At 41.5% G+C, this 115,343-nt stretch carries 103 protein-coding genes, 4 tRNA genes, 3 rRNA genes and 1 pseudogene (2 of these 111 only partly in view); 50 read left to right on the top strand and 61 right to left on the bottom strand.

Annotated elements, in window-relative coordinates; translation table 11 throughout:
- Both HBL79_RS11130 and HBL79_RS11125 read right to left on the bottom strand, forming a co-directional pair.
- Positions 1-665, bottom strand: partial view of a sodium:solute symporter family protein gene (locus HBL79_RS11130; protein WP_035688700.1) — the beginning only. The gene continues 799 nt to the left of window position 1, outside the view; the window shows 665 of its 1,464 coding nt (coding positions 1-665); the start codon lies at positions 663-665; its stop codon lies beyond the left edge, outside the window.
- 279 nt (positions 666-944) lie between these two features.
- Entirely contained in the window at positions 945-2,858 is a 1,914-nt protein-coding gene (locus tag HBL79_RS11125) for an ABC transporter ATP-binding protein (RefSeq protein ID WP_035688697.1), read from the bottom strand.
- A gap of 188 nt (positions 2,859-3,046) precedes the next feature.
- On the opposite strand from HBL79_RS11125, the gene HBL79_RS11120 reads away from it, so the two are divergent.
- From HBL79_RS11120 to HBL79_RS11105, 4 genes are all read left to right on the top strand, one after another.
- The gene (locus HBL79_RS11120; protein WP_035688694.1) at positions 3,047-3,301 is read left to right on the top strand and encodes an oxaloacetate decarboxylase subunit gamma; all 255 of its coding nucleotides are present in this window, start codon (positions 3,047-3,049) and stop codon (positions 3,299-3,301) included.
- 24 nt (positions 3,302-3,325) lie between these two features.
- Complete coding sequence (gene oadA, locus HBL79_RS11115) at positions 3,326-5,158, top strand: sodium-extruding oxaloacetate decarboxylase subunit alpha (RefSeq protein WP_035688691.1); 1,833 nt, start codon at positions 3,326-3,328, stop codon at positions 5,156-5,158.
- A gap of 13 nt (positions 5,159-5,171) precedes the next feature.
- Positions 5,172-6,476, top strand: coding sequence for a sodium ion-translocating decarboxylase subunit beta (locus HBL79_RS11110; protein WP_035688689.1), 1,305 nt, complete (start codon positions 5,172-5,174; stop codon positions 6,474-6,476).
- 90 nt (positions 6,477-6,566) lie between these two features.
- Positions 6,567-7,789 (top strand): IS3 family transposase gene (locus HBL79_RS11105; RefSeq protein WP_124994771.1). Its coding sequence is split into 2 segments (ribosomal slippage): positions 6,567-7,017 and positions 7,017-7,789, totalling 1,224 coding nucleotides; the frame shifts between segments, so codons are not numbered across the junction.
- Between the two features lie 48 nt (positions 7,790-7,837).
- Here the strand turns inward: HBL79_RS11105 and HBL79_RS11100 are convergent.
- The 3 genes from HBL79_RS11100 to lptM form a co-directional block, all read right to left on the bottom strand.
- Positions 7,838-8,251, bottom strand: a complete 414-nt coding sequence (locus HBL79_RS11100) for a hypothetical protein (RefSeq protein ID WP_035689214.1) — start codon at positions 8,249-8,251, stop codon at positions 7,838-7,840.
- Positions 8,252-8,405: 154 nt separating this feature from the next.
- Positions 8,406-9,656 (bottom strand): diaminopimelate decarboxylase, encoded by a 1,251-nt coding sequence (lysA, locus tag HBL79_RS11095; protein ID WP_035689216.1) that lies wholly within the window; start codon positions 9,654-9,656, stop codon positions 8,406-8,408.
- Between the two features lie 10 nt (positions 9,657-9,666).
- On the bottom strand, positions 9,667-9,786 hold the full coding sequence (gene lptM / locus HBL79_RS12530; RefSeq protein ID WP_035689218.1) for an LPS translocon maturation chaperone LptM: 120 nt from the start codon (positions 9,784-9,786) through the stop codon (positions 9,667-9,669).
- 147 nt (positions 9,787-9,933) lie between these two features.
- Here lptM and cyaY point away from each other — a divergent pair, with 147 nt between their 5' ends.
- From cyaY to HBL79_RS11075, 4 genes are all read left to right on the top strand, one after another.
- On the top strand, positions 9,934-10,242 hold the full coding sequence (cyaY, locus tag HBL79_RS11090) for an iron donor protein CyaY (RefSeq protein ID WP_017806692.1): 309 nt from the start codon (positions 9,934-9,936) through the stop codon (positions 10,240-10,242).
- Between the two features lie 62 nt (positions 10,243-10,304).
- Positions 10,305-12,149 (top strand): DNA helicase RecQ, encoded by a 1,845-nt coding sequence (gene recQ / locus HBL79_RS11085; protein ID WP_035689220.1) that lies wholly within the window; start codon positions 10,305-10,307, stop codon positions 12,147-12,149.
- A 91-nt stretch (positions 12,150-12,240) separates the two neighbouring features.
- Complete coding sequence (locus tag HBL79_RS11080) at positions 12,241-13,419, top strand: ATP-grasp domain-containing protein (protein ID WP_035689222.1); 1,179 nt, start codon at positions 12,241-12,243, stop codon at positions 13,417-13,419.
- Positions 13,420-13,427: 8 nt separating this feature from the next.
- The gene (locus HBL79_RS11075; RefSeq protein WP_035689223.1) at positions 13,428-14,183 is read left to right on the top strand and encodes an esterase family protein; all 756 of its coding nucleotides are present in this window, start codon (positions 13,428-13,430) and stop codon (positions 14,181-14,183) included.
- A gap of 51 nt (positions 14,184-14,234) precedes the next feature.
- Here HBL79_RS11075 and HBL79_RS11070 read toward each other — a convergent pair whose 3' ends face one another.
- Both HBL79_RS11070 and gpt read right to left on the bottom strand, forming a co-directional pair.
- Positions 14,235-15,059, bottom strand: coding sequence for an alpha/beta hydrolase (locus HBL79_RS11070; protein WP_035689225.1), 825 nt, complete (start codon positions 15,057-15,059; stop codon positions 14,235-14,237).
- A gap of 51 nt (positions 15,060-15,110) precedes the next feature.
- Positions 15,111-15,575 (bottom strand): xanthine phosphoribosyltransferase, encoded by a 465-nt coding sequence (gene gpt / locus HBL79_RS11065; protein WP_035689227.1) that lies wholly within the window; start codon positions 15,573-15,575, stop codon positions 15,111-15,113.
- Between the two features lie 124 nt (positions 15,576-15,699).
- Here gpt and HBL79_RS11060 point away from each other — a divergent pair, with 124 nt between their 5' ends.
- Positions 15,700-17,154: an aminoacyl-histidine dipeptidase gene (locus tag HBL79_RS11060; protein WP_035689230.1), complete on the top strand. Its 1,455-nt coding sequence runs from the start codon at positions 15,700-15,702 to the stop codon at positions 17,152-17,154.
- Between the two features lie 78 nt (positions 17,155-17,232).
- On the opposite strand, the gene HBL79_RS11055 is transcribed toward HBL79_RS11060, so the two are convergent.
- The 3 genes from HBL79_RS11055 to HBL79_RS11045 are packed head-to-tail and all read right to left on the bottom strand — an operon-like array spanning position 17,233 to position 21,909.
- Positions 17,233-19,857, bottom strand: a complete 2,625-nt coding sequence (locus HBL79_RS11055) for a restriction endonuclease (protein WP_035689233.1) — start codon at positions 19,855-19,857, stop codon at positions 17,233-17,235.
- 10 nt (positions 19,858-19,867) lie between these two features.
- Positions 19,868-21,634, bottom strand: a complete 1,767-nt coding sequence (locus HBL79_RS11050) for a site-specific DNA-methyltransferase (RefSeq protein WP_035689236.1) — start codon at positions 21,632-21,634, stop codon at positions 19,868-19,870.
- A 32-nt stretch (positions 21,635-21,666) separates the two neighbouring features.
- Entirely contained in the window at positions 21,667-21,909 is a 243-nt protein-coding gene (locus HBL79_RS11045) for a hypothetical protein (RefSeq protein WP_208743567.1), read from the bottom strand.
- Positions 21,910-22,120: 211 nt separating this feature from the next.
- Between HBL79_RS11045 and HBL79_RS11040 the strand changes: the two genes are divergently transcribed.
- On the top strand, positions 22,121-22,636 hold the full coding sequence (locus HBL79_RS11040) for a GNAT family N-acetyltransferase (protein ID WP_035689520.1): 516 nt from the start codon (positions 22,121-22,123) through the stop codon (positions 22,634-22,636).
- A gap of 135 nt (positions 22,637-22,771) precedes the next feature.
- On the opposite strand, the gene HBL79_RS11035 is transcribed toward HBL79_RS11040, so the two are convergent.
- The 3 genes from HBL79_RS11035 to HBL79_RS11025 form a co-directional block, all read right to left on the bottom strand.
- Positions 22,772-24,088: an autotransporter family protein gene (locus HBL79_RS11035; protein ID WP_167316924.1), complete on the bottom strand. Its 1,317-nt coding sequence runs from the start codon at positions 24,086-24,088 to the stop codon at positions 22,772-22,774.
- 158 nt (positions 24,089-24,246) lie between these two features.
- A complete protein-coding gene (locus tag HBL79_RS11030; RefSeq protein WP_156127739.1) occupies positions 24,247-24,414 on the bottom strand; it encodes a hypothetical protein in 168 nt (55 codons plus the stop codon).
- A gap of 12 nt (positions 24,415-24,426) precedes the next feature.
- The gene (locus tag HBL79_RS11025; RefSeq protein ID WP_035688918.1) at positions 24,427-25,044 is read right to left on the bottom strand and encodes a cation diffusion facilitator family transporter; all 618 of its coding nucleotides are present in this window, start codon (positions 25,042-25,044) and stop codon (positions 24,427-24,429) included.
- 93 nt (positions 25,045-25,137) lie between these two features.
- Here HBL79_RS11025 and HBL79_RS11020 point away from each other — a divergent pair, with 93 nt between their 5' ends.
- Positions 25,138-25,524, top strand: a complete 387-nt coding sequence (locus tag HBL79_RS11020; protein ID WP_035688916.1) for a MerR family transcriptional regulator — start codon at positions 25,138-25,140, stop codon at positions 25,522-25,524.
- 98 nt (positions 25,525-25,622) lie between these two features.
- On the opposite strand, the gene HBL79_RS11015 is transcribed toward HBL79_RS11020, so the two are convergent.
- The 20 genes from HBL79_RS11015 to HBL79_RS10920 all read right to left on the bottom strand — a co-directional run bounded on the left by HBL79_RS11015 (position 25,623) and on the right by HBL79_RS10920 (position 43,501).
- Positions 25,623-26,555 (bottom strand): site-specific integrase, encoded by a 933-nt coding sequence (locus tag HBL79_RS11015; protein ID WP_035688914.1) that lies wholly within the window; start codon positions 26,553-26,555, stop codon positions 25,623-25,625.
- Positions 26,546-27,160, bottom strand: coding sequence for a restriction endonuclease subunit S (locus tag HBL79_RS11010; protein WP_208743564.1), 615 nt, complete (start codon positions 27,158-27,160; stop codon positions 26,546-26,548). Before HBL79_RS11010 ends, HBL79_RS11015 begins: the two co-directional genes overlap by 10 nt.
- Before the next feature lie 104 nt (positions 27,161-27,264).
- Entirely contained in the window at positions 27,265-28,869 is a 1,605-nt protein-coding gene (locus HBL79_RS11005) for a type I restriction-modification system subunit M (protein WP_035688911.1), read from the bottom strand.
- Positions 28,870-28,904: 35 nt separating this feature from the next.
- The gene (locus HBL79_RS11000; protein WP_167316923.1) at positions 28,905-29,492 is read right to left on the bottom strand and encodes a restriction endonuclease subunit S; all 588 of its coding nucleotides are present in this window, start codon (positions 29,490-29,492) and stop codon (positions 28,905-28,907) included.
- A gap of 68 nt (positions 29,493-29,560) precedes the next feature.
- The gene (locus tag HBL79_RS10995) at positions 29,561-30,154 is read right to left on the bottom strand and encodes a restriction endonuclease subunit S (RefSeq protein WP_046097198.1); all 594 of its coding nucleotides are present in this window, start codon (positions 30,152-30,154) and stop codon (positions 29,561-29,563) included.
- 167 nt (positions 30,155-30,321) lie between these two features.
- On the bottom strand, positions 30,322-31,656 hold the full coding sequence (locus tag HBL79_RS10990; RefSeq protein WP_035688908.1) for an MFS transporter: 1,335 nt from the start codon (positions 31,654-31,656) through the stop codon (positions 30,322-30,324).
- Positions 31,657-31,668: 12 nt separating this feature from the next.
- Positions 31,669-32,463, bottom strand: coding sequence for an inositol monophosphatase family protein (locus HBL79_RS10985; RefSeq protein WP_035688905.1), 795 nt, complete (start codon positions 32,461-32,463; stop codon positions 31,669-31,671).
- Between the two features lie 177 nt (positions 32,464-32,640).
- The gene (locus tag HBL79_RS10980; protein ID WP_035688903.1) at positions 32,641-33,069 is read right to left on the bottom strand and encodes a F0F1 ATP synthase subunit epsilon; all 429 of its coding nucleotides are present in this window, start codon (positions 33,067-33,069) and stop codon (positions 32,641-32,643) included.
- 39 nt (positions 33,070-33,108) lie between these two features.
- The gene (gene atpD / locus HBL79_RS10975; protein WP_035688900.1) at positions 33,109-34,482 is read right to left on the bottom strand and encodes a F0F1 ATP synthase subunit beta; all 1,374 of its coding nucleotides are present in this window, start codon (positions 34,480-34,482) and stop codon (positions 33,109-33,111) included.
- Positions 34,483-34,498: 16 nt separating this feature from the next.
- Positions 34,499-35,368: a F0F1 ATP synthase subunit gamma gene (gene atpG, locus HBL79_RS10970; protein WP_035688897.1), complete on the bottom strand. Its 870-nt coding sequence runs from the start codon at positions 35,366-35,368 to the stop codon at positions 34,499-34,501.
- Between the two features lie 22 nt (positions 35,369-35,390).
- On the bottom strand, positions 35,391-36,932 hold the full coding sequence (atpA, locus tag HBL79_RS10965; RefSeq protein WP_035688894.1) for a F0F1 ATP synthase subunit alpha: 1,542 nt from the start codon (positions 36,930-36,932) through the stop codon (positions 35,391-35,393).
- Positions 36,933-36,944: 12 nt separating this feature from the next.
- Positions 36,945-37,493, bottom strand: coding sequence for a F0F1 ATP synthase subunit delta (gene atpH / locus HBL79_RS10960; RefSeq protein WP_035688891.1), 549 nt, complete (start codon positions 37,491-37,493; stop codon positions 36,945-36,947).
- Positions 37,494-37,506: 13 nt separating this feature from the next.
- The gene (gene atpF / locus HBL79_RS10955) at positions 37,507-37,977 is read right to left on the bottom strand and encodes a F0F1 ATP synthase subunit B (protein WP_017806727.1); all 471 of its coding nucleotides are present in this window, start codon (positions 37,975-37,977) and stop codon (positions 37,507-37,509) included.
- A gap of 73 nt (positions 37,978-38,050) precedes the next feature.
- Positions 38,051-38,305 (bottom strand): F0F1 ATP synthase subunit C, encoded by a 255-nt coding sequence (atpE, locus tag HBL79_RS10950; protein WP_005539567.1) that lies wholly within the window; start codon positions 38,303-38,305, stop codon positions 38,051-38,053.
- 72 nt (positions 38,306-38,377) lie between these two features.
- Complete coding sequence (atpB, locus tag HBL79_RS10945; protein WP_035688888.1) at positions 38,378-39,166, bottom strand: F0F1 ATP synthase subunit A; 789 nt, start codon at positions 39,164-39,166, stop codon at positions 38,378-38,380.
- A gap of 22 nt (positions 39,167-39,188) precedes the next feature.
- A complete protein-coding gene (locus HBL79_RS10940) occupies positions 39,189-39,569 on the bottom strand; it encodes an ATP synthase subunit I (RefSeq protein WP_035688885.1) in 381 nt (126 codons plus the stop codon).
- Positions 39,570-39,710: 141 nt separating this feature from the next.
- Complete coding sequence (gene rsmG / locus HBL79_RS10935; RefSeq protein ID WP_035688882.1) at positions 39,711-40,346, bottom strand: 16S rRNA (guanine(527)-N(7))-methyltransferase RsmG; 636 nt, start codon at positions 40,344-40,346, stop codon at positions 39,711-39,713.
- Positions 40,346-42,235, bottom strand: a complete 1,890-nt coding sequence (gene mnmG / locus HBL79_RS10930; RefSeq protein WP_035688880.1) for a tRNA uridine-5-carboxymethylaminomethyl(34) synthesis enzyme MnmG — start codon at positions 42,233-42,235, stop codon at positions 40,346-40,348. The genes rsmG and mnmG overlap by 1 nt, the downstream gene beginning before the upstream one ends.
- Positions 42,236-42,778: 543 nt before the next feature.
- On the bottom strand, positions 42,779-43,222 hold the full coding sequence (mioC, locus tag HBL79_RS10925) for an FMN-binding protein MioC (protein WP_035688877.1): 444 nt from the start codon (positions 43,220-43,222) through the stop codon (positions 42,779-42,781).
- A 60-nt stretch (positions 43,223-43,282) separates the two neighbouring features.
- Positions 43,283-43,501, bottom strand: a complete 219-nt coding sequence (locus HBL79_RS10920) for a cell division protein ZapB (RefSeq protein ID WP_017806733.1) — start codon at positions 43,499-43,501, stop codon at positions 43,283-43,285.
- A 158-nt stretch (positions 43,502-43,659) separates the two neighbouring features.
- Here HBL79_RS10920 and glpX point away from each other — a divergent pair, with 158 nt between their 5' ends.
- From glpX to HBL79_RS10895, 5 genes are all read left to right on the top strand, one after another.
- Entirely contained in the window at positions 43,660-44,673 is a 1,014-nt protein-coding gene (glpX, locus tag HBL79_RS10915) for a class II fructose-bisphosphatase (protein WP_035688874.1), read from the top strand.
- Positions 44,674-44,850: 177 nt separating this feature from the next.
- Entirely contained in the window at positions 44,851-47,283 is a 2,433-nt protein-coding gene (gene gyrB / locus HBL79_RS10910) for a DNA topoisomerase (ATP-hydrolyzing) subunit B (protein ID WP_046097199.1), read from the top strand.
- A 273-nt stretch (positions 47,284-47,556) separates the two neighbouring features.
- Positions 47,557-49,878, top strand: coding sequence for a TonB-dependent hemoglobin/transferrin/lactoferrin family receptor (locus tag HBL79_RS10905; protein WP_046097200.1), 2,322 nt, complete (start codon positions 47,557-47,559; stop codon positions 49,876-49,878).
- A 27-nt stretch (positions 49,879-49,905) separates the two neighbouring features.
- Positions 49,906-51,654 carry an ABC transporter ATP-binding protein/permease gene (locus HBL79_RS10900; protein WP_046097201.1) on the top strand — a complete coding sequence of 583 codons (1,749 nt, stop codon included), beginning with the start codon at positions 49,906-49,908 and terminating at the stop codon, positions 51,652-51,654.
- A complete protein-coding gene (locus HBL79_RS10895) occupies positions 51,647-53,305 on the top strand; it encodes an amino acid ABC transporter ATP-binding/permease protein (protein WP_046097202.1) in 1,659 nt (552 codons plus the stop codon). The genes HBL79_RS10900 and HBL79_RS10895 overlap by 8 nt, the downstream gene beginning before the upstream one ends.
- Before the next feature lie 161 nt (positions 53,306-53,466).
- Here HBL79_RS10895 and HBL79_RS10890 read toward each other — a convergent pair whose 3' ends face one another.
- The 7 genes from HBL79_RS10890 to HBL79_RS10860 form a co-directional block, all read right to left on the bottom strand.
- Positions 53,467-54,900, bottom strand: a complete 1,434-nt coding sequence (locus HBL79_RS10890; RefSeq protein WP_035689106.1) for a cytochrome-c peroxidase — start codon at positions 54,898-54,900, stop codon at positions 53,467-53,469.
- Between the two features lie 242 nt (positions 54,901-55,142).
- Positions 55,143-55,241, bottom strand: a complete 99-nt coding sequence (locus HBL79_RS10885) for a methionine/alanine import family NSS transporter small subunit (protein WP_017806746.1) — start codon at positions 55,239-55,241, stop codon at positions 55,143-55,145.
- A 4-nt stretch (positions 55,242-55,245) separates the two neighbouring features.
- A complete protein-coding gene (locus HBL79_RS10880) occupies positions 55,246-56,763 on the bottom strand; it encodes a sodium-dependent transporter (protein WP_017806747.1) in 1,518 nt (505 codons plus the stop codon).
- Between the two features lie 408 nt (positions 56,764-57,171).
- Complete coding sequence (gene aroE / locus HBL79_RS10875; RefSeq protein ID WP_046097203.1) at positions 57,172-57,972, bottom strand: shikimate dehydrogenase; 801 nt, start codon at positions 57,970-57,972, stop codon at positions 57,172-57,174.
- A gap of 12 nt (positions 57,973-57,984) precedes the next feature.
- Positions 57,985-58,548 (bottom strand): L-threonylcarbamoyladenylate synthase type 1 TsaC, encoded by a 564-nt coding sequence (gene tsaC, locus HBL79_RS10870; protein WP_046097204.1) that lies wholly within the window; start codon positions 58,546-58,548, stop codon positions 57,985-57,987.
- Positions 58,541-59,104, bottom strand: a complete 564-nt coding sequence (locus HBL79_RS10865) for a DNA topoisomerase family protein (protein WP_046097205.1) — start codon at positions 59,102-59,104, stop codon at positions 58,541-58,543. Before HBL79_RS10865 ends, tsaC begins: the two co-directional genes overlap by 8 nt.
- Positions 59,105-59,117: 13 nt before the next feature.
- Positions 59,118-59,717, bottom strand: coding sequence for a Maf family protein (locus HBL79_RS10860; RefSeq protein WP_046097206.1), 600 nt, complete (start codon positions 59,715-59,717; stop codon positions 59,118-59,120).
- Between the two features lie 150 nt (positions 59,718-59,867).
- Between HBL79_RS10860 and HBL79_RS10855 the strand changes: the two genes are divergently transcribed.
- The 9 genes from HBL79_RS10855 to pyrG all read left to right on the top strand — a co-directional run bounded on the left by HBL79_RS10855 (position 59,868) and on the right by pyrG (position 71,107).
- A complete protein-coding gene (locus HBL79_RS10855; protein WP_046097207.1) occupies positions 59,868-61,490 on the top strand; it encodes a DNA recombination protein RmuC in 1,623 nt (540 codons plus the stop codon).
- 70 nt (positions 61,491-61,560) lie between these two features.
- Positions 61,561-62,106, top strand: coding sequence for a TIGR00645 family protein (locus tag HBL79_RS10850; RefSeq protein WP_017806753.1), 546 nt, complete (start codon positions 61,561-61,563; stop codon positions 62,104-62,106).
- 628 nt (positions 62,107-62,734) lie between these two features.
- Positions 62,735-63,385, top strand: coding sequence for a TfoX/Sxy family DNA transformation protein (locus tag HBL79_RS10845; RefSeq protein ID WP_081637564.1), 651 nt, complete (start codon positions 62,735-62,737; stop codon positions 63,383-63,385).
- A 314-nt stretch (positions 63,386-63,699) separates the two neighbouring features.
- Positions 63,700-65,235 (top strand): 16S ribosomal RNA (locus tag HBL79_RS10840).
- A gap of 110 nt (positions 65,236-65,345) precedes the next feature.
- A tRNA-Ile gene (locus HBL79_RS10835) sits at positions 65,346-65,422 on the top strand.
- Between the two features lie 30 nt (positions 65,423-65,452).
- Positions 65,453-65,528, top strand: a tRNA-Ala gene (locus tag HBL79_RS10830).
- Positions 65,529-65,812: 284 nt separating this feature from the next.
- Positions 65,813-68,711 (top strand): 23S ribosomal RNA (locus tag HBL79_RS10825).
- Between the two features lie 98 nt (positions 68,712-68,809).
- A 5S ribosomal RNA gene (rrf, locus tag HBL79_RS10820) occupies positions 68,810-68,924 on the top strand.
- The 16S, 23S and 5S rRNA genes sit together here with 2 tRNA genes alongside, the layout of an rRNA operon.
- 554 nt (positions 68,925-69,478) lie before the next feature.
- The gene (gene pyrG, locus HBL79_RS10815) at positions 69,479-71,107 is read left to right on the top strand and encodes a glutamine hydrolyzing CTP synthase (RefSeq protein ID WP_035688490.1); all 1,629 of its coding nucleotides are present in this window, start codon (positions 69,479-69,481) and stop codon (positions 71,105-71,107) included.
- Between the two features lie 120 nt (positions 71,108-71,227).
- Here pyrG and yihA read toward each other — a convergent pair whose 3' ends face one another.
- From yihA to xylA, 4 genes are all read right to left on the bottom strand, one after another.
- Positions 71,228-71,890 (bottom strand): ribosome biogenesis GTP-binding protein YihA/YsxC, encoded by a 663-nt coding sequence (gene yihA, locus HBL79_RS10810; protein WP_035688489.1) that lies wholly within the window; start codon positions 71,888-71,890, stop codon positions 71,228-71,230.
- A gap of 90 nt (positions 71,891-71,980) precedes the next feature.
- Positions 71,981-73,162, bottom strand: a complete 1,182-nt coding sequence (locus HBL79_RS10805; protein WP_035688488.1) for a XylR family transcriptional regulator — start codon at positions 73,160-73,162, stop codon at positions 71,981-71,983.
- Between the two features lie 127 nt (positions 73,163-73,289).
- The gene (gene xylB / locus HBL79_RS10800; RefSeq protein ID WP_046097474.1) at positions 73,290-74,741 is read right to left on the bottom strand and encodes a xylulokinase; all 1,452 of its coding nucleotides are present in this window, start codon (positions 74,739-74,741) and stop codon (positions 73,290-73,292) included.
- A 66-nt stretch (positions 74,742-74,807) separates the two neighbouring features.
- Complete coding sequence (gene xylA, locus HBL79_RS10795; RefSeq protein ID WP_035688493.1) at positions 74,808-76,127, bottom strand: xylose isomerase; 1,320 nt, start codon at positions 76,125-76,127, stop codon at positions 74,808-74,810.
- Positions 76,128-76,335: 208 nt separating this feature from the next.
- Here xylA and HBL79_RS10790 point away from each other — a divergent pair, with 208 nt between their 5' ends.
- Together HBL79_RS10790 and nhaC are read left to right on the top strand one after the other, a co-directional pair.
- The gene (locus tag HBL79_RS10790; protein WP_035688486.1) at positions 76,336-77,511 is read left to right on the top strand and encodes a MalY/PatB family protein; all 1,176 of its coding nucleotides are present in this window, start codon (positions 76,336-76,338) and stop codon (positions 77,509-77,511) included.
- A gap of 62 nt (positions 77,512-77,573) precedes the next feature.
- Positions 77,574-78,923 (top strand): Na+/H+ antiporter NhaC, encoded by a 1,350-nt coding sequence (gene nhaC, locus HBL79_RS10785; RefSeq protein WP_370539170.1) that lies wholly within the window; start codon positions 77,574-77,576, stop codon positions 78,921-78,923.
- Between the two features lie 63 nt (positions 78,924-78,986).
- Here nhaC and purB read toward each other — a convergent pair whose 3' ends face one another.
- On the bottom strand, positions 78,987-80,357 hold the full coding sequence (gene purB / locus HBL79_RS10780; RefSeq protein ID WP_035688484.1) for an adenylosuccinate lyase: 1,371 nt from the start codon (positions 80,355-80,357) through the stop codon (positions 78,987-78,989).
- A 12-nt stretch (positions 80,358-80,369) separates the two neighbouring features.
- Positions 80,370-80,981, bottom strand: a complete 612-nt coding sequence (gene hflD, locus HBL79_RS10775) for a high frequency lysogenization protein HflD (protein WP_035688483.1) — start codon at positions 80,979-80,981, stop codon at positions 80,370-80,372.
- 143 nt (positions 80,982-81,124) lie between these two features.
- Here hflD and HBL79_RS10770 point away from each other — a divergent pair, with 143 nt between their 5' ends.
- A complete protein-coding gene (locus HBL79_RS10770; protein WP_017805563.1) occupies positions 81,125-81,538 on the top strand; it encodes a copper chaperone PCu(A)C in 414 nt (137 codons plus the stop codon).
- Positions 81,539-81,576: 38 nt separating this feature from the next.
- On the opposite strand, the gene srlR is transcribed toward HBL79_RS10770, so the two are convergent.
- The 7 genes from srlR to HBL79_RS10735 all read right to left on the bottom strand — a co-directional run bounded on the left by srlR (position 81,577) and on the right by HBL79_RS10735 (position 87,872).
- Positions 81,577-82,350 (bottom strand): glucitol operon DNA-binding transcriptional repressor SrlR, encoded by a 774-nt coding sequence (gene srlR / locus HBL79_RS10765; protein ID WP_035688482.1) that lies wholly within the window; start codon positions 82,348-82,350, stop codon positions 81,577-81,579.
- Between the two features lie 20 nt (positions 82,351-82,370).
- Positions 82,371-82,733, bottom strand: a complete 363-nt coding sequence (gutM, locus tag HBL79_RS10760) for a transcriptional regulator GutM (RefSeq protein ID WP_035688481.1) — start codon at positions 82,731-82,733, stop codon at positions 82,371-82,373.
- A 139-nt stretch (positions 82,734-82,872) separates the two neighbouring features.
- Positions 82,873-83,655, bottom strand: coding sequence for a sorbitol-6-phosphate dehydrogenase (gene srlD / locus HBL79_RS10755; RefSeq protein WP_035688480.1), 783 nt, complete (start codon positions 83,653-83,655; stop codon positions 82,873-82,875).
- An 11-nt stretch (positions 83,656-83,666) separates the two neighbouring features.
- A complete protein-coding gene (srlB, locus tag HBL79_RS10750; protein WP_035688479.1) occupies positions 83,667-84,032 on the bottom strand; it encodes a PTS glucitol/sorbitol transporter subunit IIA in 366 nt (121 codons plus the stop codon).
- 125 nt (positions 84,033-84,157) lie between these two features.
- The gene (srlE, locus tag HBL79_RS10745; RefSeq protein ID WP_035688478.1) at positions 84,158-85,138 is read right to left on the bottom strand and encodes a PTS glucitol/sorbitol transporter subunit IIB; all 981 of its coding nucleotides are present in this window, start codon (positions 85,136-85,138) and stop codon (positions 84,158-84,160) included.
- 12 nt (positions 85,139-85,150) lie between these two features.
- Entirely contained in the window at positions 85,151-85,696 is a 546-nt protein-coding gene (gene srlA, locus HBL79_RS10740; RefSeq protein ID WP_017805557.1) for a PTS glucitol/sorbitol transporter subunit IIC, read from the bottom strand.
- A gap of 298 nt (positions 85,697-85,994) precedes the next feature.
- Complete coding sequence (locus HBL79_RS10735; protein WP_035688477.1) at positions 85,995-87,872, bottom strand: monovalent cation:proton antiporter-2 (CPA2) family protein; 1,878 nt, start codon at positions 87,870-87,872, stop codon at positions 85,995-85,997.
- A gap of 292 nt (positions 87,873-88,164) precedes the next feature.
- On the opposite strand from HBL79_RS10735, the gene rsmE reads away from it, so the two are divergent.
- From rsmE to ruvX, 3 genes are read left to right on the top strand one after another with little or no spacing between them, the layout of a single operon-like run.
- Positions 88,165-88,899 carry a 16S rRNA (uracil(1498)-N(3))-methyltransferase gene (gene rsmE / locus HBL79_RS10730; RefSeq protein WP_026138470.1) on the top strand — a complete coding sequence of 245 codons (735 nt, stop codon included), beginning with the start codon at positions 88,165-88,167 and terminating at the stop codon, positions 88,897-88,899.
- A gap of 27 nt (positions 88,900-88,926) precedes the next feature.
- Positions 88,927-89,484 carry a YqgE/AlgH family protein gene (locus HBL79_RS10725; RefSeq protein ID WP_035688476.1) on the top strand — a complete coding sequence of 186 codons (558 nt, stop codon included), beginning with the start codon at positions 88,927-88,929 and terminating at the stop codon, positions 89,482-89,484.
- Positions 89,484-89,897, top strand: a complete 414-nt coding sequence (ruvX, locus tag HBL79_RS10720) for a Holliday junction resolvase RuvX (protein WP_035688475.1) — start codon at positions 89,484-89,486, stop codon at positions 89,895-89,897. Before HBL79_RS10725 ends, ruvX begins: the two co-directional genes overlap by 1 nt.
- A gap of 74 nt (positions 89,898-89,971) precedes the next feature.
- Here ruvX and HBL79_RS10715 read toward each other — a convergent pair whose 3' ends face one another.
- The 3 genes from HBL79_RS10715 to xylF form a co-directional block, all read right to left on the bottom strand.
- On the bottom strand, positions 89,972-91,099 hold the full coding sequence (locus HBL79_RS10715; protein WP_035688474.1) for a sugar ABC transporter permease: 1,128 nt from the start codon (positions 91,097-91,099) through the stop codon (positions 89,972-89,974).
- Positions 91,100-91,101: 2 nt separating this feature from the next.
- Positions 91,102-92,616, bottom strand: a complete 1,515-nt coding sequence (gene xylG / locus HBL79_RS10710) for a D-xylose ABC transporter ATP-binding protein (protein ID WP_035688473.1) — start codon at positions 92,614-92,616, stop codon at positions 91,102-91,104.
- Between the two features lie 74 nt (positions 92,617-92,690).
- A complete protein-coding gene (gene xylF / locus HBL79_RS10705) occupies positions 92,691-93,689 on the bottom strand; it encodes a D-xylose ABC transporter substrate-binding protein (RefSeq protein WP_035688472.1) in 999 nt (332 codons plus the stop codon).
- Positions 93,690-94,131: 442 nt separating this feature from the next.
- Here xylF and mutY point away from each other — a divergent pair, with 442 nt between their 5' ends.
- From mutY to HBL79_RS10630, 15 genes and pseudogenes are all read left to right on the top strand, one after another.
- A complete protein-coding gene (mutY, locus tag HBL79_RS10700) occupies positions 94,132-95,250 on the top strand; it encodes an A/G-specific adenine glycosylase (protein ID WP_035688471.1) in 1,119 nt (372 codons plus the stop codon).
- Positions 95,250-95,524, top strand: a pseudogene (locus HBL79_RS10695) (oxidative damage protection protein). Before mutY ends, HBL79_RS10695 begins: the two are co-directional and overlap by 1 nt.
- A 3-nt stretch (positions 95,525-95,527) precedes the next feature.
- A complete protein-coding gene (gene mltC, locus HBL79_RS10690) occupies positions 95,528-96,601 on the top strand; it encodes a membrane-bound lytic murein transglycosylase MltC (RefSeq protein ID WP_035688470.1) in 1,074 nt (357 codons plus the stop codon).
- Positions 96,602-96,756: 155 nt separating this feature from the next.
- Positions 96,757-96,832: transfer RNA gene (locus HBL79_RS10685), tRNA-Phe, on the top strand.
- 4 nt (positions 96,833-96,836) lie between these two features.
- Positions 96,837-96,912: transfer RNA gene (locus tag HBL79_RS10680), tRNA-Asn, on the top strand.
- A gap of 85 nt (positions 96,913-96,997) precedes the next feature.
- A complete protein-coding gene (locus HBL79_RS10675) occupies positions 96,998-97,837 on the top strand; it encodes a ParA family protein (protein ID WP_035688469.1) in 840 nt (279 codons plus the stop codon).
- On the top strand, positions 97,830-99,206 hold the full coding sequence (gene dnaB, locus HBL79_RS10670; protein WP_035688468.1) for a replicative DNA helicase: 1,377 nt from the start codon (positions 97,830-97,832) through the stop codon (positions 99,204-99,206). The genes HBL79_RS10675 and dnaB overlap by 8 nt, the downstream gene beginning before the upstream one ends.
- The gene (locus HBL79_RS10665; protein WP_042907113.1) at positions 99,196-100,902 is read left to right on the top strand and encodes a ParB family protein; all 1,707 of its coding nucleotides are present in this window, start codon (positions 99,196-99,198) and stop codon (positions 100,900-100,902) included. The genes dnaB and HBL79_RS10665 overlap by 11 nt, the downstream gene beginning before the upstream one ends.
- A 10-nt stretch (positions 100,903-100,912) precedes the next feature.
- Positions 100,913-101,464, top strand: coding sequence for a DUF2857 domain-containing protein (locus HBL79_RS10660; protein ID WP_035688466.1), 552 nt, complete (start codon positions 100,913-100,915; stop codon positions 101,462-101,464).
- Positions 101,465-101,626: 162 nt separating this feature from the next.
- Positions 101,627-102,853: an STY4528 family pathogenicity island replication protein gene (locus HBL79_RS10655; protein ID WP_046097475.1), complete on the top strand. Its 1,227-nt coding sequence runs from the start codon at positions 101,627-101,629 to the stop codon at positions 102,851-102,853.
- A 611-nt stretch (positions 102,854-103,464) separates the two neighbouring features.
- Entirely contained in the window at positions 103,465-104,217 is a 753-nt protein-coding gene (locus HBL79_RS10650; RefSeq protein ID WP_035689396.1) for a PFL_4669 family integrating conjugative element protein, read from the top strand.
- A 40-nt stretch (positions 104,218-104,257) separates the two neighbouring features.
- The gene (locus tag HBL79_RS10645) at positions 104,258-104,770 is read left to right on the top strand and encodes a DUF3158 family protein (protein ID WP_035689394.1); all 513 of its coding nucleotides are present in this window, start codon (positions 104,258-104,260) and stop codon (positions 104,768-104,770) included.
- Between the two features lie 178 nt (positions 104,771-104,948).
- Positions 104,949-105,290 carry a hypothetical protein gene (locus HBL79_RS10640; RefSeq protein ID WP_035689393.1) on the top strand — a complete coding sequence of 114 codons (342 nt, stop codon included), beginning with the start codon at positions 104,949-104,951 and terminating at the stop codon, positions 105,288-105,290.
- Between the two features lie 200 nt (positions 105,291-105,490).
- Complete coding sequence (gene ssb, locus HBL79_RS10635) at positions 105,491-106,003, top strand: single-stranded DNA-binding protein (protein WP_035689391.1); 513 nt, start codon at positions 105,491-105,493, stop codon at positions 106,001-106,003.
- Between the two features lie 75 nt (positions 106,004-106,078).
- Positions 106,079-106,561 carry a hypothetical protein gene (locus HBL79_RS10630; protein ID WP_035689389.1) on the top strand — a complete coding sequence of 161 codons (483 nt, stop codon included), beginning with the start codon at positions 106,079-106,081 and terminating at the stop codon, positions 106,559-106,561.
- A 185-nt stretch (positions 106,562-106,746) separates the two neighbouring features.
- Here the strand turns inward: HBL79_RS10630 and HBL79_RS10625 are convergent, their stop codons facing one another.
- The 3 genes from HBL79_RS10625 to HBL79_RS10615 form a co-directional block, all read right to left on the bottom strand.
- Positions 106,747-107,679, bottom strand: a complete 933-nt coding sequence (locus tag HBL79_RS10625) for an IS5-like element ISKpn13 family transposase (protein WP_004235553.1) — start codon at positions 107,677-107,679, stop codon at positions 106,747-106,749.
- 673 nt (positions 107,680-108,352) lie between these two features.
- Positions 108,353-108,994 (bottom strand): type A-2 chloramphenicol O-acetyltransferase CatII, encoded by a 642-nt coding sequence (locus tag HBL79_RS10620; RefSeq protein ID WP_011751353.1) that lies wholly within the window; start codon positions 108,992-108,994, stop codon positions 108,353-108,355.
- 157 nt (positions 108,995-109,151) lie between these two features.
- The gene (locus HBL79_RS10615; protein ID WP_012564931.1) at positions 109,152-110,099 is read right to left on the bottom strand and encodes an IS30-like element ISAeca1 family transposase; all 948 of its coding nucleotides are present in this window, start codon (positions 110,097-110,099) and stop codon (positions 109,152-109,154) included.
- Positions 110,100-110,283: 184 nt separating this feature from the next.
- On the opposite strand from HBL79_RS10615, the gene HBL79_RS10610 reads away from it, so the two are divergent.
- Both HBL79_RS10610 and HBL79_RS10605 read left to right on the top strand, forming a co-directional pair.
- Positions 110,284-111,216 (top strand): IS5-like element ISKpn13 family transposase, encoded by a 933-nt coding sequence (locus HBL79_RS10610; RefSeq protein WP_004235553.1) that lies wholly within the window; start codon positions 110,284-110,286, stop codon positions 111,214-111,216.
- Positions 111,217-111,440: 224 nt separating this feature from the next.
- Complete coding sequence (locus HBL79_RS10605) at positions 111,441-112,649, top strand: IS4-like element ISVsa5 family transposase (protein WP_001352368.1); 1,209 nt, start codon at positions 111,441-111,443, stop codon at positions 112,647-112,649.
- Between the two features lie 9 nt (positions 112,650-112,658).
- On the opposite strand, the gene HBL79_RS12620 is transcribed toward HBL79_RS10605, so the two are convergent.
- Together HBL79_RS12620 and gltS are read right to left on the bottom strand one after the other, a co-directional pair.
- Complete coding sequence (locus HBL79_RS12620) at positions 112,659-112,748, bottom strand: helix-turn-helix domain-containing protein (protein WP_052894307.1); 90 nt, start codon at positions 112,746-112,748, stop codon at positions 112,659-112,661.
- Positions 112,749-113,014: 266 nt separating this feature from the next.
- Positions 113,015-114,220, bottom strand: coding sequence for a sodium/glutamate symporter (gene gltS / locus HBL79_RS10595; RefSeq protein ID WP_000599533.1), 1,206 nt, complete (start codon positions 114,218-114,220; stop codon positions 113,015-113,017).
- A gap of 443 nt (positions 114,221-114,663) precedes the next feature.
- Between gltS and HBL79_RS10590 the strand changes: the two genes are divergently transcribed.
- Positions 114,664-114,984, top strand: coding sequence for an antibiotic biosynthesis monooxygenase family protein (locus HBL79_RS10590; RefSeq protein ID WP_000562370.1), 321 nt, complete (start codon positions 114,664-114,666; stop codon positions 114,982-114,984).
- Positions 114,977-115,343 carry the 5' portion of a hypothetical protein gene (locus HBL79_RS10585; protein WP_000460651.1) on the top strand. 20 nt of this gene lie beyond the right edge of the window, so the window shows 367 of its 387 coding nt (coding positions 1-367); its start codon is at positions 114,977-114,979; its stop codon lies beyond the right edge, outside the window. The genes HBL79_RS10590 and HBL79_RS10585 overlap by 8 nt, the downstream gene beginning before the upstream one ends.

Here is a 115,343-nt window from a genome sequence, read left to right as displayed (position 1 = left end):
GCACCATAATTAGAAATTGCAGTATCAAATAACGTATCCCAGCCCACCTGATAGAAAATCGTACAAGTAGTTAGCACCAAGCCAACACTCATCAAAATAAACTGCATATAATCTGTAACCAGAACGGAGAGCATTCCACCTAAAATGGTATATAACGCTACCACAAGCAATAAAATTGTCATCGTGATTTCTAAATATTCTGGTTTAAGCCCGGCCACAGCAACTAAAAATTCACCACCGGTGCGTAAGAAAACACCCATATTAAGCAAGCCACCAAGCACAATTACCACACCTGCAGCCCAACGAACTTTTTTACCAAACTTATGTTCAAAGAACTCTGGAATGGTTACCACACCAGCTTTGCGCAAAGGTTCAATACAGAATCCTGTTTTCCCTACGGTGAACATTACAATGGTCATAATTAACCCCACTGTCGCTCCCGCAAAACCGTATTTATAGCCAAGCTGTGCTGCCGCCATACAGGTTATAATGCCAAACTCAGTGGCGGCTAAAGATGCAATCCCAACGTGTAAATCCACATTTCTGCCTGCCACCAAGAAATCATTCACATTCTTTACATATTTCCGCACAATAATACCGACAACAAGGCTTAACAAAATATAAAGCCCGACAATACTGCCATCTACGCTCCAGTTAAACTGCATATTTTCCTCCCTGTGATAATTTAGAAATGAAATAAGAAATTAATCACTTTCTCCATTGTTACCACTCACCAATGAACCTTAATATTATGTTCTTATTTCTTAATCTTAATTTAAACAGTTTGCTGTAGTTTAAAGAACAGTATCAAATAGGAGGTATGATAAAAATCATAAAACAGCTGTGATCTTGCTCACAAATTGAAAAAGTAACGCAACAATATCGCCTTTCCTATAATGTCTATTTACCGATAAATTTAACTTTAAAAGAATTTATAGGATTGTCTAATTCCCCATTATTTTCTCCATATTTTCCTGCACACTGAACCATTCCAACTCCACTTCTTCAAGCTGTTTTTTGTATTCCGCTTGGTCTTTTAAAAGTGCGGTGAGATTTTCTTTCATTTCTGCTTGGTACAGATCACCGTTGGCGAGTTGTTGTTCAATGTCTGCCAGTTTTTGCGAGAGGTCTTCCATTTTGCTTTCCCATTGTGCAAGGGATTTTCGCAGTGGGGCGAGTTGTTGGCGGAGTTCCGCTTCTTTACGTTTTTGCTCTTTACGATTTTGGCTGCTACTTTCTTTGTTATTTTCTGTTTTGTCAGAGGGTTGGCTTTGGCTATTTTGCTCGTTAAGCCATTTTTGATAATCCGCTAAATCCCCTTTAAATTCTTCCACTTGCCCATCGTGAACCAAATAAAATTCATCAACGGTGTTGCGTAATAAATGGCGGTCGTGGGAAACAATCACCAGCGAGCCTTGATAATCCACTAAGGCTTCGGTGAGGGCTTGTCGCATATCCAAATCTAGATGGTTGGTTGGCTCATCGAGCAACAGTAAATTCGGGCGTTGCCAAACAATTAACGCTATCACTAAGCGGGCTTTTTCGCCACCCGAGAAATGGGCGACCTGTTCGTTCACTTTATCGCCGTGGAAAGCGAAGCTGCCGAGATAATCGCGTAATTGTTGTTCTGTTTGTTGTGGGGCGAGCTGCTGCATATGCCAAAGGGCGCTTTCTTCCGCACGCAAGGTATCCAGCTGATGTTGTGCGAAATAACCAAGTTGTACACCTTTTGCAAGCTGAATATTACCAGCAAGTGCGGTGATTTCTCCCGCTAATAATTTAATCAGCGTGGATTTTCCTGCACCATTTTTACCGAGCAACCCAATGCGTGAACCAGGGACGAGATTTAATTTGATTTGTTTCAGAATTTCCGTGGTTTGCCCATTATTTTCATAACCTGCACTAACTTTTTCCATTGAAAGCAATGGGTTAGGCAACGCCAACGGCTCGCGAAATTCAAAGGTAAATGGATTATCCACATAAGCAGGGGCAATAAGCTCCATTCGGGCAAGGGCTTTCATTCGGCTTTGGGCTTGTTTCGCTTTAGTGGCTTTGGCTTTAAAGCGGTCGATGTATTTTTGCAAATGAGCCACTTTTTGCTGTTGTTGGCGGTATAACGCGGTTTGTTGGGCGAGTTTTTCCGCCCGTTGTTTTTCAAAAGAAGAATAATCACCGGTATATTCATTTATTTTTTGATTTTCAATATGCAGAATTTTGTCCACCACAGGATCAAGAAAATCGCGATCGTGTGAAATCAGCACCAACGTGCCTTGATATTGTTGCAACCAACGTTCAAGCCAGATCACCGCATCTAAATCCAAGTGGTTAGTGGGTTCATCAAGTAGCAGTAAATCCGAAGGACATAGCAAGGCTTGTGCCAAATTAAGACGCATACGCCAACCGCCAGAAAACGCACTCACAGGCTGGCTTAATTCTGCTTGGCTAAAACCTAAGCCGTTTAATAATGATGCGGCACGGGATTGAATCGTCCACGCGTCAATGGTATCCAACTGTTCGTGAATGCGTGCAATGGCATTGCCATCATTGTTTTGATTGGCTTGCTCTAATTGTTGCTGTAATGCCACATATTGGCGATCGCCTAAAATCACATAATCCAAGGCGGAAATGGCAAGAGATGGGGTTTCTTGGTTCACCCAAGCCAGTTGCCAATTTGTGGGGTAGCTCACTTCGCCACCTTCTGCACTGATTTCTTTTTTTAATAAGGCAAGTAGCGAAGATTTACCGCAGCCATTTTTGCCCACCAAGCCCACTTTTTGCTTCGGATTAATGGTGGCATTGGCATTTTCTAGTAAGGTCGTTTGTCCACGTTTTAGCGAAAGATTGGTAAATAAAATCATTAAATTTCGGTTTATCTCTGATCAACAAAAGGGTTATTTTCCACGTTTTTATAAAAATTGCCAATCATTCCAAATTTTTATTGGAAATTTTTCAAAAACCATTTTCAACAATGTGATCTAGTTCAATTTTTTTATAACCTAAACAGGATATGATACAAAATGCAGTTTTACATCTTTGAGGTATAAAAATGACAAACGCTGAACTTATGCAAGAGGGCATTAACCTAATGTTTTCGGGAATGGGGTTCGTGCTGGTTTTCTTGTTAATCCTAATTTTTGCCATTGGATTAATGTCGAAACTAGTAAACCGCTTTTTTCCTGAGCCTGTTCTCACCCCGCCTGCACCGATAAAAGCACAATCCACTCAAACAGATGATTTAGAAAGATTACGCCCTATTATTGTGGCGGCGATTGCTCATCATCGCCGTAATCAAGGGCTTTAAATTGATTAATTTGGAGAAAATACAATGACAGTTGAAAAGAAAAAAATTGCCGTAACTGATGTTGTGTTGCGTGATGCACACCAATCCCTTTTTGCGACCCGTTTACGCCTTGATGATATGTTACCTATTGCTGCTGAACTTGATGAAATTGGCTATTGGTCGCTTGAAGCTTGGGGCGGCGCAACCTTTGACGCTTGTATTCGTTTTTTAGGGGAAGATCCTTGGGTGCGTTTGCGTGAACTCAAAAAAGCAATGCCAAAAACGCCATTACAAATGTTATTACGCGGACAAAATTTGCTAGGCTATCGTCATTATGCTGATGATGTGGTAGATCGCTTTGTGGAACGTGCTGTACATAACGGAATGAGCGTGTTCCGCGTGTTTGACGCAATGAACGATCCGCGCAATATGCAACAAGCGCTGAAAGCGGTGCGTAAAAATGGCGGACACGCGCAAGGAACATTAAGTTACACCACAAGCCCAGTGCATACTTTACAAACTTGGCTTGATACCACAGAACAACTGTTAGAAATTGGTATTGATTCCCTTGTGATCAAAGATATGTCCGGCATTCTCACACCAAACGAAGCCTATCACTTAGTTAGCGAAATCAAAAAACGCTTTGATGTACGCTTACATCTACACTGCCACGCCACCACGGGAATGGCGGAAATGGCGTTGCTTAAAGCCATTGAAGCAGGCGTGGACGGTGTAGATACGGCCATTTCTTCAATGAGTGGCACATACGGCCACCCAGCCACGGAAGCCTTAGTCGCCACCTTAAAAGGCACACCTTACGATACAGGCTTAGATATTCAAAAATTAGAGAAAATTGCCGCTTATTTCCGTAATGTGCGTAAAAAATACCATAAATTTGAAGGGCAATTAAAAGGCGTGGATAGCCGTATTTTGGTAGCACAAGTGCCGGGCGGAATGCTCACTAATCTTGAAAGCCAATTAAAACAGCAAAATGCTTCTGACAAATTGGATTTAGTGTTGCAAGAAATTCCAAAAGTACGGGAAGATTTGGGCTATATTCCATTAGTGACACCAACGTCACAAATTGTTGGAACGCAAGCGGTGATCAACGTATTAATGGGTGAACGCTACAAAACCATTGCTAAAGAAACCGCTGGGATTTTAAAAGGCGAATATGGCCGCACGCCAGCGCCAGGCAACGCAGAACTGCAAGCACGCGTGTTAGAGGGTGCAGAACCAATCACTTCACGCCCTGCGGATCACCTTGAGCCAGAAATGGAAAAACTCACCGCCGAAATCAAACAGCAAGCCAAAGAGAAAGGCATCAAACTGTCTGATAATGAAATTGACGATGTGCTTATTGTGGCATTGTTCCCACAAGTGGGGCTGAAATTCCTTGAAAATCGTGGTAACCCTGATGCCTTTGAACCAGCTCCAAGTGTAGAAAGTGCGAGCGAAAAAATATCGCAAAAAAGCACCGCACTTTCATCTTCAGCCAAAGGTGGTGCAGCGGTCTATACGGTGGAATTAGAGGGCAAAGCCTTTGTGGTGAAAGTGAGCGAAGGCGGTGATATTGATCAAATTACCCCAACTGCACCGCAAACCGCTCAGCCAGTTGCTACGCCAACACCCGCACCGACACTATCGGCTTCCACATCACAAACAGGCACACCTGTTACCGCACCAATGGCAGGTACTATTTGGAAAGTGGTAGCAAGCGAAGGGCAACAAGTGGCGGAAGGCGATGTGTTGCTCATTCTCGAAGCAATGAAAATGGAAACGGAAATCCGTGCTTCGCAAGGGGGAACGGTGCAAAATATCCGCGTGAAAGCTGGTGATGCCGTTGCCGTGGGCGATACCTTATTAACCTTAGTCTAAGTGCGGTGGAAAAATGGAAAGTATTTTGTCGTTACTGCGTGGAATGGGCATTATGCACCTAGAATGGGGGCAGGCGGTGATGATTGCCGTCAGCCTGCTACTCTTGTGGCTTGCCATCGCACGCAAATTTGAACCCCTGTTATTGCTACCCATTGGCTTTGGTGGATTGCTCTCTAATATCCCAGAAGCAGGCTTAGCAATGACCGCATTTGACAACCTTTTGCATAACGGCACAAGCCAGCAACTGGCGATAATCGCGGAGAAACTCGGCACAGTGGCAGATCCTCTCGCCATTAAGACCGCACTTAACAACGCTTTGCCGTCGGTGCAAAATGAGTTGGAAGTGATGGCTGGCGATATGGGCTATACCGCAGGTGTGCTGGCATTGTTCTATAAAGTGGCGATCGGCTATGGCGTTGCTCCGCTCATTATTTTTATGGGCGTGGGTGCGATGACGGATTTCGGCCCATTGCTCGCCAACCCACGCACGCTCTTATTGGGCGCAGCGGCACAGTTTGGTATCTTTGCTACGGTGTTAGGTGCATTAGGTTTAAACTGGCTGGGTATCATCGACTTCACGCTGCCACAAGCCGCCGCAATCGGTATTATTGGTGGAGCAGACGGCCCAACTGCCATTTATCTTGCGAGCAAACTCGCCCCTGAATTATTAGGTGCGATCGCCGTGGCAGCCTATTCTTATATGGCGCTCGTGCCATTAATTCAGCCGCCGATTATGAAAGCGCTCACTTCACAGCAAGAACGCAAAATCCGAATGGTGCAACTGCGTACCGTAAGCAACCGCGAAAAAATTCTTTTCCCGATTGTGCTATTAGTGCTGGTGGCGTTGCTCTTACCTGATGCTGCGCCATTATTGGGAATGTTCTGTTTTGGTAATTTAATGCGCGTCAGTGGCGTGGTGGAACGCTTAAATGACACCGCACAAAATGCACTGATCAACATCGTTACCATTTTCCTAGGACTTTCCGTTGGTGCAAAATTGGTGGCGGATAAATTCCTCCAACCACAAACCCTTGGGATTTTATTATTAGGTATGATCGCCTTTGCTATCGGCACCGCATCTGGCGTATTAATGGCGAAATTAATGAACCGCTTTAGCAAAAATCCAATTAACCCATTAATTGGCGCAGCGGGGGTTTCTGCTGTACCAATGGCAGCACGGGTCGCTAATAAAATCGGGCTAGAAGCCGATCACCAAAACTTCCTACTAATGCACGCAATGGGTCCCAATGTCGCAGGTGTTATTGGATCTGCCATCGCAGCAGGGGTAATGTTGAAATATATTTCAGCAATGATGTGATAAAAATGTAATGTATAGAAAAGCCACCGCAAATGATCTGCACCCCAAAAGTTGGACTAAACAACCAATTGATTAAGGTGCAGATTTTTTATGACTAAATATACTCAACGTTTCAAACAACAAGTGCTCGACTTTTATCATCAAAATGGAAAAAACCGTTCGCTTACTCGCCAGTATTTTCAGCTTTCCCAAAGCACGTTAGCACGTTGGATTGCGAAATTTAATCATAATGGAATCAATGGATTAGCTGTGTTAGGTAAAAAACGATGTTATTCTGTTGAGTTTAAATTAAAGGTTATTCAAGCTATCAAAAAAGGCCAGTGCTCCGCTGAAGCCGCCTACTTTCGCTTTGATATCCCCAGTTCAGGGATAATTAGTCAATGGTTGCAACGCTTTGAAAAACAAGGTATAGATGGGTTATTACTCAAACCTAAAGGTCGTCCAAGTATGAAACTCAACTCACCTAAAATGCCACCAACGCCCAAAACAGAAGAAGAACGCTTGCGTTACCGAATTTTGGAATTAGAAGCGGAGAATGCAATGCTAAAAAAGTTGCAGGAACTCAACCAACAAAAAATGCAGAAAAAGCCGTCATCGTAAATGCCTTACGCTCGCGTTTCCCGTTGGAATTGTTACTCAGGCTAATCGGATTGGCACGCAGTTCGTTCTTTTATCATCTCAAGCCAAAGTCGGATAAAAATGTAGCGATTTCACAGAAAATAGAGGAAATTTATCGCAAAAATGACGAAAATTATGGTTATCGTCGAATTACCTTGGAATTAAGGAAATACTTGATTATCAACCACAAAAGGGTGCAAGCGATAATGCAACGTTTGGGGTTAAAAGGAAAAAGTAAGCAGAAAAAATATCGTTTTTACCAAGGCAAAGTGTATTTATCGCCGATTAAAGACTTGTTTAATAACGAAATTATTGCTTATGATGTGGCGAGAAGTCCGAATTTTGAGCAGATAACCAGAATGTTGACCCAGGCGGTGAACCGATTAGCGGGGGAAAAACCGATACTGCATTCCGACCAAGGATGGCAGTATCAAATGATGGGTTATCGGGAGATATTGAAAAAACACGGTATTACGCAAAGTATGTCAAGAAAAGGCAATTGCCTTGATAATGGTGCGATGGAAAGCTTTTTCGGGCGATTGAAGACGGAATGTTACTTTGGCAAGCGGTTTGAAACCTTTGAACAGCTTGAAAAAGTGATTCACGAGTACATTCATTACTACAACAATGAGCGTATTCAAGTGAAGCTCAAAGGACTAAGCCCTGTGGAATACAGAACTCAGTCCTTGAATTAAATTAGAATATAGTCTAACTTTTTGGGGGCAGATCAAAAGGTGGCTTTTTTATTCTCTTTTCGCTAAAGAATAATATTTCTTCGCAAAGCGGAGAATTTTAGTATAAAAGAAGCTGAATATTACACCTAAAATAATAAAATAAATTATGGCTAAAGACGTATCCAAACTATATTTTTTACTCCAAAAATAGAAGAGATAAAAAATAATTAAACAACAGGCAAAATAAAACAAAAGTAAATTACGGCCTTTTGCATTTAAGCCATTAAATGGATTATTCGGTTTAATGGTATTTTTATTAATATATAAGGTAGAAAAGTAAACAATAGAAAGTAAAATAATGAGCGATAAAAGTACAAACTCAAGCTCATAGCCTGACACCCAGCCTGATTTTTCAACACGCCTAATTATCATACCACTAAATCCCATTATCATCATATTTAAACATTTTAAGTGTTTTTTCATTGGGTTACCTTAATAATTATTTGAGGGAAAAATTCAGCAAAATTGCACCGCACTTTATTTTAGCAAAATAAATTTCACATTCTATTTTGAGCGATATAACGTTCATCAAAACCTAAAAAATAACCCACAAAAATGTGGGTTATCTCTATTATTTTTACGGCAATACACTTTCTAGCTGCCATAACTCAGGATAGGTTTCGCGGCGTTTGATAAGATGCGCTTGATCGCCGTCCACCATCACTTCAATGGCTCTTGGGCGGGAATTATAGGTAGAAGCCATACTTGCACCATAAGCCCCCGCTGAACGTTGGGCGATGAGATCCCCTTGGGCGATAGCCAGTTCACGCTGTTTGCCTAAAAAATCGGAGGTTTCGCAAATGGGGCCCACCACGTCATACACCTTGCTTTCACGCGGTAGGCTGCGATCCACTTCGATAATCTTCATATAGGCTTGGTACAACGCGGGGCGGATCATATCATTCATTCCCGTGTCCACAATGGCGAAATTGCGGCTTTCATTGCTTTTTAGGTATTCCACTTTGGTCACTAAAATCCCTGCGTTCGCGGTAATCGCACGCCCCGGTTCGAGGATAATTTCAAGGTTTGGGTAATCCTTTAATTTTTCCAATAAGGCTTTGGCATATTCGCTCGGGTGTGGGGCTTCTTCGTCTTTGTAGGTTACACCTAAGCCGCCGCCCAAGTCTAAATGTTCTAATTCAATGCCATCTTGTGCAAGCTGCTGCATTAGCACGATCAAACGATCTGTGGCATCAAGGAACGGCTGAATTTCCGTGAGTTGTGAGCCGATATGGCAATCCATTCCCGTAATTTTAATGTGTGGTAGCTGGCTTGCGATGCGATAGACTTCGCGGGCTTCATCGACACTCACGCCGAATTTATTTTCTTTCAAGCCTGTGGAAATGTAAGGGTGGGTGTGTGCGTCCACATCGGGGTTTACACGCAAAGAAATGGGTGCGATTTTGTTTAAACGTCCTGCTACCTCATTAATGCGATACAACTCCGCAAGGCTTTCTACATTAAAGCAACGAATGCCCACGTTTAACGCTCGTTCAATTTCTTGTTCCGATTTTGCCACGCCAGAAAACACCACTTTGCTCGCTTCACCGCCCGCTGCAAGGACGCGTTCTAATTCTCCTTGCGACACAATATCAAAGCCCGATCCTAGCTTCGCCATAATGTTCAAAATGGCTAAGTTTGGGTTGGATTTCACCGCAAAGCAAATAAGGTGGGGGTGATCGCCCAAGGCGTTATCAAAAGCGTGCCAGTGGCGTTCAAGGGTCGCACGGGAGTAAATATAAGCGGGTGTACCGAATTGCTGGGCGATTTCAGCCACTGGCACTTGTTCTGCCATTAATTGATCGTCTTTATACTGAAAAAAATCCATTGCCAATCCTTTATTGTTGTTGCGTTTGTGCGTTGTCTTTTTCTGGGAAATACAGCGGGCCTTTCACGCCGCAGCCCGTAGCAGCGAGGGTGATCGCCCCTAAAGTTAAACATAAAATCAGTTTTTTCATTGGTGTTTCTCTTGGTTTTTGTGCTTAGATGATAAATCTTATGTATAGTAACGATATTTAGAGAAATTTCTATTCTTTTTTGCACTTTGTATAAATAGCAAAAACTCTCTATAATTCCGCCTTACCTATTTCGCTTATGGAAAAATTATGAACGTTACAGAATTTCATCAAAATATTGAGCAAATTTGGCTCAGCATTGAAGAACAATTAGAAGAGCAAGATTGCGATGTGGATTGCGACACCCAAGGTTCGGTGTTTACTATTACTTTCCCTGATCGCAGCCAAGTGGTGGTAAACAAGCAAGAGCCATTGCTTGAACTTTGGCTTGCTAGCAAAGCCGGCGGTTTTCACTTTGCCTTTAAAGACGGACAATGGATCGCCAATGATGGCAAATTATTCTGGCAATGCTTGGAAGAAGCCTGTCGCGTACACGGCGAGCAAGTGCATTTTGCCTAATGGCTCATTTCATCAATAAACAAAGTGCGGTGCGTTTTTAACCAGTTTTTCGCAAAAAAATAATGGAAAAAAACACCGCACTTAAGGTTCTGAACGAGGTTTTTGGTTACCAATCTTTCCGCAATGGACAAGAAGAAGTGATCAACGCCGCCCTTTCACACCAAGATAGCCTTGTGATTATGGCAACGGGAAACGGAAAATCCCTTTGCTATCAAATTCCTGCGCTTTGCTTTCCGGGGCTAACCTTAGTCATTTCACCGCTGATTTCCTTAATGAAAGATCAAGTGGATCAACTGCTTGCTAACGGTATTGAAGTGGATTATCTCAATTCCACACAAACCTTTGAGCAGCAGCAAATTGTACAAAATAAGGCGATTTCAGGGCAGCTCAAATTGCTTTATATTTCGCCCGAAAAGGCGATGACAACCAGTTTTTTCCAATTTATTTCTCATTGCCAAGTGAGTTTTATTGCCATTGATGAAGCTCATTGTATTTCCCAATGGGGACACGATTTCCGCCCTGAATACACCCAACTTGGCGGCTTAAAACGTTGCTTTCCAAATGCGCCGATAATGGCGCTCACAGCCACCGCAGACAGTGCCACAAGGCAAGATATTTTGCACCATTTGCAACTGGATAATCCGCATATTTATATCGGCAGCTTTGATCGCCCAAATATTCGCTACACTTTGGTGGAAAAATTTAAGCCAATGGAGCAGCTATGCCAATTTGTGCTAGGGCAGAAAGGCAAAAGTGGTATCGTTTATTGCAACAGCCGTAACAAAGTGGAACGCTTGGCGGAAAGCTTGCGCAAAAAAGGCGTGGCAGCACAAGCCTATCACGCAGGAATGGAGGCCAGCCAGCGCGAGCAAGTTCAGCGTGCCTTTCAGCGTGATAATGTGCAAGTGGTGGTGGCAACCGTTGCTTTTGGAATGGGCATTAACAAATCCAACGTGCGATTTGTCGCCCATTTTGATTTGCCACGCAGTATTGAGGCGTATTACCAAGAAACAGGGCGCGCAGGGCGTGATGATTTGCCTGCTGAAGCGGTGCTGTTTTACGAACCCGCCGATTATGCGTGGTTACAAAAAATGCTGCTGGAAAAACCAGAAAGCCCGCAGCGCCAAATTGAACAGCATAAATTAGAAGCCATCGGCGAATTTGCCGAAAGTCAAACTTGCCGCCGTTTAGTTTTGCTGAATTATTTTGGCGAACATCGCCAAGCGCCGTGCAAAAACTGCGATATTTGCCTTGATCCGCCGAAAAAATATGACGGCTTAATTGATGCGCAAAAAGTGATGTCCACCATTTATCGTGTAGGGCAAATGTTTGGCGTGCATTATGTGATCGGCGTGCTGCGCGGAATGCAAAATCAAAAAATTAAAGATAACCAGCACGATCAGCTCAGCGTGTACGGCATTGGCAAAGACAAAAGCAAAGAATATTGGCAATCGGTGATCCGCCAGCTGATTCATCTTGGGTTGGTGCAACAAGTGATGAATCAATTTCATTCGGTGTTACAACTGACGGAAAATGCGCGCCCAATTTTGCGTGGCGAACAGCCTTTAGAGCTGGCAATGCCAAGGGTTTCTTCCATTATGACCGCACAAAGCGCACAAAAAAGTGCGGTGCAAAATTATGACAAAGATCTCTTTGCTCGCCTGCGTTTCTTACGCAAACAAATTGCCGACAAAGAAAATATCCCCCCTTATATTGTGTTCAACGATGCCACTTTGCAAGAAATGGCACAATATCAACCCACCAACAAGCGCGAAATGCTACAAATCAACGGCGTGGGCGCAACCAAATTAGAGCGCTTTGGACAGGCATTCCTGCATATTATCCAAGAGCATAAATCACTCAGCACAAAAAACAGCCAACCGCTTAAATTGTCTAACGAAAAATAACCGCACTTTGTTTGAAAATAGATCGATTTATGCCGATTATTTTGGGTATAATGCAATCGTTTTCGTTATTTTTTAGATTGAGGGATAGTCTATGTCAAGACCACTAAACTTTGTGATGATTTCACCCCATTTTCCAACCAATTTTGAAACCTTTGCCGTGCGTTTGCGGGAAAATGGTTTCAACACCTTAGGCATTGCCGATACGCCTTATGAGCAACTAAGTGAAAATTTGCGCAATGCGCTAACGGAATATTATCGCGTGGATAATATGGAAGATTATGATCAGGTTTACCGTGCGGTGGGTTATTTTGCACATAAATATGGACGCATTGATCGCATTGAATCGCACAATGAATATTGGCTTGAGCTAGACGCGAAACTTCGCACGGATTTCAATGTATTTGGTTATAAAAATGAAGATATGAAATCCATTAAAACCAAATCAAAAATGAAAGAAATTTTCCGCCAAACGGGCCTGAAAGTGGCGAAAGGACGTGTATTTGAAAGCGATGAAGATGCCAGAAAATTAGCGCACGAATTGCATTATCCGGTGATTATCAAACCCAATTCTGGCGTGGGCGCGAGCGATACTTATAAGATTAAAAATGCGCAAGAATTGGAAAACTTCTTCAGCCATAAAAATCCCAACGTGGAATACATTATGGAAGAATTTATTGACGGCGATATTGTTACCTTTGACGGCTTAACGGATCGCGATGGCAATATTGTGTTTTATTCCAGCCTTGAATATTCCGAAGCGGTGCTGGATACCGTAGAAAAAGACGGCGATATGTTCTATTACGTTCCCCGTGAAATTTCGCCAAAATTGGTGGAACTCGGCAAACAATGCGTCAAAGCCTTTAATGTCAAAGAGCGGTTCTTTCATTTCGAGTTTTTCCGTGTGAAGAAAACCAACGAATTATTGCCATTAGAAGTGAATTGTCGCCCACCGGGTGGTTTAACCATTGATATGTGGAATTATGCCAATGATTTTGATGTATTCAATGAATATGCGCATATTGTGAAAGACAACCAATTCCACGCGCAAATTTCACACCCTTGGAATGTGGTGTATATCTCTCGCAAGGCAAATCAGCATTATGCGCATTCCATCGCTCAAATCTGGGAAAAATTCCCGCACAATATTATTAGCGTGCAGAAAGTGCCGGGTGTGTTTGCCAAAATAATGGGCGAGGAGGGCATATTGGCTCGCACGCCAAGCATCGAGCAAATGCGTGAAATCATTCAATTTGCACACCAAAAACAGTAGGAGGCACAATGTTTTTTGAAGCTCGTCATCACTGGAGCGGTGAATTAGGCAGAGAAATGCCCTTCAATGTGTATGGACACAGCGGTAAGCCCGTGATTGTTTTTCCGTCTTCGGGTGGCAATCATAATGAATATGGCAATTTTGGAATGATCGACGCTTGCCGTTTTTTTATCGAGCGGGGCTTAATCAAAGTTTACACGCCTGATTCTTTTGATAATGAATCTTGGCTTGCCACCTACAAGTCTGGGCAAGATATGGCTCAAGCACATAACGCCTATGATCGCTATATCATTAACGAACTCGTGCCGTTAATCCGCCACGAATCCCAATGGCAAGGTGCAATGATCGCCACAGGTTGTAGTATGGGCGCATTCCACACCATAAATTTCGCCTTACGCCACCCTGATCTTTTTGACACAGCCATCGCACTGAGTGGGGTTTATGATGCCCGTTTTTTCACGGGTGAATATCAAGGCAATGCAGAGGTGTATTTTAACTCGCCGATTGATTATTTGTGGAATCAATACGACCCGTGGTTTTTAGACCGCTACCGCCAAAACCATTACATAGTAGCTGTGGGGCAAGGTGCGTGGGAAGAGCAACACGTCGCCGACACCGCACGCTTACAACAAGCCTTCCAAGCCAAAGATATTCCAGCTTGGTTTGACTTCTGGGGAACAGATGTGGATCACGATTGGCCTTGGTGGCGAGTACAAATGCCTTATTTCTTAGGAGCATTAGAAGAGCAAGGGTTGTTAAAATAGGCAAAGGGCGGATTGATATTCCGCCTTTTATTTCTCGCTATTTATTCACAATTACTTATTCAATAACGCAAAATGCAGGAACTCGACAAAATGATCTGCCCAGTGCATTTCGTGGTGGATTTCATTTGCCATAATGCGTAGGCGAATATGATCGAGGGGTTGCCCCGTGCGTAACAAGGCTTGGTAGTAGCGTAGGGTACAATCAATGTAGGTTTGGTTCATATTGGAAATGAATTGGGAATCCATTTCATCGCCCTCATTGGTGCCGACTTGAATAAACACACGGTTTTGCGGCTGCAAGGGGTGGCGATGAATAAAATCCATAAACGCTCCCTCACTAAACCAAGAGGCAAGGGAAAACACGCCCAAATGCCCAAAAACCTGCGGGTATGCCGCGCCCATATAAGCGGTAATAATGCCGCCCATTGAGCTTCCCGCCAGTAGGGTATGCTCTGCGTTAGGTAAAGTGCGGTAGTTTTCATCAATGAATTTTTTCACCTCGTTCACCACCCAATCGGCATATTCCGCCCCGCGTCCGCCAACGTTTCTCACTTCAGGGGAATGTCCCACTTCCGTTTTCCAAGGGGCATATTCATTTAACCGCTCTTCCCCTGCGTTATCAACGCCGACAATAATTAATTTCGGCAACTGTTGATAATGCTTAATGGTAGGGATAATTTTCCACGAATGCCCCGAGTAGGATTCTTTGCTATAAAACACATTTTGCCCGTCGTGCATATAAAGCACGGGATAACGTTGCCAAGGCTCATTGTGATAATCCTTTGGCAGCAACACCCGCACGCGGCGGTGGTGCTGATAATAAGGCACATAAAGAAAATGCGTCTGCATTTCGAGGTAATGATTAAAGCTATTCATCGTTTTTCTATCATCGCTAAATAAAAACGCTGGCAAAACCAGCGTTCATTATTATTTTCTTGCCAATGGCGGCACAAAGGTAATGCCCATATCCCAAGGCTGTTCAATCCAAGTATTTTGAGGAATATCAATCACATAGTCATCAACTAAATCCGCTCCCGCAGGTTTTGCGAACACCGTAACGAAGCGGGCATTTGGATAAAGCTCACGAATGGCACGCGCGGTATTTCCTGTATCCACCAAATCATCAACCACGATAAAACCCTCACCGCCATTTGGCACTTGAGCAGCGTGAATCACATTCAGTTCCCCTTGTTGATTATGATCGTAACTGGCGATACACACGGTTTCCACGTGGCGAATGCTCAATTCACGTGCCAACACCGCCGCAGGAAATAACCCACCACGGCTCACCGCAATAATGCCTTTCCATTGCGAAGCGGGAAGCAAACGCTCCGCCAATTTGCGTGCGTGCATTTGGAACATATCCCAAGTTACCACATATTTTTCACTCATAATTCACCTTAACATTAACAAAGAGGGCATAAACCGCCCGATAAATAAAAATTGCGATAGGATAACGCGAAACCGCATTTTATGCTATTATTTTGCGAAATTTTTTTATTTAGGAGACAAAACAATGTCAGAAATTCAACAACTTCAGCCACAATTATTATGGAAATGGTTCGATCAAATTTGTGCCATTCCACACCCCTCTTATCACGAAGAAGCCCTCGCCAATTTCATCGTAAATTGGGCGAAAGAAAAACAGTTTTTTGTCGAACGTGATGAAGTCGGCAATATTTTAATCCGCAAACCTGCCACGAAGGGAATGGAAAACCGCCCGTCAGTGGTGCTACAAGCTCACCTTGATATGGTACCTCAGGCAAATGAAGACACGCCACACAATTTCCAAACCGACCCAATCCAACCCTATATTGAGGGCGAATGGGTAACTGCCAAAGGCACAACCTTAGGGGCGGATAACGGTATCGGCTTGGCTTCTGCCCTTGCCGCATTAGAAGCGGAAGACCTTGCTCACCCAGAGTTAGAAGTCCTGCTCACAATGACCGAAGAGCAAGGAATGGAAGGGGCGATTGGTTTGCGTCCAAACTGGTTGAAAAGTCAAATTATGATCAACACGGATACCGAAGAAAACGGCGAAATTTATATTGGCTGTGCGGGCGGCATCAATGCCGATTTAACCATTCCCGTGCAAAAAATCGCCAACCCTTACGCGAACAGCTATCAGCTCGTGTTAAAAGGCTTGCGAGGCGGGCATTCAGGCGTAGATATCCATACGGGACGCGTTAATGCAATCAAAACCCTTGTGCGTTTCCTTGCTCATCTCAATCAACATTATCCGCACATCGAATTTGCCATCAGCCAAATCAATGGTGGTTCTGTTCGCAATGCCATTCCCCGTGAAGCCTTTGTTACCCTATCTATTGACGGTGATGTTGCCCCATTACAAAGTGCGGTGGAAAATTTTGAAGTTTTATTAAAAACCGAATTAGCCATTGCCGAGCCTAACCTCAGCCTATTTTTGCAACCCGTTGAAAAAACTGCACAAATTTTTGACCGCACTTCACAAAACAACGTCATCAATCTGTTAAATGCGTTGCCAAACGGCGTCATTCGTCAAAGCGATGCGGTGAAAAATGTAGTGGAAACCTCGCTTAGTTTAGGTGTGATAAACACAGAGGCAGATCAAATCAATACCACCATTTTGATCCGCTCCCTCATTGAAAGCGGAAAACATTCGGTGCAAGAAACTTTAACTTCATTGGCAGAACTCTGCGGAGCAAGCGTCATCTTCTCAGGGAATTACCCCGGCTGGGAACCTCAACCCGACAGCCCAATGCTCGCCCTCACCCGCAAAATCTACGCCGATATTTTAGGCTACGAGCCTGAAATCAAAGTAATTCACGCGGGCTTGGAATGTGGTTTGTTGAAAAAAATCTATCCAAACCTAGATGTGGTTTCTATTGGTCCAACCATCATCAACGCCCATTCCCCTGATGAAAAAGCGCATATCCCCGCCGTGCAAACTTACTGGGAATTATTAACGAAAATATTGGCGGAAGTGAAATAACGCTAAGATAAGTGCGGTGAAAAATAAACGAATGTTTACCGCACTTTGCTCAATGAATACCTTCTAAAAATCGCTGCGTTATGGCTTTATTCTATTGCTTTTATACACCAGTTCCGCAACATTCTTAACGACCTGATAATCTAAATCAGGTGTATCAGAATTCAGACAATGGAAATTTTTACGGGCATAGGCAATTTTCATTTGCTCACTTTCGCGTAATTTTTCTTCCGCCACACCGCGTTGAATGCCCTCATCTGTATTTTTGGTTTCTGCCACAAAATAGATTTTGTTTTCACCTTTAAACACCACTGCCCAATCGGGGTTGTAATGGCCTAATGGGGTAGGGATTTTAAATTTTTCAGGCAGCTTAAAATAAAATTCCACTTCTTCGCTGGTTTCACAATCTTTAGCAAATTGATATTCGGTTTGGGAATCTAGCGGAATATAGTTTTCATAAATGGTTTTTTGTTTTTCTGCCACTTCAAAAGTGTGATCATTTTTAAAAAATTCAAAATCCTGAAATAGCGTCATTGCATAGGTTTTACCGGTGATTTTGCGGTATTCCACGCCATCTTCCATGATTTGCTGTAACGCAAGGTTGATTTTTTCAGCAACTAAATCAATAAACTGTTGTGGATTATGGAAAACTTCGGGCAGCCTTTGCGATTGTTGCAAAATCTGGCATAAGCTTATTCGCGTTAATCCTGTTTTGTTTTGCAAGGCATTGAGCAGGTCAGGAATATGGAATGAAGCACGCACATTGGTTGCCCCTGTTGAGCGATATTGTGTGCTTATGCCTTGTTCATTGATGGTTAAATGGGCTTTTTCGTGGCGGATTTGTATCGCCTCAATCGGCGGCATTCTGCGAATTTTTTCCACCGCACTTTTAATTAACTCTTGTTGTTCAAACTTCACCCGATAAGTGGTTTGATACTGAATACGTTCCCACAGTGCTTGAAAATTGGGGTGTAGGCTAAAATCTTTGCGATATTGAACCCGTTTTTTATCTTCACGTTTTTTGATATTGCTCTTGGCAAACTGCACGCCGCATTCTTCTTCAATTTCACGCTGAAGGCTGGCAGCAAATTGTTCATAGCTTTCATTGGCAATCACGGTAAGGATATTTTGGCGGCGATCATAAATCCGTTGCCCTTGCTGATTAACAGGCAGCCTTAATCCACGCCCGATTTCTTGGCGTTTTTTCATTTCGCTGGCGGTATCGTTTAAGGTGCAAATCTGAAACACATTCGGATTGTCCCAGCCCTCTTTTAATGCGGAATGAGAAAAAATAAACCGCAACGGGTTGTTTAAATCCAATAGCCGTTCTTTGTCTTTCATAATCAGGCGATAAGTGTCGTTATCCGCTTGTGTGCTGCCATTGGTGTCTTTGGCATTGCCTTTTTTATCTTGGGAAAAATAGCCATTATGCACGCCTTGCGGATCGCTGCCTGAAAGTTCGCGGTAAATGGCATCAAACCATTGGGCGAATTTACCGCCATTGCGGTAATTATCCACTTTATCAATAAAAAACAGAGAAAGCACTTTAATGCCTTGCTCACGTAATTTTTTCTCTTTTTGCAAATGCTCGGCAATGGTGCGGCGGATTTGCATTTGCTGAATGTCGTCTTTTAATTGGGAATAATCCGTTCCTTGATAAATTTCCACCCCATTGGCAAAGGAAACCATTTTTTGTTCGGTATCCATTCCGCTCAAAATAAAGCCATTGTGGTATTGTTCATTTTGATTGGAAAGATCAAATAAATCTTGATTGGGCTTGACGGTGATGGCTTTTTTCTTCATCGCCTTTTTGTCGTTCACCAATAATTCAATTTTGGCTGACCAGCTTTTTTGACTCGTTTTGATTTCTTTCAGCGATAAATACACACCATTTAAATCATTGTCTGCCAACACGCTGTCCACCTCAATTTGCTTCACCAAGCCCAATTCGTAGGCTTGCACGGGATTGAGGCTGTAAACAGGGTTGTAGGCATTTTTATGCGTGGCGGAATAACGCAAGGTAAACAATGGGTTTAAACTTTCAATCGCTTTACGGCGGGTTTCAGTTTCCATATTTTGCGGTTCATCAATGATCACAATGGGCGATGCCGTCTGAATATATTCAATCGGGGCAATGCCACTTTCTCGAACCGTATTCATCACATTGTTTTCTTTCGCGAAAGCATCAATATTGATCACCAAAATATCAATATGGTTGCTTTGGGAAAAGTTTTTTAATGCGGTTAATTGCGTGCTTTTATATTCGCTGTATTTCACGCTCGGATTATCAAACACCGTAGCAAAATGGGATTCGGTAGCACGCAAGGTGTGCAATACGCCCTCGCGAATAGCAACGCTTGGCACCACAATCACAAATTTTTGCCAGCCATATTGTTGGTTTAATTCAAAAATGGTGCGTAAATACACATAGGTTTTGCCCGTTCCCGTTTCCATTTCTACGGTAAAGTTTTTGCCCTGCTCGGCAATCAAAGTGCGGTAGATTTTTGCTTTATTTTGTTGCTCGTGTAAATTGTCTTGCAAAGCAGCTTCATTCAACTGCAACGGGCGATTTCCCCCAATATTCTCCGCATTTGGGCTGGTTAAAACCAATCCCTCTTCTTGGGCGTTCCCTTGCCCCTTAAACAATTGAACCACCGCATCAACCGCCTGCAATTGATAATCTAAGGTTTCAAATTGAAGCTGCATTTTCTTCTCCTTAAATCACCAATAAAGCAATATTCGCATCGCTCATTTGCAATTCGGTATTTTTCTTGAATGCGTCATCGCCGTTAAATAAACGATCCAGAATCACCACTTTTTGCGGTTGGCGTGCCATCACGGCATTGATTATTGATTCATTCACTTCGTTTAATATCAATGCCACGCGCTGATGGTTTTCTTCCACCCAATACACTTGATTTTCCCACCGCACTTTTGCCGTGAGGCTAAAGCCCAAACGCAATAATAATTCATACATCATCGCCTGCGTGTCTGTATTCTCTGCCACAGGGTCAATAAACATTTGCAATTGCTTTTCTAAATCCTCTTCTGTGGGCGTTTGCCATTGTTTGAAATGGCTGACTGAAAGTTTAAAGGCTTTAAAGCCTGTATCTATTGTTTTGTCGGGATATTGCTCGGCGATTTGCTTGCCCGCACGGCGAATGCGTTCTTTGGATATTTCGGCAATAGTTTGAAAACCTGCTTTAAAGGCTTCGGATTTTTCGTCCGTTTTTTCAGGCAGCTGCACGCAAATAAAACGGCGATTGCCGCCATCTTCGGCATTGAGCTGCATCACCGCGTGGGCGGTGGTGGCAGAGCCTGCAAAGAAGTCGAGGATCAACGAATTAGCATTTCCACCTAAAATCAATATTTGTTTGATCAAATCAACAGGCTTAGGATAATCAAAAAACTGTTTTCCATCCATCAGTTCTTTTAAAGCCCTATTAGCAGAATCCGTATGTCCAACTTCATCATATTCCCAAATGGTTGAGCTTGTTCTCCCTTGTTTTACTTCAGACAAAAATTGTTTAATGCAGGGAACATTATTGCCTTTTACTCCAAACCAAATTCGATTATCGGCAATCATTTCATTAAATTTTTCTTTAGAAACAACCCAACTTCTTCCATTAGCAGGAAAAACTTTTCTGCCACTTGGTGTTGTAATTTCATAAATATCTTTCTGAGTTACACGTCCAACAGATAAGTCTCCGGCTTTCCAAGCTCCACGAGGATCATTATCAGGATTACTATAACGCTTATCTTGCTCTTTTGTTCTAGGCAATAAATTTTGACGATATTCCAAAATATTTTTTGCATAAACAATTATAAAGTCATGATTCTTTGAAAAAAACTTTGCATCATTTTGGATACCATATTTCTTTTTCCAAACCACCTCTGCCACAAAATTCTCTTCCCCAAATACTTCATCACAAAGCAATTTCAATTGAGCTTGTTCATTATCATCAATGGAAATAAAAATCACGCCGTCATCACGCAATAAGTTTCTTGCCAAATGCAGGCGAGGCAACATCATATTGAGCCAATTGCTGTGATAATGCCCGTTTTCTTTGCTGTTTTTCACAAAAGCCCGCTTGAGCTTGCCCGCTTCGTCTTTATCGCCCACTTTTTCTGCATAATCGGCTTGGCTTTCGGCAAAGTTATCTTTATAGATAAAATCGTTCCCCGTGTTGTACGGCGGGTCGATATAAATCATTTTCACGGTATTAAAATAGGATTTTTGCAGGACTTTGAGGACTTCTAGGTTTTCGCCCTCAATAAACACATTTTGCGATTGGGCAAAATCCACACTCTCCGCCTCGCAAGGAGTAAGCGTTTGTTGCGTTGGGGTTTGTAAAACCTGATAGGCTTCGGATTTTCCTGCCCAGTTGAGGGTATAACGATCAGGATTAGTGGCGATTTCGTTGGCAAATAATTGTTTAAACTTTTCAAAATCGATTTGCTGTTCAGAAAAAATTTCAGGCAGCAAGGATTTGAGTTGCGAGAGCTGTTGCTCCCTTAACGAAAGATGGTCAAGCTGCTGTGCTGTGCTGTGCTGTGCTGTGCTGTGCTGTGCTGTGCTGTGCTGTGCTGTGCTGTGCTGTGCTGTGCTGTGCTGTGCTGTGCTGTGCTGTGCTGTGCTGTGCTGTGCTGTGCTGTGCTGTGCTGTGCTGTGCTGTGCTGTGCTGTGCTGTGCTGTGCTGTGCTGTGCTGTGCTGTGCTGTGCTGTGCTGTGCTGTGCTGTGCTGTGCTGTCAGGCATTATGATGTGTCCTTTTTTTATGTCAACTTTTTTATCAAAAAATTTTTATTATTCTACAAGCTAGAGCATAAATTAAGAAATAAAATCATCATTTTGTCAATTTTTTACGTTGTAAAATTCCAATGATAAAAATCACCGCACTTTTGTTTCTTGCCTTGAAATCTTTTCCGCCATACAATCCGTTTTTTATCAATAATTTAGGAGAAATAAAATGACACAATCCCATTTTATTTTGCGTCAATCTCGTATCGAGGATAATCAAGAAATCGAAAATGTGATTCAAGAAGCCTTCGCTAATATGCCATTCAGTGATGAAAAAGAAGCCTTACTTGTCCGCCGTTTATATGAAAACAACGAGGTTATACTAAGTTTAGTTGCTGAGAATGAAGGGAAAATAATCGGACATATTTTATTTAGCCCCGCTACCATTGGACAACAACCCGTGTTAGCCTTAGCTCCCCTCTCTGTATTACCTCAGTGGCAAAAACAAGGCGTGGGAAAAGCACTGATTTTAGCAGCACATCAACAGCTTAAAAACAAGGAATATGCTGCTATCGTCGTATTAGGACACCCTGAGTATTATTCTCGCTTTGGCTATCAAACGGCTTCTCATTACGGAATTACCGCCCCCTTCCCCCTGCCAGAAGGTGTGTTGCGTGTTCTTCCCTTTACAGAAAAGCCACCACAAGGAGAAATAATCTATGCGAAAGCCTTTAATTTAAATTGATAATTTAGGTTGATACAGAACATTGACATTCAATCATTTTGGTATGTGACTTAAAAATAAAAAAACACCGCACTTCTAAGTCAAATGCCTATAAAAGTGCGGTATTTTTTCGGACCAGTTTTTACCATTGAAAAATTAATTATATTTCAACCCAATCACCCCTCTATAGCCGTGATGACCAGTTCGATGACCAAATTGTTGCTCATAACGTACATCCGTGTACAAATAGAACTTACGAGATAAAGGCAATTGCAACCCTACTCCTGCTTCCCACCATAGATTCCCATAACCTTGTTCAAATTTCACATCATTAATCCGAACTCCCGTGCGATTGTAAAAATCTTTCCAAATATTCGCAACCGCATAAAGGGAACGTGCTTGCCATTCATCTTCTAACGCTCTATTACGCACAACCCGAACGCCTACACGACCTCGCAACGCATTGCTATTTGACATCTCTATCTTATCGTTCGGATTCTTCGCGGCGATAAATTGATAAATCAATTGGGCTTGAGGCTCTATAAACCACCCTATTTTTTCTTCTGACGAACTCACTGCGAAAGGCTTACCCGCTTCTACTGAGAACAATACCCCAAAACCACTATATCTTACTTTTTCTCCCTCTAAACGTGCTTGGTACTGATTTCTGAAGTAAGACATCAATCCCACTAAATCCACATAACCGCCATCTTTTGCATAACGGGTATGCTCCGCTCCTAGATGGAAATGATGGGTGCGGAGTTTTCCTTGATAGAGGATTTGCTTATTCTCATCTTCACCATAGAATTTCGCTTTACCTACTCGATAACCCGCAAATATCCCCGTTAATCTATGCCCCGCTTCTTTCTTCTCTATGCGGTCATAACCTAATTGAAATCCATAATCTCGCAACTTAAATGACGCATTTTCATCTCCTTTTTGCGTCAAATAATCCCCTAACACTCTGCCCCAAGGCTGACCTTCTGTTTCCTTCAATTCCCAGTTCTCACCCCGTCTTTCGTGTAAGGTGCGTACGCTCGCAAATCCCTGTTCTAAATTCACTCTCGGTGCCAGTGCCAGCCAAGACATTGTTGGTTGTTGCGGTTGGCTTGGTTGGGGCGGTTTTTTCGGTTCTTCATAGTCTTTTAACACATTTTTAATGTGGTTCTCAATAACATTGTCAGCCACTTTATCATCACGATCGCCATCATCAGGATATATATGCATATGACGATCATCCAAATAATACTCAGTGATACCTCTCTTACTACACAATTCATAAAAGTTATCCAAATCTGCTAGATCACCCTCTTGGCACTCACGTATAAAATCTTTTAGATCCGTTTCAAACTCTGTCCTACTTAAATACGTCTTCTTGGTCCCACTATCCTCCTCCTTCGCAATAACAACATTTGGCATTACTAAACTAACAAGCCCTAAAACAGCAAGCCAAGTTTTTAAATGTGTTTTCATTTCCCCCTCCAAAAATAAAAATAACCAATGGTATGAATACCTCATTATAAGTAATTTCGGGGGGGGGTAAAGCATACTTTATGAATTTGTGAGCAAAATCACAGATTTTAGCTACAAAATTCGGAAAGATTGTTACAGTTTTGTTAATTCCCTTTTTATTACGAACATTCGTCATAAAAATAGATAACAAAATGACCGCACTTCAAAGAGAAACGTCCTAAAAGTGCGGTGATTTTTGACCGCACTTTTTTTATTGAGCAATGAAAAGGTTGGCTAGGAACGATTTTCAGACGGCCTTTTCTGCCGCCATTTGCCTCAACAAACACGCATTAACGCCATTAAGCCACGGTGTGTAAATCTTGTATTGCCTGCCGTACAATGCGAATGCCACTACGCAAAATCAGTATGCTCAATATGACGCTGGCGGCTAAATCCACCCATTGCCAATTCCATAGCCACGCACTCAAGCCTGCGACAATCGCCACCAGCGAGCCAAATAAATCCGCTAAAACGTGTAAATACGCCGCACGGATATTAAGATTTTCCCGATCACTTTTGAGCATTAGCCACGCCACCAACAGGTTTACCAACAAGCCCAACACGGCAACCACCAGCATCGAGCCAGCCAGCATTGGCACGGGGTTTTGCCAGCGTTCCAATGCCCCCCATAAAATCCCCAACGCAACCACAATCAACGAACCGCCATTCATCAATGCCAGCCATTTTTGTTTCAACGGCGATAAATACAAGGCGATTAATGCCACAAAAAGCGACAGGCTGTCATTGAGCATATGCCCCGCATCCGCCATCAATGCCAAGCTATGAAAATAACGCCCGCCAAGCCATTCTACCAAGGCATAGCTGGTGATCAGCACAAAGCTCAATAGCAAAATACGTTTATTGTGTGCATGATGAATATGCGGATGTGAATGATCGTGATGATGTGAATGAGTCATTTTTTCCTTCTTTTTACTGAAATGGATTGTATCAATCTGGCGATTACTATAAAGTCTGTATCCACTACAGGGTCAAGCATCAAAAGAAAAATAATGAAAATAAATCAATTCAGCCAACGCAGCGGCGTGCATTTAGAAACCATTCGTTTTTACGAAAAAAAGGGCTTATTGCCCACGCCGAAACGCGACGCCAATGGTTATCGTCAATATGATGAAGACGACCTCAATGTGTTGCAATTCATCAAAATCTGCCGAACACTGGATTTTTCGTTAGAAGAAATCAAACAGCTCAACCATTTACGTCATCAGCCTGCCGAACATCATCATTTGGATCAGATTGTGCAAAAACAACTGGAAAAAATCGAAGAAAAAATCGTCCAACTGATAGAAATGCGAGATTTCTTGCAAACCCTAACGCAACAAGGTGAGCATAGCGAATCCGAATGTCAAACCATCGCCCGTTTACGCCAATTACCGTAATAGGCAAATGTTCAGACGGCATTCATCTTTGTATGAATTTTTATGGGAAAAATGCGGTGAAAACACACCGCACTTTATATTGTGAAAAACCGCCTACCTTAATGGATATTCAAACTCGACAGCGATCGCATCACCAAATCCACATCTTTATTTTCCAGCTCGTGAATAATGTGCAGATAGGTTTTTTGTGTGGTAGTGATGCTGGCGTGTCCTAATCGTCTTGCCACACTGGCGATAGAAACGCCGGCAAAAAGCAGTAATGAAGCGTGGGTGTGGCGTAATCCGTGTACCGTAATAATCGGAATCGCTGCTTTTTTACAATAACGTGCAATAAGATCATTAATTGTAGAGTTATAAACTTTTTCGTAGTTAGGCAGAAAAATCGGAATATTTTCCGGACAATGGCGAATTAATTGTGCAAATTGAATGATGGTTTGCCAATCCAACTGAACCTTGCGAATGGAAGAGCGATTTTTAGTGGGTAAAAATCCACCTTCATTTTTATAATCCCAAGTTTTATTTATTGTCAGTGTTTGCCGTGCAAAATCAAAATCTTTTGGCGTAACCGCAAGAGCCTCAGAAAAACGTAATCCAGTCTTAGCAATTAACAAAATAAGCCAATCAAAACTGAGTTTTTCATTTAAATTAAGTTGATGGATCAGGGTTTGTAGTTCGTATTGGCTCAAATATTTAGGCTTTTTCTCACGCGGGATTTTACCTTTAATAATCGCCTTACGGGTAGGATCCCGAATAATTAGCCCCTCATCTACAGCATCTAAAATAGCTCCTTTGATTTGATGGTGAAAATCCATCACGGTTTGGCGTTCGTGGTTGTTGGCGTAGTCATTGAGCAGTTGTTGATAGCTAATGCGGTTGAGATCGCACAGCCGTAATTTGGGAGCGAGGCGAATCAACCAAGTGTGGCTCATTTGGTATTTAGCGAGTGTTACGGGACGAATCGCACCCTCTTTATAAATACTGATCCAACGTTTGAAATAGCGGTGAAAAAGTTCTTGATTAGTTAATTGCATAATGATGTCCTCTCTATTATTGGGTTAAAAGTTATACAACACAATTTAAGAACGCTTTGTTGATGAGTTACATTTTGCAAGAATTTTGTATTATTTTTATTATATTTTTCTAATAACTTACGCTTATGAAGAGTAATAAGGCGATCTAGCTGTTTAAATAGATTGCCGATTTTTTGTTGTTCTGGGAGTGCTGGTCGTATAATAGACAATTTCAAAAAGTCTTTTTCGTGAATTCTCCATTGCCCATATACAACACCTTGCCGATATCTTGTCATTTGATAAATAAAATCTTTTTGTATTAATCTTTGACCAATAAAGTAAGGGTCATTTGATTTATCAATATAAAAAATACTGTAAACAGGTGAAATACAAGCTTTTCCATATCTATTTAAGCCTATTGAGCCAGTTTCCAGATTATTAGAGCTGTATATAAAGTCATCTAATTCTGTGTGTTTATATTTTTTACTTTCTTCATCAGAAACTAAAAAATCTCGATTATATCTTTCTCCTTTATCGGCAATTCCTTGACCCGAAATAAAAGCCATCAATGGGTATTCATTTGACTTTGGATATTGTTCATTTCTTTCTTTTACTATTTTCCCCAACTTGCACTTTTCCCAAGCGTATGGATTTTGGGCGGTAAAAAAGCCATTTAAGTGTTTGCTTAAATGGCTTAGATTCTTAAAATTAATCTAATTATTTCAATAAATTACAATCCCATCTCCACACCTAAAATTTTAAGTTCGGCATTGATTTCGGCTTCCAATTCGGCAATTTCGGCTTTATCGGCGGCAATTTGTTTTAGCACTTCATCAAGGTTAATTTCTTCCTCTTCTTCAAAGGTGTCCACATAGCGAGGAATGTTGAGGTTGTAATCATTGGCTTGAATTTCCTCCGCACTGGCAAGGTGGGCAAATTTTTCAATGTCTTGCCGTTTTTCATATGCGTCCATAATAGCGTTAATATGGGCTTCGCTAAGGTGGTTTTGGTTTTTGCCTTTATCAAAATGGGCGCTGGCATCAATAAAGAGGATATCTTTTGAAGTGCGGTCTTTTTTCAGCACCAAAATACAAGTTGGGATCGATGTGCCAAAAAAGAGGTTGGCAGGCAGTCCGATTACGGCGTGTAAATAATTCTTTTCAATCAGAATTTTGCGGATATGCCCCTCTGCTGCACCGCGGAATAGCACGCCGTGCGGCAGCACAATCGCCATTGTGCCTGTGCTGTTGAGGTGGTAAAGGCTGTGCAAAATAAAGGCAAAATCAGCTTTGGATTTTGGTGCGAGCTTGCCATATTCGGCAAAACGCGGGTCTTTTAGTTTGCGGTCGTCATTGTCCCAGTTGGCGGAATAAGGCGGGTTGGCAACCACAGCATCAAAACTGCGAGGCTTGTCGATGCCGTCAACCAAGCCATCTGGCCAATCGCTTTCTAGCGTGTCGGCGTTGGAGAGAGTCATATTTTGGAAGCTCACGCCATGCATCATTAGGTTCATTCGGGCTAAGTTGTAGGTGGTGGTGGAAAGCTCTTGCCCGTAATATTTGATGACGCCATCTTGTTTACCGTTGGGCAGGGCATTACCCACAGTAAGCAATAATGAACCTGAGCCACAAGTGGGGTCATACACGCTGAATGTGTTTTCAGACGGCGTTTGTTGGGTAACAATGCGGGCTAAAATTTGGCTGACTGCGTGCGGGGTGTAGAACTCACCGCCTTTTTTGCCTGCGTTGGCGGCGAATTTACCGATGAGTTCTTCATAGATTTCGCCCAAAATATCGCGGCCGTTGTCGTCTTTGTATTGCACTTCATCGACAAGTTTCACCACTTTATTTAAGGCACGGGTGCGTTCGTTGGTGCTGTGTCCAAGGCGGGAATCGCCTAGGTTTAAATCGTTGAAAATACCGCGAAAATCTTTGGCAGCTTCGGGGTTGATTTCGCTGTTTTTGTTGAAGCTGTCAAAAATGGCTTGATAATCGCTCGGCACAATTTGGTTTTCTTCAATGCGTTCCATCAGGCTTTGCCAAGTGTGTTGCGGTGCAATGGCATAGCCAAGGGTGTGGGCGATGTCTTGCAAATAATCTTCTAAGCCATCGGCGGCAACGGCTTCGGCATAAGCCTCGTTCACGCTTTGCCCTGCTTGGGGTTCGATAATATGATTGTCGATTAAATAGGCTTCTTGATGCTCGGAAAGGTAGCGATAGAAAATAAAGCCGAGAATGTAATTTTTGTATTCGGACGCGTCCATATTGCCGCGCAGCTCGTTTGCCATTGCCCAAATTTGGTTGGTGATGTTGCTAATTTTGGTTTGGTTATTCATAAAAACTCCGATTTTTTGTGATTCTGTGTGATTTTTTAAACAAACATTTGTTGCAGTAAGGCTTTTTTCAAAAGCTGATAGTGTTCGTGCTGTCGCTTATGAAGAGTAATCAGACGATCTAGCCGTCTGAAAAGCGCGCCGATTTTTTGTTGCTCGGGGAGGGAGGGGAAAGAAAGTACACGTTTTTCCATTGTTGATTTTGTAACGTGTACCATCGTTGTGCCATTTGTTGACTGCTTAATTTTTTCTTTGTCTGTTTCTAGCCAAACATAAAGATAATTTTTATCTATAATTTTGTAATTCAGTTCTAACTTCCAGATATGATAGTGAAAAATAGCTTTTTCACCTGCCCAAAATTTTGGTCCAAAGTCAGTTGCCCAAAGGTAAAGTAGATCCCCTGCAACCATATATTTGTTATTTTCAAGTTCTAAATTTGAGTAGTACCAATGTTCATTAGTATTAAAATTCCCAACTCGAACGACTTTATATTTTCCCTCATTTAATAATTCTTCTTGTTTATATGCTTTCCCATTTATAAATTCCGCCACCTCCCCCAGCTTGCACTTTTCCCAAGCGTCAGTAAATTCAGGGTAACGGAGTTTGGGTTCATTGTTATTTTTCATTTTCTCTTTTCCATCAAATACTGATTATACAACCTGCAGATAAAATAGGTTTTATCTGATTTATAGATTCAACAGTATAAAAAACTAACATTTTTCCCTCTTAATACTTGAGCTAGATAGTGATTTTTTAAAGCAGTTTCATTACTCGCCAAGCGTTTTTTTATTGTTTGTAAACGCCGTTCCATCTGATATACACGCCCAATACGGCGTTGTATTTCTAGTGGAGGCAATTTCCCTAATTCCAACATACGCAATTGACTTACAGAATATTTCCTTACTGTTGAACCTTGTAAGGACATCGTAAATTGTCTTTTAATATCACTATCTTGATTAAGTAAATACACTAAAAAATTTGTATCAAGTGCTATCTTAGGGCGTAAACGTACAAAATTATTTGAAATAATATGCCCCTCCCTTGTAGAGCTAACACTCGCTACTAATCCTGACATTAAGCCAAAAACGATATCTCCTTCAATCAAAGACAATACATTATCCCAAGTAAAAATTCTTTCGTTGATAGGTATCACATCTTGTAATTCAAAATCGGCTAATAAATCCGCCTGATCGTATAAAGCATAGGAAGGCACATTTTTTTCATTAATCTGATTAATCCTAGATAATGGCGTGCCACTTTCAATAAAAGCGATATCCTTTAATAACATTTACAATCCTATTTATAATTGTAATGGTGGTAATTTTATTTTCTTAAAATATAAAGTCAATATTGTAATTTTAATTAATTACAAATTATTTTTATAATATATCATTTTTATAAAAAAAAAACTGATCCAGGAAATCAGTTCTTTATCTAAGATTCAAAAATGGTATTTTATTTTTTTGATTGGTAAACAACTAAAATTGAAAAAATAATCGCGGCGATAACAGATAATAGATCCGCTCCCACCCAGAAATAAGCCAGTGCATCAAAATCATAAATTTTATTACCTGCGGTATCAATCACGGTGGTTTTATCAATCATAAAGCCAGTTAAGAATTCCCCCGCTGCTGCACCAGCATAACCAAATACGCCCATCATACCTAATGCAATGCCTGAAGCAGATTTATGAGAAATATCGGTGGCTAATAAACCGCCCAAGAAACAAAGTTGAATACCTAAGGTGATACCGAATACAGAAAGTGCAATAATTGCAAACCAGGTATTCCCTGCTGGAGCAAATAAAAATGCGGCGAGAGAAAGGGCATTTAGTAGGCTTACTACAACCGTCATTACATTACGTTTTCCTTGTAAGAAACGATCTGACAACCAGCCTGAAATAATTGTCCCTAAAATCCCGACAATACTGTTTACGCTAATGATAGAGGCCGCTTCCAGTGTGGTATAGCCTTTTCCATTTTCAAGGAAAAATACGCCCCAACTATTTACGCCATAACGTCCAATGTACATACAACAAGAAGCCACTGCAAGCACCCAAATAGCTGGGTTTTTAATCACATCCCATTGATGTTTTAAAACCTCTTTGTTGTCAAGTTCCTCTGTTTGTTTATTCATTGTAATGATCGGCTTAAATCCACAAGCGGCAGGGGAATCTTTCATAAACATCATCGCAACAAGAACACCGAGTAATCCCATTATTCCCGCAAAGCTAAAACCAAATCGCCAGCCAAATGTTGTAATAATCGCTGCGGTAACGATAAAGGTTATCCCTTCGCCAACATTATGAGCAACAGACCAAAAGCCATAATAAGAGCCACGTTCTTTGTCATCATACCAACGTGAGAGTGCAACAACGCAAGGTCCAACGCCCATTGATTGCACCCAACCATTGAAACCCCAAATCAATGTAAGTGCAATGGCACTTGTCGTCATTCCCATTGCAAAATTACATAATGCGGAGAAAAATAACCCAATGGAAAGATAACGTACAATATTAGAATGATCGGCTACGGCACTATTTACAAATTTTCCCACTGCATAAGTGATAAAAATAGCAGATCCAATCACCCCAAGTTCTGTAGGAGTTAAAATATTGTTATTCACTAACGCAGGTTTTGCGACATTGAAGGATAAACGGCACACATAATAAATGGCATAAGCAAAAGAAAATGCCCAGAAACTTTTCATTCTCGTGCTTTTAAACATTGCCTCTGTATAATTTTTAAGTGGTATGGCTGGGCTGGCTTTAAAGAAGTTTAAAATAGACATTGTATTTTCCTCCTATAAGGTCAAGGTTCGAATAGCTTCCAGTTGCTCAAAAACGCCTGTGCTACTGGCAAGAATGTAATTTCCTTTTAACAACCCATCATTCGCTAAAAAATGATTGGTTTTACCGCCTGCTTCTTGCACAAGCAGAATCCCTGCTAAGCAATCCCACGCATTAATATGTGGTTCAAAATAACCAATCAATCGCCCAGCAGCCACATAAGCGAGTGTTAAAGCCCCTGAGCCATTACGCACATACATTCCTCCTGCTTTTAATACTTGTTCAATAACAGGGATAAATGTGCTAGGCGGTACGCGATGAGACATACCTAATCCCACTAATCCCTCTTTCAATGTCTGCACTTTTGCTGTTGATAAAGGGGTTTCATTAACAAAAGCACCATTCCCTTTTGTGGCGTGGAATAGCTCTTTATGCAATGGATCGTAAATTAAGCCTATTACTATTTCTTGTTTATAAAGCACTGCGATAGAAATACACCACGCGTGCAAACCATATAAAAAAGGACTTGTGCCATCAATGGGATCAACCACCCAGCAAAAGTCCTTATCAAGCCCATCTGCCCCTGATTCTTCACCTAAAAATCCATCATCAGGAAAATGAGCTTTTAATGCGGTTTTAATCTCTTTTTCAACATTTTGATCAGCAATGCTTACTAAATCTTGTGCTTCTCCCTTTTTATGCTGAATGTTAAGTTTGTCTCTATTTAAGTAGAATGAGAGTGCTATTTCCCCCACATTCTTAATGAGATCTTTTGCAAAAACATAACGTTGCTGTATATGGCTATTCATATGTCCCCCTTTTGTTTCATACCCAACAAAATTAGAACATATATTTCAATATATAAAAACATCAAAATTTTTGTTTTGAGAGATGTTTCACAAAATATTTTTAGACAAGTTTTGACTAGGAAAAGAAAAACCACCCGAAGGTGGTTTTTTAAATACAGTAAAGAAAGTGCTGTAAAATTAGCGTTTATTTTTGACTAATTTTTCTGTCAGTTCGTAAGCACGTAGTTTTGCAAGTTCTTTAGAGAGTTTCGCGGCGAGCATTTCGTAGTTGGCGTCTTTTGCGTTGGCTACGATATTTTGTTCTGCCTGGCGTTTCGCTTCTAAAATACGATCTGCGTCAAGCTCTTTACCACGGATTGCGACATCTGCTAGGACGGTAACGACATTCGGTTGAACTTCTAAAAAGCCACCTGAAACGTAGATAACTTCTTCATTGCCATTTTCTAAAGTCAATTTGACGATACCCGGTTTGATTGCCGTTAATAAGGGGGTGTGGCCTGGTAAGATACCAAGCTCCCCTTCAATCCCTGTGGCTTGAATGCTTTTTACTTGACCAGTAAAAATGCTTTCTTCTGCACTTACAACCGTTAAATTTAATGTTGCCATTGTGATTCTCCTTCAAGTGTTTAATCAGGCTTGAAGTGATTACATTTTTTTGGCTTTTTCTAGCACTTCATCAATAGAACCAACCATATAGAACGCCTGTTCTGGAATATGGTCATATTCACCTTCTAAAATACCTTTGAAACCGCGAATAGTCTCTTTTAATGAAACATATTTACCTGGTGAGCCAGTAAACACTTCTGCAACGAAGAACGGTTGTGATAAGAAACGTTCGATTTTACGCGCACGCGCTACCACAAGTTTATCTTCTTCAGAAAGCTCGTCCATACCAAGAATCGCGATGATGTCTTTCAATTCTTTGTAGCGTTGTAAGATACCTTGTACGCCACGCGCTACATCATAATGCTCTTGGCCAACCACTAATGGGTCTAATTGGCGAGAAGTTGAATCAAGAGGATCTACCGCTGGGTAAATACCTAATGACGCAATTTGACGGCTTAATACAACCGTTGAGTCTAAGTGCGCAAAGGTGGTTGCTGGCGATGGGTCAGTTAAGTCATCGGCTGGTACATAAACCGCTTGTACAGAGGTGATAGAACCTGTTTTGGTAGAGGTGATACGCTCTTGTAATGCCCCCATTTCTTCTGCTAGGGTTGGTTGGTAACCTACCGCAGATGGCATACGACCTAATAATGCGGATACTTCCGTCCCTGCTAGGGTGTAACGATAAATATTATCCACGAAGAATAATACATCACGGCCTTCATCACGGAATTTTTCTGCCATAGTTAAACCGGTTAATGCAACACGCAGACGGTTACCTGGTGGCTCGTTCATTTGTCCGTAAACAAGGGATACTTTGTCTAATACGTTAGATTCGGTCATTTCGTGGTAGAAGTCGTTACCTTCACGGGTACGTTCACCTACCCCTGCGAATACAGAGTAACCTGAGTGTTCGATCGCAATATTACGGATTAATTCCATCATATTTACGGTTTTACCTACACCCGCACCACCGAATAAACCAACTTTACCCCCTTTTGCAAATGGGCAGATTAAGTCGATAACTTTAATCCCTGTTTCAAGCAATTCTGTGCTGTTTGCTTGATCTTCATAGCTTGGTGCAGGTCGGTGAATTGACCAAGTTTCTTCTGCACCAATTGGGCCTTGTTCGTCAATTGGTTCACCCAGTACGTTCATAATACGTCCTAGGGTTTTTGTTCCCACTGGAACAGAAATTGGTTTGCCTGTGTTAGACACGGATAAACCACGTTTTAAACCATCTGATGAACCCATTGCGATACAACGTACGATTCCACCACCTAATTGTTGTTGAACTTCAAGCACTAAGCCTGTTTCAACGTTTAAGGCATCATATACTTTTGGTACTGCATCTTGTGGAAATTCAACGTCAATAACCGCACCGATGATTTGTACAATTTTTCCAGTTGCCATTATCGATCCTCTTTACTTAAATTGCCGCTGCACCAGCAACAATTTCATTTAATTCATTTGTAATACTTGTTTGGCGAGCTTTGTTGTAAACTAATTGCAAGTCTTTAATTAAGTTTCCTGCATTATCAGTTGCCGCTTTCATCGCCACCATTCGTGCCGCTTGCTCAGAAGCCAAATTTTCAACTACCGCTTGATACACTTGAGATTCTAAATAACGAACCAATAAACTATCTAACAACACTTTTGGATCAGGTTCGTAGATATAGTCCCAAGATTGTGCGCTTTCACCTAAATCATCATTATCTAATTCAGGCAAAGGAACAAGTTTTTCTAAAGTAGGTTTTTGCGACATTGTGTTGATGAACTTATTGTAAGCAATGTAGATCGCATCTAATTTGCCTTCTCTATAAGCATCAAACATTTCATTTGCCGTACCAATTAATTCTTCAACAGAAGGCGTATCACCCATTCCTGAATTTTGTGTGGCAATATTCAAGCCAAGAGATTGGAAAAACCCGATACCTTTTGCACCGATTAAACCCAGTGAAACTTCCACTTGTTTTTCTTTCCAACCTTTGATTTCTTGAAGTGCGGTCTTAAATAAGTTGATATTTAAACCGCCACATAATCCACGATCTGTTGAAACCAGTAAGATCCCCACTTTTTTCACTTCTCGTTCCACTAAAAACGGATGTTTATAACCAATACTGGCTTTTGACACGTGGCTAATTACACGGCGTATTGCTTGAGCATACGGGCGTGAAGATGACATTCGATCCTGCGTTTTACGCATTTTCGATGCTGCAACCATTTCCATTGCCTTAGTAATTTTTTGTGTACTTTGAACGCTGGAAATTTTGGTTCTTATCTCTTTTGCACCTGCCATTGATGTTCTCCGTTAATGTGAATTACCAAGCACTGTTTGCTTTGAAATTGTCTAAAATCGCTTGCAATGTTGCTTTGATTTCATCATTGTAATCGCCAGTTTTGGTTAATCCGTCCATAAAATCAGCATAATTATGTGCTGCATATTCTAAAAGGGCAGATTCAAAAGAAGCGATACGATCTAATTCAACATCTTCTAAATAACCAAATTCAACGGCAAATAACACTAATGCTTGTTGCGCAACGCTTAATGGAGAATATTGTTTTTGTTTCAATAATTCTGTTACTTTCTGACCGTGAGAAAGTTGTTTGCGTGTTGCATCATCAAGATCTGAAGCAAATTGTGCGAATGCTGCTAATTCACGATATTGCGCAAGTGCGGTACGAATACCACCCGCTAATTTTTTGATGACTTTAGTTTGTGCTGCACCACCCACACGAGATACCGAAATACCTGGGTTTACCGCAGGACGAATACCTGAGTTAAATAGATTAGATTCTAAGAAAATCTGACCATCGGTAATGGAAATTACGTTGGTTGGTACGAAAGCCGATACGTCACCTGCTTGGGTTTCAATAATTGGTAATGCAGTTAAAGAACCTGTTTTACCTGTTACTTTGCCTTGTGTGAAACGTTCAACATATTCTGCATTAACACGAGAAGCACGCTCAAGTAAGCGAGAGTGTAAATAGAATACATCACCAGGGAAAGCTTCACGACCTGGTGGACGGCGTAATAACAATGAAATTTGACGATAAGCAACCGCTTGTTTAGATAAATCATCATAAACGATGAGTGCATCTTCACCGCGATCACGGAAATATTCACCCATTGTACAACCTGCATAAGGCGCTAAATATTGTAACGCAGCAGATTCTGATGCAGATGCCACAACCACGATGGTATTTTGTAATGCGCCGTGTTCTTCTAATTTACGCACTACGTTAGCAATGGTTGATGCTTTTTGACCAATCGCCACATAGATACATTTAATGCCAGAATCTTTTTGGTTGATGATGGCATCGATAGCTAATGCGGTTTTACCTGTTTGACGGTCACCGATAATTAACTCACGCTGACCACGACCGATTGGCACCATTGAGTCCACCGCTTTATAACCAGTTTGAACAGGCTGATCAACAGATTTACGATCGATAACCCCTGGTGCGATAACTTCAACGGGCGCATAACCATCGTTTTCAATTTCGCCTTTACCATCAATTGGCTGACCAAGGGTATTCACCACACGGCCTAATAAACCACGGCCTACTGGCACTTCAAGAATACGTCCTGTACATTGAACTTCCATACCTTCAGAAAGATCAGTATAAGGCCCCATTACAACCGCACCCACCGAATCACGCTCTAGGTTAAGTGCCATTGCATAACGATTGTCGGGTAATGCAATCATTTCCCCTTGCATTACATCGCTTAAACCGTGGATACGAATAACCCCATCGCTCACAGAAACAATGGTTCCTGTGTTGCGTGGTTCGCTCACCACGTTAAATTCGGCAATGCGTTTTTTAATTAATTCACTAATTTCAGTCGAATTTAGTTGCATCTTTTATTCCTCTTATAATTGCAACTCATTTGCAAGACGAGCCAGTTGCCCACGGCTACTTCCGTCAATGACAAAATCATCTGTACGAATAATAACACCAGCAATCAGTGCATTATCTACGCTGCAATTTAATTTAACTTTACGAGCAAGTTTCTTTTCCATTGCGGCTGCAATTTTAGCTTGTTGCTCTGCACTTAATGGTTGAGCTGAGATGACTTCCACATCTGCAATCGCTTGGTGTTCACTCACATAATGTTGGAACAATGCAAATACCGCTGGAAGTACAGTTAAACGCTTATTTTCAGCCATTAACCGAATCAAATTTTGCCCATATTGATCAAGTTGGTCGCCACAAATTGAAATCACCGTATCAGCAACTTTGCTGGCAGATAAATCACCTGTTAGGAAATCTTGCATCTCTTTATTTTCAACAACTTGAGAAGCAAAATTTAGCATTTCTGCCCATTTTTCCACCGCACTTTTGTTTTGTGCTTGTTGCTCGATAGCAAAATCAAATGCTGCTTTTGCATAAGGGCGAGCTATGGTAGTTAATTCTGACATAAGCCCAACCTTCTTATAGTTCTGCAACTAATTTTTCAATAATGTCATTGTTTGCCGCTTCATCAACCGTGCGACCCACAATTTTCTCAGCACCAGCAACCGCTAAAGAGGCTACTTTCGCTCGTAATTCTTCTTGAACACGTTTACGCTCTGTTTCAATCTCAGCGTGGCCTTGTTCAATAATTCTTGCTTTTAATGCTTCCGCTTCAGCTTTCACTTCTTCTAAGATCTCGTTGCGACGTTTATTCGCTAAATCCACAATTTCTTGAGCTTGAAGTTTCGCTTGATTAATTTCTTGCTCCACCAAGGTTTTGGTTTCAGCTTGCTCTTTTCGTGCAACTTCTGCCGCCGCCAACGCATTAGCAATCGAGCTTTGACGCTCTTCAATCGCTTTAATAATGGGTGGCCAAACATATTTCATACAGAACCACACAAATAGTGCGAATGCTATAAGCTGACCAATTAATGTTGCATTTAAGTTCACAACGCCCTCCTCAATAATGTCATAAAATTTACCCCATCAGGGTAATGCTTGTTTGAATGAACCAAACTGACAATTATTGTAATAATCCGATGAATGGGTTTGCGAAAATGAAAAGTAACGAAATACCTACTGCAATCATTGCGATAGCATCAAGAAGACCAGCAACGATAAACATTTTTGTTTGTAAGCTGCTTGCTAATTCAGGTTGGCGAGCTGATGACTCTAAGAATTTCCCCCCTAAAATTGCAAAGCCAATTGCTGTACCTAATGCTGCGAAAGCAAGTAGGATTGATGCACCAATAATCGTAGCTGTAATTACAGTTTCCATAGTTTTCTCCGTTAGATTTAAGAAAGTCAGCCTGAGGCTGGGTTAGTTAATAAAAAATCCTTGTATTGCCTATTAATGTTCCGCTTTGTTGTAAGCGATACTTAAATAAACAATGGTTAGCATCATAAAAATAAAGGCTTGTAATGTAATCACCAAAATATGGAAGATCGCCCACGCGAGATGTAATGGGATTCCCAAAGACGCAATGGCGATATTGCCACTATACATTACGGCAATCAAAATAAAGATCAGCTCACCCGCATACATATTCCCGAATAAACGGAAGCCTAATGAAATCGGTTTTGCGAGTAAAGTTACAGATTCAAGAATTAAGTTTACTGGAATAAAAGCCCAGTGATTGAAAGGGTGAAGGGTGTATTCTTTCACAAAACCACTCAATCCTTTAGATTTGATGGTATAGAAAATAATGAGGAAGAATACGCAAATAGCCATACCAAGGGTCGCACTAATATCTGCCGTTGGAACCGCTCTTAAATAGTGAATACCGAATAGATTTGCCACTTGCGGTAAGAAATCCACTGGGATTAAATCGATGGCATTCATAATGAACACCCAGCAGAAAATGGTTAGCCCTAATGGCGCTATAACATTGCGTGGCCCGTGGAAATTTTCTTTTACCACGCCATCAACCCATTCTACGATCATTTCTACAAAGCATTGCAATTTGCCTGGTACGCCAGAAGTGGCTTTTTTACCCACTTTATAGAAAACGAAAAGGAAAATAATGGCAGATACCGCTGAAAAGAAAAGCGTATCTAAGTGAACGTGCCAGAAAGAATCCCCTGTTTTAAGAAATTCTAAATGGTGTTGAATATACCCTGCGGTTGTAAGGTCAGACATAGTTAATCCCTTGAAATATAAACTAAACTCTACAATATTTACTTACCATAAATGGCAACAAGTTATTTAATAATAACGCGAAAAAATAACCTGTAAAAAAAACCATATAGTTCATTGTTATCACCATTTTAAATGCCACGACAATAAAAATGATCGTACATACAAATTTTATTGCTCCGCCACGATAAAATCGCGTTAGTGGATTATTCTTCTTTTGCTGAAAAAAGAACATTACCCACACAAACAAGACATATGGCACAAAACTGGCTAAAAAACCGAGTAAAAATGACACCGCACTTTGTTGCAATGCCCATAAAAACAAAAATATGACAAGCATAACGAGTAATTCTATACTCAACACAATCAGATATTGTTTTTTTGTTTGTTTAATGATTGCTGACATTTGTCACATTGTTTAAAAATCAATCTAAAATTAACTTAAAAGAGTGAATTTATTATACGCAAGTTTTACGAGTATTCAACTTATAAAAAGCCCTAGAACATATTCATTTTATTATAAATTTGTTAAATTCTCAAAAAGATTTTAACCTTTACATAACAAAATTAAATGTCTTTCTGCTGATAATTCAGGAACTGTTAACTGGATCACATTTTTTATCACAAAATGTTCCGCAAGTTGCGACACTTCTTCCTGATGATACTGTCCTTTTAACGCGTAAAATAATCCCTTTTTCGCAACGAGATGTTCGCACCAATCGGTCATATCTCGCAGAGAAGCAAAAGCGCGGCTTAATACGCCATCAAATAATACTTCAGGCTGATAATCTTCGACTCGGCTTAATACTGGAACAACATTGGTTAAGCCAAGCTCTCGCACGGCGTTACGAATAAAGCTGATCCTTTTGCCAAGGCTATCTAATAAAACGAATTTTTTATCAGGATTAATAATGGCTAATGGCAACCCTGGTAGCCCAGGGCCTGTTCCCACATCAATAAAATTTTGCCCTTGTAAATAAGGACTCACCACAAGGCTATCAAGAATATGTTTCACTAGCATATCTTGCGGATCACGCACAGAAGTGAGGTTGTAAGCCTTATTCCATTTATCCAACAACGCCACAAGCTTAACGAGCTGATCTTTTTGCTGATCGCTCACAGAAAGTGCGGTGTTTTCTAGCAGCGAATTTAATTTGCTCTTGAGTTGTTCAATGTTAGCCATTATTCACCACGCTTTAACATGCCTTGTTTTTTCAAATTCACCAATAAAATGGAAATTGCCGCAGGCGTAACCCCTGATATTCGGCTCGCTTGCCCGATGGAGCTTGGGCGATGTTGCGATAATTTAGACCGCACTTCATTTGACAACCCTGCCACCGCAGCGTAATCAAAGTTTTCTGGAATCGCGGTATTTTCATAGCGTTTATGGCGTGCGATTTCTTCTTGCTGATGTTCAATATAGCCTTGATATTTAATCGCAATTTCCACTTGCTCCGCCGCTTCTTTGTCTTCAATCGCTGGAGCAAAGGGAGTTAATTGGGTCAGAGATTGATAATTTACCTCTGGACGGCGTAATAAATCCTCCCCGCTGGCTTCACGAGTTAATGGGCTGTTCAATAATTCATTAGCTTCCGCTAAATATTCTGAACGCGGGTGAAGCCAAATACTGCGTAAACGCTGGCGTTCTTGCTCAATGTTTTCCATTTTTTGATTAAAACGCACCCAGCGTTTTTCATCAATTAAACCCAGTTTATGCGCCGTTGGGGTTAAACGAATATCCGCATTATCTTCACGCAGCAATAAACGGTATTCCGCACGGGAAGTGAATACGCGATAAGGTTCTTTGGTGCCTAAGGTACAAAGATCATCCACCAACACGCCAATATAAGCTTGATCGCGATGTGGATACCAACTGTCTTTTTCTTGCACAGAAAGCCCCGCGTTAATGCCTGCCAGTAATCCTTGTGCGGCGGCTTCTTCATAGCCTGTCGTACCGTTAATTTGCCCCGCAAAGAATAAACCTTTAATCGCTTTGGTTTCTAAGGTAGGTTTTAAATCACGGGGATCAAAATAATCATACTCAATGGCATAACCCGGTTTGATAATACGTGCTTTTTCCATTCCTTTCATTGAATGCACAATGCCAACTTGCACATCAAAAGGCAAGCTGGTTGAGATCCCATTCGGGTAAATTTCATTTGACGTTAATCCTTCTGGCTCAAGATAAATTTGGTGGGAATTTCGCTCAGCAAAACGCATCACTTTATCTTCAATGGAAGGACAGTAGCGAGGACCGATCCCTTCGATCACGCCTGCATACATCGGGCTACGATCCAAATTATTGCGGATCAATTCGTGAGTTTGTTCGTTGGTATGAGTAATATAACAAGGGATCTGACGAGGGTGCTGATCCACCGATCCCATAAACGAAAATACAGGGAGTTTTTCATCACCGTGCTGTTTGGCTAACACATCAAAATTGATCGTGCGAGCATCTATACGAGGCGGTGTCCCCGTTTTCAAGCGATCTACACGTAAATTAAGATCTCTTAATCGTTGAGCTAAGCTTACTGAAGCAGGATCGCCTGCTCGACCACCTGCATAATTTTCCATACCAATATGGATCTTGCCCGATAAAAATGTGCCTGCGGTGAGGATCACCGATTTTGCACGGAATTTTAAGCCCATTTTAGTTTCCACACCTGTTACGCGATCTTGTTTAAGTAAAATATCGGTAACTTCTTGCTGAAAAATATCTAGATTAGGTTGATTTTCAAGGGCGATCCTAACGGCTTGACGATATAAAACTCGATCCGCTTGTGCACGAGTAGCACGTACAGCCGGGCCTTTACTGCTATTTAGGGTACGAAATTGAATCCCAGCTTGATCCGCCGCGGTCGCCATTAAACCACCCATGGCATCAATTTCTTTGACTAAATGCCCTTTACCAATGCCACCAATGGCAGGATTACAAGACATTTGCCCTAATGTATCTACATTGTGCGTGAGTAATAATGTTTTTAACCCCATTCGAGCTGGTGCAAGAGCGGCTTCTGTTCCCGCGTGGCCACCACCAATGACAATCACATCATAACTTTCTGTATAAAACATAATAACCTTATTGCCTGATTTGCTGTTAAATTTCAAATGTCTATTATGCGATCTTGCGTTATTTTATTTTGAACTTTAGCAACCATAATTTTGATCTTCATAAAAGTAACCACATATTCTACATTAAATTGATCAAGCCTGAAATCAGAGATTATGGATCTTGGGAAAATTTAATGGGATCTAGATAATGGGTAGAGAAAGATCTTTGCCTTATTAATATAAGATCTCTTTTTATATATAAAGATCTTATTATTGTTATTATAAGGATCGGAGATCCTTGTGGGTAAGACAAAAATCGCCTTGAAAATAAATCACTTAGATCCTTTTCGAAGTTGTTTAGATCTCAGGGTTAAACGGCGGTATTTCCTGTGCATAATAAGCTAAGTTATCCACAGGAAGCCTTGAGATTATTTTTGTTTACAGGGAAAACACAGAAATTAGACAAGTTTTTCTTTATTTATCCACAGGGTGAGGAAAACAATATAGAAAATAAACAAAAAGGGATCTGAGAGGGAAAAACCATCAGATCCCAAGATGGAATAGCTAGAAATGTTGTAAAAAAGTCGGGATCCAATCTTCCGCATATTGCTCTTGATCGTCCACCTCAAGCACATCAATTTTGAGTGGATCACAAATGGGGCTTGCTCCTTTTTCCATTAAGATCTTTGATACAATATTCACCGCATTGCAAAAGAGATCATAATCAGAATTTCCTAGACCTACTACAGCGAAACGGCGATCTGAAAGATCCGAATTTTGCGATTGAATTTCCGCAAATAAAGGTTGTAGATTTTCAGGTAGTTCACCCGCTCCGTGGGTGGAGGTAACTATTAGCCAAGCTGGTTCATTTTCCACTTCAGCCCAACTCGGGCCGTGTAAAAGTGCGGTGCTAATTTCTTGTGTTTTTAGCACCTCTTGTAAATGCTCTGCCACATATTCCGCCCCGCCAAGGGTGCTACCCGTGATTAAACAAAGGTGTTTTTGCATTTTCGCTCCTAAAAAATAAGGCTTAGATCTTCACCTAAGCCTTTATTTTTATTATGAATATTAAACATTATCAATGCGACCCAACAATGAACGCAAACGCTCTTGCCAATTATGGTGTTCACTTTTCAGTTGATCATTTTCTTTGCGTAATGAATCATTCTCTTGCTGTGATTGATTGTTTTTCTCTTTCAATTCTTCAACTTCTAATTGAAGTAATTCAATAGTTTCAACCGCTTGTTTAATTTTTTCTTCGAGCTGGTCTAAAATTTCTAAAGACATAATGGATTCCTTTAAAAAATGGTTGGTTAAGGTAAAACGTATACTTATTCTACCTGAGTTTATCTATTTCGCAAAAAATTTTACACTTTCCTAACGCAATCGTTTGCTGAGAGTGGTAAAATATGCCGATTTTTAATAAACAAAGAAAGGGTTAAAAAATGAATAGAGCATTAGCCATTGAATTTTCTCGAGTAACAGAAGCTGCAGCACTTGCTGGTTTTGCTTGGTTGGGGCGTGGAGATAAAAATGCTGCCGATGACGCAGCAGTGCAAGCGATGAGATTGATGTTAAATCAAATTGAAATGCGGGGTGAAGTGGTGATTGGCGAGGGGGAAATTGATGAAGCCCCTATGCTCTATATCGGCGAAAAAATCGGCACAAGGCAAGGGGAAGAGGTGTCCATCGCTGTTGATCCCATTGAGGGAACAAGAATGACCGCAATGGGCCAGCCCAACGCACTTTCTGTACTCGCCGCGGGCGGAAAAGATACTTTTTTACGTGCGCCTGATATGTATATGGAAAAATTGGTGGTTGGTCCTGAAGCAAAGGGAATGATCGATCTTAATTTGCCTTTAGAGCAAAATTTACGCCGTGTTGCCTCTAAAATGGGCAAATTACTTTCTCAGCTCACGGTGATCACACTGGATAAACCTCGCCATTCGGCGATCATCAAAACAATGCAGCAGCTTGGCGTAAAAGTAATGGCGATCCCTGATGGCGATGTGGCTGCATCTATTCTGTGCTGTTTGCCTGATGGCGGGGCGGATATGCTCTATGGCATTGGTGGTGCACCTGAGGGCGTGGTGGCTGCGGCGGCGATTCGTGCCTTAGGCGGTGAAATGCAAGCCCGTTTAATTCCACGTCATCAAGTGAAAGGTAATTCGCCAGAAAATCAATCCATTGCGGCGGACGAAATCCACCGTTGCCAAGCGATGGGGATTGAAGTGAACCAAGTGCTAAAATTAGAAGATCTGGTGCGTGATGATAATTTGGTCTTTTCCGCAACGGGCATTACCAACGGCGATTTGCTCAAGGGCATTCACCGTCGTGGCAATCTTGCCACCACGGAAACCTTGTTGATCCGCGGGCGTTCACGCACCATTCGCCGTATTCAATCGGTGCATTATTTAGACCGCAAAGACACCGCACTTTATCGTTTGATCGATGCCTAACAGGCAAAAGGCGGAAAATGCTTCCGCCTTACACCGCACATCATTTAAAAGTGCGGTGCTTTTTTTACCTGATTTTTCCTCATTCCCATTTCGCATCAATTTTCGCTAAATTAGCCAAAAGCCCAAAAATTTGCTATAATCCGCCCAATTTTTTATCAAGAAAAACAGAGAATTGTTATGTCGAATAATGTCCCAGAAAATTATGGTGCAAGTAGTATTAAAGTCCTAAAGGGGCTTGATGCCGTGCGGAAGCGTCCCGGAATGTATATTGGTGATACCGATGACGGAACGGGGTTACATCATATGGTTTTTGAAGTGGTGGATAATGCCATTGATGAAGCCTTGGCAGGCTACTGCTCGGACATTATTGTAACCATTCATTCGGATAATTCCGTGTCTGTGCAAGATGATGGACGTGGGATTCCTGTCGATATTCACCCTGAAGAGGGCGTTTCTGCCGCCGAAGTGATTATGACCGTGTTACACGCAGGCGGGAAATTTGATGATAACTCTTATAAAGTATCGGGCGGTTTGCACGGCGTGGGCGTATCGGTGGTGAATGCCTTATCCGATAAATTACAGCTCACTATCCGCCGTCAAGGCCACGTTCACGAGCAATTTTACAGTTTAGGCGATCCCCAAGCACCGCTTACCGTGATTGGCGAAACCAGCCAAACGGGAACGACGGTGCGTTTTTGGCCAAGCCCAAGCATTTTTACCAACACCGAATTTGAATATGACATTTTGGCGAAACGCCTGCGTGAACTCTCATTCTTAAATTCAGGGGTATCCATTCGTTTAATTGATGAACGCGATGACAAGCAAGATCATTTCCATTATGAAGGCGGGATTCAAGCGTTCGTGGAGTATCTCAATAAAAACAAAAATCCGATTCATCAGAAACCTTTCTATTTTTCCACCGAAAAAGACGACATCGGCGTTGAAGTGGCATTACAGTGGAATGAGGGCTATCAGTCAGAAAATATTCATTGTTTTACCAATAATATTCCACAACGCGACGGCGGCACACACTTAGCGGGCTTTCGTGCGGCATTAACGCGTACATTTAATGCCTATATGGAAAAATCAGGGCTGAATAAAAAAGGCAAAAATGACAAAGTAGAAACCTCTGGCGATGACGCACGTGAAGGCTTAGTTGCTATTATCTCGGTGAAAGTGCCAGACCCGAAATTCTCTTCACAAACCAAAGATAAATTGGTGTCCTCCGAAGTGAAAGGGGCGGTGGAATCAGCGATGAATGAGCGTTTGCAAGAATATTTGGAAGAAAATCCAAATGATGCCAAAATGATCGCCAGCAAAATCATTGATGCCGCACGTGCCCGTGAAGCCGCACGCAAAGCCCGTGAAATGACACGCCGTAAAGGAGCGTTGGATATTGCGGGGCTTCCAGGTAAATTAGCCGATTGTCAAGAACGCGATCCCGCCTTATCCGAACTTTACCTTGTGGAGGGGGATTCTGCGGGCGGTTCAGCCAAACAAGGGCGTAACCGTAAAAACCAAGCCATTTTGCCATTAAAAGGGAAAATTCTAAACGTCGAAAAAGCCCGTTTTGACAAAATGCTTTCTTCGCAAGAAGTGGGTACATTAATCACCGCACTTGGCTGCGGCATTGGACGTGATGAATATAACCCTGATAAATTGCGTTATCATAGCATTATCATTATGACCGATGCGGACGTGGACGGTGCACACATCAGCACCTTATTGCTCACCTTCTTTTATCGTCAAATGCCAGAGCTGATTGAACGTGGACATATTTATATTGCACAGCCGCCACTTTATAAAGTGAAAAAAGGCAAAAACGAAGAATACATCAAAGATGATGAGGCAATGGAACAATATGAGCTGAATATTGCTTTAGACGGTGCAGCATTGCACACCACTAAAGACGCACCACCAATGAGTGGCGTGGCATTAGAAAAATTGGTTGCCGAATACAATAACGTACAAAAAATGATCGCACGTTTAAGTCGCCATTATCCAGAAGCAGTGTTGAAAACCTTAATTTATCAGCCAGAATTAACGGTTGAATTAATGCAAAATGAAAGTGCGGTGCAATCTTGGGCTAAATTTTTAGTGGACACGCTGGTGGAAAAAGAAACCAGCGGTAACCATTATAGCTACAAGTTGGTATTCAATACGGAACGCCATTTGCACGAAGTGGTGCTAACCGTGCGTACCCACGGCGTGGATACAGACTATGTTCTAGGCTTCCAGTTCGTTAATGGCAATGAGTATGCACGCATTGTGAAGCTGGGTTCGCAACTCAACGGGCTGTTAGAGGCTGATGCCTATGTTTCTCGCGGTGAGCGTCAGCACCCTGTATCTTCCTTTGAACAAGCAGTAGAGTGGCTAGTAAAAGAATCTCGCCGCGGCTTGATGGTTCAGCGTTATAAAGGGTTGGGCGAAATGAATCCAGAACAACTTTGGGAAACCACAATGGATCCCGAAACCCGCACAATGCTACAAGTTACCATCAAAGATGCGGTGGCAGCAGATCAGCTCTTCACCACCCTAATGGGCGATGAAGTTGAACCCCGCCGTGAATTTATTGAATCTAACGCCTTACGAGCGAACTTGGATATTTAAATTTCAATTTTTACAATTAAGCCACTGATTTTAGTGGCTTTTTTATTTGAATTTTCTCTTAAAAACATCTCTATTTTGTGACCGCACTTTTCTTATTTTAATTTTTTTCTGTACTTTTCTAAGTCAATACCGTCGTTTTATTTATAAGCCTATTGTTGGAATAATGGGTTATTTGAGCGAAAATAAAAATATTTAATGATAATAATTTCTATTTTCGTTGTTTTGTTCTATACTTTCTGCATTCATCACTCTTTTTAATTAGGATAATTATCAATGCGTTATCAAACTCCATTTTTATTACTCTGTTTCGCCTATGCTTGTCCTGTTTTGGCTGAGCAGCTTGATGAAATTTTAGTGCAGGGACAGCAAACAGAAAGTCATTCACCCACTACCGAAAGAAAAAATCAAACTGTCATTCAAACTGAACTTATTAGGGATACGAAAGATTTAGTGCGTTATAGCACAGACGTGGGCGTAGCGGACAATGGGCGTTTTTTGAAGGGATTTTCTTTGCGTGGGGTGGAGGGAAATCGTGTCGGAATGAGCATTGATGGGGTGAATTTGCCTGACAGCGAAGAAAACACGCTGTATGGCAGATATGGCAATTTTAACCCTTCTCGATTAAGCATTGATACGGAGCTAGTGCGGACGATTGATATTGTAAAAGGGGCGGATAGCGTGCATTCGGGCAGTGGGGCGTTAGGGGGAACGGTGAATTACCAAACCTTAGAACCCTACGATCTGGTTTTTGATGGTAATCGTTTTGGTGTGTTACTGCGTACGGGATATGCGAGTAAAAACCGCGAATGGGTGCGAACCTCTGGGCTGGGTTATGTGGGCAAAAAGGTGGAGGCACTTTTGCTTTATTCGCAAAGAACGGGACACGAACTGAAAAGTAATGGACGTGGGGATAACATCAGCGGATCGAGCAGCCAACAGCCCGATCCATCTTCCCATCGCTTTCATAGCTATTTAGCCAAATTAGGCATTCAATTTAATGATCAGCATAAAATCGGTTTTAATCTCAATGGTCAGCAGGGACATCGCTATACTGATGAACGGAGCTACAATCTTTTATCAAGTGCTTGGCGTGAAGCGGACGATCAAAATAAACGCCTCAATGCCAATGTTTATTATCGCTATACGCCACAATCGGACTATTTAGCCTTTACCCAGTTAGATTTTGATTATCAAAAAACCGATCTTGCAGCAGTGAATTATAAAGGCGGGCGAAATTGGTTCACAGGAGAAAAAGAGCTTGATGAAGTGTTCGATCGCCGAATGAAAACCACTTTTAAACGGCTTTCATTTTATGCGGAAAGCGAGCCGTTGAACACGTTTAAGATCATCGGCGGAAGCCATACATTCGGCATTAAAATGGCGGCGAGTGAGCGTCAATTTAAAAATGACAACCTTGATACCTATATTTTTTCAAATTCTCGTCGGGATATTCAATACACCATTCAATATCCCGTTAAAACTACGCAATACAGCCTTGCATTAAAAGATGACATTGTATGGCTACCCGAAATTCACCAATGGCAACCTAAAATCACCACCCATCTCGCTTTGGGTTATGATTACACTAAATATCAGCCTCAATCCTTAAATGCCCCTTGCAGTGCGGCGTGTTTGGCTGAGGGTATGCCCACAAAAAGCCGCTTTATTAATTGGAGCGGGCTGGCAGGTATTGACATTCAAGCGACAGAAAACTGGACATTGGGCTATTTACTCAGCTCGGGCTATCGTTTACCGACGGCAACCGAACGCTATTTCACCTTTACCAACGCCTATGGGACGTGGAAATCTAACCCTGATTTAAAAGCAGAGCATAGCTTAAGCCATAATCTTTTTCTCAAAGGGGAAAGTTCGCTTGGGGTATTAGATATTGCCCTTTACCAAAGCCGCTATCGTGATTTTTTGTTTGAACAAGAAAGCCTGATTGAACAAACTCAATACGGGCGAACATTCCAAACCCCAATGCAACAAATGGTGAATGTGGATAATGCCAAAATTCACGGTATTGAAATTAAAGCACTGCTCAATGTAAACCAAGTGCTTCCCGTGCCTGAGGGCATAAAATTTATGGCTGCACTAGGTTATAGCAAAGGCAAACTATCCAATAATGCCAGTTTATTATCCATTCAACCAATGAAAGTAGTGCTGGGGTTAGATTATGAAGATCCGCAAGGAAAATGGGGAATTTTCAGCCGCCTGACTTATCTCGCTGCCAAAAAAGCGAAAGACGCGAAAGTTTTTGAAAACAAAAACCGTTGTATTCATTGGGAATATGATTATTGGTACGATAAAGAAATGTGTGCAAAAGAAATTATATACCAAGATATTGAAACTTATAAATATTTGAACAAATCCGCCTATACTTTTGACCTCTTTGGCTACTATAAAATTAAGCCAAATATTACCTTGCGGGCTGGGGTTTATAATTTATTTAACCGCCGCTACCACACTTGGGACGCATTACGCGGCATTAATGCCAACAGCACAACCAACAGTGTTGATCGCAATGGCTTAGGGCTGGAACGTTTCTATGCACCAGGGCGGAATTATAGTGCCTCAATCGAAATACGTTTTTAAACGCGATGCGATAAGGAAATCAACATTATGATGATTGATAAACGACTGATTCACACCGTAACAGACAGCAAAAAATGGATTGCAATCACGGTGTGGTGGAATTGGCTGGCGTTAATAGGTGGGATTATTAGTGCCGCCGCTTTTGCTCTGTGCTTGCAATGGGCGTGGCAGCAGCGGTTAGATCTGAAAAGTGCGGTGCTTTTTTTGAGCGTTTTTTTGCTGGCGTTGCTGTTGCGTGTGGTTGCAGGAAAGCGAGCGGTAACCGCGTCTTATCAGGCGAGTGTCAAAGTTAAACACCAGCTTAGAACGCTGATTTATCAAAAATTGGTATCAATGCCGCTCAACCAAGTTCAGCAGCAATCCACCTCTTCCATCATTCAAATCGCCTCTGAGGGCGTTGAGCAACTGGAAATTTATTTCGGACGCTATTTACCACAGCTTTTTTACAGCTTACTTGCCCCCCTCACCCTCTTTGCGGTGTTGCTCTGTTTTAATGTGCTGACCGCCTTGATTTTATTGCTTTGCGTGCCACTCATTCCCATTTCGATTATCGTGGTGAATAAAATCGCAAAACGCTTATTGCATAAATATTGGGCGGTTTATGTGGGGCTGGGGAGCAGTTTTTTAGACAATTTGCAGGGCTTGATTACGCTAAAAATTTATCAAGACGATGACTACAAAGCCAAGCAAATGGCACAAGAAGCCGAACATTTCCGCCATATCACAATGAAAGTGCTGACAATGCAGCTTAACTCTGTGTCGATTATGGATTTATTGGCTTACGGCGGGGCGGCTCTCGGCATTTTCACTGCGTTGTGGCAATTTCAAGCGGGGCATTTGACGGTGTTTGGCGTGGTGTTATTTATTCTGCTTTCTGCCGAATTTTTTATCCCCCTGCGTTTGTTGGGATCGTTTTTCCACGTTGCGATGAATGGCAAAGCCGCGTCAGATAAAATCTTCGCTCTGCTTGATACCCCCGTTGAGCAACCGCAAAGTGCGGTGGATTTTTGCGATAAAAATCCGCTTGAGGTGGAAATCAAACAGCTTGATTTTGCTTACCAGCCAGAAAAGCCGATTTTTCAACAACTTAGTTTAACCATTCCAGCCAATCAGCTCAGCGTTTTTGTCGGCGAAAGTGGCTGTGGAAAATCTACGCTGGTGGCATTGTTAATGGGCTTTTATGCCCCGCAACAGGGCGAAATTTGCTTTAATCAGCAAAATATCGTCGAGCTAAGCCGGACTTCACGTTATCAACGCATTAGCCTTGTTAGCCACAGTAGCTATATTTTCAAAGGCACGCTACGCGAAAACTTGCAAATGGCGAAGGAAAATGCCATTGATGAAGAAATGTATCAATGCCTGCAACAAGTGAATTTGGCGGAGTTTGTGCGGCAAAATGGCGGGCTTGAAATGCCGTTATTAAGTTGCGGAAGCAATCTTTCTGGTGGGCAAATTCAGCGTTTAGCCCTTGCTAGAGCCTTATTACATCAGGCGGATTGTTATATTTTTGATGAGGCTACCAGCAATATTGATGTGGAAAGTGAGGAAATCATTTTGCAACTCATTCAGCGTTTAAAAGCAGAAAAAACGATCATTATGATCTCTCATCGTTTAGCCAACGCCATTAATGCCGATCAAATTTACGTTCTGCAACAAGGCAATCTTATCGAACAAGGCACGCATCGCCAATTAATGGCGAAACAAGGAGCGTATAGCCGAATGTTTAATCAGCAAAAACAATTAGAAATGGTGAGCAAGGGGGCGAACAATGGGTAAAAATGGCGTTGTGATAATGTGGCAGTTGCTGAAATTGGTAATGCCTTTAGCCCATTTGATGAGTTTTACCATTATCACGGGCGTATTAGGCTTTTTGGCTGCCATTTTCATTATGGTGTTGGGGGCAATGGGGCTGGCAAATTTGATCGGCTTTAGCACGCATCTCAATTTAAGCCAAATTTTGACCGCACTTTTTATTTTGGCACTGGCTCGTGGCATTTTGCGTTACTTAGAACAAATGTCGGGGCATTATATCGCCTTCAAACTGCTCGCCTTGTTGCGGGACAATGTGTTCACCGCCTTACGAAAATTGGCATTTGTGAAATTGCAAGGCAAGCAAGCGGGGCAACTGCTTTCGTTAGTAACCAATGATATTGAATTATTAGAGGTCTTTTATGCTCACACCATCGCCCCGATTATGATTGCGATCATCACCTCTGCCATTTTGTTAGGCGTGTTTGCACATATTTCTCTATGGTTAATGAGCGTGGCTCTGCTGGCTTATTTCACTATTGGCTTTCTGCTGCCTGTTTTCACCACCAAAATGGCACGCGAAGAGGGACGGCAATATCGCCAGTTAGTAGGGGAGATGAATGATTATTTTCTCGATAGTCTGCGAGGAATGAAAGAAATCCAGCTCTTTAATCAGGCGGAAGCCCGCCTTGCTGCCATTCACCAACGTAGCCAAAATATCGATCAGGCTTTTTGGCGATTGAAACAGCAAGAAAGTCAGGTGCGGCGTTACAGCGAAATCGCCGTTTCGCTCTTTAATATCGCAATGCTATTTGTGGGGCTTGCACTGTATGCCACGCAACACATTGATTTTTATGGCTTATTGATCGCAGTGATTTTGTTGATGTCGAGTTATGGACCTGTGATTGCACTCAGTAATCTTTCCAATAATCTACTACAAACCTTAGCCAGCGGTGAACGTGTGCTAGGTTTGCTCGCCGAAGAACCCGAGTTGCAAGAGGTGCATAAGGGGAAAAATCTCGCTCAAATTGAGCGTTTATCTGGCGAAGACCTGCATTTTAGCTATGGCGATGAAATGATTTTATCCGCTATTCAATTCAGTCTAAACAAAGGGGAAATTTTAGGCATTCACGGGCGTAGTGGCAGCGGAAAAAGCACTTTACTCAAATTGATAATGCGTTTTTACGATCCACAGCAAGGGAAAATTGAAATTAATGGCAAAAATCTGACCGCACTTAATACTCAAACCTTGCGGCAAAATATCGCTTACATTACACAGCAAACCTATATTTTCAATCAAAGTATTGGTGAAAATATCCAAATGGCAAAGCGAAATGCCAGCCGTGAAGACGTGATCGAAGCGGCGAAAAAAGCGGCTATTCACGATTTCATTATCAGCCTGCCACAAGGTTATGACACCAAGGTTTCAGAGCTTGGGAGCAGTTTATCCGACGGCGAAAAACAACGCATCGGCATCGCTCGGGCATTCTTGCACAACGCCCCAATCATTCTGCTTGATGAACCCACCAGCAATTTAGACAGCCTAAATGAAGCAATGATTTTACAAGCCTTATTAAAGGTCAAAGCGGAAAAATTGATTATCCTCGTCAGCCACCGAGCGTCCACAATGGCGATTTGTGATAAGGTGCTTAAAATTGAGAATGGACGATTGTCATAAAGTTATAGTTATTTTTTGGCTCAACGTTTTGCCTTTAAACGATAGAAAAAATGGGCGATATGCCCATTTTTATCTTTTGTGTTAATGATATTGCATTATCTACGGCTAAATGTTTTTTACTAGCATCTAGCTACATCTCGTTTATATTTCAACAACAAGCGTTATTTTGTTGAATGAGATTGTTGTATATTTTCATTTGTTAAAGGTTTACCTTGATATTCTCCCGTTAAACTATATAAAAATTCAACAATATCATTAACTTGTTCTTTTGATAAACTTACGCCACTTTGATATTTCAACATCATTTCCACCGCCTGCGTTAAATCTTGTGCATTTGCATCATGGAAGTATGGAGCGGTAAGTGCAACATTACGCAATGTTGGTACTTTAAAACGATGTTTATCATAAGGATTTTTCGTTTGTGCAAAGCGACCATCATCAGCTTCGGTTAATGGTTTATTGCGAGCAGCAAAATAATCTGCTTTCAAACCCATTAATTCATAAGATTGACCACCTAAATTAACACCAGTATGGCAAGTATCGCATTTATATTGGTGGAATAACGCATAACCATTTTTCTGTGCTGCAGTTAAGGCATTTTCATCACCTTGCAAATAGTGATCGAAAGGACTATTTGGGGTAATTAAGGTTTTCTCAAATTCAGCAATAGCATCTGTAATAGTTTTTTCATTAAAACCTTCTGGATAGATTTTTTCAAAGGCTTGTTTAAGTGCTTCATCTTTATTGAGATTATCAACAATTTGTTGCCAATTTTCTGCTCCCATTTCTACGGGGTTCAATGGCGGACCGCCAGCTTGCTCCGCGAGATTTGCTGCACGGCCATCCCAGAATTGCACCACATTGAATGCGGCGTTATAAACGGTTGGAGCATTAATCCCACCTTTTTGCCCTTTTATTCCCGTTGAAGTGGCAAGATTATCCACACCTCCAGTATTTAAAGCGTGGCAACTGGCACAAGCAATTGTTCCGTCGCCTGATAAAGCAGTGCTGTGATAAAGCGTATTGCCTAGTTCTACTTTGGCAGGATTTACAGATAGATTTTGCGGTATCGGTTGCACAAAGCGTTCAGCTGATGTTCCCACTGTGTTCGCTGGAAGCTGATATTCTTGACGAACTTTATGAATCCAATCAAGCAATGTTTTTTTCTCTTGTTCATCTAAGCCCGATCCCCAATGAACCATTTTGAAAGAATGGATAGGCATTTCATTGTGTTGAATCACGCTTTCAAGTTTGGCTAAATCTGCCGATGAAATATGTTGGGGCTGCTCGAAGTTATTGGTTACATTATCCAGTAAAAAATGGGCTTGTCCTTGTTGAATATCTTTTTCCATTAACTCCTTTGCGAAAGGTAAGTTGAAATAAAATGGCATATTGGCATTACGACTATGGCAATATTGACAACCATTATGATAAAAAACGGTTTCTACAGCATATTGTTGAGCATTGGATGTTTGACTTTCTTGCAATCGGCGTTGCATCTCTTGCTTATCAAAATGGTGAATATATGCTACTGTGCCGAGATAAGCAGCAACACTTGCACCAATAAATGTGAATAACCACGATTGAGCTTTCATAAGATTCTCCTTTATAGAATAGAAAGTTAGGAATTATTGGCATAGTATTCATAATTGTGGATAAAAGAATATTGATAGAAATCAACAAATTTCATTGGTATATTCTATAGATTTAATAGATATAATTTTTGTGTGGTTATTAGTTTGGAAAATGTGAAGTAAAAAGTACCGCACTTTGAAACAAAAACAGCCACACATTCGTGGCTGTTTCTATTTAATTAAAAGTGCGGTCTTTTTTCCGACTAGTTTTTTTCTTTTGGCAGGGCTTTGATTGCGTAAATTAATCCGCCCCAAATAATAACCAACGCGACGGTCATCATAATAATTGCACTGGTACTCATTTGATTAATCCTCTTTTGTTTGATCATTTAGGCTAAATAATTCTTCGTGTTTCCATTTGAGGCGTGAGAGTAAGAAAGAAACCACAACCAGCCCAACAGCCATACCCCAACCAAAAATATTCACGAACCAAGATGGATAGCCTTCGTAGCCTTCAGTGAACACTTTTGCTCCTTCGCTTAACAACATAAAGGCGAGAATCCCTGTGGTTAGCACGATACATAAACGCCACAAAAAGCCTACTTTGAAAGACGAGGTTGCGTTTAAATGGCTTTCCAAGGTGCTGAGTTTTTCGTTCGTTACAATCGCGACTAAAGACACAAATGCCACTGCTACAATACCGAAATAGTTCACGAATTTATCCAATACATCAAGCATCGGCAAGCCTGTGGTTGTACCGAATAAAATCACAGAAACTAACATCATAGGCAAGCCTACGATAACTGTAACTTTTGTGCGACGAATACGTAATTTGTCTTGTACCGCAGAAATAATCACTTCGATCACCGAAATAAAGGAGGTTAATGCCGCAAAGGTGAGGGAAGCGAAGAATAATACGCCTAGCACTTCGCCGAATGGGGCTTTATTGATGATGGTTGGGAATGCGAAGAATGCCAAGCCAATTCCGCCTTTGGCGACTTCACTCACTTCTTGCCCTGAGGCGGTTGCCATAAAGCCAAGTGCGGCGAATACACCAATGCCTGCAAGCAATTCAAAACTACTGTTCGCAAAGCCGACGACTAAGCCATTGCCCGTTAAATCGGAGTCTTTTTTCAGGTAAGACGCATAGGTGATCATAATGCCGAAACAAATGGAGAGGGAGAAGAAAATCTGCCCGTAAGCGGCGATCCACACACTCGGGTCAGATAGTTTCGACCAGTTTGGCGTAAATAACGCATCTAAGCCTTTTGCTGCCCCCGGTAAGAATAAGGACGACACCACTAACACCACAAACATCACCAATAGCACCGGCATTAAAATAGTGGAGGCTTTGGCAATCCCTTTTTGTACGCCAAGGGCAAGCACGCCAAGTGCTACTAGCCACACGGCGATTAACGGCCCAACTACCATTCCCACAAATTCAAAGCTGACCCCTTGAGCAATATCGCCCATTTTTAAGAAATCGTGTAAGAAAAAGTCGATAGGCTTATCGCCCCAAGCGGCATTGAAAGAAAAATAGGTGTAGCTCGCAGCCCAGCCAAGCACCACCGCATAGTAAATCCCGATGATCACATTGACCATCACCTGCCACCAGCCGAAGGTTTCAAAATGGCGGTTAAAACGGCGATAAGACAGTGGCGCACCACCACGATGACGATGTCCGATAGCATAATCTAAGAATAATAAAGGAATCCCCGCCGTTAAAAGGGCGACAAGATAAGGAATGATGAAAGCACCACCACCGTTCTCATAAGTGGTATAAGGAAAACGCCAAATGTTTCCTAATCCCACAGCTGAACCGATGGCGGCAAAAATAAAGGCACGGCTACCTGAAAAGGTTTCGCGTTTCGCTGACTGTGTCATATTACCACCTATAAACGTTAAAGAAATGTGAATATTAAGCAAATATAGCGGAATATGAGTTTTAGTCAATAGTTAAAAATATTAAAAACAAGGTGATTTTACCGCTGTTTTTAAATTTTTATAGTTTTTAATTTTGGCTAATTTTATTTTAATAGAGTTAAATTCTAATTTACTCTTTTTTATAAACAATGGTGCTAAAATCCCCGCCGCTCACCATATAAAAAACTAGTAGAAAAAAAGACCGCACTTTTTATTTCGTGATAAATTTTAAGGAGAAAGGGAACGAAAGTGCGGGGTAAAAAATAACGCAAAATCACACCGCACTTTGAGTGGTTTCACTTTCACACAGTGTTCAGCTTGATACAGCCTTGTATAAAAACGAAAGGATTTTGCGATTAAACAATGAACTTATTTTTCTAATAATGCCGCTACATCAGGCATTACTCCACGCCATAAATGAAAGGCGTGAGCCGCTTGCCCCACGAGCATTCCGAAACCATCGCTATAATGTGGCACGCCATTTTGTTTAGCGAGGGCGATAAATGGCGTATCTGCCCCTTTGCTGTATTGCATATCGTACGCCGCTCCCGCTTGTTGCCAAATGGCCGGATCAATCGCCACGGTTTTGCCTTGCAAGCCTAATGAAGTGGCGTTAATAATTAGGTCAAATTTTTGCACGGGAATGGCATCGAGGGTACAGCCTTGAATGTTGCCATAGGGGTGAAATTTTTCCGCTAATTCAGTGGCTTTGCTTAGGGTGCGATTGGCGACGGTGATCCGTTGCTGAGCCTGTAATAAAGGCAAAAGTACGCCTTTTGTTGCCCCGCCAGCGCCTAAAATCAGCACAGATTGTTGCGGTTTGAGCCAGCCTAAACGCTGTAAATCGCTCACCAGCCCTGCGCCGTCCGTATTATCCGCATAAAGCGTACCATCGGGGCATTTTTTCAGCGTATTACAAGCGCCAGCCAGCAAGCAACGTTCGCTGTGTTGACCGGCAAGACTAAAGGCGCGCTCTTTAAATGGCGCAGTGATGTTGCAGCCTTTCGCCCCTTCAGCAAAAAAGGCAAGCAGTTGCTGTTCAAATTGTTGCTCATCACCAAGCATCGCTACATAGTCTAAATTTTGCTGGGTTTGCTGAGCGAAAACACGATGAATTTGTGGGGATTTGCTTTGTGCAATGGGGTTGCCCCAAACCGCATATTTATCCATAAAAAATCCTTATTAACCTTGACGGAAAAGCTGTTGTGTAAAAAGATCCCGTATTTCAGAGGGATTATTCGCTCCACCCACCGCCATTTCTAACACGGGGAAGTCTTGCCCAAACTGAGCTTTCACCTCGCAAGCGGTACGACAAGGGGGCAAGCCGGTTAAATTCGCACTGGTTGAAGTGAGCGGAAAGCCTGCTTGCTCACATAATATTTTTACCGCAGGGTGATCGGAAATCCGCACCGCAATGGTGGGAAATTGCCCCTTGAGAAAATCGGGGGTATGACGATGAGCTGGCACAACCCAAGTGGTGGGGCGATCATAACGTGCCGTGAGCCGCTGCCAATGGGTTTCGCTAAATTCCCGTTCATCAATAAAAGGCAATAGAAAATCCAAGCTCGGAGCGATTAAAATCAATCCCTTGTGCATCGGGCGTTGCTTTAAATCGAGCAATTTTCGCACCGCACTTTCACTCTGCGGATTACAGCCCAAACCAAACACCGCTTCAGTGGGATAGGCGATGACCTCATTTTGCTTTAATCGCTCAATCACTTGAGTCAAATTTTGTGCGTTATTCATTTTCGGTTTCAAATTGATGATGACAAGCCTTGTTGGCACATAACCAAGTACGATGCAAAGTGCGGTCGGTTTTTTCTTCTTTTTTTAATGTGCTGATTGGGTAAGCACATTTGGGGCAAGATACGGCATAGGGCTGGCTGGCAAGGGTAAATTTGCATTTCGGAAATTGATCGCAGCCGTAAAACACCTTGCCTTGTCTCCCACGGCGAGGCACTAATTTGCCCTTTCCACAGTCGGGGCAAGGCAAATGTTCCTGCTCTGACTCAAGTTCTTCGTGTACGATGTAATCGCAATCGGGATAATGGCTACAACCGATGAACATTCCATATTGCCCCTGTTTTAATTGCAAAAAATGCCCGCATTGAGGGCAAGCTTGCTCAAGGGTTTTCAGCACTTTGGTTTCGCTGTGCGGATGCAAGGGTTTGATGAAATCGCATTGCGGATAAGCCGTGCAGCCTAAAAATAAGCCTTTTTTCCCTTTTTTAATTTGCAACGCCGCCCCACATTGCGGGCAATGTTCGGTGTGTTTGCTGGCTTGAAAGAGGCTTTTGTTCATTTTCCCATTCCTATTATGACAAAATGGTTACGCCCATTTGACGCAACAAGGTCGCAGTTTCAAAAATTGGCAGCCCCATAATGCCCGTAAAACTGCCTTCAATGTGCGAAATGAAAATCCCGCCCAGCCCCTGAATGCCATAAGCCCCCGCTTTATCCATTGGTTCGCCCGTAGCGATATAGGCTTGAATTTCTTGTAATGTCAATGGCTTAAAGGTTACATCGCTTGATTGAACCATCACCGCTTGATGTTCCTCACGGCTGACGCAAACGGCGGTGAGCACTTGGTGTGTGCGAGCGGATAATTGCTCTAACATTTGCTGAGCGTGCAAGGCGGTTTGTGGTTTGCCGAGAATCTGTTGATCGCACACCACAATGGTATCTGCGGAAAGAATCGGCAAGTGCGGTAGAAAATTCGGCTGATTTTGCAGTGCCTGACGAGCGGCGTGGTTTTTCTCACAAGCCATTCGAGCGACATAATCCGCAGGTAGCTCATCGATTTTCGGCGTTTCATCAATATCAGCATTAAAGGTGGCAACGCATAGCCCCAACTGCTGTAAAAGTTGCAAACGGCGTGGGCTTTGCGAGGCGAGATAAAGTTGTGGGTTTGACATAATTACCGCGTTAAAAAATGCTAAAATAAGGCTATACTTTATTATAGTTTGCTAGAAATTTCATCTGAAAAATCCACCGCACTTTTATTTAACCAAAAGTGCGGTGTGAATTTTCAGCATTATTTCATCACTCGCATTTTAGGAAAAAGAATGATCGAATTAACCCAATCTCAATGGCTTTATGTGGCGATTTTTTTGTTGATTGTTTGCCTTGTGCTGTTTTTTGTTAGTGCAAAACATCAGCGTGATAAACAAGAATTAGCACAGGATTTGAATAAAAACATCAATGATTTCAATCAGCTACTCGAAAAATATGAAACCCTCTCACAGCTTAAAAATCAGCTTGAACAAGATAAAGTGAAAGCGGAAACCAACGCGGAGGGGTTGCAGGTTCGGCTTGGGGAGCGTGATGAAAAAATCACCTATTTGCAACAAGAATTGGACGAAGAGCAGGCGCGCCATAATGATGCTGCCTCGCAAGTTTCCACAATGAAAGAGCGTTTTGGCATTGCCACCGCCCAAGTGCATAGCTTGCAAACCCAGCTCAACCGCAACCGCGAAGAACTCAGCCAAAAACAGCAAGAATGTGTAAATTTAAGCGAAAAATCCACCGCACTTTTACAGCAACTCACGGAGCTAAAAACCAGCTTGAGCGAGAAAGAAAAGCATTTTGCTCAGCAACAAGAAGATTTTATTAAAACCAAACAACAACTTAGCGTGGAATTTCAAAATTTAGCCAATCGCATTTTAGAGGAAAAAAGCCAGCGTTTCGAGCAAACCAATCAAGCCAGCCTCGATGCGTTATTGAAGCCGTTCCGTGAGCAAATTGAGGGCTTCCAAAAACGGGTGAACGATATTCATTCGGAATCTTTAAAAGGGAATGCCAATTTAGAAGCGGAAATTAAAAAAGTCCTCGAAATCGGGCTGAATATGTCGCAAGAAGCGAATAATCTTACCTCTGCCTTAAAAGGGGAAAAGAAAACTCTCGGCAACTGGGGGGAAATTCAGCTTGAGCGTGCATTGCAATTAGCAGGCTTGGTGGAAAACGATCATTACAAGGCACAAGAGCATTTCCGCAATGCGGAGGGCAAAGCCAACTACCCTGATTTTGTGGTGTATTTGCCCGATAATAAACATTTGATTATCGATAGCAAAATGTCTTTAGTTGCCTATGAAAATGCGGTGAGCGCCGACAATGAGCAAGCCCAGCAACAATTTTTGCGTGAGCATCATAAGGCGATTAAAAATCATATTGATGATTTATCCCGCAAGGATTACAGCAATTTAATTGGCGTACATAGCCCGAATTTTGTCTTGATGTTTATCGCCGTTGAGCCTGCCTATATTGAAGCAATGAAACAAGATGGCAATCTGTTCAATTATGCCTATGAAAAAAACGTGATTTTGGTTTCCTACACCACCTTAATGCCGATTTTACGCACCGTGGCGAATTTATGGCGAATTGAACGAGGCAACGCTGAAGCTCGTGAAATCAGCGGAAAAGCGGGGGAGATTTATAATCAAATGTGCCTCGTGGCAGAGCGTCTAGCCAAACTGGGCAACAGCCTCGCCACCGTGAGCGGACATTACAACCACACGGTTACCGCCTTTGCAGGACAACAAGGCTTGGCAGGAAAAATTGAACGATTTAAAGATTTTTCTGCCAAAGCTAATAAAGTAATGCCGCAAGTGGAATTACTGCATAACGATTTAGATCTGGCAAAACTCAGTGCCATTTCTGAAACACAACTTCATTCACAACGCGATGAATAAAATCATTGCTATTTAAAGGAAAAGCGGGTAATTTCACCGCCCGCGATAACATTATTTGAATAGGGAACCTATGCAACAACAGCCGTTAAATAATAAAGTAAAATACAAAACCCCAGCGATCTTTAGCCAAATTATTTTCGCCAGCCGTTGGTTACAACTGCCGATTTATCTGGGCTTAATCGTCGTGCAGGGGATCTACGCCTACAAATTTATGAAATCCCTTTGGGAGCTGATTTCCAATTTACAGGAATTAGATTCCAACGCCATTATGCTTTCTGTGCTGAATTTGATTGATGTAGTTATGATTGCGAATTTATTGGTAATGGTGATCGTTGGCGGTTACGAAATTTTCGTTTCCAAACTCCACACCGAGGGCCACCCAGACGAACCCGAATGGCTCAGCCACGTGAATGCCTCCGTGCTGAAAGTGAAGCTCTCAATGTCGATCATCAGCATCTCTTCCATTCATATGCTACAAACTTTTGTCAATGCCGCCAATATGCCCGAAGCCACAATGAAATGGCAACTTTTGCTCCATCTTGGCTTCCTCGTGTCTGCCATTGCAATGGCTTATACGGATAAAATTTTGTACAGCACAAGTCACAAAAATCATTAATATTATTAGGATCTGTTTACAATAAACTTAAATATCGTAATAGGCTTGAAGGGATTTCGTGCTGTATTCGTATGGAATGCCTTCAGCGTGATTTACCTGCTGAGTTTAGCTTGTTGAACATGATTTATCTCCGACTCATCCTTTGGTTTAAGAAGATCGTTTGGCAAGCAGCATTTGAACTTGTGACATCGCAGTTATATTCGTTGGGGATATTTATGTTTGGTTAAGCTTTGAACTCAACAAATCAACTAGACCTCGTAATTTATTAGAACCTTTATTTTCAATAATTAATTTAAGCTATCTTATAAAAATTTAAGTTTAAATTATCCTTCAAAAATAAAAATAACCCTTGTCTCTAAAATGCTTCAGTTTATTGCGATTTTTTAGCATAAATCTTGAAAGCCTTCTTGAATAAAGGTATAAATACTATACTGTCTAATATTTGAACTTAGAATTGTTAGTATCTGTTTATATTTACCTTTTTTAGGTATATTTTTTGTTCTGATTTACGATCTACGTCGCAAAAATACGAGGGCAAAAATATCTATTTTAGTTTATTTTATATAGTACAAATTTACATGCTTTCAAATAGAATCATTGTTGTTTTATATCACTAATCGGAGGTGTAATGATGAATATTGCTGATAAAGTAACTTTTGAGATTCAAAATGAACTTAGAGAACTTATTGGAGAAGTTTCAGCGAAAGGTGTATTCAATGGGTATGGTATTTTTCATAAAAAATTAATGTTTGGATTATACCAAGATAATCATTTTTATTTGAGAGGTGTTGGTAAACTTGCTATATATCTGGAGGAACAAGGAGCCATATCTTATATGGAACATACTGATACCCCAGCTATTTATGGAGATAACTACTATCTTCTGACTGAAAAAATTAGACAGAATAAAAAATTATATAAATCTCTTGTTTTATGGTCGATTGAACAAGTCGAGTCTGAACAGAAGAAAAAGGCTCTATCTAAGGAGGGGAGTATTAAAAATCTTATTAACTTATCTATTAAACATGAGCGATTACTCCACAAGATTGATGTTGATTCAGTTGAAACTTTTTTTGAGGTTGGACCAGCTCATTGTTATATAGAGCTTCGCAAGAGAGGATTCTCTGTAAATTTGGCTTTTTTTTGGAGTTTGACAGCAGCATATCTAAATAAGCATTTTACCTTATTGACACAAGAAGAAAAAGATAACGCTTTAGAGTTGCTTAATGATTTATTGGCTAATGAGGGAATGAGGCAGATAAATTTAATAAAGGATTAATATTACTAATAAAAAGATAGCAAATTGAACTAGGGGTGTTTGATTTTTGTGCAGTTGATAAAAAAAGACTTGCATCGATTTTAAAAATCCCTATAATACGCCGCACACAACGACGCGACGTTGTAAACAGTTTGAAAGTACACCTCGCGTCGTTGTTTTTTGCTCTTTAACAATCAATCAGACAATCTGTGTGGGCACTTGTTGATTCTGGAAAAAATTTAAAAGATTTAGAACAATTAGTGCTTAACTGAAATTCATAGTGATTTTATAAATGAAATCACAGAGCTTTGTTAGTGTACGAATTGAGAAGGATTAAACTGAAGAGTTTGATCATGGCTCAGATTGAACGCTGGCGGCAGGCTTAACACATGCAAGTCGAACGGTAACGGGTTGAAAGCTTGCTTTCAATGCTGACGAGTGGCGGACGGGTGAGTAATGCTTGGGAATCTGGCTTATGGAGGGGGATAACCATTGGAAACGATGGCTAATACCGCGTATTATCGGGAGATGAAAGGGGGCGAAAGCACCTGCCATAAGATGAGCCCAAGTGGGATTAGGTAGTTGGTGAGGTAAAGGCTCACCAAGCCTGCGATCTCTAGCTGGTCTGAGAGGATGGCCAGCCACACTGGGACTGAGACACGGCCCAGACTCCTACGGGAGGCAGCAGTGGGGAATATTGCGCAATGGGGGGAACCCTGACGCAGCCATGCCGCGTGAATGAAGAAGGCCTTCGGGTTGTAAAGTTCTTTCGGTGGTGAGGAAGGTTGTGATGTGAATAGCATCATGATTTGACGTTAGCCACAGAAGAAGCACCGGCTAACTCCGTGCCAGCAGCCGCGGTAATACGGAGGGTGCGAGCGTTAATCGGAATAACTGGGCGTAAAGGGCACGCAGGCGGTAAATTAAGTGAGATGTGAAATCCCCGAGCTTAACTTGGGAATTGCATTTCAGACTGGTTTACTAGAGTACTTTAGGGAGGGGTAGAATTCCACGTGTAGCGGTGAAATGCGTAGAGATGTGGAGGAATACCGAAGGCGAAGGCAGCCCCTTGGGAAGCTACTGACGCTCATGTGCGAAAGCGTGGGGAGCAAACAGGATTAGATACCCTGGTAGTCCACGCTGTAAACGCTGTCGATTTGGGGATTGGGCTTTAAGCTTGGTGCCCGTAGCTAACGTGATAAATCGACCGCCTGGGGAGTACGGCCGCAAGGTTAAAACTCAAATGAATTGACGGGGGCCCGCACAAGCGGTGGAGCATGTGGTTTAATTCGATGCAACGCGAAGAACCTTACCTACTCTTGACATCCTAAGAAGAACTCAGAGATGAGTTTGTGCCTTCGGGAACTTAGAGACAGGTGCTGCATGGCTGTCGTCAGCTCGTGTTGTGAAATGTTGGGTTAAGTCCCGCAACGAGCGCAACCCTTATCCTTTGTTGCCAGCACTTCGGGTGGGAACTCAAAGGAGACTGCCAGTGATAAACTGGAGGAAGGTGGGGATGACGTCAAGTCATCATGGCCCTTACGAGTAGGGCTACACACGTGCTACAATGGTGCATACAGAGGGAAGCGAGCCTGCGAGGGGGAGCGAATCTCAGAAAGTGCATCTAAGTCCGGATTGGAGTCTGCAACTCGACTCCATGAAGTCGGAATCGCTAGTAATCGCGAATCAGAATGTCGCGGTGAATACGTTCCCGGGCCTTGTACACACCGCCCGTCACACCATGGGAGTGGGTTGTACCAGAAGTAGATAGCTTAACCTTCGGGAGGGCGTTTACCACGGTATGATTCATGACTGGGGTGAAGTCGTAACAAGGTAACCGTAGGGGAACCTGCGGTTGGATCACCTCCTTACCTAATAGAATAGATGAGTGCTCACACAGATTGTCGTGATGGTTGTTAGACAATAAGAAGCGAATGAAAAAAGACGGTAAAAACTGACCGCACTTTTGATAAATCCTTATGGGTCTGTAGCTCAGGTGGTTAGAGCGCACCCCTGATAAGGGTGAGGTCGGTGGTTCAAGTCCACTCAGACCCACCACTCGAGCGAGTGACATAGGGATTAATGATTGGGGATATAGCTCAGCTGGGAGAGCGCCTGCCTTGCACGCAGGAGGTCAGCGGTTCGATCCCGCTTATCTCCACCAAATCATACCATTTAATAAAATCATTGCTAAGTATTCTCATATTACGTAACCGAGTAAGAGAGAATATTTACCAATGATAATGAAAATTATCGAATTTGCTCTTTAACAATAGAAAAACAAGCTGAAAACTGAAGAGACTTTCAAGCTAATGAGGGAGTGGTGATAGTGATAGAGCCATTTTCTTATTAAATTGAAGAAGTCTGAGTAAAAGACTTACTTGAACAAAAGCAAGTAAGCGTTCTCAACGAGAGAACAACTTCGGGGAAAAATCCTTGAGGTTGTATAGTTAAGTGAGAAAGCGTACAGGGCGGATGCCTTGGCAATCAGAGGCGAAGAAGGACGTGCTAATCTGCGAAAAGCGTGGGTGAGTTGATAAGAAGCGTTTAACCCACGATGTCCGAATGGGGAAACCCGATAGGCGAAGAGCCTATCATTGCGAGGTGAATAAAATAGCCTCGTAAGGCGAACCGGGAGAACTGAAACATCTAAGTACCCCGAGGAAAAGAAATCAACCGAGATTCTGTGAGTAGCGGCGAGCGAAAGCGGAGGAGCCAGTAAGTAATAGCAGCAGAGATAGAGGAATTGTCTGGGAAGGCAAGCGACACAGGGTGATAGCCCCGTACTTAAAATCCAGGCTGTGGTACTAAGCTTACGAGAAGTAGGGCGGGACACGAGGAATCCTGTCTGAAGATGGGGGGACCATCCTCCAAGGCTAAATACTCCTGATTGACCGATAGTGAACCAGTACTGTGAAGGAAAGGCGAAAAGAACCCCGGTGAGGGGAGTGAAATAGAACCTGAAACCCTGTACGTACAAGCAGTGGGAGCCCGCAAGGGTGACTGCGTACCTTTTGTATAATGGGTCAGCGACTTATATTTTGTAGCGAGGTTAACTGAATAAGGGAGCCGAAGGGAAACCGAGTCTTAACTGGGCGAAGAGTTGCAAGGTATAGACCCGAAACCCGGTGATCTAGCCATGGGCAGGTTGAAGGTTGGGTAACACTAACTGGAGGACCGAACCGACTAATGTTGAAAAATTAGCGGATGACCTGTGGCTGGGGGTGAAAGGCCAATCAAACCGGGAGATAGCTGGTTCTCCCCGAAATCTATTTAGGTAGAGCCTTGTGTGAATACCTTTGGGGGTAGAGCACTGTTTCGGCTAGGGGCCCATCCCGGGTTACCAAACCGATGCAAACTCCGAATACCAAAGAGTAATGCACAGGAGACACACGGCGGGTGCTAACGTCCGTCGTGGAGAGGGAAACAACCCAGACCGCCAGCTAAGGTCCCAAAATCTATATTAAGTGGGAAACGAAGTGGGAAGGCTTAGACAGCTAGGATGTTGGCTTAGAAGCAGCCACCATTTAAAGAAAGCGTAATAGCTCACTAGTCGAGTCGGCCTGCGCGGAAGATGTAACGGGGCTAAAATATAGTACCGAAGCTGCGGCATCAATCGAAGGATTGTTGGGTAGGGGAGCGTTGTGTAAGCGGAAGAAGGTGGTTCGAGAGGATTGCTGGACGTATCACAAGTGCGAATGCTGACATAAGTAACGATAAAACGGGTGAAAAACCCGTTCGCCGGAAGACCAAGGGTTCCTGTCCAACGTTAATCGGGGCAGGGTGAGTCGGCCCCTAAGGCGAGGCTGAAAAGCGTAGTCGATGGGAAACGGGTTAATATTCCCGTACTTGGTAAAGCTGCGATGTGGGGACGGAGAAGGTTAGGTTATCGACCTGTTGGAGATGGTCGTTTAAGTTGGTAGGTGGGTGAGTTAGGCAAATCCGGCTCACCGTTAACACTGAGAGATGATGACGAGGCACTAAGGTGCTGAAGTAACTGATACCACACTTCCAGGAAAAGCCACTAAGCTTCAGGCTTTACTAAACCGTACTGAAAACCGACACAGGTGGTCAGGTAGAGAATACTCAGGCGCTTGAGAGAACTCGGGTGAAGGAACTAGGCAAAATAGCACCGTAACTTCGGGAGAAGGTGTGCCGGCGTAGATTGTAGTGACTTGCTCACGAAGGTTGAACCGGTCGAAGATACCAGCTGGCTGCAACTGTTTATTAAAAACACAGCACTCTGCAAACACGAAAGTGGACGTATAGGGTGTGATGCCTGCCCGGTGCTGGAAGGTTAATTGATGGTGTAATCGAAAGAGAAGCTCCTGATCGAAGCCCCAGTAAACGGCGGCCGTAACTATAACGGTCCTAAGGTAGCGAAATTCCTTGTCGGGTAAGTTCCGACCTGCACGAATGGCATAATGATGGCCAGGCTGTCTCCACCCGAGACTCAGTGAAATTGAAATCGCCGTGAAGATGCGGTGTACCCGCGGCTAGACGGAAAGACCCCGTGAACCTTTACTATAGCTTGACACTGAACCTTGAATTTTGATGTGTAGGATAGGTGGGAGACTATGAAGCGGTAACGCCAGTTATCGTGGAGTCGTTGTTGAAATACCACCCTTTAACGTTTGATGTTCTAACGAAGTGCCTGAAACGGGTACTCGGACAGTGTCTGGTGGGTAGTTTGACTGGGGCGGTCTCCTCCCAAAGTGTAACGGAGGAGCACGAAGGTTTGCTAATGACGGTCGGACATCGTCAGGTTAGTGCAATGGTATAAGCAAGCTTAACTGCGAGACAGACAAGTCGAGCAGGTGCGAAAGCAGGTCATAGTGATCCGGTGGTTCTGAATGGAAGGGCCATCGCTCAACGGATAAAAGGTACTCCGGGGATAACAGGCTGATACCGCCCAAGAGTTCATATCGACGGCGGTGTTTGGCACCTCGATGTCGGCTCATCACATCCTGGGGCTGAAGTAGGTCCCAAGGGTATGGCTGTTCGCCATTTAAAGTGGTACGCGAGCTGGGTTTAGAACGTCGTGAGACAGTTCGGTCCCTATCTGCCGTGGGCGTTGGAGAATTGAGAGGGGCTGCTCCTAGTACGAGAGGACCGGAGTGGACGCATCACTGGTGTACCAGTTGTCTCGCCAGAGGCATTGCTGGGTAGCTAAATGCGGAAGAGATAAGTGCTGAAAGCATCTAAGCACGAAACTTGCCTTGAGATGAGTTCTCCCAGTCTATAAGACTGTAAGGGTTGTTGGAGACTACGACGTAGATAGGCTGGGTGTGTAAGCGGTGTGAGCCGTTGAGCTAACCAGTACTAATTGCCCGAGAGGCTTAACTATACAACGCTCAAGGGTTTTGGCTTGTTTTTGTTAAAGAAGTGAAGAACGAATAGAAAAGAGAAAGAAATTAAAAGAAATTAAAGGATATAAAGAATTATCTTGGCGGCGAAAGTGCAGTGGACCCACCTAATCCATGCCGAACTTAGAAGTGAAACGCTGTAACGCCGATGGTAGTGTGGGAATTTCCCATGTGAGAGTAGGACACCGCCAGGTTTTGAATGAAAGAAGAACGCCATTGAGGGAACTCAATGGCGTTTTTTGTTGTTTCTTATGTTTATATTTTCTTGTATTTTTGGGCTTACTGGATATTGCATTTTATCTTTTAAATGGGTGTATGGGATTTACCTCAGTTGATTTTGAGAAAGTTCCAGTAGCTATAAATATCATTTAGATGAGTATTATAAGATGTACTTATATCAGGAAAAATCTGACAAAATTACACCGCACTTTGGTTTGGTAAGTTTAATCACTTTTTTAGAAGAAAATACGGCTTGAGGGTTAGTTTTATCTTGCATTCATTGCATTTTTTAAACACCTTATTAGGTATTTATCAATCTAAATGTAGACCTTAAGGGTGTTTTCATTTTTCCTTCATTACTAATTCTATGGGGCTCTATATCATATGTGTTTTTCCTATAGCTTAAAAAATGTAATCATTTCAAAATGACTCTTCTGGTCATTGAGTTAAATTGCTCTTTGCTGTAAACTAATGTCCCGTCTTACTATTTAGAATTATCAATTTTTCATCTCAACAATTAGGTTCTATTATGGCTACCAATTATATTTTTGTAACGGGCGGTGTGGTTTCTTCTCTTGGTAAAGGGATCGCGGCAGCCTCTTTAGCGGCAATTCTTGAAGCACGTGGTTTGAATGTAACCATTATGAAGCTTGATCCTTATATCAATGTCGATCCTGGTACAATGAGTCCAACCCAACATGGTGAAGTGTTTGTTACTCAAGACGGGGCGGAAACAGATTTGGACTTAGGGCATTATGAGCGTTTTATCCGTACCAAAATGACCAAACGCAACAATTTCACCACTGGAAAAATTTATTCAGAAGTGTTACGCAAAGAGCGTCGTGGTGATTATCTTGGTGCAACCATTCAAGTGATTCCGCATATCACCAATGAAATTAAAGCCCGCGTAATTGACGGAGCAGCGGGACACGATGTGGCTATCGTTGAAGTGGGCGGTACTGTGGGCGATATTGAATCATTGCCGTTCTTAGAAGCGTTACGCCAGTTAGCTGTTGATGTTGGGCGTGAGCGAACCATTTTTATGCATTTGACCCTTGTGCCTTATATTCCGACTGCGGGCGAGGTGAAAACTAAGCCAACTCAGCATTCAGTGAAAGAGTTGTTGTCTATCGGTATTCAGCCTGATGTGTTGATTTGTCGTTCAGATCGTATGATACCACCAAATGAGCGAAGCAAAATTGCACTGTTCTGTAATGTGCCAGAGCGTGCGGTAATTTCTTTAAAAGATGTGAATTCTATTTATCAAATTCCAGCCTTATTGAAATCCCAAGGCTTAGATGAATTTATTTGTCAGCGTTTTCGTTTAGATTGCCCAGAAGCTGATTTAAGCGAATGGGAACAAGTGCTTTATCAACAAGCTAACCCAACAGGCGAAGTTACTATTGGTATGGTAGGGAAATATACAGAATTGCCTGATGCTTATAAATCGGTTAATGAAGCATTGAAACACGGCGGGTTAAAAAATCGTTTGAATGTAAATATTAAATATATCGATTCTGAAGATGTAGAAAGTAAAGGCACGGAGGTGTTAGCTGGATTAGATGGAATTTTAGTGCCAGGAGGCTTTGGATATCGTGGTGTAGAGGGTAAAATTCGTACAGCACAATATGCCCGTGAGAACAATATTCCTTACTTAGGGATTTGTTTGGGAATGCAGGTGGCATTAATTGAATATGCACGTCATAAAGCGGGATTAACGGAAGCTAACTCCACGGAATTTGATAAAGACTGTAAACAACCTGTGGTAGGTTTAATTACTGAATGGCAAGATGCTGAAGGCAAGATTGAAACCCGTAATGATAAGTCTGATCTGGGTGGTACAATGCGTTTAGGATCTCAACAATGCTACCTTGCTGAGGGTAGTCTTGCACGCGAATTATATGGTGCAGAAACTATTGAGGAACGTCATCGCCATCGCTATGAAGTGAACAATATATTATTACCACAAATCGAAAAAGCGGGATTAAAAGTCACAGGCTTATCGGCGGATAAAAAATTAGTGGAAATTATTGAAGTGCCAAATCATCCTTGGTTTGTAGCTTGTCAGTTCCACCCTGAGTTTACCTCAACACCGCGTGATGGGCATCCGTTATTTGCTGGGTTTATCAAGGCAGCAAAAGACTACCAGCAAGGATAATGTTCCTAGTTAGCATTATTGCTAAATAATGTGGAACATTATATTTTGGTAAGGTCTGTAGCTTAATTCTTGTATTATAAGGATTAAGCTACATTCTCTATGCCTAATAAATAGCTTGGTTTATTCGCTAAATTCTGTACATTCAGAATTCTTTATTTGTAAGTTTGAGCTAGAGAATATGGGACTAAACCAATTATTTAATTTAGTAGAGAGACGATCGATACCTTGTTTTTTTAATGCTGAGAAAGCTTCAACCTGAATATCTCCTTGGAAAGGCAATATGGCTTCTCGTACTATTTTTACCTGTTTATTTGTAGTATTTTGGCTCAGTTTATCTGCTTTCGTGAGAAGTAATAATACAGGTAAATTGGCAGAAACTGCCCATTCAATCATTTTCTGATCTAAATCTTTCAGTGGATGGCGAATATCCATCAAAATCACTACGCCTGCAAGGCATTCTCGTTTTTGTAGGTATTCTCCAAGTGCTTTTTGCCATTGAATTTTCATTTGTTCAGGTACAGCGGCATAGCCGTAACCTGGTAAATCAACTAATTTACAGAGAGGCTCAATTTCAAATACATTAATTAATTGTGTTCTTCCTGGAGTTTTAGATGTACGAGCTAAGTTTTTTTGATTAGTTAACGCATTTAGAGCGGTAGATTTTCCAGCATTAGAGCGTCCAACAAATGCAATTTCTATACCACTGTCTTCAGGAAGCATTTTTATATTAGGGGCACTAGTGAGAAAATGTGCTTTATGGTAGTTTAATTTGAAATTATTCATTTTTTATTTTTCAGTAGTTTAATATTATGCGTAGCATACCTTATAAAAGTCAAAGTAACGATTGAAAAATAGCGTATAAAGTAAAAAAAGTTATTCTTTTTTCCAAAAATAACGAAATTCTTTTGGTGTCTGCTTTTGTTCTTTCTTAAATACGGAATAAAAATATTGTAGGGAAGGGTAACCACAAACATCTGCAATTTCTTGAATTGAAATATCTGAGTATTTTAAAAGTGAAATTGCTCGTGCCATTTTTTGCTGATGAATGACCTGATGAATCGTTTTATTCATTTCTGCTTTAAAGCGTAATTCTAAATTGCTGCGTGAGATTCTTAAATGATCTAGTACTTGTTCTACTTTAATACCTTGGCAGGCTCGTTGGCGAATATAGTGCATAGCTTGCATTACTAATGGATCGCTAAGGGAAAGATAATCTGTCGAGCTTCGAGCCTCAACTTTTAAAGGTGGAATTAATATGGCTTTATTATTAAGGGTAATGCCATTTAATTGGCGATGTAATAATTTTGCGGCCTGATAACCAATTTGTTTCGTGCCTTGGGCTACAGATGAAAGAGAAATGCGAGAAAGATATTGGATAAGTTCTTCATTATCAATGCCAATAACACAATATTGTTCAGGAACTGCAATTTTGGCTGTTTCACAGGCTTGTAGTAGATGTCTTGCTCTTGCGTCTGTTACCGCAATGAGGCCTGTATGCTGTGGTAAGGATTGAATCCATTGAATTAGATTAGTTTGAGCCTGACGCCAATTTTGAGAATTTGTTTGTTCACCTTGATAAATATGTATTGGGTAAGCATATTTATTCATTAAATCAACAAAAGCATTTTGTCGTTCTATAGACCAATGTTTTTGGCGATTTTCTGTCGGTAATCCATAAAAAGCAAAGTGATTTAACCCTTTTTGTTTAAGATGTAAAAAGGCGGTTTCAATTAAAGCGTAATTATCTGTGGCTACATAGGGAAAATGTGGATAAAAATCAGGATTTTGGTAGGAACCTCCAACGGCAATAATTGGCACATCAATATTTTCAAGTAGTTCCGCTGTTTCAGGATCATCAAAATCAGCAATAATGCCATCAATAGAAAGACTTTGGATAGTTTTTTTATGGTACACAAAATCATCTTCCATAAAAATATCCCAAGTACATTGCGAGGCTTGTAGATATTGTCTAACACCTTCTACAACTTGACGATCATAAACTTTATTTGCATTAAAAAGCAAAGCAATGCGGTAAAACTTTCCTATGTTTTGCATATTATTCGTTCCTGTCGCTCAAACCACATTAATAGCATAACGGAATTTAGAAAAATTTAAACCTTGTTTCTGTTAAAGTGCGGTGTAAATTTTTTGAATTTTTATACCGCACTTAATGTTTATCTAGTTAAAATCCTTTTAATCGCTGATAAAGTTGATGATAGCGTTCTCGTTTTTGTTGGTATTGTTCGTAGATTTGAGCGTTTGGTGTATAAACTTCTTCCAATGGTAGATTACGACAATAGGTGGAAATCTCTTCTTTCGGGTTTAATGCAATTTGTGCTAATTTTGCCGCACCTAATGCAGGGCCAACATCACCACCTGTGCGGTATTCAAGTGTTCTGCCTGTAATATCCGCTAATAATTGTCGCCAGTAAGCACTTTTTGTGCCACCACCAATGAGGCTTATACTTTCGGCCGTTGCCCCTGTTTCGTGTAATACATCAATCCCATCAGCAAGTGCAAAACTTACCCCTTCAAGTACCGCTTTAGCTAGTGTAATATTGCTGTCATTATGGCTTAGCCCCCAGAATACACCTGTGGCATAAGGATCATTATGTGGGGTTCGTTCTCCAGAGAGATAAGGTAAAAACAGGGCTTGAGATGATGTTGTACAATGTGCCATTTGTTGAAATAACTGGTTAATATCGTTGTTCCCTATAATATTTTTTACCCAGTCTATTGCAGAGGCAGCACTTAAAATGACAGACATTAAATGCCAGCGTTCAGGTAAGGCGTGGCAGAAACTATGCACGGCTTTTTGTGGATTGGCAGTGAACCTATTGGTTACGACAAAATAGACGCCAGAAGTGCCTAAGGATAGCATTGCTTGCCCTGCTTGATATAGACCAATACCAATACCAATAGCACCAGCGGCATTATCCCCGCCACCTGCGACAATAGGAACAGAATTCATTCTCCATTGTTGTGCTATTTCTTGACGTAAATAGCCTGTGATTTGATTGCCTTCAAATAATTTCGGCATTTTATCCAGCTCTAAGCCTGTTGCCTCAAGTATTGTGTTATCCCACTGCCGTTTTTCCACATCAAGCCACATTGTGCCAGAAGCGTCTGACATATCAGAAGCGTATTCACCCGTCATCTTTAGACGTAAATAATCTTTAGGTAATAACACTTTATGAATTTGATTGAAGAGATGAGGTTCATTTCTTTGCACCCATTTTAATTTAGGGGCGGTGAAGCCTGGCATCATTAAATTGCCCGTAATTTGACGAGATTGGGGAACAAGTGCTTCTAATTCTGTGCATTCAGTTGCACTACGACCATCATTCCATAAAATAGCAGGGCGTAAGATGTGATCTGCTTTATCTAGTAAGGTTGCACCGTGCATTTGCCCAGTTAAACCAACAGCTTTGACCGATTTTAAATCGTGGTGTTGTGATAATTCAAGCATCGCGTGATGAGTGGCATTCCACCAATCTTCAGGATCTTGTTCTGACCACAGGTTTTGCGGACGAGAAATAGATAATTCCTTATGGCTAGTAGCAAGGATATGTTGCTCTTCATCAAGTAATACCACTTTTACACCAGATGTGCCGAGATCGATACCAATATACATAATTTTGCTCCTTATTGTATGAGCAAAGGCTTGTAGATTGTTCTCCAAGCCTTTTTGTTAGAAAAATTAACGGTAGATATAACGGTTAACGAGATTTTCTAAATATTCTTGCTGACCAGATACAGGCTGTGGATTCAGATTTTGTGTTTCCACTAATTGGGCCAAGGCTTCTAATGACGTATTGCCAGATAAAATCGCTTTTCCTAACTGACTGTCCCAGCCAGAATAGCGTTGTTCAACAAGTTTTTGTAGTTGTTGATCTTGAATCATATCGGCAGCACGTCTTAATGATAGAGCGAGAACATCGATTGCCCCAATGTGTCCATAGAATAAGTCGTAAGGATCATTACTTTGACGGCGAATTTTTGCATCAAAATTAAATCCGCCGGTGGTAAATCCGCCATTTTTGAGAATTTCATACATCACGAGCGTATTTTCTTCCACACTGTTTGGGAATTGATCGGTATCCCAACCTGATTGTGGATCTCCTCGGTTTGCATCAATTGAGCCGAAAATGCCTAGGGCGTAAGCAGTTGCAATTTCGTGATGGAACGAATGTCCTGCAAGCGTTGCATGATTTGCTTCAATGTTCACTTTAATTTCATTTTCTAAACCAAATTGTTTTAAAAAGCCATAAACCGTTGCTACGTCATAATCATATTGATGTTTAGTTGGCTCTTGTGGTTTAGGTTCAATCAGTAATGTTCCTTTGAAGCCAATTTTATGTTTATGTTCAACGACCATTTGCATAAAACGACCGATTTGTTCACGTTCACGTTTTAGATCCGTATTCAGCAAGGTTTCATAGCCTTCACGTCCTCCCCATAAAACATAGTTTTCTCCGCCTAATTTTTGTGTTGCATTCATTGCATTGGTAACTTGTGCTGCCGCCCAAGCAAAAATCTCTGGGTTGGGATTGGTTGAAGCACCAGACATATAACGAGGATTGCTAAAGCAATTTGCTGTTCCCCACAAGAGCTTAACGCCTGTTTCTGCTTGTTTTTTCGCTAAAATATCAATAAGTGTATCGAAATTGTAGAGATATTCTTTAAAAGAATTTCCTTCGGGGGCAATATCAACATCGTGAAAACAATAATAAGGAACACCTAATTTTGTAAAAAATTCAAAAGCAATATCCGCTTTTTGTTTAGCACCAGCTAATGGATCGTTATTTTTTTGCCAATGGCGATTAAGTGAACCAACTCCAAACATATCATTACCATTCCAACAGAATGTGTGCCAATAACATACCGCCAAACGTAGGTGTTCTGCCATTGTTTTGCCTAAAATGACCTCATCGGCATTGTAATAACGAAAAGCAAATGGATTGGTGGAATTAACGCCCTCATAGCGAACTTTTGTGATTTTATCAAAATAGTTTGTCATCATCGTTTCTCCTTATGGCATAAAATTTGTAGAAATCATTAACCAAAAAGAAGGGGGGAGCAATTACGTTATTTTATTTACCAATTAAGATTATTGTTTATTGTGTGCTGTATCACAAAAAATAAAAAACGTAATAAAAATATAAAATTTAATAATAGCAAATGTTATTAATCTTTTTTAAATTTATCTTGGTATCTCTGGAGGATATATGGATAAAACACCAATGTTTGATAGATATATTAATCGTTTAGATAATTATTCGGCAAAGTGGAAAAGTGGCTCATCAACTGTGCCAAATTTTATTTCAATGTCTGTCGCAGATATGGATTTACCTGCCCCTGAAAGATTGATTAAACAACTTGAATGTTTTAACCAAACGGGGATTTATGGCTATACTGTATTACCAGAAAATTATTTTGATGTAGTACGAAACTATCTTGAAAGGCACTATAGTTATAAGGTGAAAAATGATGAAATTGTTTTTTGTCCACGAATTATTCAAGCTATTTCAATTTATTTGCGTGAATTTACCCAAATAGGCGAGAAAATCTGTGTATTTACCCCTTCCTATTCGCCAATTATTAATGCTATTACGTTAAATAATCGTCAGTTTCTGCCTTGTCCTTTAGTATATAAAAATAATCATTATGCTATCGATTTTTCTTTGTTAGAAAGTTGTTTTAAGCAAGCTAAATTTTTTATTTTAATTTCTCCGCATAATCCTACTGGGCGAGTTTGGACTAAATTTGAGCTACAAAAAATCGCTCAACTTGCAGAACAATATAGTGTATTTATCATTTCTGATGATGTGCACGCAGATTTTACGTTTTCAGAAACCTCTCATCAAATTATCGCGGGAATAAACAATTATGTAAAAAATCATTCCATTATTTGTACATCACCCGCAAAAACATTCAATATTCCAGGGTTAGAGATCGCTAATATAATAATTCACAATAAAAAAATTAGAGAAAAATTCCACCGCACTTTACAGCAGCTTGGTATTCATAACCCAAATTATTTTTCCATTCCAGCAATAATGATTGCTTATCAATATTGTGATAATTGGATTATTCAACTAAAACATTACATTGTTGCTAATAAACGCTTAGTACAACGTTTTTTTACAGAAGAAATACCCCAGCTAGTTGTTATTCCCTCTGAAGGTACTTATCTATTGTGGATAAATTATCAAAAACTGTTGATCAGTGAAGATCAATTAAAAGAAAAATTAATCAAACTTGCTCAAGTAGAAATGGCGTGGGGATCGGATTTTGGTATTGAAGGAATGGGCTTTTTCCGAATGAATATTGCAATGCCAAGATTTTTATTACAACAAGCATTGATACAAATAAAAAATGCGATAACGAAAGGAGATGCATAATGAACACAGCAAATTTAAAACGCACACCAAGTTTAATAGAAGCACTTTCCTCCATTATTGTTATGTTAGTGCTATTAGGATTAGGTTATGCCTTTTTTGATTTACCGCCTGAACCTTTAATGGTAATTTCCTGTGTTTTTGCTGGTGGATTGGTGAAATATCTTGGTTATAGCTATCAAGACATTTTAGAGGCGATTTCAGCAAAAATTGCGAAAACAATGCCCGCACTTTTGATTTTAATTACTGTAGGATTGCTGATTGGAACTTGGATTGCAGGTGGCACAATCCCAATGATGATTTATTACGGTTTAAAAGTCATCGATCCTAAATTTTTATATATTACCGCATTATTATTAACCTCTATTATTTCAGTCTGTACAGGAACGTCTTGGGGATCAGCAGGAACGGTGGGCGTTGCGTTTATGGGGGTGGCAATTGGGTTAGATGCCAATCTTGCAGCCACAGCAGGAGCTGTTGTGGCAGGTGCTTATTTTGGCGATAAACTTTCACCGCTGTCTGATACCACCAATATTGCGTCAGCTGCAGCAGGGGTGGATTTATATGAACATATTGCTCATTTACTTTATACCACCTTGCCTTCCTTTTTACTTGCGGCAATTATTTATATCTTCTATGGAATGTCAGGGAATTTACACGATGTTGCAACACCAGAAAAAGTAGTCGAAATGATGTCAGGATTAGAACAAATTTATCACTTCAATATCATATTGTTACTTATTCCCGTTGCGATTATTCTTTGGGGATCAATCACCAAAAAGCCAACGATTCCAGTGATGTTGTTGTCTGCATTTATTGCGATTTTGAACGCATTATTTATTCAAAAGTTTGCCTTAGCAGATGTAATAAATAGTGCTGTGAATGGGTTTAATGTTTCAATGATTCCAAATGATATTCAGGTTAGTAGCGATTTAGCTCGCTTACTAAACCGTGGTGGAATGAATTCAATGATGGGAACATTATTAATCTGTTTCTGTGCGCTTTCTTTTGCAGGTATTTTATCGCTTAGTGGAGCATTGGAAGTGATCATAAACCACTTATTGAAATTAGTACGTTCCACCGCCTCACTAATTTTCACAACGATTCTTTGTGGATTGACAATGATCGGGGTAACTTGTAACGGACAAATTTCAATTCTTATCCCAGGTGAAATGTTACGAGATGCTTATATCGAACGTGGATTACATCCAAAAAATTTAAGCCGTACTGCAGAAGATTCGGCGACTATTATTGAACCAATTTTACCTTGGACAGCAGCAGGGGCTTATATGGCTGGCACATTAGGCGTTGCGACGCTATCTTACTTACCTTGGGCAATTTTATGCTGGAGCGGAATAATATTTGCAATGTTTTGGGGAGTAACAGGATTTGGTATCGCCAAATTATCTAGATAAAAACGAAAACTAAGTGCGGTCAAAAAATGGCTGATTTTTCCACCGCACTTATTTTTTAGCCCATTAAAGTTTTTCCACTAACTCCACGGCTGCACCAATATAAGTGGCTGGAGTGAGTTGTTGTAAGCGTTGTTTTTCTTGTGCAGGAATAATGTCTAGCTTTTCGATAAACTCACGCATTGCTTGCTCATCAACCCGTTTGCCACGCGTAAGCTCTTTGAGTTTTTCGTAAGGTTTTTCAATACCATAGCGACGCATTACGGTTTGAATTGGCTCTGCCAGCACTTCCCAGTTCTGGTTAAGCTCATCACGCAAATGTTGCTCGTTCACTTCTAATTTGCTGATCCCTTTTCGTGTCGCAGCATAGGCGATTAAACAATAGCCCAAGCCCACGCCGAGATTGCGTAGCACGGTGGAATCCGTTAAATCACGTTGCCAGCGAGAGATCGGCAATTTCGCCCCGAGATGCCCCATTACCGCATTTGCAATGCCGAGATTTCCCTCTGAGTTTTCAAAGTCAATCGGGTTCACTTTGTGCGGCATTGTGGATGATCCAATTTCGCCCGCGATGGTGCGTTGTTTGAAGTGATTTAATGCGATGTAGCCCCAAAGATCACGGTCAAAATCAATAATAATGGTGTTGAAACGGGCGATATTATCAAACAGCTCCGCGATATAATCGTGTGGCTCAATTTGTGTGGTGTAAGGATTCCATTTGATGCCTAAAGAGGTAACAAATTCTTCGCTGAATTTGTGCCAATCCACGTCAGGATAAGCGGATAAATGGGCGTTGTAGTTCCCCACCGCACCGTTAATTTTTCCAAGAATTTCAATGTGTTGCAGTTGTTCATATTGACGTTTTAGGCGATACACTACATTCGCCATTTCTTTCCCAACCGTGGAAGGGGAAGCGGGCTGACCGTGGGTGCGAGAAAGAAGCGGAATGGCTTTGTATTCTTGTGCAAGGCGTTCAATCTCATCAATTAATTTTTGCCATTCAGGCAAGATCACCTCTTCACGTGCGGTTTTCAACATTAAGGCGTGAGAAAGGTTATTAATGTCCTCCGAAGTGCAAGCGAAATGGATAAACTCGCTCACCGCCGCTAATTCTTCAAGTGCGGTGGTTTTTTCTTTCAAAAAATACTCTACGGCTTTCACATCGTGATTGGTGGTTTTTTCGATTTCTTTAATGCGTTGTGCATCTTCTAGGCTGAAATTTGCCACGATTTGGTTAAGGTAATCGTTTGCTTTTTGCGACAAACAAGGCACTTCCTGAATTTGTGCGGTCGCTGCCAATTTTTGTAGCCAGCGAACTTCGACTGTAACGCGGAATTTGAGCAAGCCAAATTCGCTAAAAATATGACGCAATGCCGTTGTTTTGTCTTGATAACGACCGTCAATAGGGGAAATTGCAGTTAATGCGGTTAATTCCATAAGAAGATGCTCCTAAAGGGTTGAGTAAATTTGTTGTGCCGTTGCAGCAATTTTGCTACGCGAGAAAATAAATTGGTATTTTTTGCCGCCCACTTGTCGCCATAGCACCGCTGAGCGAATGCCAGCCAACAAACAAGCCCGAATACGATGTTGAATGCCTTGTCGCTGTAAATAATCAGGCGAACCGATCACTTGAATACGGTTGCCAAGCGGGCTGACCACGTCCACATAAATGGCTGCTAAATTGCTGATCATCTGCTCATCAAGTAAAGCATAAAAATTCAGTTGCGACGGCAAATACGCAAGGCGTTGAGCGAGCTGGCTTTTTGCCTCAGGGGATTTATTGAGTTTGCCCTCTAAGGCAAGTAAGCTCACCCAATAGCGAGTGAGTTCCGCATCGCTGCCATTTAACTGCTCCATCAAGGTTTCCAGCCCTAATTTCAAATGCTTCGCCTCCCCGCCATAGACAGCAAGGGTATTTTCAGGGGCGGTTTGTAGCAACGTTTGCAAGCTGATTTCAAAGGCTTGCGAATCCGCCTCGCCATTGTGTGCAAATTGTTTCACTAATTTCGCGGCTTGACATACGCCCGCCAAGGCTAGAGTGATTTCGTAATAATCTGCCATCGTAATATTGATCGTGATGTTGAAGGTAAAATGTGATTAAAATGGCGAGCAATATAGCATTTTTCCCCCTTTTTTTAAAGCTGAACACACCAGTTAAATTCTTGCTATACTGAATGGGTTCAATCTCAACGGAAAAAGAAAAAATGAAAGCCAACAAAAAACAATGCTTAATTAGCACCGCACTTTTCGCAACCTTAGCAATCGCCGCACAGGCGGAAATTCTCGTCAGCCAAGCCAGTATCGCCGCAACCCAACAAGCGGGCGAACCCAGTGCGATTTTTATGCAACTTGAAAATAATGGCAATGAAAACGTTCAGCTCGCCTTTGTAGAAAGTGAAATCCCCGCCCGCTTCGCCTTACACGGAATGCAACAGGGCAGAATGACCGATCTCAACACCATTGAAATCCCCGCTCATCAACGCCTGAGCCTAAAACACGGCGGCCAGCATATTATGGTGTTCGATCTCCCTAATTCCCTCAAACAAGGGGAAACTTTCCCGATCTCGTTGTTTTTTGATAATGGGGAAGTGGTGAGAACGAAAGCGGTGGTACGATAAATATCACGTTTCAATAAAAAAGGGCAATCCAGCCCTTTTTAATCCGCAATCACCACCGCGATCCCTTTATTTAATAAGGCTTGGTGTGTTTGTTCATCAAGTAAATTATCCGTAATCACGACATCAATTTTTTCCAATGGACAAACAATATTTGGGCTACGCCGTCCAAATTTTGAGGAATCTGCCAAAACGATAATTTGCCTTGCGGCATTCGTCATTGCTTTACTCACGCCGTGTACTTCGTTAAAGGTGGTTAAACCGAGTTCTAAATCAAAGCCATCAGTGCCAATAAACAGTTTATCAAATGAGAATTTTTCAAAGGTCGCTTCCGCTAAAATGCCGTGTAATGAAGCGGATTTTGTTCGATATGTGCCGCCGCACATCAAAAGTTCGTGTTCTTTTTCCAATGCAACGAGGCTATTCATAATATGTAGGCTGTTGGTCATAATGGTGAGATTATTTAATTCGGCAAGATAAGGGATCATCTGCAAAACCGTACTGCCAGAATCAATGATGATGGAATCGCCATCTTTGAGGAATTTCACGGCAGCGTGAGCGATTTTCTTTTTTTGCTCCAAATTGATATGCGTTTTATTTGTCATCGGCAATTCGGTTTCCGTTGTTTTTTCTTGCTCTCGCAAAACAACACTACCATAAGTGCGAAGCACTTTCTTTGCCTTTTCAAGTGCGGTGAGATCTTTACGAATTGTTGTGCCTGTGGTGGAAAAAAATTCGGCTAATTGATCGACCGCCGTTTTACCGTGAGTTTGTAAATAATTTAAGATCGCAAGTTGTCTTTCTTTGGGTTTCATAATAAATCCATTTTTAGGATTTATCGCAGTTGAAGTGCTTCCTTGAGAGCTTGCTGGCTCTGTTTATCTTTGGGGAAAATAAGCTCTGGAATAATTTCACTATGCAATAAACCTTTTAACGTTGTGATTGTTTTTGCTCGAGAAAATACGCTTAATCCTTTTAATATAATCGCATTAACAACACGATAATCCTGATCAAAAGCGATGGCAATGACCACTTTAGGTTTAAATCGACCTTGCGTGCGACCTACGCCTACATTCCCTTGTTTACATAATTTCTCAAATTCTTTATTAAATTGAGATAATTGCCTCCACCCCAAAATGATCTGTAACAACCAAGCAATTATCGCCACAATAATGAATGAATTTGTTATATTTTGCATAAAAATTTCCTTATTTTAAACGTTTTTACCGCATTATTTAAAAGAATTAAAAGATTTTTTGCGATGAGAGTGATTTCCTATGCCCCAAAACTGAAATGATTGCCGTACAGCGGAGAGAATCTGTACGGCACAAGCAAAATTAAAACATCACCTGCCCCCCTGTGATATTTATCGACTGCCCCGTGCAATATTCGGCTTTTTCGCTGGCGTAAAACAGTAGCACATTCAGCACATCTCGATATTCGCACCCCCGTTTCAAAGGTACTTTGTCAATATATGCCTGCTCCACTTGATCCGCTGGAATGCCTAATTTTTCCGCATATTGTGGAATGAGCGATTGGAACATCGGCGATTTGAGCAAATTCCCCAACATTAAAGAATGCACGGTGATGCCGTATTCTGCTAGATCTAAGGCCAAAGATTGGGTCAGCCCCACGCCGCCGAATTTTGCCGCACTGTACCCCGTGTTGTGCTTGCTCCCCACCTTGCCGGATTTGGAGTTGATCTGAATAATCCGCCCCGCGATGCCATCTCGAATCATTAATTTAGCAAACTCTCTGGCACAGAGAAAATACCCCACCAAGTTCACCTGCAATGAAGTGTCAAAATCTTTGGTTTTAAATTCCGTAATGGGGGCGGCTTTCGCCATTCCCGCACTGTAAACTAACAAATCCACTCGCCCAAAACGGGCATCAACCGCATTGGCAAGAGCTTGCACGCTTTGCTCATCGGTTGCGTCCACATAAAACCCCGCCGCACATTCTTGTCCAAGATGGAGATTGATCACGTTCGCGGTTTTCTCCGCATTCGCTTCATTCAAATCCGCCACCGCAACCGCATAGCCATTTTCCGCCAAGCCTGAAGCTAAAAACGCCCCTAAGGTTTGACCGCCACCAACAATGACTGCAACTTTATTTCCCATAATATCAACTCCTAATTTTTTATAATGGTTAAAACATCATTGACCTTTATTTCAGCTGGCACATTCCCTTTCAAATGAATTGTGCCAGGATATTCTGCTGTAATAGCACCATCAAAACGAAAGGTAACGTGCCCTAATTCTTTTAAATTGAAATTTGCCACACTTCCCACCGCCGTGATTTTAAACGTGTTATCGTTAAACCTCACAGAATCGCCTGCACAGACTTCTGCTAAAAGATCGCCGTGGCAATGAATGAAACAGTAATCCTCAAGCTCTTCTGGCACATCTTGCTTAAAGGTGATAAGCATATTCTCCGCTAAGGCTTCAGGGGCGAAACGCCCGATTTTATTGAATATTGTTTGATAAATAATCTGCATTGTTTCTCCTTACTGTAACCGTTTGATTTTTTAATAATCTCGCATTACGCATTGAGTTATTTCACTTTTCTATACTAGCTTTGGATAAAAGTGCGGTCATTTTTCACCGCACTTTTTTATCGCGTTTAGTAGATAAAGGCGGACACAAACCACGCTAGTAAAACTGTTGGTGCCCCCGTTAAAAAACGGCTCACCAGCACAGACGGCACGCCAACCCGAACGGTGTCTTGCTTCGCTTCAGCCAGAGATAATCCCACTGGAATAAAGTCACAAGCGGCTTGGGCATTAATGGCGAACAACGCAGGCAAGGCGAGGTGCGGCGGAATATTGCCTAAGCCAATTTGCACCCCAACTAGAACGCCGATGACCTGTGCAATCACCGCACCCGGCCCTAAAAATGGCGATAAGAATGGGAAAGAACAAATTAAAGCAAGAGTAACCAAGCCGATTGGACTGTTGGCGAGCGGGGTTAAGCCGTGGGCAATCCAATCGCCTAAGCCTGAAGCGATGATGATACCGATCAAGGCAGAAACGAACGCCATAAATGGCAAAATGGTTTTCAGCACCGTGTCGATGGTATCCCGCCCCGCTTGGAAAAAGACCGCCACGATCGCCCCCATTCCCATACCAATTTTTGCCAGCAAGCCATCGCTTTGCTCGGTGATTTTTTTGCTACTATCGTAATCTTTCACCTTGTGGCTAGCGGTGGTTGGGCTTTTTGAAACGGCTGAATTTTCCAATTCAATCAAAGAGATATTGGCTTCTTTTACCGCTGAAACATAAATGTCCTCTACGATATATTCAGCGAGCGGGCCTGATTTCCCTGTGGCGTGAATGTTGATGGTGGGGATACGGCGTTTCGGATAAAGCCCACAACGTAGCACGCCGCCGCAATCAATAATCGCAATGCCGATTTGATCGTTTTCAGGTTCGCCCTCTTTAAAGCCATCAACCGCCTCCCAACCCGTGAGGGCAACGAGGTGATCCACAATACTCGGGCGAGTGCCTGCGGTCATATAAAGAATTTTTTTGTTTGGCTCAACGGCAATGGTTAAAGGTCCGCCCCAGCCGCCGTTGCCTTTTTCAATATAAATTGCTTTTGTCATTTTCATTTCCCCCTATAAATGCACTTCGCGATCGAGTTTAATACCCATACGTTTTTCAAAGATCGCCGTTGTGAAATCCGTGATCCAACCGCGGAAAAAGTTCGTCACCATACCCACTAATAAATAGCTCACCGCCAGCGGAGCAAGAGGCAGCCCTAGTGTGGTTAAACCGTTGGCAATGCCTAAATAAACAAAGAGTTCGCCAGGGTTGATGTGGGGAAACAAGCCGTTCATTGAATGGCAACTATAAGATGCAGCCGCATAATAACTGGGTTTATAGCGTTCAGGTAAGAATTTACCTAAACTTAATGTCATTGGATTACAGAAAACAAATGTGCCAAAAACAGGCAGGATTAAATAACGAGAAATCGGGTTGCCTGCACTACGTTGTGCTAAATGCTCAATACGATCTTGACCAATAAATTTGATCAAGGCATTCATCACAACCAATAAAGAAATCAGCAACGGCAAAATTCCTGTGACCATACTCACAAAAACCTCACCCCCTTTTTGGAATAGCCCTATAAACCATTCCGCACTATGTGTAATAAATTCCATCTCACACCTCTCAAAATGAAAGTTTTTAGGTTTAAATCTGATTAATTACTTAATCATTGAGATAAATAATATTTCATTTTGAAAGATAAATCTGTGATAGAGATCGCAATTTTAATTTTTTATTTTAAAATAAAAGAAAAATGTTTTATTTAACAAGTTTTTTAAAATGTTTTTTACTCTGATACGCCCATCTTTTATCAATGGGAGCTGTCATAATGAGGAATCCGTGGACTGACAACGCCCACCAAAAGGGCATTGTGCTGTGGTTGAAAAAATGCGTGCAGAAATGACCGCACTTTTATGTGATGTCTTTTTGTCGATTTTCTTCGCCTGGTTCCCAATCTACGGGTTCGTCGCGTAATAGCTTTTCCACCATTTCTTTGGTTTCGGCATCAAGACGGCGACCCAGTGCCATTAGTTCGGGGTCAGAGAAAATTTGGTGTTCAGGATTATAATGGCTTGCCATTTCTGCTACGCTGTGGCGATCGCGGTGGTAATAAAGCTCGGCGATGGCTCGGGCTTTGTCTTTTTCGATACCGAGTTGCTCGAGGGCGAGCCGTCCACTTCTGATGGCGGAATCAAAGGTTTCACGCACGATATTCCTCGCCCCAGCACGATATAATTCGTAAACGTGGAAGCGGTCGTAGGCACGGGCTAAAATGGCAACCTGTGGATAGTTTTTGTTCACAAAGTTGGCAATTTGAATGGCTTGCTCTTTGTTATCAATGGCGATGATTAATAGTTTGGCTTCGGCGATGCCAGCGGTTTCCAATAGATCTTCTCTTGAACCGTCGCCGAAATAGCTTTTTACGCCGTAGCGAGTAAAGCCCTCCACCAACGCCGCGTCGTAATCGATGAGGGTGGGTTTATAGCCGCAGCTTAACAGCATTCCGTTTACGACTTGCCCATAACGCCCGTGTCCGATGATGATAATGGCGTTTTTTTCATCAATGGGATCGCTTTCTTTTTGTTGCGATTGGGTGGCTCGTGGCACGATGACTTTATCGTAAAAAATGAACAGTAGCGGGCTGGCTAACATTGAGATAGCGACCACGAGCAAAAATTTATCCGCCAAAGTTTCGGGTAAAATGGCGTTTTGGGTGGTGAACGAAAGCAGCACAAAACCAAATTCCCTTACTGGGGCGAGGCTTAGAGCGAAGAGGTTGCGGTTGAGTTTATCCAGTCGAAAGCAGAAACCTAGCCCCCACAAAATGAATGCTTTGACGATCAGCACTAACAGTGTGATCCCCATAATGGTTGCAAAGTCATTGAATAATAAGGAAAAATCAATACCTGCTCCGACGGTGATAAAAAACAGCCCGAGCAAAAGCCCTTTGAAAGGTTCGAGATTGCTTTCTAATTCGTGGCGGTATTCGCTGTTTGCCAACACCACGCCCGCAAGGAATGTGCCTAAGGCGGGGGAAAGTCCGATCAATGACATCATCGCCGCGATGCCGATTACCAAAGCAAGGGCAAAGGCGGTGAAGATTTCTCGCATTCGGCTGGCGGCAATGTAGCGGAAAATTGGGCGAGAGAGAAAATGTCCGCCCAGCACGATAAAGGTAATAACCGCAAGGGTGATGACCGCTTTCGCCGTGCCAGTCAGCCCGCTGAGTAAGTTGGTGCTTTCCGCTGTTGCAGTTTGCCCTTGATTTAGCAGCTCAGGTGAGGCGAGGACAGGTAGCAAGGCAAGAATGGGGATCACCGCAATATCTTGAAATAACAGCACAGAAAAACTGCTTTGCCCGCCTGGGCTTTTCAATAGCCCCTTTTCGCCTAAGGTTTGCAACACTATGGCAGTGGAAGAGGCGGCTAGCACGCAGCCAACGGCAATCCCCATTTGCCACGAATAGTCTAGCAGCACCGCAATCCCCGTGATAGCCGCAATGGTCAGCCCCATTTGTAGCCCTCCCAGCCCGAGCAGTTTGTTGCGTAACGCCCACAGGGTTTTCGGCTCAAGCTCAAGCCCCACAAGGAAGAGCATCATTACCACGCCAAATTCCGCAACGTGTTGCACTTTTTCCGCTTCTTGTCCAACCAGCCCTAAAATCGGCCCAATGGCAACGCCCGCCAGCAAATAGCCCAGCACCGAGCCAAGCCCAAGGCGTTTAGAAATAGGAACGGCGACTGCTGCGGCGAAAAGGTAAATAAAGGCAGAAACTAGTAGTGATGTCATCGTTTTTTCTCAATGTAAAATAGAAAGGTAAATCGCTTCAGCTATTTTACTGAATTTACACAGAAATCCTAGTGAGTAAATAAAAGTGCGGTGGTTTTTGCGAGGTGATCGGAATTGAGGGGGGATAGTACGTTTTCTCAAAATTCTATGCTGTTTTTGCTAGGCAAATTGTAAAGAGGTGATTAACTATTATGTTATTCCGACGCATATTCTTTGAAAATAAAAAGGAGCAATGCTTTTTTCTAGCAAATTTCTGATATGATAATACGACCTTAATGACGAACTAGTACAAATGCGAATACCAAGAATTTATCACCCAATTTCGTTAATACACCAAAAACAATGTGATTTAAGTGAGGATGCTACAAATCATGTGGCACGAGTTCTCCGTATGAAAGTCGGAGAACAACTTGAATTATTTGACGGCAGTAACCATATATATCCTTCTATTATCAGGCAGATAAATAAAAGATCAGTGAATGTTGAAATTTTAGATCGCCAATTTGATGATAAGGAAAGCTCACTTCATATTCATCTAGGGCAAGTGATTTCTCGAGGTGAGAAAATGGAGTTTACTATCCAAAAATCTGTTGAATTGGGAGTAAATATCATTACTCCATTATGGTCTGAACGCTGTGGTGTTAAGTTAGATACAGAGCGTATGGCAAAAAAAATTCAACAATGGCAAAAAATAGCAATTTCAGCTTGTGAACAATGTGGGCGTAATGTAATTCCTGAAATTCGTCCAATGATGAAATTAGCTAACTGGTGTGCAGAACAAGATGGAACACTTAAACTCAATTTGCATCCCAAAGCACAATATTCAATCAGTACATTGCCATATATTCCAACGACAGGAATACGTTTGCTTATTGGCTCAGAAGGTGGATTATCTCCGCAAGAAATTGCTCAAACAAAAGATCAAGGATTTACAGAAATTTTACTTGGAAAACGTATTTTACGTACGGAAACAGCCGCATTAACAGCAATTACGGCATTACAAGTTTGTTTTGGTGATCTAGCTTAACTCCGATAGCTATAATTAGGAAAAAATATGCAACTACAAAACCATTTTTTAATTGCTATGCCACATTTGATAGATGAACATTTTATCCGTTCTGTCATTTATATTTGTGAGCATAATGAGCAAGGAGCAATGGGATTGGTCCTTACACAACCAACAGATCTCAGCATCGCTGAATTGTGTATAAAAATGAATTTTATGATGGCAGATAATCGTCAATATCCAAATGATTTAGTTCTTGCAGGTGGTCCAACAAATCTTGAACGTGGTTTTATTCTTCATACTTCATCTCAAACTCCGTTTTTGCATAGCCAAAAATTGGCTAGTAATTTATGGCTTACTACATCAGCAGATGTCATTGATTCTCTTGGTACACCCCAAGCTCCAGAAAAATGCCTAGTCGCTTTAGGTTGTGCGAGTTGGTCTCCAACTCAGCTTGAGAGAGAAATTGCGAATAATGATTGGTTAATCGTACCCGCAAATGAGCATATTTTATTTGATATGCCATATTCAGAACGTTGGCTTGCAGCTAATCAATTACTCGGAATACAGCAATATAATTTTGCTTATCAAGCAGGACATTGTTAATGGGAATTACTGCAATTGCTTTTGATTTTGGTACAAAAAGTATTGGTTGTGCTGTAGGGCAAAGTATTACTTGCTCGGCACAACCATTAAACGCTTTTAAAGCACAAGATGGTATACCAAACTGGCAAGCTATTGATAAATGTTTGCAAGAATGGAAACCTAATATTGTTGTTGTTGGATTGCCTTTAAATATGGATGGAACGGAACAGCCTTTTACTGCTAGAGCAAAAAAGTTTGCAAATCGTTTACATAACCGTTTTGGTGTACAAATTGTTCTGCATGATGAACGTCTAACTACTACGGAAGCTCGTGCAGAAATATTTCAACGAGGTGGATTTAAAGCACTGGAAAAGGGAAAAGTGGATAGTATTGCAGCTTGTCTCATTTTAGAGAGCTGGTTTGAAAATCTATAGTGCGGTGTTATTTTTTATTGATTCAAAACAGCGTTGTGTCTTTTTTAACGCTGTTTTTTATCAACTTTAGGTAACTATACTTTCTTCTTACTCATCGTATCAACCCATACAGCAAGTAGTAAAATACTGCCTTTTACAATATATTGCCAGAATGTCGGTACATCTAACATACTCATTCCATTATCAAGTAAAGCAATAATAAATGCACCGATAACAACGCCATAAACGCTACCGATTCCCCCAGCTAAACTAGCACCACCAATGACACAGGCTGCAATGGCATCAAGCTCTGCATTTTGTCCTGCCGAAGGTGCACCTGCACCAAGTCGTGCGGTTAAAATTAAACCAGCAATCGCTACCATCAATCCATTCATTGAGAAAATAATTAATTTTACTTTTTCAACATTAATACCAGATAATCTTGCGGCATCAATATTGCCACCAATGGCGTAAATATGACGTCCGAAAGCGGTTTTTTTCGCGATAAACATTCCAATCACGGCAAGCAATGCGAGCAATAATACTGGGAATGGAATACCACGATAATCATTTAATAAATAGATCGCGCCAAGTATGCCTAATGTAAATAGACCATATTTTAAGGTTTCCTGTGAGCCGGAAGGCACGCTTAGATTTAAGTTTCGTCTGGCTTTCCGTTGGTAAGTTCCCCAACTAATAAAACCAACAATCGCAATCATACCAATGAGCATTCCGATGAAATCAGAGAGGTATCCCTGACCGATCATTGTCATTTCTGTGCTAATAGGGGAAACTGTTGTCCCATTTGTTAAACCAATTAAAACACCGCGGAAAGCTAACATTCCGGCAAGAGTCACGATGAAAGAAGGAACTTTGCGATAAGCAACCCACCAACCGTTCCACGCACCGAGCAATATTCCTAATGTAAGAGTGACAACAATGGTCAATGAAAGTGGCCAATCCCACCATACATTCGTAATTGCTGCAAAACCACCTAATAGCCCCATTAATGAACCAACAGAAAGATCGATTTCAGCAGAAATAATCACAAATACCATTCCTATTGCAAGAATCCCTGTTATGGATGTTTGACGTAATAAATTAGAAATATTTCTTGCACTTAAATAAGCACCCTCTGTTGCAAACGAGAAAAATACCATAATGACAACAATGGCAATTAACATAATATAAACTTGTAAATTAATGGATTTTAACTTAGACATAATTACTCCTTAAGTGCTGCTTCCATCACTTGTTCTTGCGTTAAATTATCATTAATAAGATCCGCTTTAATTCTCCCTTGGTGCATCACTAATACGCGATCACTTATCCCCAAGACCTCTGGTAACTCAGAAGAAATCACGATAATTGCTACCCCTTGGTTTGCGAGTTGGCTAATCAATTTATAAATTTCATATTTCGCCCCAATATCAATACCTCGAGTCGGTTCATCTAAAATAAGAATAGTTGGGTTAAGTAAAAGGCATTTTGCTAAAATGGCTTTTTGTTGATTACCACCACTTAGACGTCCAATCGCTAAATCGGGACTTGATGTTTTTACTGTCAATTTTTCGATAGATTGTTGAATAACTGTTTCTTCTGAAGGCTCATTAATCACATTGCCTACCACACAATATTTATTGAGCGACGCTAAAGTGATATTTTTGCCTACCGCCATAATAGGAATAATGCCGTGTTTTTTACGATCTTCTGGCACCATAACAATATGATGTGCAATCGCATCAGCACAATTTCTGATGTTAATAGGCTTGCCTTGTAAAAGAATTTCACCTTGTTGCTTTCCTTGGTAAGAACCAAATAGGCATTGCGCCATTTCGGTTCGTCCAGAGCCGACTAAACCTGCAACGCTTAAAATCTCTCCTTTGTGTAGGCGGAAACTAACCTCATCAACACGTTTAATATGCCGATTAATTGGATGCCAAGCAGAAAGTTTTTCTACACGCAAAATCTCTTCACCAATAGGATGAGGCTCATAAGGATAAAGTGAGGTAATTTCTCGTCCTACCATCATCGTGATAATGTCGTCTTCGCTCATTTCAGCACAAGGGCGCGTGCCAATATGCTCTCCATCACGAATAATACAAATTTTGTCTGAAATCGCTTTTACTTCATTGAGTTTATGGGAAATATAAATACAAGCGATATTATGGGCTTTTAGATCGAGTACCAGATTAAGTAAAATTTCTGTTTCTTTTTCTGTTAAAGAGGCCGTTGGTTCATCAAGTACTAATAAACGAACCTGCTTATTTAAAGCCTTAGCAATTTCTACTAATTGTTGCTGACCTAATCCCAATTCTCCAACTTTCGTATTAGGATCAATATCTAACTGAACTTGTTGTAAAATGGTTTTACAACGTAAGTACATTTGATTGTCATCGGTAATTCCGTTACGACACATTTCATTACCTAAAAACATATTTTCCAAGATGGTCATATTTTTAACTAATGTCAGTTCTTGGTGAATAATTGAAATTCCTTTTTCTTCTGTGTCTTTAATGTTCTTTGCAATAAGTGGCTCACCTGAAAAATAAATTTCTCCTGAATAATCCCCATAAGGATAGATTCCGCACAGCACCTTCATTAAGGTTGATTTTCCTGAGCCGTTCTCACCACAAAGTGATAGAATTTCTCCTTCATTTAATTCAATGGAAATATTATTTAATGCGGTAACATCACCAAACTTCTTGGTAATATTTTTCATTGATAATAATGTTGGCATAATAAAACCTCCCCGATCAAAGTGCGGTATTTTTCAACCGCACTTTTATATTTAACTACAAAGGTTTAGCAATATTATTTTTCAATTTGCTCTTTGCTGTGGAAGCCATCTTTAATAATGGTTTCTTCAATATTATCTTTAGTCACTGCAATTGGTGCTAATAAATAGGCAGGTACATCTTTTAGTCCATTATTTAGCACCGCATTAGATTCTGGTTTTTCATTTTTACCAAGCTGAACGGCTATTTCAGCGGCTTTATCCGCCAATTTTGTGATTGGCTTATACACTGTCATTGTTTGTGTGCCTTGTATAATACGCTTAATTGCGGCGAGATCGGCGTCTTGCCCTGAAATGGCAACCTTACCAGACAACCCTTGTGCGCTTAATGCTTGAATAGCACCACCCGCAGTTGCGTCATTAGATGCAACAACGGCATCAATATTGTTTTTATTTGCGGTTAAAGCATTTTCCATAATTTGTAAGGCTTTCTCAGCTAACCAAGAATCTACCCATTGATCGCCAACCACTTTAATTTTTCCACTATCAATTAAAGGTTGAAGCACTTTCATTTGTCCTTTTCGGAATAATTTCGCATTATTATCAACAGGAGAACCTCCCATTAAAAAATAATTTCCTTCAGGTTTCACTTCAACAATACTTTGTGCTTGTAACTCACCCACTTTTTCATTATCAAAAGAAACATAGAAATCTAAATCTGCATTATTAATTAAACGGTCATAGGCTAATACTTTAATCCCTTCACGTTTTGCTTCACCAATAATATTGCCTAATACTTCACCATTAAATGGAATAATCACCAAAACATCTACATTACGATTAATCATATTTTCTATTTGTGAAATTTGTGCTGTGGCATCTCCATTTGCAGATTGAACAAATACTTTTGCACCTAAACTTTCTGCTTTTTTCACAAAAATATCACGATCTTTTTGCCAGCGTTCTAAACGTAAATCATCGATAGACATTCCTATGGTGAGATCTTTAGCGAAGACAGGATTAGCTAATAAGGTTAAAGAAGCCGCAAGAGAAAGAAAAAGATGTTTGATTTTCATAATAGCACCTCATACTAGGTTAAATTAATGATATTTAAGAGTAACAACTTATTCACTCATCTCTAGTTTGCTTAGATTAATTGAGGAATTCAATTATCAGATTTATTAATGCTATTATGTTTTTTCTTTTTTGTGATGAAGAACACAATAATAAAAAATTATCCGTATTATATAGAACTATTTCCTTTATCTATTTTTTATTTCCGGATTGCATTAGATTTATAAAATCAATTTATAGTAGTTGTAGATAGAAGTGAGTCTTTGTTATTAGAAGAGAGTTATATATAGCACTATAGTTACTTTAGTGTTTTAGAATATCAGAAAATTTAAAAATGTTATTTTAACTAAAAAAATAACGTTATCTTTTAGATTACAATTATTTTGCAAGGTAAATTTTGCCTATGATACACTTCGTTTTTTCATTTTTTAATCTATCATCATTATGCAATTAGCTCAATCTTCAAAAAACGCCCCTTTCGCTCAATCTGTTCTTGCTTGGTATGATAAATTTGGGCGTAAGCAGTTGCCTTGGCAGCAGAATAAAACCTTGTATGGCGTGTGGCTGTCGGAGGTGATGTTACAGCAAACTCAGGTGGCGACAGTGATTCCTTATTTTGAGCGTTTTATGCAAACCTTTCCCACCATCACCGCCCTTGCGAATGCCCCGCTTGATGAGGTTTTGCACCTATGGACGGGCTTGGGCTATTATGCTCGAGCGAGAAATTTGCATCAATCCGCACAAGTGATTCGCGATCAGTATCAAGGCAATTTTCCTACGGAATTTGAGCAGGTGCAGGCGTTGAAAGGCATTGGGCGAAGCACGGCGGGGGCGATTTTATCTTCTTGTTTGAATGCCCCCTATCCGATTTTAGACGGCAATGTGAAGCGTGTGTTATCTCGTTATTTCACTGTGCAAGGCTGGGCGGGTGAGAAAAAGGTGGAAAATCAACTGTGGCAGTTGAGTGCGGAGGTTACTCCAAAAGAACGGGTGGCGGATTTTAACCAAGCGATGATGGATATTGGGGCGATGGTGTGTACACGAAGTAAGCCGAAATGCGAGCTTTGCCCTTTAGCTACAAAGTGCGGTGCAAATTTACAGCAAAATTGGCAGGATTATCCCGCAAAGAAACCGAAGAAAGCCCTTCCTGAGCGACAAAGTTATTTTTTAATTTGGCAGGAAAAGGGGAAAGTGATTCTGGAACAGCGGGAAAACGCGGGGCTGTGGGGCGGGCTATATTGCTTCCCTCAATTTGAAAATAAATCGGCGTTGCTGGATTTTTTAGCGAGCCAAGGCGTGAAGTTTTATCAAGAATGGGCAGCGTTCCGCCATACCTTTAGCCATTTTCATTTGATGATTCACCCGATTTATGTGCGAGGTGATGAACAGCCCGAAGATTGCGATCGCACGGATTGGCAGAAGGTGGGGGAAAATCACGCGAAGTATGAATCTTCTATACAAAGTGCGGTCAAATATTGGTATGATCCGCACAATCCAGATCAAATCGGGCTGGCAACGCCAGTCAAAAATCTTTTATTACAATTACCAAAAGGAAACACATAATGGCAAGAACGGTATTTTGTGCTTATTTAAAACAAGAAGCGGATGGGCTTGATTTTCAGCTTTACCCTGGGGAATTAGGCAAGCGTATTTTCGATCATATCAGCAAGCAGGCTTGGGGCGAGTGGCTCAAAAACAAACAATGCTGGTGAATGAGAAAAAATTAAATATGATGAATGCTGAACATCGCCAATTATTAGAGCAAGAAATGGTGAATTTTCTTTTTGAAGGCAAAGAGGTTCAGATTGATGGCTATGTTCCACCCGCAGAAAAATAATTTATGAAAAAATACGTTGTTGCTTTGATTATTCCTTTTTTGTTTGCCTGTGGAGGGTCGAACCATAAAGGAACGGATTACGATGAATCCTTTTCCAAAGACACGCAGGGTCTGGATATTTTAACGGGACAGTTTTCCCATAATATCGATCAGATTTGGGGGGTAAACGAACTGTTGGTGGCGAGCCGTAAGGATTATGTGAAATATACCGATAGTTATTACACCCGTAGCCACGTTAGTTTTGATGAGGGCGTGATTACCGTTGAATCTCAGCAGGATACCTCACGTTTGCATAATGCGATTGTGCATACGCTACTAATGGGGTCTGATGCTAAAGGCATTGATTTATTTGCTTCTGGCGATGTGCCGATTAGCTCTCGTCCTTTCTTAGCGGGGCAGGTGGTAGATAATTTCGGGCAGCAAATTACTAATGAATTTGTCGCGGGCAACTTCTCTGATTATTTAATTAGTAATAAACTTCAATCTCGCCGTTTAAGTAATGGGCGATTAGTGCAATTCGTGGTAATCCCAATGATTGCCAACCACGTTGCTGTGCGGGCACAAAAATACATTCCAATGGTACGCCGTGCCGCCAGAAAATATAACCTTGATGAAAGCCTTATTCTTGGCATTATGCAAACAGAATCAAGCTTTAACCCTTATGCGATTAGCTATGCAAATGCCATCGGCTTAATGCAAGTTGTGCCACATACCGCAGGACGTGATGTGTTCCAAATGAAAGGGCGTGGTGGCCAGCCATCAAAAAGCTATTTATTTGATCCTGAAAAAAATATTGATGCAGGAGCTTCATATTTATGGCTGTTACAAAATAAATATTTAGATGGCATTACCAACCCAACCTCAAAACGTTTTGCAATGATTTCAGCCTATAACAGTGGGGCGGGTGCGGTATTGCGAGTTTTCCACGAAGATAAAGAGAGGGCGATTACACAAATTAACCGCCTATATCCTGAGCAAGTGTACCGTATTTTAACCACGGCACACCCATCAGCACAGGCAAGAAATTATCTGATCAAAGTGGATAAAGCACAAAAAAGTTATCGTGTAAGACGTTAGCTTTTTTCGGTGGTTGTGTTTTTTAGGCGATTTTTGTTTTATTTCTATGCGTTTCGAATGTTAAATATTCAAACGAATAAAAAAATGCAAAAAAGTTGAAATTAATGATTGACTTAAAACGGGAAAAATCGTTTAATACGCACCACTGATGAGTTGCCTCGATAGCTCAGTCGGTAGAGCAGGGGATTGAAAATCCCCGTGTCGGTGGTTCGATTCCGCCTCGAGGCACCACTACTCCTCCTTAGTTCAGTCGGTAGAACGGTGGACTGTTAATCCATATGTCGCTGGTTCAAGTCCAGCAGGAGGAGCCAACTTTGTTGGTTAGTAATGTTACAAAATCCTATCTAATTCCTAGTCGATACTTCATTAACAATAGTTTTGTTAAGAGAGTATCAAATGGAAAACTTAAACTTATCTAAAAAACCATTCATTATTACCATCGCCTCAACCAAAGGCGGTTCAGCAAAAAGTACAAATGCAGCGAATATTGGTGCATTTTGTGCAGATCACGGGTTAAAGACCTTATTAATTGATACCGATACGCAACCGACACTCAGTGCTTATTTTGCCTTAGATTATGTTGCACCAGGTGGTATCCACGAGTTCTTGACCTATCAAGATGTCGATCCCGCCCATATTATTTCAAAAACCACCCTGCCAAATTTAGATTTAATTCAATCCAACGATCCCACAAATAATGTCAGCCAGATGCTACGCAATGCCCCTGATGGGGCAATACGGTTTAGCTTTTTGCTGAAAAAGCTCAAAGGCTATGATGTGATTATTGTGGATACACGCGGAACGCGAGATATTACGGTAGATATGTCCGTACTTGCTGCCGATTTGTTATTTTGTCCTATCTTGCCACATATTTTATCCGCAAAAGAATTTATTCGCGGTACGATTGGAATGTACCAAGAATTGCAGACCTTTGAAGCATTTGGCTTTTCGCTCCCGCCGCTCAAGGCTGTGCCTAACTGTGTCGATCATACCAATGATGTTAAATTTGTGCTTGGTCATCTCAAACAGCTTTTTGAACAAAACTTGAGCGCAGATAAAACCCTCCTTGATTTCCATATTCCTGACAAAGTGGCTTACCGTGAAGCGGCAACCTATTCACTGCCCGTCTATCGACATAGCAAAGCAGAGTATGCCGTAATCCAAGCCCTTTGTATGCATTTATTGCCTCAATTTGCTCTCCAATTTGAGCAAGGTTTAGGAGGGCATAATGCGTAAAATGAAAAAGTCTCCCGCCGAGCTTTATTCGCTTGAGGCAGAACATTCGGTCATTGGCGGGTTGTTGATTAATGCGAATTGTTTTGATGATGTGGCGATCATTCTCAATGCTGAAGATTTCTATCTTATACAGCATCGCTATATTTTTGAAACTATCGCATCACTTGCGAACCAAAATAAAGCCGTCGATATGCTTACGGTGTCGGAATATTGCAAAGAAAAAGGCACCTTGGAAGAAGTTGGTGGTTTCGCTTATTTAGCTGAAATGGCACATAACACGCCATCGGTTGCCAATATTGTGGCTTATGCGGAGCTTGTCAAACAATATAGTCGGCAACGCCAATTTCTAGCCTTGGGGCAGTTTATTTTAACTGAAATGACCGAGCCTAAGAATGCGGAAAATTTGGCAGCACTTGCCGAGCAAATTGAACAGCGATATACGCAAATTTCGTTAAATCAAACCGATAAAAGTGCGGTGCAATTAGCGGACATTTTTTCGCAAATGTTCAACAAGATGGAGCAATCCACCTTAAATGCCGATCCTGTTACAGGCACGCCATTGGGTATTCAACAAATTGATGAATTGACCACGGGCGGGCAGGCGGGAGAATTGATCATCATTGCCGCTCGCCCTGCGATGGGAAAAACAGCACTTTCCCTCACGGCAACAGCAAGTATTCTGGATAAGATGACAGATCAACCCGTGTTTTATTTCAGTCAGGAAATGCCAGCAGATCAACTTTTACAACGTTTTATGGCAATGAAATCACGAGTGAGTTTGCAAAAGATTCGTCGAGCAACTGAGCTTGAGGAAGAAGATTGGGGCAAACTTTCTGAGGCTGTGGGGCGTATTCAAAAAGACTGGAGCAAACGTTTAATTATTGATGATGAGGGTGCATTAACGATCCCTCGATTACGCAGTAAAGTACGTCAATATAGCCGCCAATATGGTTTGCCTGCGGCGGTGTTCATTGATTATCTCCAATTAATGCGAGGCACTGGCAGAGTAGAGAACCGACATCTTGAAATCACGCAAATTTCAGGGGCATTGAAAGCCTTAGCCAAAGAATTAGGGCGTCCTGTTTATGCCCTTTCACAACTCAATCGTAGTTTAGAACAACGCACCAATAAACGCCCTGTCAATGCGGATTTACGCGAATCTGGCTCGTTAGAGCAAGATGCTGATGTGATCCTATTTATCTATCGTGATGAAGTCTATCACCCAGAAAGTGTTGATCGGGGGCTAGCTGAAATCATTATCGGCAAACAACGTAATGGACCATTAGGGAGCGTGAAATGCCGTTTTTATGGTGAGTTTAGTTTATTTGAAAATGAAATGAATTTAGGTGGATATTACGATGAATACTAAGAACAAAAAATTATCAGATGCCGTGGCACGGAATTTAAATGTTGCACCAATGGTGAATACCTCGCCTTCTTATGTAGGGGCGGCTGCAACGCATTACCTGACAACCTCTCAGTACATTACGGTAACTTTAGATAAATTACGCCCTTATGAGCATAACCCACGCAAAACCCGTAATCCTAACTTTGAGATGATCAAAGAATCTATTCGACGTCGCGGACTCGATCATAAACCCAATATTACCCAACGTCCAGGTGAGCCGTTTTATATCATCGCAGACGGGGGGAATACGCGGATTCAAGCCTTAAAAGAGCTATTTAGTGAAACCCAAGATCAGCGTTTTTGGGCGATTGAGTGCTTGTATAAACCTTGGAAAGGGGAAACAGCGGACAGTGTGGAAGCTGAACTGGATTTGCTGATCGGTCATTTAATTGAAAATGATACGCGTGCTGATTTAACCTTTATTGAGAAAGCTCTAGGGATTCAGCAGGCGAAAGAATACTACGAGAAAAAAGTGGGGAAACAGCTATCTTCACGAGATTTATCATCGGCACTTGAGAATGATGGTTATATTATATCTCAAGTATTAATAACTAAGATGGAGCGTTGTATAAAGTATTTATATCCATTTATTCCAGATGTATTGTTTAACGGCTTAGGTCATAGCCCAATAGATAAGTTGTTAGCCATTCGCAATAACGCCCTTGAAGTTTGGCAGCAATATCAATTTGATACAGAAATCACATTTGAAGCGATTTGGCAAAATAGCCTTTCTCGTTGTAATGATGATCACCCATTCAATGTGAAAACCTTTCAAGATGCCTTAATTAACGAGATGACCGATGCCCTTGAGGGTAAAGTCAGCTATGAAATGCTCTATATGGAAGTGGATCTCGATGAGCGTAAATTCCAAAAATTGGCGAAAAAGCAGCAAGAAATTGATGCCCAAATTCAGCATAGTGAAGAAGATGTCGCGAGATTTCAGCAACAACAATTGGAAAAATCCCTTTCTGAACCTGTTCAACCTGTTGAGATGACCGAATCAGAAAGTACAAGTGCTATTACGCCAATCTTTGATGAACGTACCGAAAACGCAGAAAAAAATGACCGCACTTTTGTAGAAGATGTCAGCCACGATAGTTTAGAAACGGAAGTCGTCAATGACATGGTGAATACTGAAACAGTTGATGAAGTTTCTAATTCTGAACCAACCCAAGATCTCGCCCAGCAATTTGCCCAAAATTACGGCATTACGCCAGGAATGAGCATTCAGGCTCAACGTGAGCAACAAGCCATTGCAAATGGGTTGGAATTTGCTTGTGTTGGTCGTCAACCTGTTGCGGATATTTGGCAGGTGTACCCAAGTCGCCAACATAAGGCTGAAGCCTATTCGCTTGCTTTAGATATTGCCGAGCAGTTTGGGCTTGATGAACTCGTTGAACACGTTGTAAACGAGCCCGTCGATTACAGCTTTCAGATGAAAGCCGTCGAAGATTCCTTAAAAGATGATAGCCAACGTACCATTTATGAGTTACTCAGTATGTTGCAAACACAGAATCTAGCCTATTCGGAAGCCTGTTTTCTTGATACGGCATTATTGTTAGGCTCGGCAGATCGAGAACCTAAAATTGATGATGTCACCTTGGTGAAATTATTTCGACTCATTCGTCTTGTTCGCTATTTGCGGGCTTCAGCTTAATGGAGGCGTTATGCTTGATAATTTAAATAAAGTGATTTTAGACCACATTGTCAATAATATCCGCGAAGGTAACGTGAATACCTGCCATCACCTTGGCTTTTCAACGGCAGAACTCAGTGAAATCCAACAGTTAAGTATTGATGAAATGTACGATATTGCTCAATCTAAAGTGCCGATTGCGGCGATTAGTATCGATCACAGTGCCTTTTGGAAAATGGTCAAAATGGCACAAGTCAATTCGCAGGAACGAATGATTATTGATCGTGCTTTGCTCCTTGGTGCGTCCATTCAAATGTTGAATGCCTACTTTGGTTTGAGTACGACGAAAGTGTCGGCAAGACGCAGTTTGCTGGGGATTCGTGAAGAGCCTGGACGAAAAGCCACAGCCACTGATGAGCAAAAGACGCAGTTATGGGAATTATGGTGTCAACATAAAGGCAGTATTCAGAGTTTAGAATCAATGGAAGGGCTGGAATTATTAATGCTGTTTGCGGAAGAAACACAAATTAATTTGACAGCGATTTGGCGTGCGGTTGAGCCTTGGTATCGTCATAAAAAATAAAAAAGAGTCCCCCAAGGTGAGTATCAGGCTCTTCTTGGGGGAGGGGATTGCTATATGGAACATTCCCTTATAAGTGGCTTTGTTAAGAAAGCGAAAGCATTATAACGAAATACAGCCCCAAAACAATCGGAATAATTCACTACAGGTTTTGGAGAATTAAATATGACAATTTTTGAGCAAATCACTACATCACCCAATATAGAGCAGGGATTACTGTTTTTTGGGAATCAGCACGAAACCGTGCCCACACGGCTACTTTATGATCCTTATTTAACCCCGCGAGCCAAATTTGCTTGGCAGCTTATCAAGCATAAGGCGAGGGAGTTTCAAGGGGGATTATTTCCGTCTTACGAGGTATTGGGAAAACTGCTTTCAGATAAGCCTTACTTGAATGCGAGCCTATCGCGTAAAACCGTCAGCCAAACCTTATTACTGCTACGCCTAACAAGGTGGTTGACCCTTTGTGAAACCGTGCGTAATGAATTAGGGCAAGTAAAAGGGAATGTCTATTTACTGCACGATGAGCCTATCCCCATATTAGATGCGATTCAACTTAACGAAGATTACCTCCATTTATTACATTCTGCGACAAAACATAAAGACGTTGTAGTGAGAGGGGTAGCGACGCATATTGTCGATAATATTCTTTTAGATAAAACCCAATGGCATTATGTTTCGCATATTGATTGGATGCAAGCTCGTTATCAAGATTATTGTTCTCGTCTTGGAAATGAAAAAGAGGCTGATTTTTCTCATTTAAATTTAGATACTGTGCAGCAGAATTTGCTGCGTTCCAATAAGGAACGCAGTCAAAACAGCAAGGAACTCAGTGAAAAAACAATCAATTTACCGAGTTCCATTAAGGAACTCAGTCAAAATTCCCCAAGTTCCAATAGGGAACTTAGCCAAGAAAAACAGGCTAACTCATTGATTTTAGGCTCAGTTCCATTAGGGAACTCAGCGAATACCTCGTACAAGTACAGTACGGTATTTATAAATAAATACTGTACAGGTACGCCAGAGGAAATTGATTGGACGCTCAATTTAACCCCTTTTGAGAAACGTGCTGTGGCTAAAGCAATGGAAGGGCTAGACTTGGGACTGTGCCAAGCCATTTTGTTTGAAGCACACGAACGCCTTGCAAAGGGAACCATTAAGAAACCACAAGGATATTTACTCAGTTTAGTAAGAAAAGCCCATTTGGGGCAATTTACCCCATATTTGCTTGAACAACACTTAAGCCAATGCCATACGCCAGTGGTGAATCAATCAAAACCACAAGCGATTGTGCTAAAACAAAGACAAATATCATCGCCTGTGCCATCCCTTGAACAACGGCAAGCGAGAGCGGAAATGATACGGAAATTTAAAGCACAGTTGTTGAATTAAGTACAAAAAACAAACACTGTAAAGGGACTTTTCAAAGTATAAAAAATAATCACTGAAAAGGGACTTTTCAAAGTATAAAAAACAATCACTGAAAAGGGGCTTTTCAAAGTATAAAAAACAATCACTGAAAAGGGACTTTTCAAAGTATAAAAAATAATCACTGAAAAGGGACTTTTCAAAGTATAAAAAATAATCACTGAAAAGGGACTTTTCAAAGTATAAAAAATAATCACTGAAAAGGGACTTTTCAAAGTATAAAAAATAATCACTGAAAATGGACTTTTTAAAGTATAAAAAATAATCACTGAAAAGGGACTTTTCAAAGTATAAAAAATGATCACTGAAAAGGGACTTTTCAAAGTATAAAAAATAATCACTGAAAAGGGACTTTTCAAAGTATAAAAAATAATCACTGAAAAGGGACTTTTCAAAGTATAAAAAATAATCACTGAAAATGGACTTTTTAAAGTATAAAAATTAATCAGTGAAGCGGGACACTTCAAAGTATAAAAATCAATCACTGTAGAAGGGTTCTACAAAGTACAAAAATTAATTACCGTGCAATGGTTGCACAAAGTACAAAATTCAACCATAGAATAAGGAGTATCTATATGACAACCACCGATCTTCAAAATCAACGACCAGGGCCTCTACGCAGCGCACCTGAAATTACCATCAATACCCATCATGCTTCTAAATTATGGGTGGGACGTGCTGCGGTGCGAAATGAACAAGGCAAAATTACCCGTGCGGGGATCATCAGTATGCCGAATTGCCTGAGTTTATTAAGTCAAATTCAACGTGCGGCAACGAATGATGATCCTTATGCAGATGACTATTTACTACGGTTTGAAACCAAAGTGCTGGGTTATCGTCAGGAAATGCAGCAATTGGTTGATAAGGTAAATTACCTTTATAGTGAACAAATCCCCGCGGCATTCCATATGGAAAATTCGGTGTCAGTAGAGCCTGCACGTTATGCACTGACTTTCAATTCTCAACTTGGCTATCAATTAATTTACCTTTTTCTAAAATTTGATGAGCTCGCTTGTGCAGTAATGGCCGCCTCTCATATTGCCTTAATGACCCGTAGCGAAGCCTCAGATTGGATTGAAGCTGGGGCAAAATTAATTCGTCAGTGTTTTGGCTTGGTTGAAAATTATCGCCATTCAGGGATTACTCGCCGCGATGCAATCGAAAATAATGCACGCTATAAAGCTGCGATAAAACGAATGAAGTATGAATTATCCCCTGAAATTTTATCAGGTGAAAAACGTGCAAATTTTGCTCCAGTTATAAAAAATGCCTCGTCATCTGAGGCTGAACCAGAACAAGACGAGTTTGTTGAGAATGGCTCAGAATAAAAGAACATCATAAGAATGGCACAGTGCTAAGAGGGAAAGAATGAAAAATGAGTTAATTCCAAAAAGTATGTACCGTGATTTAGCGGTGCATACCCCACTTAATTTGGCATTGAAACAGTTTTTTAGTGAGATAGCCAGCATAGAGGATTGCGAGCAATTACAGCTCTCGCTTTATCAAGTGAGAGAGCATTTAATCAGTCAACATCAAGATATTGTCCAGAAACTGAGAAGCAATGAAATTACAAAAGCCTTAGGGTTTCGTTTAATGCAAGATAAAGCCTCTTCATCGGGTGGGCATTTTTTACGTTGGCGTATCACTATTGGGCAAACTAACCAATCCGCTGAAAAAGGCGGGTTGATTTGGAAAGGATTGGTTGAAGATAGTACGGTATCTGACGGCATTAAAAAACGTATTGCTCAGATGGAAAAAGAACGCTTAGTGTTAAATATGCAAATGTCGGTATTAAATTCGATGATGCGACAATTATCCGCAACCATTGATAAATTAACCGAAGTTGAAGCCATCATTCAAGGTGAACTGTCGTCTAATTAAAACGTTTGTAATGGCTGGATTTTCAAGTTTGTACTCATTGGATTTTCAAAGTTTGTACTCGCTGGATACAAAAGGCCTTTTAAAGGTAAGGGGACAAGCCCCTTACCTTAACGAAAAATGGCATTACCTTTGGATAGGTTATAGATAACAATCACTGAGTAATAGGGGAGTATTAGTAATGGAGCATCAAATAGATTTTAATCATTTTATTGATATAACGTACAGCATTACATCGTGGGAAGATTCAAAAAGTATACAACAAGACTTATTGTTAGGTGAAAGCCGTAATTTGGCACTTTATACTTACTTAAGTTCCCACTATGGGGATAGTGCAGATATATATGATTTTTCAAATGGAAAACAGGTTTTTGCATTTTATTTAAGCCAGAATAGATTTCTTTCCCTAGTTGAGCAATTTAATTTACCAATTGAAATAAAGTTAAATAGAAGCAATGATAAGTGTAAAGATGAAATACTAGATGGGACTTATATCGGTTTTTATCTGGTAGATAAAAAATAGAGTAGTTAGGTAATTAATTTGACACGTTATTTATAATGGAGGTTGTTATGTCAAAGATAGAAATTTCATTCACAATTAAAGTAAACCATAGCAGCTCAATAATTATCTAAAATTGAAATTGAATTACCCCCTTTATTCCTGACTAAAATCACGTTTAATACAGATAACGTCAATTATCAATCATTTGTGAGGACAACATTATGGCAGGGATTAATAAAGTGATTATCGTGGGTAACCTTGGTGCAGATCCTGAAGTAAGAACAATGCCGAATGGCGAAGCGGTTTCCAATATAAGTGTGGCAACTAGTGAAAGTTGGATAGATAAGAATACAAGTGAAAAACGTGAATTAACCGAGTGGCATCGGATTGTGTTTTATCGTCGTCAAGCTGAGATTGTGGGAGAATATTTACGCAAAGGCTCGAAAGTTTATGTCGAGGGGCGATTAAGAACCCGTAAATGGCAAGACCAAAATGGGCAAGATCGTTATACCACTGAAATTCAAGGCGATGTACTTCAAATGCTAGATAGCCGTCCTGAGCGCTATCAAGCAGAGCAGGCAACGCAAGTTGGAGCGGCACAACAAGGTCGTAATCAATATGTGCAACAGAGTCAGCCTGCCTACCAAACACCACAAACTCAAACTTCAGCATCTCAGCCTGTACCACCCCCTATCCCTGATGATGGCTTTGACGATGATCAGATTCCTTTCTGAGTTGCAATGATGAATATTTAATTATTTTGGGGTAGAGTTAAATGCCATTCTGGCTAGCAATTCGGAGTTGATATAATGAAAACATTAAAAATTACGACTACACTTTTTATATTGGGCATTATCTCAGGTTGCGCTGAACTTTCTGCAATTAACCAAAAAGTGGGGGATTGGGCAGGGGAAATTAATCGTACGCTCAATGCAGATAAACAACAATTTTCGGATACCTTAACCTCTAAACGGGATATTGATACCCTGTATGTACGTATTAAGCGTAATGTGGGGTTTGAAACAATGGAAGAAATGTTGAAATGCGATCCTGAATCAAATAAGAACTGTGCTTGGAAGAAAGCTGCAATTGCCGAAGGTGGTTATGTCCATGAAAAAACGCCTGGCGTTTATTATCGAATGGCGGATTCTTTTGGTAAAGAGGGGCGATATTATGTCGCAGTTACCTTAGAAAAAGAGGGCAGAAATACCCTTATTTCCTGGAGGGTGAAAGGCTCTCAAGACTTTGCTAATCAAATCAAAGCAGATATTTTAAAAGCGGTTAAATACTGATGAATCCCCTAATGATTTTTATCAAAATCATTAAGGAAGGTGCGATTTAATCAGTCATGACGATCCAGAGCCTGGATATCCTCCTTACGCGGCAAAGTAAGCACCCCAGTTTGGACAATATTTAATCTCCCCCATCAACTCAGGGTAAGCAAAATGTCACTGCTCCACTGATATTACAATGATTTTCACGACATCCCCGCCAGTTGTCCCGCCCGCACCAAATTGCACATTGCAAACAGCATTGAAAGCCGGTTGTGGTTCTTCATCAGTCCCCGTAATCGTGTTTTGCTGAAACCAAACTGGCACTTCAGTATCCGGAAAGGATGCTCAACCTTTGCCCTAATACCTGCTTTCACATATTCATCATGCAGCGCCTGCTTATTCAGCCGGGGATGCTGTCTGAGCTTTTTTACGGCATGAGGACCTTTGGCAATAAACCACTCTTTAACCCGATGTGTCAGAGAGTCCCGTTTTTCTGCCCCGCGATATCCGGCATCGGCGAAGACAATTGCTACCGGCTCCGTAATCAGGCTATCCGCCGCATTCAGGTCATGCACATTTGCCGCCGTGGTCACTACTTTTTCCGTCAAGCCTGTGGCCGCATCAACAGCAATATGAGCTTTCATACCAAAGTACCACTGATTTCCCTTGCGGGTCTGATGCATTTCAGGATCCCGTTGACCGGCTTTATTTTTTACGGAACAGGGAGCGGAAATAATGGTCGCATCGATAATGATGCCCTGACGTAACATCAGTCCGGCCTGCTTCAGTTTCTGGTTAATCAGTGCCAGTATCTGTTCTCCTGCATGATGTTTCTCCAGAAAATGGCGGAAATTCATGATGGTTGTGCGATCTGGCACCGTGTCACAGATCCCCGCAAATTGACGGAACGGCAGGACATCATGCAGGGCGTCTTCAGCCGCTCCGTCACTGAGGTCAAACCAGAGTTGCAGGCAGTGGATACGGAGCATAAGCACCAGGGGGAAAGGCCGTCGGCCGCGACGGGATGACGGATAGACGTGAAGCAGCTTATCAGCAATATCCTGCCACGGCACCAGAACATTCATACGGTCAAGAAAACGGGATTTACGGGAGGAATAGCTGGAAATGGCAGGCATTGTAAACAGCTCATGATAAAGAAAGCTTTATGTTCTCACATATGACGATTAAATCGCACCTTCCTTAGCAGATCGTCTTACTTTATTTATAACATCAAAAAATAAAACTAAAATATATACCTGTTCAGCTTAACTTATTATATACCTTCCTGATGAAGCCGGACGATATGTTTATACTGAACAGAAAGAATGCCAACCAGAATATTATCTTCTGTTATACATGGCGGTTTATTTATTGTTTAATTAAACATATTCAGGCATATTTCTATACCATCATGATGTTTTCACTGGTGTTACTACTGGTATTAATACTAATGTTAATACTACAGGTGCTTTTACAGCATTCTGGTATTGTTTAAAACGACTGTCGCAGCAGTCTTTCTGGTGTTGTAAATACTATTATTGTAAGTGCTATTACTATAAATACTATTATTGTTATAACTGCATCTGGTGTTGTTACTAACTTATTACTGTTATTGTTACTGCTTTCTTTATTACTATTGCTGTTCGTCTTTGCTTGTTTTTTCTTATTAAGGATATTACCAAACTACGGGAGCATTATCGTACAGTGATCCTGAACCATTCTGAAACGAGATTACACATCACGACGAAAAGATAAAAAAAAGCCACCATTCCTTCCGGATACAGTGGCTTAAATAAAGTATTAATTAACTTATTTCAGTATGTTATCACACATCATCTGAAGTGTATTAATAAACCTGGCTGCATGAAAGCCATCACAAACGGCATGATGTACCTGTACAGAAACAGGTAATAATACGCGGTTATCTTCCTGCTGAAACTTCGCCATAGTAAACACCGGAGCAAAATAATCATCATTACCGGTGATATTCAGGTTAAATCCGTCAAAACTCACCCAGGGTAATGATGATATATTCAGGTGGTTCTCTGGTAACGCTCCCTGCGGGAACAATGCAGTATTATGCTGATATTCTGCCATCACCGCATTATAGCCCGCCATAAATTCACTGATATCCGGACAATAACGGCAGAAGAGCGCAGAAAATGTTTCAGTCTCTTTATGAAAAACAGTAAATACAGGATCGGTCTGATCCCAGTAAATCAGTGCATTATCTTTCATTGCCATCCGGAACTCCGGAAACTGATTAACAACCCGGGAGATCAGATAAATCATCACCGGATAAAATTTATAATCCGTTTCCGCCAGTGCGGTACGCAAAGCTGTAATATCGAGTTTTGTGGTCAGGCTGAATCCGCATTTTATCTGCTGACGATAAAGAGCAAAATGTTCTCTGCGGTTCCAGGTGTTCAGATCAATTCTGGTAAAATTCATGTTTATTCCTTCTGATTAATAGCGAAAAATATTAATAATGGCAGTCTGGTTGTCTCAATGGGCAGCATCCCGTCCTCCGTAAGCCGCTTGGTACAGAATAATGATATCAGATTCGGGCTCGCGAATTCAACTTCGAAGTGCAATTCCCGATTAAAAATCAGGCTGCTTTCAGAAGTTCGTCAAAAACCACCTGTGGCTGTTTAAATCCCAAGCATTTGCGCGGCCTGAAGTTCAGCCGCTTTTCGACGGCTGACAGTGCCTCTGCTGTCACCACACTCAAATCACTGCCTTTGGGCACATATTGCCGCAGCAGACCATTGCTATTCTCATTCTGTCCCCGTTCCCATGCACTGTATGGATGCGCAAAGTACACCTGCGCTTCCAGCTCTGCTGCAACACGTTCATGTTCGACAAACTCGCTACCATTGTCAGCTGTGATGGTATGGACATGTGCCTGGTAGGGTTTCAGCATGCTGATAATGGTGTCCGCCACCGCGCTGGCTGTTTTGCTGGGAACGTATTGAACCAGGTAGAGCCGGCTCTTACGCTCCAACAGACTCACTATTGCACCGCTGCCTTGCTTACCCAACACGGTATCGACTTCCCAATCTCCCACACGGCTCCGCTCATTGACTATCGCAGGGCGTTCATCAATCGATACCGGATTGGGAATGACACTGCGTTTGCTGTTCTTACCCTTGCGATAGCGTTTGTGACCCTGACGCAGATGCCGGTATAGCGTGCCACCGTTGGCCTTGTCGCGTGCCACATAGCGGTATATCCACTCGTGGCTAACCGGGCAGTTAATCATGTCTCCAACGCCACTGATTTGCTCGGGACTCCAGTCCGCGACCAGCGCCATGCAAACAAAGTCGATGGTATCAGACGGGACAGTACGCTTCTGACTCGTCAGCCGTCGTGCCGTGGCAAGTTGGTGAGCCTGCTGCGGCTGATAGGCCTGCCCAGCACAATTACGACGAAGCTCACGACTGATAGTCGATGGATGAACCCCGAGCTGTTTGGCAATGCGGGCCTGTGACAGGCCATGGTCACGGAGGCAGGCAATCTGGTATCGTAGCCCCTCGGTCAACTGCTGGTATTTCATGGTGTATCGCTTTGTTTCTTTGGCGAGAAGAAGCGTACCCTAACTGGTAGTTGACCGCCTCTCTCCTATGCACCATGGGCATTGCACTTATTATCTGAATTCACGCTTAAGATGTATTAAGGAAGGTGCGATTTAATCGTCATATGTGAGAACATAAAGCTTTCTTTATCATGAGCTGTTTACAATGCCTGCCATTTCCAGCTATTCCTCCCGTAAATCCCGTTTTCTTGACCGTATGAATGTTCTGGTGCCGTGGCAGGATATTGCTGATAAGCTGCTTCACGTCTATCCGTCATCCCGTCGCGGCCGACGGCCTTTCCCCCTGGTGCTTATGCTCCGTATCCACTGCCTGCAACTCTGGTTTGACCTCAGTGACGGAGCGGCTGAAGACGCCCTGCATGATGTCCTGCCGTTCCGTCAATTTGCGGGGATCTGTGACACGGTGCCAGATCGCACAACCATCATGAATTTCCGCCATTTTCTGGAGAAACATCATGCAGGAGAACAGATACTGGCACTGATTAACCAGAAACTGAAGCAGGCCGGACTGATGTTACGTCAGGGCATCATTATCGATGCGACCATTATTTCCGCTCCCTGTTCCGTAAAAAATAAAGCCGGTCAACGGGATCCTGAAATGCATCAGACCCGCAAGGGAAATCAGTGGTACTTTGGTATGAAAGCTCATATTGCTGTTGATGCGGCCACAGGCTTGACGGAAAAAGTAGTGACCACGGCGGCAAATGTGCATGACCTGAATGCGGCGGATAGCCTGATTACGGAGCCGGTAGCAATTGTCTTCGCCGATGCCGGATATCGCGGGGCAGAAAAACGGGACTCTCTGACACATCGGGTTAAAGAGTGGTTTATTGCCAAAGGTCCTCATGCCGTAAAAAAGCTCAGACAGCATCCCCGGCTGAATAAGCAGGCGCTGCATGATGAATATGTGAAAGCAGGTATTAGGGCAAAGGTTGAGCATCCTTTCCGGATACTGAAGTGCCAGTTTGGTTTCAGCAAAACACGATTACGGGGACTGATGAAGAACCACAACCGGCTTTCAATGCTGTTTGCAATGTGCAATTTGGTGCGGGCGGGACAACTGGCGGGGATGTCGTGAAAATCATTGTAATATCAGTGGAGCAGTGACATTTTGCTTACCCTGAGTTGATGGGGGAGATTAAATATTGTCCAAACTGGGGTGCTTACTTTGCCGCGTAAGGAGGATATCCAGGCTCTGGATCGTCATGACTGATTAAATCGCACCTTCCTTAAGTTAAGGTAGATACACATCTTGTCATATGATCAAATGGTTTCGCCAAAAATCAATAATCAGACAACAAAATGTGCGAACTCGATATTTTACACGACTCTCTTTACCAATTCTGCCCCGAATTACACTTAAAACGACTCAACAGCTTAACGTTGGCTTGCCACGCATTACTTGACTGTAAAACTCTCACTCTTACCGAACTTGGCCGTAACCTGCCAACCAAAGCGAGAACAAAACATAACATCAAACGAATCGACCGATTGTTAGGTAATCGTCACCTCCACAAAGAGCGACTCGCTGTATACCGTTGGCATGCTAGCTTTATCTGTTCGGGCAATACGATGCCCATTGTACTTGTTGACTGGTCTGATATCCGTGAGCAAAAACGGCTTATGGTATTGCGAGCTTCAGTCGCACTACACGGTCGTTCTGTTACTCTTTATGAGAAAGCGTTCCCGCTTTCAGAGCAATGTTCAAAGAAAGCTCATGACCAATTTCTAGCCGACCTTGCGAGCATTCTACCGAGTAACACCACACCGCTCATTGTCAGTGATGCTGGCTTTAAAGTGCCATGGTATAAATCCGTTGAGAAGCTGGGTTGGTACTGGTTAAGTCGAGTAAGAGGAAAAGTACAATATGCAGACCTAGGAGCGGAAAACTGGAAACCTATCAGCAACTTACATGATATGTCATCTAGTCACTCAAAGACTTTAGGCTATAAGAGGCTGACTAAAAGCAATCCAATCTCATGCCAAATTCTATTGTATAAATCTCGCTCTAAAGGCCGAAAAAATCAGCGCTCGACACGGACTCATTGTCACCACCCGTCACCTAAAATCTACTCAGCGTCGGCAAAGGAGCCATGGATTCTAGCAACTAACTTACCTGTTGAAATTCGAACACCCAAACAACTTGTTAATATCTATTCGAAGCGAATGCAGATTGAAGAAACCTTCCGAGACTTGAAAAGTCCTGCCTACGGACTAGGCCTACGCCATAGCCGAACGAGCAGCTCAGAGCGTTTTGATATCATGCTGCTAATCGCCCTGATGCTTCAACTAACATGTTGGCTTGCGGGCGTTCATGCTCAGAAACAAGGTTGGGACAAGCACTTCCAGGCTAACACAGTCAGAAATCGAAACGTACTCTCAACAGTTCGCTTAGGCATGGAAGTTTTGCGGCATTCTGGCTACACAATAACAAGGGAAGACTCACTCGTGGCTGCAACCCTGCTTACTCAAAATCTATTCACACATGGTTACGTTTTGGGGAAATTATGAGGGGATCTCTCAGTGCTCAGCATGTTTGAGTGCTTTACTCGCCGCGGGTTGAGAAATATGTAAAACTTCAGCCGCACGCGTTAAGGAACCACAAGTCATTACAGCATAAAAGATATCGAGATGTCTTAATTTCATTCCATGTAGCCTACTGATTATTTATTTCTACGGACTATTCTAACGAATAAAGTATAAATAATCAGATATACTCGTCATAATTCAAATTTTGGTTTAGTTGTCACGAGAATTAATTCGTAAACGTGCAAGCTAAATAGATTGACTAGGGGAATATACGGGGTAAGAAAGCGGCTCGGCATACTGCCCTATAATAAATTGTTAGGAGAAGTACGCCGAGTAGTGTGTAGCTATTAGGTAAAGTATGTACCAATTTCAATAAATATTTTAATTAAGATACTGTTTGAAATATCAACAATAAAGGCACCGACCATAGGAACGACAAGGAAAGCTTTATGTGATGGTCCAAATGCTTTTGTGACTGTTTGCATATTCGCAATTGCTGTTGGTGTTGCTCCCATACCAAAGCCACAGTGACCCGCGCTGATCACGACAGCATCATAATCTTTGCCCATCATTTTGAAGGTGACAAAGCAGGCAAATAGCACCATGACAACAGTTTGTACAGCAATGATAATTAATACTGGCCCTGCCATGCTTGCCAATTGACCAAATTTTAATGACATTAACGCCATTGCCAAGAAAAGCGATAAAGCAACGCTACCTAATACATCGACGGTCGGCTCAAACACTTCGTGTTTAAATACATGAGTCAGTGTATTACGGATAATAATACCGACAAATAAACACCAGACAAAAGTAGGCAGTTGCAGAAAAGTATCTTTAAACAATGCACTGATATAGCCACCAACAACAATACAGATAATCAGCATTGAAATGGTTTCAATAACGTTATTTGCATTGATTTTTCTTTTGACGCTTGGTTGCTCAAAAGCTTCAACGATAGTGTCGCGCTCTTGCTCGGTTGTTTTAGGAATAGAGACCTTTTTCAAAAGATGACGGGCAACAGGGCCGCCAACTAAACCACCCAACACTAATCCAAGTGTTGCACAAGCCATCGCTAATTCAACGGCGCCTGTTACACCATATTTATCAGCGAGAATAGGGCCCCATGCTCCGGCATTACCATGACCACCTGTTAGAGTAATTGAACCTGCAATTAAGCCAATAAATGGACTTTCATTCATCATGACAGCCATACTCATGCCGACAGTATTTTGAATGGCGATTAGGATCGTTACTGCAATAGTTAATAGAACTAACGGCTTTCCTCCTTTAATCAGTCGAGAAAAGTCAGAACTTAGCCCGATAGAGGAAAAGAATGTGAGCATTAATAAACTTTGCAATGAAGCATCAAAAGTAAACGAATAACCTGATGTTTTATCAATAATTAACAGAACAATTGCAACAATAAAGCCACCAACGACGGCTTCTGGTATGTGGTTTTTTTGTAGGAACGGGGTAAATTTTACGACAAACATTCCTATGAGTAGCGCGATACATGCGACTAATAATGTATAACTGGCATCTAGGATCATTTTTTTACCTCTATTAGTTTACCAGAATTTTCACTATAACAATTTAACAATAGTGAAAAATGAAGTTACTTTGGTTAACTAATCTTTAACAATGAGTTTTATTAGGGTATCCATAACTTTTAGTTAATAGGGTCATAATTTTAGTGTGATCTTAATCATGAAATATTAAAAAGATTAAAATAACAACAATGGTATTTAATGATGGGTAAACCTAAATACCATGCGGGATCCGCACTATTTTCGGTGATAGCAAAAAATAAAAAAGTATAAATAATAAACAAAATTATAAGAGAAGGAGAACATGATAAGCGCAGGCCGAGCAATTTAAAGAAGTGTGATATACAACATAAAACAGCAGCATGACCTTTCTATATTTCGTTGCTTATCGAAGTGTTAATTTTCGGGTGGATTACTCTGTTTGTTGATTAATAACGGAGAAAAATATGATTGCTGTAATATTTGAGGTGCAAATACAACCCGACCAACAAACTCGCTATTTGACTTTAGCTGAGGAGTTAAGACCACTATTAAGTCATGTAGCTGGTTTTATTTCAATTGAACGTTTTCAAAGTCTAGCTACAGAAGGAAAAATGTTATCGCTATCTTGGTGGGAAAACGAATACGCAGTTCTGCAATGGAAAAATCATGTTTTACATGCGAAAGCTCAACAAGAAGGGCGAGAGTCAATATTTGATTTTTACAAAATTAGTATTGCTCATATTACTCGCGAATATTCATTTAAAAAGGACAAGGATAATGTTTGATGTTCACGTTGTTTTAGATAATCAAATAGGACAATTAGCATTACTAGGAAAAACATTAGGTAATAAAGGTATTGGATTGGAAGGGGGAGGGATATTTACGGTTGGTGATGAATGCCATGCTCATTTTCTTGTTGAACAAGGAAAGGAAGCTAAAATAGCGCTAGAGCAAGCTGGACTGTTAGTACTTGCGATCCGGACACCATTAATTCGTAAGTTAAAACAGGAAAAACCGGGGGAACTTGGCGAAATAGCACGAGTATTGGCGGAGAATAACATTAATATTTTAGTGCAATACAGTGACCATGCTAACCAACTGATATTAATAACGGACAATGATAGTATGGCTGCATCTGTTACGC

Origin of the sequence: Avibacterium paragallinarum (assembly GCF_011765605.1) — a bacterium.
In the GTDB taxonomy this organism is placed as follows: Bacteria; Pseudomonadota; Gammaproteobacteria; order Enterobacterales; family Pasteurellaceae; genus Avibacterium; species Avibacterium paragallinarum.
Note: the sequence above shows the minus strand (reverse complement) of the source record. Positions and strands in the feature narration are given on the sequence as shown.

What these genes read in the sequence shown, in the direction of transcription:
- HBL79_RS11125 (WP_035688697.1), bottom strand. Translation starts at nt 2,858, where the DNA reads ATGATTTTATTTACCAATCTTTCGCTAAAACGTGGACAAACGACCTTA.
- HBL79_RS11120 (WP_035688694.1), top strand. Translation starts at nt 3,047, where the DNA reads ATGACAAACGCTGAACTTATGCAAGAGGGCATTAACCTAATGTTTTCG.
- oadA (WP_035688691.1), top strand. Translation starts at nt 3,326, where the DNA reads ATGACAGTTGAAAAGAAAAAAATTGCCGTAACTGATGTTGTGTTGCGT.
- HBL79_RS11110 (WP_035688689.1), top strand. Translation starts at nt 5,172, where the DNA reads ATGGAAAGTATTTTGTCGTTACTGCGTGGAATGGGCATTATGCACCTA.
- HBL79_RS11100 (WP_035689214.1), bottom strand. Translation starts at nt 8,251, where the DNA reads ATGAAAAAACACTTAAAATGTTTAAATATGATGATAATGGGATTTAGT.
- lysA (WP_035689216.1), bottom strand. Translation starts at nt 9,656, where the DNA reads ATGGATTTTTTTCAGTATAAAGACGATCAATTAATGGCAGAACAAGTG.
- lptM (WP_035689218.1), bottom strand. Translation starts at nt 9,786, where the DNA reads ATGAAAAAACTGATTTTATGTTTAACTTTAGGGGCGATCACCCTCGCT.
- cyaY (WP_017806692.1), top strand. Translation starts at nt 9,934, where the DNA reads ATGAACGTTACAGAATTTCATCAAAATATTGAGCAAATTTGGCTCAGC.
- recQ (WP_035689220.1), top strand. Translation starts at nt 10,305, where the DNA reads ATGGAAAAAAACACCGCACTTAAGGTTCTGAACGAGGTTTTTGGTTAC.
- HBL79_RS11080 (WP_035689222.1), top strand. Translation starts at nt 12,241, where the DNA reads ATGTCAAGACCACTAAACTTTGTGATGATTTCACCCCATTTTCCAACC.
- HBL79_RS11075 (WP_035689223.1), top strand. Translation starts at nt 13,428, where the DNA reads ATGTTTTTTGAAGCTCGTCATCACTGGAGCGGTGAATTAGGCAGAGAA.
- HBL79_RS11070 (WP_035689225.1), bottom strand. Translation starts at nt 15,059, where the DNA reads ATGAATAGCTTTAATCATTACCTCGAAATGCAGACGCATTTTCTTTAT.
- gpt (WP_035689227.1), bottom strand. Translation starts at nt 15,575, where the DNA reads ATGAGTGAAAAATATGTGGTAACTTGGGATATGTTCCAAATGCACGCA.
- HBL79_RS11060 (WP_035689230.1), top strand. Translation starts at nt 15,700, where the DNA reads ATGTCAGAAATTCAACAACTTCAGCCACAATTATTATGGAAATGGTTC.
- HBL79_RS11055 (WP_035689233.1), bottom strand. Translation starts at nt 19,857, where the DNA reads ATGCAGCTTCAATTTGAAACCTTAGATTATCAATTGCAGGCGGTTGAT.
- HBL79_RS11045 (WP_208743567.1), bottom strand. Translation starts at nt 21,909, where the DNA reads ATGCCTGACAGCACAGCACAGCACAGCACAGCACAGCACAGCACAGCA.
- HBL79_RS11040 (WP_035689520.1), top strand. Translation starts at nt 22,121, where the DNA reads ATGACACAATCCCATTTTATTTTGCGTCAATCTCGTATCGAGGATAAT.
- HBL79_RS11035 (WP_167316924.1), bottom strand. Translation starts at nt 24,088, where the DNA reads ATGAAAACACATTTAAAAACTTGGCTTGCTGTTTTAGGGCTTGTTAGT.
- HBL79_RS11025 (WP_035688918.1), bottom strand. Translation starts at nt 25,044, where the DNA reads ATGACTCATTCACATCATCACGATCATTCACATCCGCATATTCATCAT.
- HBL79_RS11020 (WP_035688916.1), top strand. Translation starts at nt 25,138, where the DNA reads ATGAAAATAAATCAATTCAGCCAACGCAGCGGCGTGCATTTAGAAACC.
- HBL79_RS11015 (WP_035688914.1), bottom strand. Translation starts at nt 26,555, where the DNA reads ATGCAATTAACTAATCAAGAACTTTTTCACCGCTATTTCAAACGTTGG.
- HBL79_RS11005 (WP_035688911.1), bottom strand. Translation starts at nt 28,869, where the DNA reads ATGAATAACCAAACCAAAATTAGCAACATCACCAACCAAATTTGGGCA.
- HBL79_RS11000 (WP_167316923.1), bottom strand. Translation starts at nt 29,492, where the DNA reads ATGAAAAATAACAATGAACCCAAACTCCGTTACCCTGAATTTACTGAC.
- HBL79_RS10995 (WP_046097198.1), bottom strand. Translation starts at nt 30,154, where the DNA reads ATGTTATTAAAGGATATCGCTTTTATTGAAAGTGGCACGCCATTATCT.
- HBL79_RS10990 (WP_035688908.1), bottom strand. Translation starts at nt 31,656, where the DNA reads ATGTCTATTTTAAACTTCTTTAAAGCCAGCCCAGCCATACCACTTAAA.
- HBL79_RS10985 (WP_035688905.1), bottom strand. Translation starts at nt 32,463, where the DNA reads ATGAATAGCCATATACAGCAACGTTATGTTTTTGCAAAAGATCTCATT.
- HBL79_RS10980 (WP_035688903.1), bottom strand. Translation starts at nt 33,069, where the DNA reads ATGGCAACATTAAATTTAACGGTTGTAAGTGCAGAAGAAAGCATTTTT.
- atpD (WP_035688900.1), bottom strand. Translation starts at nt 34,482, where the DNA reads ATGGCAACTGGAAAAATTGTACAAATCATCGGTGCGGTTATTGACGTT.
- atpG (WP_035688897.1), bottom strand. Translation starts at nt 35,368, where the DNA reads ATGGCAGGTGCAAAAGAGATAAGAACCAAAATTTCCAGCGTTCAAAGT.
- atpA (WP_035688894.1), bottom strand. Translation starts at nt 36,932, where the DNA reads ATGCAACTAAATTCGACTGAAATTAGTGAATTAATTAAAAAACGCATT.
- atpH (WP_035688891.1), bottom strand. Translation starts at nt 37,493, where the DNA reads ATGTCAGAATTAACTACCATAGCTCGCCCTTATGCAAAAGCAGCATTT.
- atpE (WP_005539567.1), bottom strand. Translation starts at nt 38,305, where the DNA reads ATGGAAACTGTAATTACAGCTACGATTATTGGTGCATCAATCCTACTT.
- atpB (WP_035688888.1), bottom strand. Translation starts at nt 39,166, where the DNA reads ATGTCTGACCTTACAACCGCAGGGTATATTCAACACCATTTAGAATTT.
- HBL79_RS10940 (WP_035688885.1), bottom strand. Translation starts at nt 39,569, where the DNA reads ATGTCAGCAATCATTAAACAAACAAAAAAACAATATCTGATTGTGTTG.
- rsmG (WP_035688882.1), bottom strand. Translation starts at nt 40,346, where the DNA reads ATGGCTAACATTGAACAACTCAAGAGCAAATTAAATTCGCTGCTAGAA.
- mnmG (WP_035688880.1), bottom strand. Translation starts at nt 42,235, where the DNA reads ATGTTTTATACAGAAAGTTATGATGTGATTGTCATTGGTGGTGGCCAC.
- mioC (WP_035688877.1), bottom strand. Translation starts at nt 43,222, where the DNA reads ATGCAAAAACACCTTTGTTTAATCACGGGTAGCACCCTTGGCGGGGCG.
- HBL79_RS10920 (WP_017806733.1), bottom strand. Translation starts at nt 43,501, where the DNA reads ATGTCTTTAGAAATTTTAGACCAGCTCGAAGAAAAAATTAAACAAGCG.
- glpX (WP_035688874.1), top strand. Translation starts at nt 43,660, where the DNA reads ATGAATAGAGCATTAGCCATTGAATTTTCTCGAGTAACAGAAGCTGCA.
- gyrB (WP_046097199.1), top strand. Translation starts at nt 44,851, where the DNA reads ATGTCGAATAATGTCCCAGAAAATTATGGTGCAAGTAGTATTAAAGTC.
- HBL79_RS10905 (WP_046097200.1), top strand. Translation starts at nt 47,557, where the DNA reads ATGCGTTATCAAACTCCATTTTTATTACTCTGTTTCGCCTATGCTTGT.
- HBL79_RS10900 (WP_046097201.1), top strand. Translation starts at nt 49,906, where the DNA reads ATGATGATTGATAAACGACTGATTCACACCGTAACAGACAGCAAAAAA.
- HBL79_RS10895 (WP_046097202.1), top strand. Translation starts at nt 51,647, where the DNA reads ATGGGTAAAAATGGCGTTGTGATAATGTGGCAGTTGCTGAAATTGGTA.
- HBL79_RS10890 (WP_035689106.1), bottom strand. Translation starts at nt 54,900, where the DNA reads ATGAAAGCTCAATCGTGGTTATTCACATTTATTGGTGCAAGTGTTGCT.
- HBL79_RS10885 (WP_017806746.1), bottom strand. Translation starts at nt 55,241, where the DNA reads ATGAGTACCAGTGCAATTATTATGATGACCGTCGCGTTGGTTATTATT.
- HBL79_RS10880 (WP_017806747.1), bottom strand. Translation starts at nt 56,763, where the DNA reads ATGACACAGTCAGCGAAACGCGAAACCTTTTCAGGTAGCCGTGCCTTT.
- aroE (WP_046097203.1), bottom strand. Translation starts at nt 57,972, where the DNA reads ATGGATAAATATGCGGTTTGGGGCAACCCCATTGCACAAAGCAAATCC.
- tsaC (WP_046097204.1), bottom strand. Translation starts at nt 58,548, where the DNA reads ATGAATAACGCACAAAATTTGACTCAAGTGATTGAGCGATTAAAGCAA.
- HBL79_RS10865 (WP_046097205.1), bottom strand. Translation starts at nt 59,104, where the DNA reads ATGAACAAAAGCCTCTTTCAAGCCAGCAAACACACCGAACATTGCCCG.
- HBL79_RS10860 (WP_046097206.1), bottom strand. Translation starts at nt 59,717, where the DNA reads ATGTCAAACCCACAACTTTATCTCGCCTCGCAAAGCCCACGCCGTTTG.
- HBL79_RS10855 (WP_046097207.1), top strand. Translation starts at nt 59,868, where the DNA reads ATGATCGAATTAACCCAATCTCAATGGCTTTATGTGGCGATTTTTTTG.
- HBL79_RS10850 (WP_017806753.1), top strand. Translation starts at nt 61,561, where the DNA reads ATGCAACAACAGCCGTTAAATAATAAAGTAAAATACAAAACCCCAGCG.
- HBL79_RS10845 (WP_081637564.1), top strand. Translation starts at nt 62,735, where the DNA reads ATGATGAATATTGCTGATAAAGTAACTTTTGAGATTCAAAATGAACTT.
- pyrG (WP_035688490.1), top strand. Translation starts at nt 69,479, where the DNA reads ATGGCTACCAATTATATTTTTGTAACGGGCGGTGTGGTTTCTTCTCTT.
- yihA (WP_035688489.1), bottom strand. Translation starts at nt 71,890, where the DNA reads ATGAATAATTTCAAATTAAACTACCATAAAGCACATTTTCTCACTAGT.
- HBL79_RS10805 (WP_035688488.1), bottom strand. Translation starts at nt 73,162, where the DNA reads ATGCAAAACATAGGAAAGTTTTACCGCATTGCTTTGCTTTTTAATGCA.
- xylB (WP_046097474.1), bottom strand. Translation starts at nt 74,741, where the DNA reads ATGTATATTGGTATCGATCTCGGCACATCTGGTGTAAAAGTGGTATTA.
- xylA (WP_035688493.1), bottom strand. Translation starts at nt 76,127, where the DNA reads ATGACAAACTATTTTGATAAAATCACAAAAGTTCGCTATGAGGGCGTT.
- HBL79_RS10790 (WP_035688486.1), top strand. Translation starts at nt 76,336, where the DNA reads ATGGATAAAACACCAATGTTTGATAGATATATTAATCGTTTAGATAAT.
- nhaC (WP_370539170.1), top strand. Translation starts at nt 77,574, where the DNA reads ATGTTAGTGCTATTAGGATTAGGTTATGCCTTTTTTGATTTACCGCCT.
- purB (WP_035688484.1), bottom strand. Translation starts at nt 80,357, where the DNA reads ATGGAATTAACCGCATTAACTGCAATTTCCCCTATTGACGGTCGTTAT.
- hflD (WP_035688483.1), bottom strand. Translation starts at nt 80,981, where the DNA reads ATGGCAGATTATTACGAAATCACTCTAGCCTTGGCGGGCGTATGTCAA.
- HBL79_RS10770 (WP_017805563.1), top strand. Translation starts at nt 81,125, where the DNA reads ATGAAAGCCAACAAAAAACAATGCTTAATTAGCACCGCACTTTTCGCA.
- srlR (WP_035688482.1), bottom strand. Translation starts at nt 82,350, where the DNA reads ATGAAACCCAAAGAAAGACAACTTGCGATCTTAAATTATTTACAAACT.
- gutM (WP_035688481.1), bottom strand. Translation starts at nt 82,733, where the DNA reads ATGCAAAATATAACAAATTCATTCATTATTGTGGCGATAATTGCTTGG.
- srlD (WP_035688480.1), bottom strand. Translation starts at nt 83,655, where the DNA reads ATGGGAAATAAAGTTGCAGTCATTGTTGGTGGCGGTCAAACCTTAGGG.
- srlB (WP_035688479.1), bottom strand. Translation starts at nt 84,032, where the DNA reads ATGCAGATTATTTATCAAACAATATTCAATAAAATCGGGCGTTTCGCC.
- srlE (WP_035688478.1), bottom strand. Translation starts at nt 85,138, where the DNA reads ATGACAAAAGCAATTTATATTGAAAAAGGCAACGGCGGCTGGGGCGGA.
- srlA (WP_017805557.1), bottom strand. Translation starts at nt 85,696, where the DNA reads ATGGAATTTATTACACATAGTGCGGAATGGTTTATAGGGCTATTCCAA.
- HBL79_RS10735 (WP_035688477.1), bottom strand. Translation starts at nt 87,872, where the DNA reads ATGACATCACTACTAGTTTCTGCCTTTATTTACCTTTTCGCCGCAGCA.
- rsmE (WP_026138470.1), top strand. Translation starts at nt 88,165, where the DNA reads ATGCGAATACCAAGAATTTATCACCCAATTTCGTTAATACACCAAAAA.
- HBL79_RS10725 (WP_035688476.1), top strand. Translation starts at nt 88,927, where the DNA reads ATGCAACTACAAAACCATTTTTTAATTGCTATGCCACATTTGATAGAT.
- ruvX (WP_035688475.1), top strand. Translation starts at nt 89,484, where the DNA reads ATGGGAATTACTGCAATTGCTTTTGATTTTGGTACAAAAAGTATTGGT.
- HBL79_RS10715 (WP_035688474.1), bottom strand. Translation starts at nt 91,099, where the DNA reads ATGTCTAAGTTAAAATCCATTAATTTACAAGTTTATATTATGTTAATT.
- xylG (WP_035688473.1), bottom strand. Translation starts at nt 92,616, where the DNA reads ATGCCAACATTATTATCAATGAAAAATATTACCAAGAAGTTTGGTGAT.
- xylF (WP_035688472.1), bottom strand. Translation starts at nt 93,689, where the DNA reads ATGAAAATCAAACATCTTTTTCTTTCTCTTGCGGCTTCTTTAACCTTA.
- mutY (WP_035688471.1), top strand. Translation starts at nt 94,132, where the DNA reads ATGCAATTAGCTCAATCTTCAAAAAACGCCCCTTTCGCTCAATCTGTT.
- mltC (WP_035688470.1), top strand. Translation starts at nt 95,528, where the DNA reads ATGAAAAAATACGTTGTTGCTTTGATTATTCCTTTTTTGTTTGCCTGT.
- HBL79_RS10675 (WP_035688469.1), top strand. Translation starts at nt 96,998, where the DNA reads ATGGAAAACTTAAACTTATCTAAAAAACCATTCATTATTACCATCGCC.
- dnaB (WP_035688468.1), top strand. Translation starts at nt 97,830, where the DNA reads ATGCGTAAAATGAAAAAGTCTCCCGCCGAGCTTTATTCGCTTGAGGCA.
- HBL79_RS10665 (WP_042907113.1), top strand. Translation starts at nt 99,196, where the DNA reads ATGAATACTAAGAACAAAAAATTATCAGATGCCGTGGCACGGAATTTA.
- HBL79_RS10660 (WP_035688466.1), top strand. Translation starts at nt 100,913, where the DNA reads ATGCTTGATAATTTAAATAAAGTGATTTTAGACCACATTGTCAATAAT.
- HBL79_RS10655 (WP_046097475.1), top strand. Translation starts at nt 101,627, where the DNA reads ATGACAATTTTTGAGCAAATCACTACATCACCCAATATAGAGCAGGGA.
- HBL79_RS10650 (WP_035689396.1), top strand. Translation starts at nt 103,465, where the DNA reads ATGACAACCACCGATCTTCAAAATCAACGACCAGGGCCTCTACGCAGC.
- HBL79_RS10645 (WP_035689394.1), top strand. Translation starts at nt 104,258, where the DNA reads ATGAAAAATGAGTTAATTCCAAAAAGTATGTACCGTGATTTAGCGGTG.
- HBL79_RS10640 (WP_035689393.1), top strand. Translation starts at nt 104,949, where the DNA reads ATGGAGCATCAAATAGATTTTAATCATTTTATTGATATAACGTACAGC.
- ssb (WP_035689391.1), top strand. Translation starts at nt 105,491, where the DNA reads ATGGCAGGGATTAATAAAGTGATTATCGTGGGTAACCTTGGTGCAGAT.
- HBL79_RS10630 (WP_035689389.1), top strand. Translation starts at nt 106,079, where the DNA reads ATGAAAACATTAAAAATTACGACTACACTTTTTATATTGGGCATTATC.
- HBL79_RS10625 (WP_004235553.1), bottom strand. Translation starts at nt 107,679, where the DNA reads ATGCCTGCCATTTCCAGCTATTCCTCCCGTAAATCCCGTTTTCTTGAC.
- HBL79_RS10620 (WP_011751353.1), bottom strand. Translation starts at nt 108,994, where the DNA reads ATGAATTTTACCAGAATTGATCTGAACACCTGGAACCGCAGAGAACAT.
- HBL79_RS10615 (WP_012564931.1), bottom strand. Translation starts at nt 110,099, where the DNA reads ATGAAATACCAGCAGTTGACCGAGGGGCTACGATACCAGATTGCCTGC.
- HBL79_RS10610 (WP_004235553.1), top strand. Translation starts at nt 110,284, where the DNA reads ATGCCTGCCATTTCCAGCTATTCCTCCCGTAAATCCCGTTTTCTTGAC.
- HBL79_RS10605 (WP_001352368.1), top strand. Translation starts at nt 111,441, where the DNA reads ATGTGCGAACTCGATATTTTACACGACTCTCTTTACCAATTCTGCCCC.
- HBL79_RS12620 (WP_052894307.1), bottom strand. Translation starts at nt 112,748, where the DNA reads ATGACTTGTGGTTCCTTAACGCGTGCGGCTGAAGTTTTACATATTTCT.
- gltS (WP_000599533.1), bottom strand. Translation starts at nt 114,220, where the DNA reads ATGATCCTAGATGCCAGTTATACATTATTAGTCGCATGTATCGCGCTA.
- HBL79_RS10590 (WP_000562370.1), top strand. Translation starts at nt 114,664, where the DNA reads ATGATTGCTGTAATATTTGAGGTGCAAATACAACCCGACCAACAAACT.